Source organism: Fusibacter sp. A1 (assembly GCF_004125825.1).
GTDB lineage: Bacteria > Bacillota > Clostridia > Peptostreptococcales > Acidaminobacteraceae > QQWI01.
Window position 1 is genome coordinate 1 of sequence record NZ_QQWI01000001.1, and the last position, 115,343, is coordinate 115,343.

Sequence of the window (115,343 nt, forward strand, 5' to 3'; positions counted from 1 at the left end):
CGCCCCCTTGTTTTTCTTCACTTGTTTATAGGCTTTATTTAGGTTATTAGGGTCTAGAATTTGTTCCAATAGGCCATACTCTTCACTGCTTGCGTCGGTGATGTTGTTTTCAGTTATCCTCTCTTCGGTAAGCGCTCTGTCATACCCTTTGTGTTCCGCACTATCTCTTTGACAGGAGCCATCGTTTTTACGATGTATTCTGCTTTCTTTCGTCCCGATTTCGGTAACATTCATTGACTTTCACCTCCTTAGGTTCAACCCTTCATGGTCACGTCGACATGGCCACTACTATGGTCTCGGCTGACTTCTCATGGCAAATCTTATTTCAACCGTCTATCGCTATAATGCTTTAGCCGTCCATGAGATCTCCCCAGGTAAGAGCGCAATCCTTCTCTCCATACATCTGCCACATTTACAGCGGTTAATTCCGAGTAGTTATTGGACTTCGACATGTTATGCAGCCTTATCCTTAACCGTTGCCTGATGTGATTTCTGTTCGTCAGACCAGAGATTTGCCGCCGGCTTCCTTCAGATTCGCAGTCACCCGCGACACCCTTGCCTTAAGCTATACACTTCCCACTACTAGGGCGTGTTCGGGACTTGCACCCGTTGGATTGCGCCCATGCTGGGCGCACATAAAAAAAGCACCGTTCAGTCGAACGGTGCTTTTTACTTCATCTTCTTAGGGAGTCCTCATACCAACCACTGTGCGAGAAACGCTTTGGAATCCATTTTGTCTATCACCTGTCTAAGACCTACAGGGTCATTCGTGCTCACAAGAGCGTATCCCTCCGATAGCTCGGTTGCAGGATACTCTTTTTCAAGCGTTCTCAGAATCGCCTCACTCGTTCTTACATAATAGGTACTCGTCTCAAAGGTTGACTTTTCGGTCGCTATGGTAAAGACAGGTTTGTACCCCGCTGATTTACCTTTAAGCCTGACAAGGTCCGCAAGCACCGCATTGGCCGTTGCAAGCTTTCCTGCACCGGGTCCTTTAAGTACGAGCCTGTTTAGGTTTTCATGCTCGAAGACGGTGCAGTTGTCCACCCCCTCGGTCTGACCGAAGTCGCTTGCTTTTTTTACTATCACCGGTCTTACAAGAACCGATACGCCAGTGCCGTGATGGCTGCTTGATGCGACGTATCTGATGGTGCAGCCCAGTTTTTTCACCTGTTCGAAATCCACTGGAGCTACCTGACGCAGGCTTTCTATCCAGAGTTGACCGAGGGATAGCAGCGTGCCATGTGCGAGTGCTGTCAAAATGATGATCTTTCTTGCGGCGTCATAGCCGTCTACATCGTCATCGGGGATGGCTTCTGCATAGCCGTTTTCTTGAGCTACCTTCAGGGCCTCATCAAAGGAGCCGCCTTCGTGCTCGATCTTCGATAAGATAAAATTGCCTGTTCCGTTGAGTATGCCGTGGATTCCCCTTGATTCACCATGAAGCAGATGTTCTTCAAGCGTGGATATGACAGGAATTCCACCGGCGACACATGCTTCTACCATAAGATTCACATGGTTGCTGTTTGCCAGTGCTTGAAGTTCTGGATAATGGGCGGCTATCACTGCCTTATTGGCTGTAATCACATGTTTCTTATTGATGAGTGCGCGTTTGATATAGGCATAGGCCGTGTCGATACCGCCAAGCACTTCAACCACCACATCAATTTCAGGATCGTCGACGATATGGTCCGCATTTGTGGTAAACCGCACATCGTCACGTGTGCCTGCGTACTTGTCCAGATTTCTCACAAGCGCTGTTTTCACCGATACGGCTTCCCCAACAAGCGTCAAAAGCCTATCCTCATGTTTTTTTACAATGTCCGCTACTCCGCTGCCTACTGTTCCAAAACCTAACAATCCCAACTTCATATGTTCTTCTCCTTTGACATCACCAACTTATTATATCTATGATACGCTTTTACCCCTTAAGTGTTAAGTCTTATTTTGATAAGGCCTGATTTAAATCATCGATCAGGTCATTCACATTCTCTATTCCTATCGACAGACGGATCAGCTCAGGTCTTACTCCTGCGGCGATTTGCTCATCAGCGCTCAATTGCTGATGGGTGGTAGACGCCGGATGGATGACAAGTGACTTGGCGTCACCTACATTGGCAAGATGCGAGAATAGCTTTAGCAGGTTGATCACTCTGACACCCTTGTCGTAACCGCCCTTTACTCCAAAAGTCAAAATCGCTCCAGCTCCCTTAGGAAGGTATTTTGTCGCCCTTTCATAGTCCGGGTGTGATTTTAACGACGGATGTTTTACCCATGCGACTTCAGGGTGGTTTTCAAGAAATTCTGCGATGCTTCTGGCATTTTCGACGTGCCTTTCTACTCTTAGCGATAAGGTCTCTATACCTTGAGCCAGTAAGAAGGCATTGAAGGGCGAAAGGCAAGCACCCAGATCCCTAAGAAGAGTGACTCTCAACTTAACGATATAGGCAAGGTTTGCAAATGCCTCATGGTATACAAGTCCATGGTAGCTGGGATCCGGTGTCGTAAACTCAGAAAATCTGCCACCCGTCCAGTCGAACTTTCCGCTGTCGACAACCACACCGCCGATTGAAGTTCCTGCCCCGCCGATATACTTTGTCGCAGAATGGATGACAATATCGGCACCATGTTCTATAGGTCTGAAAAGGTATGGTGTGGCAAAGGTGTTGTCCACAATGAGCGGCAGCTTGTTTTTTGCTGCGATGTCAGCGATCCTATCAAAATCAGGAATGTTGATTCCAGGGTTTCCTATTGTTTCGATGTAGATCGCCTTTGTTTTTTCGTTGATGGCAGCCTCATAGGCGTCAAAATCATCAGGACCTACAAATCTGCTTGTAATTCCAAATCGTTTTAAGGTATGGGTGAATAAAGTTGACGTACCGCCATAAAGGGTGTTGGCAGCGATGATCTCATCCCCCGCTGCCGCGATGTTCATCACAGCATACGAGATGGCAGCCATGCCTGAAGCCGTCGCAACTGCTGCGACACCGCCTTCAAGCGCGGCGATTCTTTTTTCAAAGGCGTCTGTGGTCGGATTCGTCAGACGGGTGTAGATATTCCCGAATTTTTTAAGTGCGAACAAATCCGCCGCATCCTGAGCATCGTCAAAGACATAGCTCGATGTCTGATAGATTGGAAGCGCCCTCGACTTTGTCGCAGCGTCGGGCACAAGTCCCGCGTGAATCTGTAATGTCTCAAACCTGAAATCATTCTTCATGTGTATCCTCCTGATATTCAATCGCTATCTCATTCACTACGGCAATTTATAAATCCCTGATAATTTAAAAAGATCGTCAATAAAAAAAAACTTCTTGTAGCAGGCTACAAGAAGTCATTGAACTTTCTTATACCTTATCTTCCAGGCTGTTGACCTGCTGGATTTAGCACCACAGCTATTGCTAGGTTGCCGGACGTCATAGGGCCAGTCCCTCGGTCTCTCTCGATAAGTAATGATTAATAGGATTATAAACGCCTAACTTTACAAAAGCAAGCGGTTTTGTGATAGATATTAGATATAAGAATGATATATCAGATCAACATGGTTAGAGGGCTCTGAGCCTCTGCATCGTATCCTCGTCAAGGGTTACCCATTTTAGGATTGCCGCTTTTAAAATCGCGATAGGGGTCAACAACCATCCGTTGACCGTATGACAAGTGGCTAGCCCTAAGTCAAGCTTTGAACCGGCAAGCTCCCAATTATCGTCACCTTCTGTGAACTCGATAAAAATGACCTCAAAATGGAGGTACCCCAAGTCATCTTTGATCGCATACGATCCAGACTTCATACCTTTTTGCACCGTTGTGACGCCATTTGCTTCATTGAACTGGTCAAAGGCTTCCTTATGCTGAAGCGGCATGACAAGATCAATCGTAGGTTCTTTCAAAGCCAAAGTCCCTAAATGATGGGCCGCGCTGTATTTGGGCCCCATGATGAAGCCCGACTCATAGTCACGGTAAAAGTGCAAAAGCCTTATGATGTGGTTGTCTTCAGGGCACACCCACTTTGTCTGGTATAGGAAGTCGTACTGGCCGATCTGACGTTTCAAGCCCATTCCAAGATCCATTTCAATAAGGGCGAAATCAATCTCCTCGAACTCGGCCATACCGTTTTCTTTTCTGCGGCTGTCGAGCAGGTCGGGGGTTTCCACTTCCCACAGTACTGTTTCTCCTATGAGGCTGATGTCCCACTGAGTGCCGTATAATTGAGGCCGTCTTTCAAAAAATGCGATTCGATCGGCCATATGCGCAGCGTAGCTCTTTGTGACAGGATCCTTCTTCAAACTATAGAAATCCCACGCCCCACGCATGAAATCAGGCATGCTTATCGCATGGATGATCACCATGAAAAGCGCCTCTGCAGCCTCTTCGCTCAGTTTTGCAAAGTCCGGCCACTGGTTGTCTTTGACGTAATTCATGACAAAGGCGGCGTTCTTCTCATGCAGAGCCCGTATCTCGGGATGGTAGCCTGCAAAAAGTTCACCGCGGTTCATAATATCTTGACGGAGTTCATAATCCGCTTCTTCCATCTTTATAAGTTGTTTTTCAAGTTGTTTCATCACTTAACCCCTTTTCAATTTGATAAGAAACACCTTTGCTATTATATCATAGTTTACTACCCCAAAAGTGCCCTTTCCACTCGTAGAAGCATGCGATATTCAATTTATTCAAAAAAAAAGAAGTGCACTCGCACTTCTTCAATAGTTTCTATATTTTCCAGTTGCCTTTGTCAAATACGATGATTTCCTCACCACTGGCTGTTGTTCCTGTGATGTTCAGTTCACCTGAACCTACCATGAAGTCCACATGCGAAAGCGACAGGTTGACACCCATTTCATCCAGTTTCTCTTTGGAATGTTTGTCCGCATCCTCCACAGAAAGAAGATAGGCGTTTCCAAATGCGAAGTGGCATGATGCGTTCTCATCAAAAAGCGTGTTGAAGAAGGTCACGTTCGTATTGGAAATCGGTGAGTCATGGGGAACGATCGCGATTTCACCTAGGTACATCGAACCGTCATCCGTTGCGAATAGATTGGCTAGAGCATCTTGTCCGACTTCAGCCTTATAATCGACCACTTTACCCTTTTCAAACGTGAAGGAGAAGTTCTCGATCAGCTTTCCGCCATAAACAAGCGGTTTTGTCGAAGCCAGGGTGCCATCCACCTGATATTTGTGAGGTGTGCTGAACACTTCTTCTGTCGGTATGTTAGGAAGGAACTTGTCGCCTGTTAGGCTGAGCTGACCACCGCCGATCCACTTGTGGCTCTCAGGCATTCCGACAACCAGATCGGTGCCAGGCGCCTTATAGTGGAACTTTACAAAGTTCTTGCCATTTAGAAGTTCAAGTTTATCATCCAGAAGATTCAAGTGGTTCTCCCAAGCCTTTACAGGATCTGGCTCGTGCATGCGTGTAGCTTCGAAGATCTTATCCCATAGCGCGTCGATCGCTTGAGTTTCTTCTAATTTTGGAAATACTTTTTTCGCCCAAGGAGCGTTGGCATGGGCGACAATCGTCCAGCAGGTATTTCCCTGCATCACATAATTCTTGTACTCTTCCGATGCGAGTGCAGCGGCCTTTTGAAAGAGGCCCATCTTCTTAGGTTCGATATCCATCATAAGTTCCGGATCTGCAGAAACGATCGAAATGATGGCGGCACCTTTTCTTATCATTCCAAGCAGCCCGTCAACTCTCCACTGAGGAAAATCGGAAAGCACTTCTTCAGAAGCGTTTTTAAGAAGCGCATGGGTAATGTGCTGATCGCCATATTCCACAACGACTCTCTTTGCACCTGCCTCATATGCTTTTGCAGTCACAAAACGTGCAAGTTCATAACAATTGATCGGTGCGTTGACAATGACTTCCTGATCTTTTTTGACCCCAGCACCCACACGTACTGCGAGGTCGGCATATTTCGCTAGTTTTTCTTGAAAAGACATCCTAATCCTCCTGTATAAAAATATTTTTACGGTACTTCAATGATAACGTTTTCTCCGTATTCTTTCAAGGTCGTCCACTTATTTAATTGATTTTTTTCAAGATTGGATGACCATATAAATAATAGTTTAACAATTTTAAATATTTCAACTTGCGCCCCCCCTTCGCGTAGGGTATTCTAGAACTGGAGGTGATTATTATGTGGAACAGGACTACAAAAAATTATACGGCTATCGGAGCACTTTTCGGATGTGCGTTTCCTTTGGGGGCGATCACGTTTGAACTCATCAGACTGAGTCTTCCCTTGACATTGGATTCCATAACTTCGATTCATCATGACAATCCACTGCTTTTTATGGTGGAAAGCGCGCCGATCTTCCTTGGTCTTTTTGCTTATTTCGGTGGAATCAGCAAAAGTAAGGCGAATGATCTGAACGAAGTCTTAAATCTCAAGCTGACTGATCTTGAGGACAGCACCAAGCTCGTTTCAGAGCTCGCGGACGACGCAAGCAGGCAGTATGAAGTAATGAGTACGACCGCCACAAGGCTACGGGACAATCACCACCATACAGAAATAGCACTCGACTCGCTTTGTAAGATGAGCGATACCATCGATGATCTGTCAAAGGACATCAATGGACATGTGGGTGATATCGCAAACACCGTAGAGCACCACTCCTCATTTACAAAATCAATGGTCAACAAAATAGAAGACGCATGCGGGCTTATCGCATCATCCATCCAAGTGATAGAAAAACAATTCAATACGCTGTCCCTCTTGGAACAGGAAATCAGCAAAGACCTCACACACATGGGAACGCTGGGTCAGAACGTGAATGAAATCACCACTCTTATCGCAACGATACAAACCATCGCAGACGATGTCTCCTTGCTCGCACTTAACGCATCCATCGAGGCTGCAAGGGCAGGTGATTCAGGTAGGGGGTTTGAGGTCGTCGCAAAAGAGGTCGGCAAGCTTGCAACCTTCACAAAAGCCACAGCTTATGATACGACACTTGTTGCAAATGAGCTGCTTGAGACCACCACGCAATTAGCTAGGGATTTCGATCAGATCAAAGGAAAACTGACACTCTTCACCAACTCAAAATCCGCCCTTTTAGATGTGACTAAAACTATTGATGAAACCAAGAACAATATGTTAACCTTATCAGTAGAAGCAAGTAGCAAGATCACCACTCAGCAGTCACATATCAACAACAGTCAGCTCTCCATCAAAGAACGTATGGAATACCTTGGTCAGCTGAAGGATGTTTCACATGAGCTGACTCAGTCCTTGGAACTCATTTCTAAAGACATCAAAACGCTCGGCTGACCGAATAAAGCGGTGATCGCCGATTGGAGGAACGACTATGGCTAAAATGACCTGGAAACCCGGCACGATGATCTATCCTGTACCCGCAGTGATGGTCTCCTGCGGAGACTCAGAAGACACACACAACATCATCACGATCGCTTGGACCGGAACCATCTGTACAGATCCCGCCATGGCTTACATATCGATCAGAAAATCCAGGCATTCCTATGACATCATCAAGCGCACGAAAAGCTTTGTCATCAACCTGACGACCAAAGATCTTGTCTTCGCGACAGACTACTGCGGAGTCGTATCCGGAAGGGATGTCGATAAGTTTAAGAAGATGAATCTGACAAAAGTCAAGGCGACTCATGTAAACGCCCCCATGATCGAGGAAGCTCCCATCAACATCGAATGCGAGCTGAAGGAAATCGTAGAGCTCGGTATCCACGACATGTTTATCGCCGAAGTGAAGGCGGTGCATGCCGATGAACGTTACATGGATGAGTCCGGTAAGTTCCACCTCGACCAAGCCGAGCCCATCGCCTATTCACACGGGGCCTACTACACCCTAGGAGAGAAGCTTGGCACGTTCGGCTATTCCGTAAAGAAGAAAAAAAAGAAAAAATAAGTGTAAAAAGACTCACCCGACGCCTAAGCTGTGGATGAGTCTTTTTTAGTGGTTAAGATGATGGTTTACTTTTAAAGTTCAAAAACATAACCGATCTCCCGAAGCACCTGTTCGCCGATGGTGATGTCCTTCTCTTCTTTTTTAACACCGCCCATTCTCACGTAAAACCCTCTGTGGGGATTGGCTTTTAGGGACCAGATGATCATGTTCTTCTTTCCTTGGGCCTTAAATAGCATTTCGATCCTGTTATATAGGGCGTGTCCGATACCGTTTCCCTGAAATTCGGGGAGCAGGTAGATCGCATAAAGCTCACCGTCGTACTTACCCAACCTGTCTTCACCGGCAGTGGCGAATCCAATGATTCTGCCGTCGATTTCCGCGACAAAAACGATAGAATCGTCTTCTGAAAGCCTAGTTTCATAGTTGGCGACAGTATCTTCGAAATCAGTCCATCTTTTTTGAATGAATGCGTCATCCACGATATTTTTGTACGCGGACTCCCACGTTTTAAGATTGACTTCAATGATCGCTCTCGCATCTTCTCTTTTTGCGAGTCTTATCGTAAATCTATCCATAATGGCACCCCTTTTCAAGTTTTACTTATTATAACATACTTTCAAGGATTCACCTACGGCTTCAAGGGTGTTTTCCACATCTTCCTCGCTGTGTGCCGCAGATAGGAACAACCCCTCAAATTGAGCGGGCGGAAGAAGAATACCTCTTTGAAGCATTTCTCTAAAGAATTTGCCGTACATAGAAGTATCGCAGGTCGCGACTTCCTTGTAGTTTCTTGGAACTTCAGGAGTAAAGAAGAGACAGACCATGCCATTTACCCTGACAACAGAAAGAGGATACTCCGAATTTTGGATGATATCCGAAAGCCCACGTTCCAAAATCACAGCCTTTGCTTCAATCTCGCGGTAAACTTCCGGGTGATCTTTTAAATGGGTCAGCATCTTGTATCCCATATACATGGCCAGGGGATTGCCAGAAAGCGTACCGGCCTGATAGACTCCACCAACAGGTGACACGCAGTTCATCACCTCTCGTTTGCCGCCGTAAGCTCCAACTGGGAGTCCGCCACCGATGATTTTTCCATAACAGGTCAGATCAGCCTCCACACCAAAATAGCCGTAGGCCCCTGTAAGACCGAGTCTGAATCCTGTAATGACCTCATCGAAGATGAGCAGGGCTCCATGTTGTGTGCATAGCCTTCTAAGGGCCTCTACAAACTCCTGAGTGGCCGCCACCACGCCCATGTTTCCTGCGACAGGTTCCAGTATCACACACGCGATCTGGTCACCTTCCCTATTGAAAAGCTCACTGACCTGATCGATATCGTTGTAATCGAGCACCAATGTATCCTTCACCACATCCGCTGGTACGCCGGGGCTTGTCGGCACGCCGTAAGTGAGCGTGCCAGAGCCGCTCTTGACAAGCAGCGCATCCGAATGACCGTGATAACAGCCTTCGAACTTGACGATCTTATTTCGTCCTGTGAAACCTCTGGCAAGCCTTAGGGCGCTCATGGTCGCCTCGGTGCCCGAATTGACCATTCGAATCATCTCCACAGGCTTGATAAGTCCTGTGATCAGCTCTGCCATTTCGACTTCCATCGCAGTAGGCACGCCGTAGCTTGTGCCTTTTTTCAGCACGCTTTCAAAGCCTTCCATCAAAAGTTCAGGCGCATGCCCGAGAATCATGGGCCCCCACGACTGGATATAGTCTATGTATCGGTTTCCATCCACATCAAAAAGATAAGCGCCTTCCCCTCTTTCTGCGAAGATAGGATCCGCACCGACGGACTTAAATGCTCTTACAGGACTGTTCACGCCCCCCGGTATGACATTTTTGGCACGCTCGAATAAACTTTTAGAACTCATGATGATAAGCCTCCATATTTTTTGCCAGATATTTTGAGAAGTAAGTGATGATCAGGTCGGCGCCAGCCCTCTTAAACGCGATCATTTGCTCGTAAATCGCCCTCTCATCGACGATTCCCGTAGTCACGCCGTGATAGAGCATGGCATATTCACCGCTGACATGGTAGCACACCAGCGGAAGATCAGAAACCTCTTTCATCGAACTTAAAATGTCCAGATACATGCTTGCCGGTTTGACCATCAGCATGTCGGCACCCTCTAATGTATCGAGTTCGATCTCCCTGAGAGCGTCCCTTTTATTGTGGTAGTCCATCTGATATGCTTTACGGTCACCGAAGCTAGGCGCCGAATGCGCTGCCTCCCTGAAGGGTCCATATAGGTTCGACGCATATTTGATGGCATAGGACAAGATGTTCACCTCTTGATAACCCGACCTGTCGAGCGAGGCTCTGATCGCCCCTACCCGGCCGTCCATCATATCAGAAGGCGCCACGATGTCGGCACCCGCGACGGCATGTGAAACAGCGATGCGGCTTAAGTATTCGAGGGTCTCATCGTTTAGCACGCTTCCGTCCTCGTTTAAGATGCCGCAGTGTCCATGATCGGTATACTGGCACATGCAGACATCGGTGATCACGATCATCTCAGGGCACGCCTCTTTGATTCCCCTAATCGCTCTTTGTACTATACCTTCGTCATCATAGGCGCTTGTCGCAACAGAGTCCTTGCTTGATGGAACCCCAAACAGCAGGACAGCCCTGATGCCAAGATCGAATAGCTCGACCGCTTCTTTTTTTAGCTCATCCACAGAATAATGAAAGACTTCCGGCAGTGATCCGATCTCTTCTTTTACACCTACTCCTTCTACAGCAAAAATAGGTGCCACAAGATCATGGATGTTAAGCCGCGTTTCTCTGACAAGCTTTCTTATATTTTCGTTTTTTCTATTTCTTCTAGGTCTAATGATCATTTTTCCACCTCAAACAGTTGACTCAACCTATCCACCATTCCATCAATCGTGTAGGTCCCTGGCATATCAAACGCTTTAAAACCGAATCCCTTCAAGGTGTCACCGGTGACGGGTCCTATTGCTACCACTTTCTTTGATGACAGATAATCAAGGGCCTTGTCGCCGAGTTGATTGAAAAAATGTTTCACCGTCGATGCGCTGGTGAAGGTGATCGCATCGCAAATCGAGAGCGCCTCGATCTGATCCTCGTTCAATTCCTCAGCTACTGACTCATAAATCAGTATCTCTTCCACTTCACAAAGAGAGCCAAGACCTGTTATCAGTTCCTTTCTTGCGTTCATCGCCCTTGCCACAAGCAGCTTGTCCGCGCTTTTCAGTTGAGGCTTTAAAAGATCCACCAAGGCCTCTGTCACATATACGCTAGGGACAAGGTCGGCGATCACACCGTGGTGTTCAAGCGCTCCGGCAGTCTGTGACCCTATGGCGATAATCTTCATATCGCCTAGTGCCCGGGTATCCTTCCCCACTCTTTTAAGGCCTTCGAAAAAGTATTTCACCCCATTTTGGCTGGTAAATACAAGATGGGTGTATTCCTTGAGTGAGTTCAGCTTCACCTCTAAAGCCTCTTCATTCCTCGGAACGATCTTGATCGTAGGTACTTCAACGGCGCTAGCACCCAACGCTTTCAACTTGAAGACCAGATCGCTTGCCTGGTCTCTTGCCCTCGTGACCGCAACGGTTCTTCCAAATAGCGGCTTTGAAGTGAACCAGTCAAGGGTATCATGCGCATTTATCACTTCACCGACTGCGATCAGGCAAGGAGAGCTAAGCCCCGCAGACCTGTTCTTTTGTGTGATATCCTCAAGGGTACCGATCAGTTTTTTCTGCTTATTGTGGCTTGCCCACTGCACGAGGGCCACTGGAGTAGATGGGTCTTTGCCACCGCCCATAAGATGACCGGTGATTCGCTCGAGATTGGACAGCCCCATCAGAAACACGAGGGTTCCCTCATATTTTGCGATGGCTGCCCAGTCGTGATCAAGCTCGTCCTCTTTCAAATGACCGGTGATCACATGAAAACTCGAGGCGTAGCTCCTATGGGTGATGGGTATACCCGCATAGGCGAGGCCTCCTATAGCCGAAGTGATGCCGGGCACCACTTCAAAGTCGATCTTGTTCTCTCTTAATTTGACCCCTTCCTCACCGCCCCTGCCGAACACATAGGGATCGCCACCTTTTAGTCTGACGATATGCTTGTGAGATCCTGCAAGGTCGACAAGCAGCTGATTGATCTCATCCTGCGTCAGCGCGTGATTGGCAGCCTCTTTACCCACATAGATCTTTACGGCCGAATCACTCACAAGAGCAAGCAGTTCCGGATTAGCCAGCCTATCGTAGACGACAGCATCACACATTTCAAGCAGACGCTTTCCTTTTACAGTAATCAGTTCCGGATCTCCGCAACCCGCTCCTACCAAATATACTTTAGGATTCATTCGTTTGCATCCTTTCTTTAAGCGCATCGGCAAGTGCTTTGCCTAAGGCCTGCGCATCGCTTGGATCACCGCTCACCGTCTGTCTGACCATCACCGATCCGTCCTCGTTTCCAAATAGTCCTTCAAGGGTCAAAAGACCTTCGTCCAATGTCGCATAGGCGCCGATCGGCATATGGCATGATCCGTCGATATGCCTTAAAAAAGCTCTCTCGGCTGTAGCCTGCAGATGGGACTCTTCATGGACAAGCGAGCCTAGCAGTTTTTCCGCCTCGGTGTCCGACTCCCTTATCTGAATTCCAAGAATCCCCTGTGCCGGCGCGGGTAGCATCCACTTTGGATCGAGTACGAGATAATGCTCCCTCTCTATCCCGAGCCTGTCAAGTCCCGCTTTTGCGAGCACTATGGCGTCATACATGCCTTCATCCAGCTTTCTAAGTCTGGTATCGACATTCCCCCTGATTCCCTCGATATTCAGGTCAGGTCTGAGCGCCTTGAGCTGATACGCCCTTCTCTTGCTGCCAGTGCCTACGACAGCACCTTCTTTTAAGTCTTCAAGCGAGGTGACCTTCGTGGTTGCTATCAGTATATCTCTCGCATCCGCCCGAACAGGCGATTTTACGAATTTTAGCCCCTCTGTATCCACTCCAGGCATATCCTTTAAGGAATGGACGGCGATATCCACACACCCATTTAGGAGGTCCTCTTCGATCTCCTTCACAAAAAGACCTCGGTCACCTATCTTGTCGAGGGCTACGTTTTGAATGCGGTCCCCGGTCGTCTTGATTATCTTTATTGAGATCTTAAGCCCTTCATGATGGCTTTCCAGCTGACTTTTAACCCAGTTGGTTTGAGTAAGCGCCAGTTTGCTGCCCCTTGTTCCTATGATCAGTTCTCTAGACATTGGCTCTCCTTCATTTTTTTATACGTCTTATAGTCGATCGCAAGCAGGCGATCGAGCTGTCTTTTCTTCTCAGCCTCTTCAAGTGACAGGTATTTCTTTCTTTCCCCGGCAAGATAGGCGAGGTAGCATCCGTAATCCTCTTCAAAAAAGTTTTCCAGCTCGTTCTTTATGCGCTTGCCGACTCCGGGATAACCGCCGTTTGTCGAGACAGCCACCGTCAGCTCGCCGCGCCTCACACTAGCCATGTTGTGAAAACAGCTGTCCTCAGGTGAATCCGCTACATTGACGAGCGCCTTATTTTTAAAATGATCCACGATCCTATGATTGAAGTCCCTGTCATCTGTGCACACCACCACCATGAAATAGGCCGTATCGTCTGAAAACACATCTTCAACGGTTGGGATTCCACTGGTCTCTAAGCTTGCTTGCAAGTCGTACAGATAGACCTGGGCCCCTTCCGTTAGGAAGAGCTCGGCTTTTCGCCTGCCGACTGCACCATATCCGACAATCAAGACAGGCTTTCCTTTCACATCGATCATTATGGGTATCATATCAAGCCTCCCAGTCGCTCGAAAACAGTTTTGACAGAAGAACGACCATCTGCTCCCTTGTGGTTTCATCCTCGATCGCCTTCAGGTTCAGGATCGGATTTCGTACCACTCTTTTTAGGGCGGATTTCATCGTCTTTTCAATGACCACCATCTCATGCCTGCTGATCGTCAGCTTGGTGTTGAGGTACTCCATGGAGTCTGAATGGATGTCGTTTATCATCGTGCCTAAGTCCTTGAGCGTTTCGTGCACCTTCGTTTTTTCAAGCCACTTGAAAAGCAGGGCTACTTTCTCGCCTACAAGGGTATGGGCTTTTAGGATCAGTTCTTCTCTTTTCTTCTCGTTCTTCTTGGCTTCTGATTGTATGGTATCGATGTTGGTCAGCTCTATACCCTCAAGCTCCTTCACACGAATGTCCACATCTCTTGGTAGAGAAAGGTCTAAAATATGAAGCTTTGAAGGAATATCGGCGAAATCCTCCTTTATGAAGATGGTATGCGGTGCGGCTGTGGCGCTGATCAGACAGTCCATTCCCTTGACCGCTTCCACTTTTTCGTCGTAATCTACCCAGCATATCTGAGGATACTTAGACAGATACTCCTCGTTTTTAAGCTGGTTACGGCTGGTTGCAAAGACATGTGCTCCAAGTGCCACAGCGTTCTCCAGCGCAAGACGTCCCATTTCACCAAGTCCGACGACCAATACTTTTTTACCTTTAAGACCCACCTTCTCATCCACAAGCTTCACTCCGATATAGCTGAGCGACAGGGGGATCTCAGAGATTTTGAGGGCGGTTTTGATTTCTTTAGCGCTTGAGATCGCATCTCTGAAAAGAACGTTTAAGATCCTTTTCGTCGCACCGTGTTCCCTTGCCATGTCATAGGCGTTTTTCATCTGACCGATGATCTGGTCCTCCCCGAGTACAATAGAATCAAGTCCCACAGCTACCTGTACCATATGTTCGATGGCGTCTGAACCGGTTTTTTGATAAAGATAGCCCGTTTCCTCGGTATGAAGGAGCGACTGATAATAGTCTTTTACAAGCTCGATACCCTCTATCAGATGCTCCTTTGACATGGCGATATAACATTCGCTGCGTCCGCATGTATTTAAAACAACCACCTCATGAATTCCTTCATCAAGGAGGGTTGTCATCATTTCTATTTTACCTGAGTCCGTCAATACGGCTCTTTCCCTGATTTCAGCAGGTGCTGTCTGATGATTTAATCCAATGACCGCTATGTTCATCGTTTCCTCCAACTTGTAAAAATTCAGCTTTATTCTTAAAGGAATGTTTTCCCATGACACGTTTGATAAGCATCAGCCAAGGCAGTTCCAGTTTCGCCTCCTCAATGAGGTGCGTATGGTCGAATACATGCTCTGGTGACCCTTCACATGTCACACTCCCTCTGCTGAGCAGATACAGATGATTGCACACCTCATGGATAAGGTCCATGTCGTGTGAGGAGATTAAAATCTTCTTGCCCTCCTCTGAGAGCTTTTTGATAAGACGGATCATTTCCTGTCTACCATGGGGATCGAGACCCGCTGTGGGTTCATCCATCAATATCATATCATGTCCCATGGCTAAAATGCCTGCTATGGCAACACGTTTTTTTTCACCGAAACTCAAATACTGGACAAAACGTTCTTCAAAGCCGACTAGGTCCACCTCCTTCAGTGCGGATTTCACCCTGCTCTCGATGATGCCATCCTGTAGATGAAGATTATGACATCCGTAGGCGACGTCCTCGAAAACGGTGTTCAAGAGGACCTGATCATCCGGGTTTTGAAAGACCATTCCTACTTTTTTATGGTGTTCGTTCAAGGCTTTCCTCTTATAGGTGATTTTTTCTCCAGCCAAGGTGATTTGACCGTTTTGTGGCCTAAGCACCCCGAGCATCAGTTTCATGACTGTCGATTTCCCGGCCCCGTTAGCTCCAATTATACCGATAATCGAGCCTTTATCGGTATCAATAGTTACGTCATTTATGGCTTTTACCCCAGTTTGATAGGTAAAGCTCACATTTTTGAGTTTTATCATTTCTTAATGGTCCTCACCTAGTCTAAGTACGATGCTCGTGTGCATCTTATCCGTCTTGTCAAACACTCTGACAAACAGGGCGCCGACCATGATTCCAAGGGACCTGATCGAAGTCCTTTTGCTGCAGTAGCCAAGCCTCATCTTCTGCGACTGGTAGATCACACCCGCCTCGGCGATGAAAATGAAGATGAAGCGGTAGCTGATCTCGAGGATTTCAAGAAAAACACCGGGAACCTTCAGCTTTTTAAACAGATCCATCGTATGCTTCATCGGCGTGATGTTGATGTAGGTGTAAAGTGCGGTAAAGCAGGCCATGCTTCTAAACACCAGCTTAAGCCCCAAGGACAGTCCACTCGAGTAGATGCCGATGTAACCCTTGCCAAAGGCAGCGCTGAGGAGCATGGCTTCCTCCGATAGCCCATAGCCGACTGCGACCCCTAAGCTGCCGACACTTAAAAAGGCAAGCACACCTGACCACGACTTAAGCACCCGTTTCAGCTTGAAGTGTCTGCTTCTTGAAAGGATACCTAAGGAAAGGAGGATGAGAGCGCCAAGGACGGGCAGACCCGGCCAAATAAAACTGAGGGTGAAGCATAAGAAACAGTAAAAAGCCTTGGCACCTGTATTCACATCGCGCCAAGGGTGATTATTCGCATAAAAATCCGTACTAAGCACGTCGACCTCTTTTACCGTAGAAGTGAAGGCACACCGCCATCACAACAGAACCTGCTATTCCCTGAAAGATAAAGAAGAACAGTTCGCCCGATTCGCTAGGTTCAAAGAAGGAAGTGAACCATGGGACATAATGACTGTCGATCGATAGGATTGTTTCTGTCGCCAGATCGTCTGTTCCTACAAAGTCCGCGTTCAAAGCGATGTAGGTCGTGATGGCGACAAGCGACAACATCAAAAGCAGCGTTATCATCACATTACGTTTCATTTAAACCACCTCCGCTACGTTTTGCCTGTGCGATATAGTTGAAGATCACAATCGTCAGCATCCCTTCGACAATCGCGATTGGAACTTGTGATACAGCGAATACGCCTAAAAACTTGGTGAAGGACCCCATGATCCCTAAGGACTGGTCGGGGTAGGCGAGCGCCAGCTGCAGGGAGGTTACGACATAGGTCGCCCAGTTGCCGAGGGTCGCAGCCATGAATACCCGCACGCTTTCAGGACACCTTATTTTTTTTAGGCCCTTGTAGATCCAGTAACTGACCAGCGGACCAGCAAAGGCCATGGAGAAGCTATTCGCTCCAAGGGTCGTGATTCCGCCATGCGCAAGAAGAAGAGTCTGAAAAATCAGTACTGCGATCCCTACGATCACCATGACGCCGGGCCCGAATAAAATCGCTCCAAGTCCCACACCCGTAGGATGCGAGCTCGATCCCATCACAGAAGGCATCTTCAGTGAGGACAGGGTAAAGGCGAAGGCTGCGATGACACCTATCAGAAGTTTGTTCTTGCTGTCTTCCTTAAGCACCTTGTCGACCTTCTTCAGTCCGTAAAAAAAGATAGGAAGCATGACGATAGACCAAAATGCCGCCCACTTGATCGGTAGGAAACCTTCTGTGATGTGCATCGCACTGACCGAGGTCAGCACCGATAGGAACATGAGGCTCAGTGTTACCTTTATCTTTTGTCTCATTTGACTTCCTCCAATACGTTTAAAATCTCTTCATCCGTGCTGTAGCAGTTGGGATAGTCAATAACAGGTCTTCTAACGACAATACAGGGAATTCCAAGCGACCTTGCCGCGCGGATCTTTTCACCTGTCAAAGAGGTCGTGCCGCTTTCTTTCATCACAAGCGCATCGATGTCAAAATCTACCAGCGTGGTCCTGTTCTGATCAAAGCTGAAAGGACCTTTTTGCGCGAGGATGCGGTCCATCCCCACATGCAGGCTTTCTAGCTCTCTGAGCACCTCCGATGTGGGCAGCACCCTGTAGATGACTGTGCAGGCCGTAGCTTCCCACAGCGCAGCATGTTTGCTTCCTGTTACGAGAATCCGCTTTGCCAAGGTAGGTGCGAGGCTTGCCGCATCTTCCATGCTGTCTACGACATATTGATTTCCCTCTTCGGTGAGTCCGGTCTGCTTCCTTTCGTACCTTATGTAAAGGATATCCATAGTACAGCAGGCCTCTATCAATTGTCTGCTTATCTCTCCCGCGTGGGGGTGTGATGCGTCTAGCACCACGTCCACGCCGTGATCCAAAATGAACCGCTTGATCTTCTCGGGGGTAAAGGGATGGACAACCGCATCGATACCGCAGTTCTCAGCCATTTTTCTACCCGTTTCGGTCGTGACGGTCATGATGTAGGCATCCCCATTTTGGGCGATGCCGCCTGCAAGCCGGTTGGCATCGGACGTGCCTCCGACAATCAGAATCATAGATGATAGCCCCTTGGGGTGATGGTCTTGCCACCGACATGTATCGTCGCGGGATTGCCGACAATGACCATGGAGGTCATATCCACCACCTCGTAATCGACTGTGTCTAGTGTCGTTCTGATCACCTCTTGACCCTCTCTATAGGCGTCCTTGACGATCACCACGGCAAGATCGGTACCCGAATGCTCCCTGATGATGTCAAAGGCATCCTTTAAGTGGTTAGGCCTGCCCTTTGACCGTGGATTATAAAAGCACATGACAAACTCTCCGAGCGTGGCATATCTTATTCTTTTTCTGATCAGCTCGAGCGGAGTCAGAAGGTCGCTCAGTGAAATATGGCAGTAGTCGTGCATCAGCGGTGCGCCGGCAAGAGCCGCTGCCGCAGAACTTGCTGTGACACCTGGGATGATGTTCACCTCGATATCCGTATCCACACATAGCTCAAGGACAAGGCCTGCCATGCCATAGACTCCGGCATCGCCGCTTGAGATCACCGCCACAGATTTTCCAGTCGCAGCAAGCTCAACAGCCATTCTACATCTTTCCACTTCTTTTTTCATTCCGTTTTGAACAATTTGCTTTTGTCCGATGATGTTTGCGATAAGATCGATATAGGTTTTGTAACCGACGATGACATCGCACTTTTCGATAGCGGTCAGCGCCTCAGCGGTGATCGCCTCTAGTTTACCCGGACCAATTCCAACAACATGAATCATTTTATTCCTCCAATGGCGAGTGTGACGCCTTCAAACGCGTATCTAGTGGTGAGCAGCCTTCCCCTAGATCCCAGGACCGCACAGGGCTCTGCGACTGCCCTTATGCCGATTGTACTTTCAACAAAGTCGGATCCTTCAAACTCCGTTTCCATCGCCTTGATCAAGTCCCTATCGATGACATCGATAATAAGCTTTTCGTTTTTCGCATAGTTTATAAGTCCAGGCTCGACCGCTTTGATGTCGATTGTGGCGATGTTTCTTATTTGTCTTAGATGCAGCTTGTTTTCACTTAAAAAACTATCTACCGCTAGCCTGATCTGATCCTCGGACTTGTCTTTTTTACAGCCGAAGCCAAGTGTGAGACTAGGCGTTTCGATCCAGATCAGATGGGAGAGTTCCTCCGGTGGAGCTGAGGAGTGCCACCAGATTCCCGTGCTGTTCTTTTTCGCCTCACCGATGGACCTGATCAGAAATCCAGGTCCGTCGGTGGTGAGACTGTCTTGAGTGAAGATCATAACCTGCTTTCCAGATACAAGCTCGCTGTTGACCCTTACGATCTCATCCCTGTAATATTTAGGGTTTATTCCTTCCTTAAGCATAAGCATGTCAAGGGAGGCAAGTCCTTTTCGGTCGGTAGCCGTAGTGACGACAGGCACCGCGCCTAGGTCAGCCGCTACCCTTTCACACAACTTATTTGCCCCACCCACGTGCCCTGATAGCACGCTGATGCAGAAGGTTCCCTGCTCATCTACAGCAAGCACGGCGGGATCTGTGAATTTCGACTCCATAAGACCTGCGATGCTTCTTACTACGATTCCTAGGGAGCAGAAGAAGATCATATGGTCAAAGTTGAGCCAGGCTTCTTTCACAAGCGTCTTAAAGTCCGGTTCGATTCGATCGACTCCTTCAAGGGCTTTTGTCGATACGACCGTGCAGTCCGTAGAGCGTTTCAGCACTTCTGCCAGCCTGACTCCGCCTGCAGTAAGAACGATGCAGACCGTCCTATTTTCTGTACTCATGTTTAAAGTCCTTGTCGTATAGTTTTGAAAAGTTATAGGCGCTGCCTAAAAACTGTCCTACCATGATTAGGGCGGTTTTGGTGATTCCCGCCTCCTCCACTAGCTCATGAAGCGTTGTCAGCGTTCCTTTTACGATCTGCTCCTCAGGCCAGGTCGCCTTGTAGACGACAGCCGCAGGAGTGTCCGCCGGGTAACCGCCAGCCATAAGCGACTTTGTGACATCCTCGACCCTGTTGGCTGACAAGAAAATCACCATCGACGTCTGATGCCTTGCAAAGGACTCGATGCTTTCCTTATCGGGCACAGGAGTACGTCCCGCGATTCTTGTGATGATCAGACTTTGTGAAATCTCAGGCACCGTGTACTCGGCCCTTATCGCAGAAGCCGCCCCTAAAAAGCTGGATACGCCAGGTACCAGCTCGAAGGTATGACCTAGTTCGATCAGACACTCCATCTGTTCCCTGAGTGATCCGAAAAGAGAGAAGTCTCCCGTATGCAGCCTCACGACACGCTTGCCCTCACTGCTGTATTTTGTAAGGGTCTCGATGATTTCCTCCATGGTCATGGTGGCACTGTCAAAGATTGCGCAGCCCGCCTTGCAGTAATCAAGCAGTTTGGGATTTACAAGCGAACCCGCATAGACCACACAGTCCGCCTCTTTTAAATGGTTATGCCCTCTAAGGGTGATAAGGTCTACAGCTCCCGGTCCTGCTCCAACAAATACGATACTCATGATGTCCACCTCTTATTGATCACAATCGTAGAAAAGTACGATATACGTTCGTCTGTAATAGTGCTTAAATCCTCATAGACCACTTCTTCTTCCTGAGTGGCATGGCTTACAAGTCTTGTGAAAGGTGCGACTCCTTCTTCTATAAGCATCGCGATGATTTCTTTAAATTGCAGGCTTAGCTTCATCAGCACCAGTGAATCCTCGGTCCTTACCCGGCGTCTGATCTCTTCAAGCGGTATGTTGCATGAAACGACGCACATGCTCATGTCGTCAACGACAAGCGGTGTGTTCGTTGAAGATGCCACTCCCTGATAACTTGTGATTCCAGGAACCGTCTCGATTTCGATCCTTCCCATTAACCGCTCAAGCAGGTAGATGTAGGTGGCATAGGTCATGGTATCGCCAAGCGTCAGAAAGGCGACCCTTAATCCTTCCTTGACCCAAGTCTCGATTTCTGAGGAGATGCTGTCCCATGCTTTTTCCTTGACTTCGAGGTCCACCACCATCGGAAAGGTTCTTTCCTCTATTCGAATTCCTTCTTTTATGTAGGGTTTTGCTATGCGAAGCGCTAGGGATTCAAGCCCCTTTTTCGCGGTTGGGACCAGGATCACATCCACCGTCTTCAATATGTTTACAGCCTTTATCGTCAGGAGCTCGGGATTTCCCGGTCCTACTCCGATACCATAGAATTTACTCATGTGACTCTCCTTTTAATGTGAAACAGATCATAAATGTCGGGTTGTTAGGCTTAAGGTAAGTGAAGGGACCAAGTCCCTCAGACTTCGATACATGTATCTGACTCACCTCACAGCTTATCTTCAGCTCCTTTAGGTAGAGGAGAGTTTCTGCGAACTGCTCAAGGGTGATGAAGGTCATCACCACCTGGCTGTTGAGCCTTGCGATATCCTGCATCCACTTGATGATGGCCTTTACATTGCCTCCAGTGCCTCCGACAAAGAACCTGTCGAAATCTCCTTCGACGCTCAGATGAGGCGCCTTTCCCTCTAGGATGTCAAGGCTCACGCCAAAATGTCTGCAGTTCTCGTTTATGAGCGCCACAGCCTCTGGGTTTCTTTCGATCGCCGTCACTTGCAAGTGACTATAGACAAGTTTGGCCTCTATGCCTATCGATCCTGTTCCGGCACCGATATCAAGCATCCTGTGGCCGTCTGCCAGGTCAAGCTTTGACAGTGCGACCGCCCGTACCTCTTCCTTTGTCATCGGCACTTTTCCTCTGATAAACCGGCTATCTCTCATAATGAATCACCACAACATGCATGCCTTCCTTTTTGAACTCACAAAATTCTTCCGGTTTCCCCATCACGACAGACTCGCTTTCATAGCCTAAGTCCGTGCCGATATACACCGTCACCGGTTCTCCTAAGAACGCTTTTGCGATGATGCCGGGGTGGTTTACCTTGTCTGTCACCATGGCAATTTTCTGATGGATTTTTAGCGACTCGAAATCCAATCTTCTTCCATGGGTGCTCGTAAAGAAGACCTCGTTCATGTCCACCGGTATTTTTGTAAAGATATACTGAAGCGAACTGATTCCGCTGATGATCTCCACCTTTTCATAGCGCTCTCTGATCCCTTTGCCTATTCCAAACAGCAAGGGGTCACCGCTTGCGAGGATGACGATTCTTTCATTTTTGTTGGCTTCGACGCATGCGATGATCTCACTGGTCCTGCCGTTTATCTCGACTGTTTTCGCAGTGTGCCCGCAAAACATTCTCAGCTGCCTCTTAGACCCTATCAGAAGGGTCGCGGATTCTACGGCTCTTTGTCCTGCAAGTGTGATCATCGAATCACCCGCAGGTCCTACTCCTACAACTGTCAACTTCATCGTAGTTCTCCTTCAAAGGTCTTAGCCAGAAAGGTCTTCTTGTCGCTGAACATGATCACTTCCACATCCATCTCGCCGTAGGTTCTTTCAAGCATTCTATCTTTCGCCCGGTCTGCAAGCCTTTTGAAAACCGCCTCATATCTATATTCCCTGATATGCGTCACCGCTTCTTCTGTCGTGTTTGACGCTTCCACCTTCAAAAGCAGCTCAAAGGGAGCCTTCATCATCGCAAGGTTCGCGGTGATTATCTCACGCTTTGCGTCACTCACCCTCGAATGGGTGTGGAAGATGCCTCCAGTCACTTTGACAAGCTTTCCTATATTTCCGATCAGCACCACTTTTCTTATCCCTAATAGCCTTGCCTCATCGAGCATATGACCGATAAAATTGCTGGTCCTTATGATCTCGTGTTCGCCGTAGCCGAGCGTCCTCGCATAGTCGAAGCCGTAGTTTCCGAATACGAATACAAGTTCCCTTTTTCCTAAGGCGACACACTGCCTCAGTTCCACAGCGAGCGCCGACTTGAAGGCCTCCTCGCTCATGGGAACGACGATGCCTGTTGTTCCTATAATAGAGATACCGCCTAGGATGCCCAGTTTTGGATTGAATGTCTTTTTAGATGCTTCCAGTCCGCCAGGCACAGACAGGCATACCTCAAGTCCACCGCAGTCGCCTAAGAACTCCAAAAGGTGCTCCATCAGCATCTTTCTTGGTGTAGGATTGATCGCCGGCATGCCTACCTCAACGCTAAGTCCAGGTTTTGTAACCACGCCCACACCTTCACCACAGAGTAGCTCTATCCTACCTGTAGAAGTCAATCTCACCGTGGCCTCTATCGCCAGTCCGTGGGTGACATCGATATCGTCTCCGCCATCTTTAATGGCGATTCCCTTGATGGTCTGCTGGTCCACAGCTACCGTTTGGACATCGATGCTTAACGTGCTGCCGGCAGGTAATCTCACCTCAACCGACGCTTCAACCACACCGTATACAAGCCTTCTTGCCGCCGCAACTGCGGCAGCTGTCGCTGTCGTGCCCGTCGTATAACCCATTCTCAACGCCTTTCCGTCCACATTTACCGTTCCAAGCATCTTAATCTCTTCTCAGGTGATAAAGCATCGCGTTGACAATCGCCGCTGCGACATTCGAACCACCTTTTCTTCCAAGTGCTGTGATATGGGGTAGATTTGACGCGTGCAGCTCATCCTTCGATTCCGCGGCACCTACAAAACCGACAGGAACTCCTACGACACCCACCAGTTCATCACTGCGCTCGTCATAGTGTTCCATGATTCTAAATAGTGCTGTAGGTGCGTTTCCGATGACAAAGAGTTTTTGACCAGGCAAGTCGAAAGCCAGATCTACTGCCGCCATGGATCTTGTCATATTGCCTTTCTCAGCAAGCTTGAAAGTCCTTTCATCGGCTATGAGACACTTGATGTCGCAGCCTAAGGCATGAAGCGTCCTCTTGTTGATACCGGATAGGACCATTGTCGTATCCGTATAGATGGTAAGACCGCCCTTAAGTCCTTCTAAGATCCTATCAATCACCCCGTCGCTGATTCTGATATTCTTGAAGTAGTCGAAATCCGCTGCGGTATGGATGGCACGCTTCACGATCTGTTCGTGGACCTCACTTTCAAAAGAAACTTTGCCGAACATGTCTGTGAGTTCCTGCGATATTATCTCAAAGCTTCCGTTTTCAATGCCCATGGGGCTCTTTATGTAAGTCATCTCCCTATCCTTTCAACGTGTTTTTGCGTTTTTTCCACTATAAAAACAACATAAAAAAACCAGTCCGAAGTGGACTGGTTGTAATCACAAAAATGTGCTTAAACAGCCAACCTCCCTCCGAAGTCGCATGAATCTTTACATTAGGCAGGTCTCCTGGCTCAGGTATCATTCTACTAGCCTGCCTTCCCGGTGTTAACCAGTGGCACGTTTCGGCGTTCGTCTTCCTTTACAGTAGCGGGGGCTGCTGAGGCTTTTACCTCATTCCCTTTTCACATCATCTCTGATGACCTAATGTTCGTATTTAATTTTCCTTTTAATCAATTCCAATGATAAGTGAGATGCTCCTTAAATGCAAGACCTATTCCATTTTTTGATAGGATTCCATGAAAATCCATCATGACCTTGTCATGCCTGTTCTCCATTCACCCTTTGACTTTGTCTTTTTTTTATTTTGGTAACCTGGGTTACGGATAACTTTAACCGTAAGGGGTACAATTGATACGATATTAACAAATCGTCGACCTTTCGACATGAGGAGGCTATCCATGGCATACCAGCTGTCACACGAAATGTTTGATCGCTATCTTGCTGCGCTGAGTGCGACACATCGCGTGTTCGCGCCTGTAGTGAAGGCGAACAAGAACAAACTGGCCGATCTTGACCTGATTACCTATGATGAGGTCAGCGGAGCTGATCAGATCATTTGGAGCGAGAAAAGCTATTTTTCACCAAAAGAGATTTTTTATCCTATTCGAGAGACACTATTCAGATTTGTAGGAAAAGAGGCATTCGTACCAGAAGTCGATCAAAAGCCCATGCTCATTCTTCTTAGGCCTTGCGACCTGAACGGAATAGACCGTTTGGACCAGATTTTCTTCAACAACGGAGTCAGCAAGGATTTTTACTATGAAAGAAGACGCAAACTGGTAAAATTCGCTGTGATCGAATGTACAGAAGGCTTTGATAGCTGTTTCTGCGTGAGTATGGGAACAAACAAGGTAGATTCCTATGACATGGCGCTTAAGTACAGCGGTGATTCCATCACCCTAGACATAAAAGATGAGACACTTGTTCCTGATGGATACTCCTTTGGAGCGAATGAGGATTTTGAACTCGATTTTGTCAAAAGCAATAAGACAAAAGTCGAACTACCCGATTTTGAAGGTGTCGATCTGAACCAAGTGTTCGGTCACGAGATGTGGAAGGAATATACCTCAAGATGCATCGCATGCGGCAGATGCAACACGTCGTGCATCACTTGTAGCTGCTTTACCATGCAGGATGTCTTTACCGATGACGAAAAGATGCTTTCAGAACGAAGAAGACGCTGGGCCGGTTGTCACATCAAAGGTTTCAGCGACATGGCGGGCGGTCATTCCTTCAGGGACAAAAACGGCGAACGCATGAGGTTCAAGCTGATGCACAAGGTCTACGATTTCAACAAGCGATTCGATAAGCATATGTGCGTCGGATGCGGCAGATGCGACGATGTCTGTCCCGAGTACATCTCGTTTTCAAAGTCGATCAACAAGGTCGCAAAAATCATCCAGGAGGTCAAGCATGAAAAATGAGTATCTGGCATTTCCATTTGAGATTCTTTCGATCGTCAAGGAAACCGAGATCGACTGGACCTATACCGTTAAATACGACGGTCCGCTTGTAGGCGGTCAGTTTATGCAGCTTTCGATCCCCGGTGTGGGTGAAGCTCCTATCTCGATCAGTGATTTCAGGGACGGAAGCCTTGATATGACCATCAGAAAGGTCGGCAGACTCACCGATGCCATCTTCAACCTTGAGGCAGGCGATTCGCTCTTTATGCGAGGCCCCTACGGCAACGGTTTCGAGTTGTCCAAGTACGTTGATAAACATGTGGTGATCATCGCTGGAGGAACCGGACTCGCACCTGTGAAGAACGTGATTGAAAAACTCACTAGCGGCGAGATAAAAACAAATTCCACACGGGCGCTTATAGGATTCAAATCACCTGATGATGTGCTGTTTGAAGACGCTTTGAAAAGATGGAGCCAAGACCATGAGGTAACTGTCACCGTCGACAAGCAGCCAGACAAGCCTTGGAACGGCAAGGTCGGACTTGTAACAGAGCATATCCCCACACTCGAGGGCTATGATATAGAAAAAACAGAAGCCATCGTCGTCGGACCGCCGATGATGATGAAATTCACAACACTCGCACTCCTTAAGGCGGGTTACCTGCCACAGAACATCACCGTCTCCTTTGAAAGGAACATGAGCTGCGGCATCGGTAAATGCGGCCACTGTAAGATTGATGAAACCTATGTTTGCCTTGAAGGTCCGGTCTTCAACTATACGACCGCCGTCAAGCTTTTGGATTAGGAGGCTCACATGAGTGTAGATAGAAAAAAAATAACCAAGAACGCCTACCGTATCACAAAAGTAAGGGGCAAGACCGCGCTTAGGATCAGGGTTCCTGGTGGACACCTAGATGCCAAGCATTTCACCCTGATACAGGAAATCGCACAAACCTACGGCAACGGAACCGTTCACCTGACAGCACGTCAAGGCTTCGAAGTTCCAGGTATCGACTTTGAACATATGGAAGCCATCAACAAAAAGATCCTGCCTCTACTTGAATCCTTAGATCTTGCGATCGAGGTCGATTCAGGCGGCTACCCAGCAGCTGGAACAAGAAACATCTCGGCGTGCGTAGGCGACAGGGTCTGCCCCTTTGCAAATGACGATACGACAGATATGGCAAAAGAAATCGAAAAAAGGATCTACCCCAACAACCTGCACTTCAAGGTGGCTGTCACGGGTTGCCCGAACGACTGCATCAAGGCCCATATGCAGGACTTCGGCATCATCTGCATCACAGAGCCCCAATACGACGTTTCAAGATGCGTAAGCTGTGAGGCGTGTGTGACAAACTGTAAAAAGAAAGTCACAGGCGCGCTTGTTATGAACGAGTTCAATGTGGAAAGGGATCACGAAAAATGCATCGGCTGCGGTGAATGCATTCTCAAATGCCCTACAGGAGCATGGACTAGAGGTGATCAGAAGCTATTTAGAATGGTGATCATGGGCCGCACCGGTAAACGAAATCCGCGTATCGCAATGCCCTTTATCAAATGGGGCGACCGCGAGACCATGATAAGAGTGATTGAGAACACCTATGCCTTTGTAGAGCGCTATATCGATAAAAGCCTTCCAAAAGAACATATCGGCTATATCGTCGATAGGGTCGGCTACCATACCTTTAAGCGCGAAGTCCTAGAAGGCATCGAAATCAACCCGGAGGCACAAGTCGCTGAGTCCATCCAGTGGAACGGATACTGGTATAAGGACGGATTGAACTTTTAAGGAGGAGCCCATGAAAGAAACATTCGTACTCGAAGATCTACTGAACATGATGATCGAACTGGAGACCTTTGGTAATGAAAATTATCAAAGACTTGCTCTGAACACAACTAACAGTTCCCTTAAGGAATATTTCACTACGCTTGCCGAAATGGAACTCAAACACAAACATATCTTTGAAGGATTTAAAGAAGAAGCGGTGACCTATCCCGGATCGGAACTCGATGAAGACTACACCGACTATCTGAAGAGCATCTTAAAAAATGCGGTCAGATTTATGAAAATCAACAGAAACAGCGAACATATGGATGACTTCGAGGCTGCTTTCGATTTGGCTGTGACCCTTGAAAAGGATGCGATTCTTTTCCTCATAGAAATCAGAACACTCATCCCCTCTGACCACCACCACATCATCGACAGGCTGATCGCTGAAGAGCGTTCGCATTTAAAATACCTTTACAACTATATTGAAGGAGCGTAAGCATGTACAAGGAAATGGTAGAAAAATTCTCACTTGCCGCTGAAGGAAAGATCGGCATTCTTAAAAAGAACCCGATGCGCTATCTTCTTTTATCTGCGATGGCCGGCATCTTTGTAGGGCTGGGGATCATCCTCATCTTTTCAATCGGCGGCACCATCGGAGACTCTCCCTTTAAGAAAACACTGATGGGCGCATCATTCGGTATCGCACTAAGCCTTGTGATCATGATCGGCAGCGAGCTGTTCACAGGAAACAATATGATCATGACGGTCGCTTCACTTAATAAACGTGTGACTTGGATCGACAGCCTTAAGGTATGGCTTGTATCCTATACTGGCAATCTGCTAGGCAGTATCGCAGTCGGACTGACTTTCGTACTTGCTGGCCTTGCAAGTGGCGGCGTGCTCGATTTTATCAACAAGGTATCCGCTGCCAAGATGGCAGGAAGCTTCTCGGAGCTCTTTTTCAAAGGAGTCCTATGTAACATGCTCGTCTGTCTGGCGGTCTTTGCAGCCATGAAGCTGAAAGAGGAAACCGCGAAGCTGATCATGATCTGGTGGTGCCTTTTCGCATTCATCACTTCTGGATTCGAGCACAGTATCGCAAATATGACACTCTTCTCGATCAGCCTCTTCGCACCTCATGCGGCGACTGTTTCCTTATCTGGAGCTGTCGCCAACCTGATTCCTGTCACACTCGGGAATTTCGTAGGCGGAGCGATCGTCATCGGAGCAAGCTATTACTTTATAGGAAAAGAATAGAAGTAGGCGATTACAGATCTCCTTTAGTTGCTAGAGAGCGTCAGCTCTTTACCTTCTAAAGGGGATCTTTTTGTTTTTGATCGCCATTGGACGCACATAAAAATAAGGAAACCTGTGTTATAATAAGTTAAATGATAATACATATCAATTGTTTTTATCATGCGTAACATCCGTTACCGATTTATTACTTGTTCTATCGTAAACTAAGACCATCAAAGAAAGAGCAACCGCTTCGAAAGGAGTTAAGATATGAGTCTACCGAAGTATGCTGTACTACAAAAACCAAGAGGTGATAAAAGAACTTATGCGATCACACCTCGCATCGCCGGTGGTTTTGCGACACCGGATGAACTGAGAAAAATCGCTGAAACCGCTGAAAAATATCATGGCACGCTTAAAATCACATCCGGTCAAAGGATAGCGATCTTAGGCATCTCTGCTGAAGATGTGGAAAAAGCCTGGGAGGACCTTGGCATGGACCCCGGAGTAGTATCGCCGTATTCTGTAAAGAACATCGAAATGTGCCCCGCTTCGTTTTGTAAACGGGCAAAACAAAACAGCATGAAGCTAGCCATGAAGCTAGAAAAGAGATTTTACGGCGCTGCGACACCCAACCGTATGAAAATTGGAGTGGTCGGTTGTATGAACTCCTGTACAAGCGCCAATTCAAAGGATATCGCCGTACTTGCAAACGACGAAGGCTACGTGATAAGGGCTGGCGGCAGCGCAGGATTCCACCCGCGACTTCCCGACGACATCGCTGAAAATCTGAACGATCAAGAGGCCTTCGACATGGTCGAGGCGATCTATCTGTACTACTGTGAAACCGCTGACATGGGCGAAAAACTTGGCGACTACATCGACAGGATCAGCCTTGAAACTTTTAAAACAGGCGTTTATGAACGCTATACACTTATCCAGGAGGAACAAAAACAATGAGCAAATTCTTAGCACCGGTACACTTTTGGCTATACGGTAAAATTCAAATCATGGAAGATATCGAAAAGAACATCCTAGAAAATATCGGCAACGAAGCGGTGCAGGCCAAAGCCGCCGAACTGAGAAGCACCATCTCAGACTATATCAACGATACTCCCCTCGAATCGGTGATCGATAAGGGAAACATCCACGGATGGCTACAGGACAAGATCACTAAGACCGAAGGAAGACAGGCCATGCTGCTTGATTTTGCGGCGACAGTGATGCCTAAGGATGAACTCATCAAAACGGTATTGACCGCTTATGGATCTGAGGGTCGTGAGCTTGGTAACTACAGGTCCGACAACGAACTCAACACGGCGCCTGAACTGTTCAAGTCGCTAGGAGACGTCCTGCTTGAAGGCATGCCTTGCGACAGGGTGAATGTCATCACAGAAAACACTGTGGACAAGGTCAAATGGGATGTGGTCGCCTGTGTCCATGAGAAATACTGGGTTGGTGATCGTATCACTGTGACCGATTACTACGACTTCAGGGCGGCATTCACAAAGGCCTTTATCGAGAACGCCAACAGCGAGTTCACCTATGACTTCACTAACGACTTAGGTCAAAAGCATAGCATCACAAGACGATAGTTCAAACAAACAAGCAAAACATAAAGGAGAATTTAAAATGACAATTACAAAAGACATGATGATTTCAGACATCCTTACAAAAAGACAAGACGCGGCATCCATCCTAATCAGCTTCGGCATGGGATGCCTAGGATGCCCATCCTCACAAATGGAATCCCTAGAGCAAGCAGCCATGATCCACGGCATCGACATCAACGCACTGATGACAGCACTCAACGCATAAAAAAAGAGCCGAACTTCGGCTCTTTTTATATCGATCAATCCCTCTCGATCAGCACCGCTCTTACAGGGGATGCGTCCAGGCCCTTCAGTTTCAGCGGGAGGGCGATCAGTTCGTATTCGCCTACGGGTACGTCTTTTAGGGCTAGTCCCTCCAGTACGTAGACGCCTGAATTGAACAGCGTGTGGTGGGTAGGGTGACCCGGTTGGGCTCGTTCTATGCCAAGACCGTCTGTCCCCACTCCTTTGATGCCGATGCCGGTCAGGTATTTCGCGCCGGACTCCTCCAGGTAGATGAACTCGGGATTGAAGAAATCCTCAAAGGAGTTTCTGGTCTTAAAGAGGACCACATCTCCTTTTTCGATCTTATGATGGTCGAGATCTCCTTTTGAGATCCCCCTGTCAAGATGGGTGAAATCGAATACCTTGCAGCGTGTGATCAGCTGCTCAAGCGCCATGGTATCGATGGTCGTTCCATCCGCCTGCATGTGAAGAGGAGCATCAAGATGGGTGCCTGTATGCACATCCAATGTGATGCTCGATTCCCTTACCCCGCCTACATTATGGGTTCTTGTCACATTGATGATTGGTCTTTTTTCGGCTTTGTTCTTATAGACGGTCATGTGTTCGTCTATGGTCTGTGTGATATCATATAGTTTCATCTAACTGCTCCTGTCTTCTCATAAGGAATACCAAATGCGTCCATCTTCTGCCAGTAGATCATCCGCAGCTTTAGGTCCCCTGCTTCCCGCCGGGTAGTACTGGATGCTGTTTTTGAGGTCGACACATTCATCTAACATCTTCTCGACAAACATCCACTCGTATTTTACCTCATCCCATCTTGTGTACAGGTCATGATGCCCGAGTACCACCTCGTTGATCAGTGTCTCGTAGGCTTCTGGCGCGTTATAGTCGATCATGCAGCTTTGACAGAACTCCATCTCACGAGTGATGAGTTCTTTTACAGTACCCGGCATTTTCATGTTGAACTTCAGTTTCATGCCCTCATCAGGGTGTATCTTGATGGTCAAGGTGTTGGGCGGACATCCACCGTTTAAGGCACCGTCCGGTTTCTTATAGACGATGACGATTTCGGATACCTTGTCCATCAGCCGCTTTCCTGTTCGCAAATAGAAATCCACGCCCTCCCACCTAGGCAGATCCACACGTAGCTTCATCGCCGTGAAGGTTTCTGTCGCTGATTCCGGATGAACCCCTTTTTCTTGCCTGTATCCGAGCATGTTGCCATGACTGACGTATTGTCCTAAGACGACGTCGTTTCTCACATCGTTGAACTTAAGGGCTTTTAATACCTCCACCTTGGCACTTACTATGTCTGCGTATTCTCTGTTTCCAAGTGGTGTCATGGCGATGAGGGCGAGCATCTGAAGGAGATGGCTCTGAATCATATCCCTGATGGCGCCAGATTTATCATAATAGCCCGCCCGCTCGAACACTCCGTAGGATTCTGCGACGGTGATCTGCACATGGTCGATATAGTCCTTGTTCCAGCTTGCTTCAAAAAGCATGTTGTTGAACCTGAGCATCATGATGTTTTGTATCATTTCTTTGCCCAGATAATGGTCCATCCTATAGATTTGATGCTCATCGACGAATTTTTCGAGATGGGTGTTGATGGCCGTGGCGCTTTTTAAGTCCTTGCCAAAGGGTTTCTCAATAACCACCCGATGAAAGGGATTGGATTTTTCGAGCAAGCCGCTTTCGGATAGATGGGAGACGATGGGTTCAAAAAAGTTAGGCGCTGTCGCAAGATAGAACAGATGGATATCCTCGGGTTGAAAGGATAGTCCTTTTATCAAATTCTGATAATCTTCGAGTGACTCAAACGCGAGCTGCTTATAGTTTAGGCTCTTGATGAACTTAAACCACTGCTTCACATCTCTGATCCCCCCCACCTCATCTGCGATAAAGTCATGGAGCTGCCCCTTGTCAAAGTCCCGTCGTCCGATACAGATGATTTCCACTTCTTCCGTCAGTTTTTTTTGATTGAAGAGCTCAAATAGTGCAGGATAGAGCTTTTTTATACTCAAGTCTCCTGTAGCGCCGAATAGAAAGAATCTCAACATGACTACTTACCGCTCGTATGAAGCTTGTGTCCGCCAAATTCATTTCGCATTGCGGCAAGAAGTTTATTGGAAAACCTATCGTCCTGTTTGGACTCAAATCGTTTGAAGAGCGAGGTTGTGATGACATATGCCGGAAGCTTCTGTCGAAGGGCCTCCTCTACAGTCCATAGTCCTTCACCGCTCGAATCGACCACATCCAAAATGCCGTCAAGAGACGGATTCTTTTCAAGGGCATCCACCGTTTTGTCAACAAGGTAACTTGAGACGATGGATCCGTTTTGCCATACTTTGGCTATTTTTTTCAGGTCAAGGTCAAAATCACTGCCTTCTAAGATTTCAAACCCCTCCGCGATCGCCTGCATCATCCCGTACTCTACTCCATTATGGATCATTTTTACATAGTGGCCCGTACCATGTTTGCCCATGTAGTTGACTCCATCATCCACACACACCGCAACGAGTAAAGGGGCGATTTCTATGTAATCCTTCTCTTCACCGCCGACCATCATACAGGCACCTTCTCGGGCGCCCTGTTGCCCGCCGCTTGTTCCGATATCCATATATCTGAATCCCTTGTCAAGTACTCGTTTGGCACGTCTGACGGTATCCTTGAAGTTGGAGTTTCCTCCGTCAACGATCAAGGAACCTGGAAGAGCAATCTCCATGATCTGGTCGATCATCTCATCGACCACCTCGCCTGCCGGTATCATCAGCCAGTAGACCGCATTTTGTCCCAGCTTTTCGCATAGCTCAGGCAAGAAGTACGCTCCCTCGAAGCCTTCTTTGATGAATTCTTCAGTTTTTGCCTTCGAGCGATTGTAGACGACGACGTCCACTCCATGATCTCTCATATTCCAAGCCAGATTTCCACCCATTTTTCCAAGACCGATCATTCCTATTTTCATAGTTTTATCCTTTCATCTATAAGTTGATTACACCTATCAAGCGTATTGAACGCAGTTTGTATAAGGATACCCTAAAGATAGTGATTCTCAACAGATATTTTAAGGAAAGCGATTGCTATCTATAAAAAAAAAGGTATCCGCATCATGCGGATACCTCATTGCTACTGCCTATTTATGTTATCATACGCGTCCATCAACTTTTGCGCTTCCAATAGTTCGAGCAGGATCGAATCTCGATCGGCACTTGTCACCTCCATCTGGGTGATCATGTAGTCGAACTGACTGGTCGCTCTTTCGATCTGCATTCCCTGAAACAGAAAATGAACAGGGATAATTACAAGACAGATCAGTGCGAAGGCGATTCGTACGACAAGGGTTCCGCTTGAAACTTCAGACTTGACGCCTGAGGACTGATCGTAGACCGAGGCCATGATCAGCCCGATTCCGACAAGACTTACCACCGCGCTGATCATCATCATGGTGGATAGCCCCTCCATAAAATATGCGGTGATGAAATCTGTCATGCCACTGATCTGTTCGCTTATCTCTGGCACGATGATCGACTCAAAGTAGCTACTGATCATCGGAACCTTGAAAATCCTCATGATCAGGGATGGCAAAAAAACGACCGCGCCAGTGATCGTCGTCGTGACGCCCAGCCATTTTGAAAATCCGATGATTCGACCGCAAATCAGATACATGATGATAATCAACATGAAAAGCGTTACAAACAGGATCGCGCTGACACTGCCTCTTATCTTTGCAATCAAGGTCGGAAACTCCGAAACCGGATTGACATTGGACCCGTAGACCCTAAAGAAGTACTCTTCAATGTCCAGACTGTCCGCCACCTTGTCATACTCGACTTGCACCCTTATCTTTTCTCTGATGAGCACATCAAGTACTTCCTTCGTATCCTTGTCAGGATTTTCAGTGACAAGCTCGATAAGCCTGGCGAGCAGGGACCTGTCAAGGCTGTAGTCGAGGACGAACTCGGATTCGGAGAATTCATCGAGCATCTCTTCTTTTGTCATGCCTTTCGCATTGTATTTTTTTATGGTCTGGATAAACGCCTCCGCTTCTTCTGAAGCATCCTCGCCTAATTTCAGTTTCATATCCTGGACTGCCAGTTCGAAGATCAGTTCCTTTATTGGTCTTATGTTGATCGTGGGAAGCTGTGTGCCTCCTTGAAAATAATACTTATGAAACTCCACGAGCACCAGCGGTATTTCGTCTACGAAATAACTTCTGTCAAGGCTTTCGATGGTTCTTTTCTTTATGGAATCGATAAAATCGGCCTGTTCTTCTTTCAGATGTTCAAAATCACTCGGTTCGTCGTATACGTCACCATTTCCAAAATCGACCTGAACGTATTCTTCCGCGTTGTTCACAAGGCCTACCAAGGACTCATAAAGATTTTCTCCTATATTGTTGCTGATGACAAACTCCTCAAAATCAGTTGAATCCATGACTGTTTTCTGAGCTCCTATGAAAAATTGAAGCACTACGCCAAGAGCAATCAACAGGATAATCAACGGAAACAGCAGTACTCCTTTTAAAACATTTCTCATGATAAGCCTCCTTCAGTTATTGTACCATGAGCTTATCTGTTTTTATCGATCCGTAAGATTAGAATTTGATGAAAGAATTAAAAAAAGCCGCCTAAGCGACTTTTTAACTTGTACTAGTTGATTTTGATCACTTCTGGCAGCTCGTAACCGTTACGGTCGACTTTGACGCTTGCCATGACCTGCTCTTCAAGCGGTCTGTCACTTGGTTTTTCTGTCGCCACGTTCGCAAGCACCTCGACGACATCCATGCCCTCGATCACTTTACCGAACGCCGCATAGTCGCCATCAAGGAATGATGCGTCCTCATGTACGATAAAGAACTGCGATCCTGCCGAGTCAGGCATCTGGGACCTTGCCATCGAAATGACCCCAGGCAAATGGGACAGCTTGTTTTCAAAACCGTTTTTTGTAAACTCGCCTTTGATGCCGTAACCAGGTCCACCCATTCCAGTTCCGTCCGGATCACCGCCCTGGATCATGAATCCCTTGATGATACGGTGGAAGATCAGGCCGTCATAATATCCGGATTCTGCAAGTTCGACAAAATTCGCCACCGTGTTTGGCGCGATGCTCGGGTAAAGCTCAAGCGTCATTGTTTTGCCGTCCGCCATCGTGATGGTCACAAGGGGCTTATCGCCTTCGGGGATGACCGGATTTTCTGATCCATCCACATCCGGTGTCTCCACCGCCACGGGCTCCTCGCTCTCAAATAGAGGACTGATCATATACCACGCCATGGCAATGACAAATCCGATCAGAAGGATATATACAAATCGCATAGGACTTGGTTTAGGGTAGGTCTTTTTTGTGTCTTTCTTACTCATGGGTTCTCCTCTTTGCTTGAGACTGTCTTGTGAAGATTATAAGAATAGCGCGTCAAACTCGCCTTTTCGGTCCAGGTCGTAGATGTCATCGCAACCGCCGATGAACTTGTCATCGACAAAAATCTGCGGTACCGATCCTGAACCCGTCTGTTTTTTTAGTTCTTGCAGTTTCGCACGGTCGTTGTCGATCTTGAACTCAGTGTAAGCCACACCTTTCTGTTCAAGTAGCTGCTTCGCCCTTACGCAGTACGGACAGAACGTCCATGTGTAGATTTCTACTTTCTTACTCATTTTTTCACCTCCATATCGTTAATGCTAATGTGATTATAGCATAAGTTAGAGGTATGAATAAACAATGAACGTCCCTCACTTTCAGATCCTCTTCAGCTCTTCCTTGCACTCGAACAGTTTCTCTATTATAATAGTAGCCGATGATTGTTGAACCGTTTTCTTAAATGGAAATACTACTACTATAATGGACGCAAATTGTGCATCCGTTATATGGCGTTAATAGAGAGGAATGTACTATGAGCATATTGACAGTAAAAAACCTAACCCATGGATTTGGGGCACGTGCTATTTTTGATGATGTCTCCTTTAGACTGCTAAAGGGAGAGCACATCGGCCTTTTTGGTGCAAACGGCGAGGGAAAATCTTCCTTCATGAACATTATCACAGGAAAACTAGAACCGGACGAAGGCACGATCGAATGGTCCAAACGCGTTCGTGTGGGATACCTCGATCAGCATACGGTATTGCAGCCGGATCAGTCGATGAGGGATGTGCTTAAGGGGGCTTTCCAATACTTATATGATCTGGAATCTGAAATGAACGCCATGTTCGAACAGATGGGCGAAGTGGACGAAAAAGGACTGGCATCGCTTCTTGACGACACAGGACAGATTCAAGATATTCTTGAGCATAACGACTTTTATCAGATCGATTCCAAAGTGGAGGAGGTCGCTAGAGGACTAGGTCTAGTGGACATCGGACTCGACAGGCTTGTCAATGAGCTTTCAGGCGGACAGAGGGCTAAGATACTTCTAGCCAAACTCCTGCTTGAGAAGCCGGATATCCTTCTACTGGACGAGCCTACAAACCACCTTGACGAAGCCCATATCGAATGGCTGAGACGTTATCTTCAAAATTATGAGAACGCCTTCATCCTGATTTCACACGAAATCCCATTCTTGAACAGCGTCATCAACCTGATCTACCATATGGAAAACCAGAAACTGGACCGTTACGTCGGCGACTACGAGAGCTTTAAAGCCGTGCACGAGGCAAAAAAATCTCAGATGGAATCCGCATTTAAAAGACAGCAACAGGAAATCGCCCAACTAGAGGATTTTGTCGCTCGGAACAAGGCGAGGGTCTCTACAAGAAATATGGCGATGTCAAGGCAGAAGAAACTCGACAAGATGGACCGTATCGAACTTGCAAGGGAGAAGCCGAAGCCTGAATTCAACTTCAAGCAAGGAAAAACTTCGGGCAAGGAACTGTTTACAACAAAAGAACTTGTCATCGGTTATGACGAACCACTTTCAAGACCGCTGGACCTTCGTATGGAGCGCGGCCAGAAAATCGCCCTTGTCGGAGCGAACGGACTTGGTAAGACCACGCTCTTGCGAAGTATTTTAGGAGAAATTCCGCCTGTATCTGGAGAAGTGACCCTAGGACACGGATTGCAGATCGGTTATTTCGAGCAGGAAATCAAGGGTGACAATCGAAACACATGCATCGAAGAAGTATGGCAGGAGTTTCCTTCACTAACACAGTTTGAAGTGCGGGCAGCGCTTGCAAAATGCGGTCTGACCACAGAGCATATAGAAAGCATGGTCATGGTTCTCTCTGGTGGCGAGCAGGCAAAGGTAAGACTTTGCAAGCTGATGAACAGGGAATCCAACTTCCTTGTGCTGGATGAGCCGTCCAACCACCTGGATATTGAGGCTAAAGAAGAATTAAAAAGAGCGCTGAACGCATATAAGGGCAGCATACTTCTTATCTCCCACGAAGCGGAATTCTATAAAGATGTCGTTTCAGAAGTATGGAACTGTGAGGACTGGACTACTAAGATCGTCTGATTACCCGATCAAGTTGTTGGATGTTTGTCACCTTCTTGCAAGGGGTATTCATAGGATGATAAGAGGAGGTCCACTATGCGCTATATGCCGGTCGATTTTTTAAAGGAAACACATATGCTTGCCCAGCCGATCTACGATACCAATTTCAATGAACAGCTGCTTGCGACAAGCGACCTAACCACCTCACGTATCAAGGCACTCAAACGGCTGGGGTATTATTCTGTTTATATCAGAGACGAAAAGTATGCCTCGGATGAGCAGAGTGTCACTACTGAAATGCTCCGAAACCTATATGTGGAGGTCGCACACGTCTTTACGATCATAAAAACGAGTTCAAAACTGATCAGCAAGAACAAAATCGGCCTGCTCAGCATCGATCAGGCGAAACATCTTGAAGAGTCCTTTAACGTGCTTATGAAAATCGGCGAGGAGGTCATTCTTTATCTCTTGAAGGACCGCTCTCCCAACATCCATCTCTTCGAGACAAAATCGATTGATCTGTATTCGATTCAGCATGCGGTGCATACCTCCATTTACGCCGTCAAAATGGGGCTTAAGAGGAATCTCAACATGAGAGCGCTTAAAAATCTCTTTATAGGGGCAATCTTACACGATATAGGGTATATGCTGATCCATGATTTTGATACGACAAAAATCGGTCTTCTGAATGAATCTCAAAAGGAGCTGCAGTCAAAGCACGCCCAGTTCACTGTCGACATACTCAACCAGTGCAACAACATAACGTCTGTCACTAAAACCATCTGCTTGCAGCATCACGAAAAAGAGGATGGCACGGGCTATCCCAACCGACTCGACAGTAAGTCGATCAACCCTTTGACAAAGCTGCTTGCGATTTCCATCACCTACGACGCTTTGACCTCGGATAGGCCTTTCAGACCGGCATATCCGATTCACAAGGCGATACAGATAGTAAAAAACCAGGTCGGCACCGCCTATGACAGTTTGTCTTTCGAGTTGCTAGAAGAGATGATTGTTCCTTTTCCAATAGGAACCGTTGTCAAAATCAACAATGAGCTGGGTACGATCACCAGCTATGAGACACAACCGAAATACCCGGTGGTTGTCATGGAAGACGGCCAAACGGTAAAACTGACTGACTATAGGTCCATGTCTATCGGACTCAATTACAGAGACACTTAAAAAAAATTAAAACCCTGCCGGCGCAGCGTATCTTTAGATACGTGAGCATGCAGGGTTTTTTTAAGAACATGACTCGGTTTAATGACCCGATTTTTGCTTCAAGGTATTCAGTTTTTCTTTCATTTCCTCTTTCATGGCTTTCATGTTTTCAAGTTCGTTGCTAAGCAGGCCGTCTCGTTGTCTGTCCTTTTCGATGAAGTACATGGATAGTCCGCCTAAGCCCACATGAACCCCTACGGCAACACCCATCTGCTCAATTAGAATATCGCCTTTAAACTCAGTCTCAGATAAGATCTGGGATTTTAAGTTTTCAGCATATGCCCTGTCTGAGGTGAATCCCACGATGATAAAGTCAGTCAGTTCATTGTCCACACGCTGGTTAAAGGCTTTGATCATATGTCTCATCACACCTTTCCTACCACGTTCTTTTGCCACAATGGCGCCTTTACCATCCCTCATGCTCATAATCGGTTTGATTTTAAGTAGTTTTCCGATCATCGCACTGGCATTTGTCAGCCTGCCGCTTCTAATGAGGTGGTCTAGATCGTCTACAGAAAGAAAATGCTTCACATGCTTTTTAAATGTCTCGTTGAACCGAACCACATCTTCAAAGCTCATTCCCTGTTCTCTTAATTTCGCACTTTTGAGTATGAGATAACCGCTACCGTGACTCATGCAAAGGCTGTCTACAATATGGATCTTCACGTCTTTCTCGTCGTAAGTCTCGTAAAACATGTCTCTGGCAATCGTTGCAGACTGATAAGATCCGCTGGTTCCGCTAGACATCGTGATGCATAAGATCTCCTTGTGTCCTGACTCCATCGCTTCTACCATCAGCTTTAGAAAGACGTCTGGAGAAGGCATCGCAGTAGTTGCGGGCGTTTTCAATCCCTCTATCATCCCATAAAACTGTTCAGGAAACATATCCACACGATCTGAGTAGGTAACACCGTCGATTACAATCTTAAGCGGTGCGATTCCTATTTGATACTGCTTGATTAGCGCATCTGATAAATCACAGGTTGAATCTGAAATAATTTTAAACATAGCTTCCTCCTCGGCATTTAACTCATTATACCACGTGAACAAACAATTCTAATCAAACTTTAAGCTTTACGGTGCTGGATTTTTTAAATCAAAAGAGTAAACTTGAAGTAGATGACTACCACTCTGAAAAACCGATTGAGAAGGAGGTTCACATGTCCCATCTGTCACCATTTTTAACTGATCAAAAGCATCGATTAAGACAGCTGATCAGTGATTTAAGCGAAGAGTTCAGCTATGTATCTGTCCTTGGGGTTGATACTGCCGCAAAATCCTATGAAGCAAAACGTTCAGGAAGCGCGATCAACGACTCCATATGGTCTGAACGTGGTTTTGTTGCGAGGGTCTATAACGGAAACTACTACTCGGAATATTCATTCAACACCTTGAATGAGGAAACTTACCCATCGGTCGTTGAGAAGATAACCGCCACCGCCAAAGACAGTGTGAAGGCGCTTTCAAGCAAGGGCCTTTCCCATAGGGAGTACGATCTTCTAAAGGAGAACGAACTGATAAAATCAAGCAATAAGAAAGTGAAGATACCCCCTTCTTCTGTAGGTCCTAAGGAAAAGATTGAAAAGATGACTGAAACGATGGACCATGCTCTGACCCTTTCCAATGAGTTGGTAGATTGTAGAGTTCGATATGAAGAAGTGACCATCTCCAAAGTTTTCTTATCGACTGCCAAGGATTTGGAACAGAGCTATACCTACTCGACTGCCGCACTCATTCCAATCGCAGTGAGAGATGGCAATATGAAGTATTCCTTTAAGTCTCTTTCGGGCCTAAAAGGCGTCGAAATCCTAGACGAGCTATATGCGTGTGCCGAGCCTGCTGTAAACGAAGTAATAGAACTCTTGGGCGCCGAGCCAGTCAGTCCTGGCGAATACGACATCATCTGCGACCCGGATATGTCCGGGCTGATCGCACATGAGGCTTTCGGACACGGTGTGGAGATGGATATGTTTGTCAAGCATAGGGCAAAGGCTGAAGAATTCATCGACAAGCGTGTCGGTTCCGACCTAGTCGTCATGCACGACGGTGCGACCTCTGCAGACGAGGTCTCTTCCTATCTGTTTGACGATGAGGGAACACTGGGAACGGATACGAAGATCATCGAAAACGGAATCTTGAAACGTGGGATATCCGATGCGCTATCCGCCATGCAGCTCGGAACCCTACCTACAGGCAATGGAAAGCGCGAAAGTTATGAACGTAAGGCCTATACGAGGATGACCAACACCTTCTTCGCACCCGGTAAGGACAATCTGGAGGATATGATCAAATCGATTTCTAAAGGCTACCTGCTGGAAGGTTTTCAAAGTGGCATGGAAGACCCTAAAAACTGGGGAATTCAGTGCGTCGCAATGAAAGGCCGGGAAATCATTGACGGCAAGATCACAGGCAAAATCGTGGCACCGGTATTTCTCACAGGTTATGTCCCTGACCTCCTTGAATCGATCACAATGGTCTCAAACGATCTCGAGCTCAGTGGATCCGGCGCCTGCGGTAAGGGCCACAAGGAATGGGTGAAAACATCTACTGGCGGTCCGTTTATCAAATGTAAAGGGAGGTTAGGTTAAATGCTAGATCAAATAAAGAATGTACTTTTACAAATGAACACGATTGACGGATGGCTCATCGAAGAAAAGCGGACCCAATCAGAAGAACTCTTTCTCATTGTGGATAAAATCGACATGAACCGGGCAAAGGACGTGACAAAGTACGCAGTCACCGTCTTTGTCGACCACGGCGAAGATCGTTGTTTTAGAGGTTCATCAAAAGTGACGCTTCTACCCGGTATGGACCAAGAGGAGATCAAAATCAAGTTGGACGAATCCGCTTATGCCGCATCCTTTGTGAAGAATAAGACCTACCCGCTGGTAAGTCCTGAAGCTTCTGTTCAAACGGCTTCAGTCAGCTCTTTCTCAAAAAAGGACCTGGCCCAGTGGTTGCCTGAACTCATCGACGCCTTATACAAGGAAGACAAATTGAGCATGACAACCATCAACTCATCCGAAGTCTTCATCATTCACCATACCATCAGAATCATGAACAGCAAGGGTGTGGATGTGAGTTACGATAATTACAACGTTGAAGTCGAGGTCATCATCGATTCTACAGCAGGCCCTGACGCTGTGGAGATGTTCGACGTTCTCTCATTCTCAGAATTCAACCCACACGAGATAGCAAGCGAAGTCTCAAGGCTGTTGATCGCATGCGAAGACAGGGCACGCGCGCTTCCAACTCCGTCCATTACGGTGCCGGTCGTTCTTACTCAAGAGGCGGTCAAAAGGTTTCTCAGCTTTTATATTGAAAAGAGCGACGCTCAAATGGTCTACGAGGGTGTTTCGCAGTGGAAAATCGGAATGCCGGTTCAAGGTGATGAGGTGAGGGGTGATCTGATTACAGCGACACTGCTTAAACATCTCGACAATTCCCCCGATCAAGCACCCTACGATCAGCATGGAAAGGCCTTAAAAGACACGGTGGTCATCGAAGACGGCATACTTAAGACCATGCATGGAACAACACAGTATTCCCATTATCTAGGTGTGGAGCCGACTGGTCGGATGCGTAATCTCAGCATTGCACCGGGGCGAAACTCAGAAGCGGACTGGCTGTCGAAGCCGCATATCAAGTGCGTCTCCTTCTCCGATTTTCAACTCAATCCTGTGACTGGCGATTTCGGCGGTGAACTGCGGCTAGCTTATTATTTTGATGGAAGTACGACAAAAGCAGTCACGGGAGGATCGATCTCAGGTAATGTGGGCAAAATTCATGACGAGATCTACCTTTCAAGTGAACTAAGGCAAAATAGCTCCTTTATCGGTCCAAAGAGCGTCATGATACCTAAGCTTACCATCGCAGGAACATAAAGAGAAAATCTCCGCATCACGCGGAGATTTTTTTATTTTGAGTGCCATTTCAATGCTAAAAAGGCATCGACCAGATCCGGATCATAATGGATTCCAGACAGATCCTTCAGTTCCTTCAGAGCCTGATCGGTTGTGATGGCTGCCTGATATCGTCTTCCGCCGACCATCACTTCGTATGAGTCACATATTCTGAGGATGCGCGAATGGAGCGGAATTTCATCGCCTGATATTCCTTTTGGATATCCCGAACCATCGAAGTTCTCATGATGGTAGAGTATCTCTGTCGCTATCGCCGCGAGATCAGGGTGTATGCTTGTTATCCGGTACCCTATCTCGCAATGTTTTTTGACCGCCTCCCACTCATCGTAGTTCAACTCCTCATCCTTATCGATAATGCCGCTATCAACCCCCACCAGACCGATATCATGTAGCATGGCGAGTTTTGAAAGCTGGGTGATTTCGCTATTTTCAAGCCCGACGCTTTGACCTAGCCTAACAGCCAAATCCTTCACACCTTGGGCATGCGATTCCTGATAAGGAAGCTTTGTGAGTACAAGGGTGGTGATATGATCGATGATTTCATTTTTGACCGTCATGCTTTTCATAAGCTTTTCGTCGTACATTTTACTTTCAGCATTCTGTATGATCTGAACGATATCTTCCTGCGGGATCGATTTGCTACATATGCCAAGCGAAAAAGAAACCGGGATGCCATGTACAAATACCTCTTTACACTGACTGTAAATACGTTCCTTTATCAAAAGTGCCGACTCAACATCCGTTTTAGGAAGTAAAAAAATGAATTCGTCCCCACCCCATCTCGAAAGGATGTCATCGGATCTACAGATACTTTTTAGAAGATCCGCCGCAGCGATTATCATCTCATCGCCGTAGCGATGCCCGAATGCGTCGTTCATGAGCTTAAGCGCATTGAGATCTCCCATGATGATCGTAAGCGGCAGATTTCTTTCCCTATTCAGTCGTTCGACCTCGATTTCAAAAAATCTACGGTTATAAAGACCGGTCAGCTCATCGTGATAACTCTTATACTCCGATTCCCTGTTGAGCTCCTGATATCTCTTTTCGCTGATTTCCAAGGCCTCCAATGTCTTTTTTCTACTTCTGATGAAGAGAAAGAGCAAGACGACCACACCCGCTTGAATGACAAAACCGATGATCATGACACCCATGATAAAGTTAATCTTCTTGTCGTAGTGCTGTTCCCTAATCACCTCGTCGTGGATGTCGTGGATAATGGAAAACAGTATTTCCTTTCCCTCATATTGAATGGGGTAGGAATAGACTTCCACATATTTTACTTCTCCACCGTTGATCTTATGGATAAACCTGAAGAAGTTCTTCTCGTTTTTTTTCGCATTTTCGATCTCAGCTGAGATTTGCTCCTCGCTTAAGGCGTTTAATTCATAGACGCTCATACTTAAAAGCGCGTCCCTTCCGTATCTGTAGAAGTCGACGGCCGCCTGATTCACATAGATGATGTCTCCCGTTTCGGGCTCTATCAGCATCATAATGGAACCGTGATCTTCAAATACAGATTGAAAATCTACGGCAGGCTCCGCATGGATGCAGTTTTGAAAAACTAGAACGATAAGTATCAGCTGGATGTAATATTTTACTTTCATAAGGATCTCCCATTTCTTCTCTTCAATTTATATCCCATAATCATTATGTCAATCAAAGTTTTGACTTTCTTCTAAGTGTGAGGGTTACTCACTAAATGGGTATAAGCAGATAAAAGGAGGTTTCGATGAAAACTAAAATACGCTTTGTACAGCTATTGTCATTGCTCTTTTTATTTTGCGGTTCGATCATCTTTGCAGATGCAGGTGAGTTGAGACAACTTGAGCCCTCGCTTGATTTTGAGGTGCAGATGCGCTACGATTCCTCAAAAATCAACGAATCGATTCTTAAGCTGGTTTCGGACTATCCCGAGTGGGCTTCTGCTGAAATTATCGGATACTCTCTGGATGGCACTCCGATCTACAGCCTAGTTCTGACAGCCGATTCGACCGTATACCGTAATAACCCGCAGGCCTTCCATACCACACGGAAGCATTATCTCTTCGAGGCTGGAACCCACGCGAGAGAAGTGGTCAATCCAATCGTCCTATTGAAAGTGGCTGAGTCCTATCTGATCGACATTGAAACTACCGACTACTTGCCCGCCCTGTCGGTCAAATCCCTGTTAAGAGAAAGCGTACTGCATTTTGTGGTGCTCACAAATCCTGACGGATTCGACCTCTCAAAGTTTGGTGCAAGCGCCTTAAGTGAACAAGGAGGCGACAAGGCGATCTCCATAATGAGAACCAATCACTTTTCACTTTTAAAGTCAAACCTAAACGGTGTCGATCTCAACCGAAACTTCGTCGACACCTACTACGACAAGCTTCAAGATAAGTGGATAGCTATCTGGTCGAAAAAGAACAACAGCTTCATCTCACGAGCTCCTTCACTTGCCTACTATTTCGGAGCGGCTCCCGGCAGTGAACCTGAAACGAAAGCACTCACCGACTACCTTTCAAAATACGATTTTAGAAGTGTCATCAGTTTCCACAGTCGCGGAAACATCATCTACTGGCGATATTGGATGCATGATCAGAGCTTCAACGATGAAAACTTCAAGTTCGCCAAGATCATCCACCAGGCAACCGGCTATCAGATTGCAGGCACGGGATACTCTGAGGCGTCCAGCGGATATCTTGGAGATTACGTCAGCAACATGCTTCAAAAGCCGAGTATCACGATTGAAACGCTCTCTAGTGATGAGAATTACCACACCTCAGATAAAGACATCTACAATCGAGTGTTCTTAGAAGTGGTCAACATCCCCTATCTCGTTGCCAGTCATGGAAACCAATTGGGCTATTACCCTTACAGGCTTTATCAAAACGACGTCTATGTCCGGGATTTCCAGAACCTTGAATACGCAAGCGCCATCGCAGGGCTTGAAGGCGGAATCATCGTAACAGGTGATGGCCAACCTACTTTTAGGGCATCTGACCTGATAACAAGAAAAGAGTTTGTGGAAGCGCTTATACGTACAACCGTACCTTCACTAGAGTCCTTGGAACCTCATTTTTCAGATTGCGGGTCTTCCTTTGTAACAAAAGCGTTTGAAATGGGACTGATTACAGATTCTATCAGCGGAAAGTTCTATCCTGATCGACCCATTACTACAGAAGAAGCCCTTGTGATCCTTTATAGATATGATCAGATGCTTGGCATAAGAACAGATGGTCCATGGCTCCCACTATACAATTATGCCTCCATGTGGTCTTATAAGGCGATACAGCATGCCCTACAGATGAACTATGTCGATAGGCTTGAAGTACTTCCTGAAAAACTCACACGCACGACCTACGACCGGCTGCTTGAGGCCTATATAAAGAAAGAAGCTGCGAACTAAGGTTCACAGCTTCTTTTTACTTATTTATTCGACTTTAAACACGCTTACCATGTCATGCAGTCCTTTTGCAGTCGCCTCTACCTGGTCGGCGCCTTTCATCACATTATTTGATCCATCTTGAACATCAAGATTTTTTTCTGCAATCGATGATGTGCCTTCTGCGCTATCCGTAGTCGATTGGGTGACTTCTCCAATCGCTTGCATCAATTCCGTATTCGCAAGCAAGAGCGCTCTAAAGGTTTCAGTAAACTCTGTAAGCATCACTTCGAACTGACTCGCATCAACCGCGTATTGCTCACCTGTTTGAACAAAACTGTCGTAATCGCCCATGACCTGGTGGTCTAGGAAATCAAGCAGCTCCCTCGATCGGTCGGCAAGCTGGCTCACTGATCCGATAACGGTTCCTGATACTTGCTGGATCTTTACCACAGTGTTCTTCGAGGTTTCAGCGAGCTTTCTGATTTCTTCAGCTACCACAGCGAACCCTCTTCCAGATTCTCCTGCTCTTGCAGCCTCGATAGCCGCGTTTAGAGCTAAGAGGTTGGTCTGCTCTGTGATCGCTAGAATCGCCTCAGACAGGACATTGATCTCGTCTACAGCTTTTGACTGTTCGATCGCACTTGCCAGCTCGGCTTGTGTTTTTTCGTAGACAAGGCTGGTCTTATTCTTAGCTTCCAAGGTTGTTTCCATCAGGTTGTCCGCACGTTGCTTCACTTCTCTTGCAAGTACAAGACCTCCATTTGCCTGAACAGCGATTCCTTCAATCGACGCTTCGATTTCTGTCGCAGACGCGCTCATTTCTTCCGTAGACGCTGCGGTTTCCTCCATTGCGGCAGACAACTCCTCTGTCGTCGCTGAAGTATCTTCAATCGCAAAGTTAAGTGTCGCGATATTCTCTTTTGTTTCTGTGACGATGTCGGCAAGCGTCTGCGCTTCCATGATCACACCTTGCATGATAGACTGCAGGTTCTGCTGCACGACGGTCAATGCTTTTCCGATTTCTGTAAGCTCATCTTTGCCCGTCTGGTCGAACTTGACAGTCAGGTCATTCTTGCTGAATGCAGAAATCGCCTTGTTCATTTGCGACAGCGGATTTTTTATGCTGAAGTAGACAGCAAGGAAGAAGATGGTATTTGCCAGTAGTGCGATGACAAACACGCTGATCTGCTGTGTTCTTGCATTTGCTTTTACCATTTCGACGTTCTTGACAATCATATCTTTCTTCTGACTCAAGTTGTCAGTGACTTGCTGTGCCAATGAACGCATCTCTGTTTTGGTGGCTTCCAAATCCTTTATCTGAGCATCTAGCTGGCTGAAGGTCTCATTCATGGTATCAAGGGCTGCTATTGCGGCTTCAACCTTCGACTGTGTCGAGCTATCCTTGATCCTGACCTTGATGAGTTCCATTGAGCTCTGCGCGTCCGCCACATTGTTCACTACAGCTGTCGCACGTACTTCTGTAGGTTCAATGATATAGGCTGCGATGAACCTTCTAACATCACCGATAAGCCTCTCTGCTGTCTGCAGGTTTCTGTAGGATCCAAAATTGCTTTTTGCAAGGCTGTCATCGCCCATGTTAAGCGCTGTCGCCTGTGAGACCAGTGCCTCATTTATTTTAAAAGAAGCTTCTGATTCAACATTTGTCATCTTGATAGTAGCTGCGTTCATATTAGCTAGCACCTCAGAAAAGTGATTGAATGCGGATTTATACTCCTCGAGCTGAGTGATGATTTCATCAGCTCCATCGAGGTCCGCTTGTTTTACCAGTAGTTTCTTTAACTCTTCAACGCTTTGAATACTCAGATCCACTTGTTGAAGTGTGCCTGTTCTATATTGGTCGTCTTCTTCGAGCTCATACAGCGACTGTCTGACTCTAGCGACTGCCAAGAATCTGTTCGCTTCATTAGTATGCTCAAGCATATCGACACTTTTTGAAATGTCCTCTATTGATACTAACGCACCTGCGATCAGTACCGCACTGACTAAAGTGGCTACTGCCATTAACCCAATCAGCCTAGTTCTGATTTTCATGCTTCGGATCATTTTGGTAAACATATGCTTCCTCCTCAAATATCTCTATCTCGAATGATACTTCAAAGTTTTCTCAGCATTCTAATTATGTAAAACTATTAATAATGCACTTAGTAAAATCTATATCAAATACCAGTACGAATCAATCAAATATTTCGATATGTAAGATTACATTTTGTTAACATATTGCCTTGTTACGACAATATTCCCTCGGATTCGTGGTTTATTATGTTAAAATTTACATATAACTATCATCAGAGTATCCGGGGAGGTTTAGATGAAAAAAACAGATATCGTAGATACGCATGTCTTAGTCGATGCGATAGGCGCCAATGACTCTTACGAGGATTTCATCACAGAACATAAGGACTTCTTGGGACTTGACCATTTCAAACTGGCACTCAGAAAACTACTGGCGATCTGTCCCTATGAAATCAGCACCATCATCACAAGATCCCAGATCGCAAAATCATATTGCTATCAGATACTCAACGGCACGCGAGCACCCTCGCGTGATAAGATCATCCAGCTCGCTTTTGGCATGAGCCTGGATATTGAATCGACAAATCATCTGCTAAAGAGCGCCAACAAGCTCGAGCTCTACGCCAAAATCCCGCGCGACGCTGTCCTCATTTACGGGCTGATCCATCAAAAGGACATCATTGCTGTTAACGCTCTTTTGACTGAACAAAACGAACTCTCCCTATAAAATAAATAATACGCAAGTCAGAACCCTGTTCTAGACTTGCGTATTATTTATTTTAAGGATGGTTTTCTTTACCTTTTCAGACCATGACGGGTCTGTCGCATAATGTTTTCCAACATCGTCAAGCGTCTTTCCCTCATAGTATTTCCCGTTTTCCGACAGATATTTTTCACTCAGGAGCTTGGCCACATCCTCTATGCTCTCCACCATGGAACCATAAGTCTTTGAAGACTTGAACGGACTGTCGTCATAAGCCATGAATCCGAAGAGGTTGTTCTTGTTCTTAGCGATGCTGCTTTTGCCATAAGCGGATTCATGAATTCCGATACCCACAAGCACAACCGCGTTCACTCCATATTTCAGTTCGGCGTTTTTAAAGGCTTGTCCGAGACCCTGCATGGGTGTGTCCTTTAAGGCTTCATTTATAAGATTCACACTGTCGCCACTCGAGGCTCTCAGGTCCTCCACTGCATCATAAGTATTAACCACCGAGCTTATCCCTGTAAGGGTTCCACCAAGGTTTTTCCCTTTGTGCCCGGTGTCGATTTTCAGGTTTTGCTTGAGAATCTGCTCAAACCGCGCTTTTGTCGACGCATAACTTGATTTTCCACCCATAGGTGAATTGATCGGTATGTGTCTATTGACAGATTTTATCATAACTTGCCCACCATCCATTCACAAAATTCTTTCACTTCTCAGCGGCTCATATCGAACGCATCAGGTGATTTCGACATAGGTCTGTTCCTCTTCAACCACTTGACTCCAGCTCACCACCCGGTTCTTACCCAGACGTTTGGCAGCCCTATTGGCTTTTTCCGCTTTTTTTAGCAGCCCTTCGACAGAATCGTCATCTGTAGGATAATGAACCAGCCCCAAGGAAGCGGTCACCTTATAGGACCCGCTCTTTTCAATATTCGACCTCACACGTTCACTAAGGGCGAGACTTTGCTCATACGTAACCCCATGGAAGACAATCAGAAACTCATCTCCCGAAAGCCATCTGAACACATGGTCATCCACCCTCACAGAAGACTGTATCACCTGAGCGAGGTGGGCGATCACATCGTTTCCCATATCATAACTGATCGCATTGAACTTACTTAATCCGTCACCATCGATAAAGGCGATCGCAAAAGGCTGATGGAGGCGCATTCTGGATAGGTAGTTTTTTGCCGCCTTTGAATTGCTCAGTTTTGTCATATCGTCCATGACTGCGAACTTACAGATGTCATTGTAATACGACACCGATTCCTTAAGACGGTTTGTCACACCGATTACGATATGTTCTATCAGCCGCTTACTTTTAAACTTGTCGCTATATTGACAGCTCTCTTCACTGAGAATGATCGAATAATACTCGGCGAGGCTTTTTATCGGCTCTTTATACTCATAAAGGGCGTAATTCAAGCTGATCTCACCTTCCAGGTACTCCGCCTGTAGCTCACTGAAATGCTGCATGATTCTTTTTTTTATGATTCCTACGGACAATTTATCGACTCCACTCAGCACCACTAAAAATGCATCGCCTTCCATTCGATAGATATGAACCGGATTTATCGCCCGTTTTAGGATCATGGAGACTTTGACCAGAACCCTATCCCCTTCGTCCTTGCCATATTTTTGATTGAAAACAGCAAATTCCGCCATATCAAACAGGATGAAGAAACCCGCCGTGCCGAATAAGCCCTTGAAGTCTTCTTCAATAAACTGATAATAGCTTTTAAGCTTCGTCATCGGATCCCTTAAGATATCTCGTTCAAGCATAGTGGATACTCCTTTCAACGGGTCGCATGAGTGGTCCGTCACCTCTATTCTACTAGAATTATCGGGTAATATCATGATTTTAGTAGGATTTCCTACAATTTATTTTCTTCGACTTTTTCGGGTATCGAAATTATGTTATGATACTACTAGTCAAAATACGAAAGGACATGATGATGCAACCTTATAGCAAATTACCACGATCATACAAGATTTTCTTAGCGATTGTCGCTTTTTCGGCTTTAGGATTCGGACTCACCAGCGGCGTGTTGTCCAATTACTTTAAGGAAGTCTACGATGTAAGCGCTTACCAAAGAGGACTAATTGAGTTTCCTAGGGAGACACCTGGCGTTCTGGCGATCATCTTCATCGCCCTTTTATCTCGATTTTCCGATATCCGACTTTCGATCATCGCCCAACTACTAGCCATTGTCGGAGTGATGACCCTGGGTCTTGTCACCCCTCCTTTTGGAGTGATGCTCATTTTCATCTTCATCAATTCCGCCGGACATCACTTGAACATGCCCCTTCAAGACAGTATCGGCATGTCCCTTATCACCACCGAGAACGCCGGAAGACAAATGGGTCAGTATAAAGGGATCCAGACCGCATTCGCAATGATCGCAAGCGCCATCATCTTCGTCGGTTTTCGATTTGATGTTTTCAGCTTCGATACGGGAGTAAAGTGGATATTCGTCGTATCTGCCGGCATTTCACTAATCGCCGTGGTCTTTCTCATCGTTCTCGACCGTCTTGTCCATGATCCCATAAAGACGGATAAGCGTATCAATTTTGTGTTTAGAAAAGAATATAAGTACTACTACACTCTCGTCGTCATGTATGGCGTTCAAAAGCAGATCATGCTCGTCTATGGTCCTTGGGTGCTTATTTCGCTCTTGGATAAGAAAGCGGACACACTGGCGATCTTAGGAATCATAGGCTCCTTTATCGGCATGTTCTTCATTCCAAAGCTAGGCGCATGGATTGATCGGTTCGGTACGAAGAAACTGCTATTCGCCGATGCCCTTTCCTTTATCGGAGTCTACCTTGTATACGGATTCATCAGCGCCGGTTTTTCGAATGGTACCCTCGATAAGGTGGGATTACCTGTACTGATCGCTTACGGCATCTTTATCATCGATAGGATGTCCAATCAGATGGGAATGATCCGTACCTTATACCTAAGGCAGATCGCAGTCGAAAAATCGGACATCATGCCCACCCTGTCCCTAGGACTCAGTCTCGACCACATCGTTTCGATCCTTTGTGCTGTCGCAGGCGGTGTCATTTGGGGAGCGTGGGGTCCGGAGTACATCTTTTACCTGACAGCAGCCCTTTCACTTGTGAACTTGTTTGTGGCGGTGAAGGTGAAGATTTAAGATTTGGGATTGTTGATTAAAGGATTAAGGACTGGAAGCTTGGCTTCCAGTCCTTTTTTTATTTTTGTAGGAGTTTGTTGAGGAGTTCGGGGCCGCTTGGGATGAAGTTTCCGTACTTTTGCGCGGCGGTTTCTGAGAAGGCGTTCGTTTCATGAACTTCCTTACTTCTGCTGTCGTATAAAACGTATGGCACGGGTTCTGAGGTATGGGTTCTGAGTGCGATCGGCGTTCTATGGTCAGGTACGATCAGCATCCTCAAGTCCTCATCAGCATCTTTTAAAGCATCTACGATGGGCTTGACCACCTGATCATCTATCAGCTCTATCGATTTTATCTTGCCCTCGAGGTCGCCTTGATGACCGCATTCATCAGGTGCTTCAAGATGAATATAACAATAGTCGTCTCCCCCCATAAGTGCATCGATAGCTGCTTGTGCTTTTCCTTTAAAGTTGGTGTGCAGTGTTCCTGTCGCACCACTAACACTGATCACTCTCAGTCCTGCGAGTATTCCTATGCCGTTGATCAGATCCACTGCAGAAATAACTGACCCTTTCAAACCGTATTTATCATAAAAATTGTCCAATTGGGGTTTTACACCTTCTCCCCAGAGCCATATGCTGTTTGCAGGATTCAATCCTCGTTCTTTCCTCTTTAGGTTAATCGGATGGTTGTCAAGAACATCAAATGAAGCGATCATCATGTCCCTTATCCAATCGCTCAGTTCGCCTTTTGGCAAAAAGTCGCGAATTTCCTTTTCAAGTATATCGTGCGGAGGTGTCAGTTCCACTTGAGTGGTTCCATTGTTCCAAACAAGCAAGTGTCTGTAACTGACCCCCTTATAAAACTTATGGTCCTCCGTTTCAAATCTTTCTTTCACCGCACTCAATAGAATTTCAGCTTCTTCAGTGGTGATATCGCCTGAAGAATGGTCTACCATCTTTTTGGTCTCATAGGCTCCCGATCCCGCGAGTGTCACTAGGTTGCATCGGAAGGTCACATCCGTGTTTTTCAGTGTCACGCCTATACTCGCGGCTTCGAGTGGGGACCTGCCTGTATGATACTGACGAGGTGGATAACCCATGACAGCGAGATTTGCCGTATCACTTCCGGGTGCCATTCCCACAGGTACCGTCTGAACCATTCCGATTTCTCCATGCTTTGCCATAAGGTCGATCATGGGAATATCTGCGACCTCAAGAGGGGTGCGATCCTGAAGCTCCTTTATGGGATAGTCGGCCATGCCATCGACTAGTACAACAACGTATTTCATGACTTCACCTCCATAAGTAAATCCCTTACCACCACCTGCATCTCTTCCACTTCACAGCTCGTGTCGTGCAAGATAGGCTGTTTGTGAAGTAAGGCGATCTGACTTGGAACCGGTTGAGCCATGATCTCCGATAGGGTCTTGATCGATCCATCGGAGTCTGCTTCGATGGCTTCCAGCACCGCTTCGCTAAACTTGAAGGGGCTTGCTGTTGAAACAATCAATAAGGGTTCTTTTAAAAATGCAGGCTCCTTCTTTGTCACATGATAAGCGACTGCCGTATGAGGATCCATCATATATCCATGAGTGGAAAAGACGCTACTGATCGCCTCCCTAGTTTCCTCATCACTTGCAAATCCCGCATAAAAGTCTTCCTTAAGCATCGACTTATCCAGTTTAAAGCTACCTGTTCTGTGCAGGTCTCCCATCCACCTTTCAATCTTCAGACAATCCCCCTCACTTATCTGATATAGGAATCGTTCCAAATTACTTGAAACCAAGATGTCCATCGAAGGAGAAATCGTACAGTGGAACTCCCGATGCGTGTCATAGATTCCCGAGTCGAAAAATTCTGTCAGGACATGGTTCTGATTGGATGCGCACATCAGCTTGCCAATGGGAAGACCGCACTCTTTAGCATAATAGGCAGCCAGAATATTACCGAAATTTCCAGTTGGAACAGAAACGTTAAGCGGCTCACCGGCGCGTAACTTACCGGCAGATACCATTTGAAAGTAGGCGTGGATGTAATACACCATTTGAGGGATAAGCCTACCTATGTTGATCGAGTTGGCAGACGAAAGCTGTACACCTTCTTTTATAAGACCTTGTGCGAATGACTCATCTGTAAGCATCCTCTTCACTTGTCTTTGTGCGTCGTCGAAATTGCCGTTGATGCCATATACATGGACATTGGAACCGGTCTGTGTCTTCATCTGCAGTTTCTGAATTTCACTGACTCCATCTCGCGGATAGAATACGATGATTTCAGTTCCAACCGCATCCGAAAATCCTTCAAGCGCAGCTTTGCCTGTATCGCCGGACGTCGCTGTCAAGATCGCTATCTTGTTTCGGTTTCCCTGAATTTTCGATGCTTCATGCATCAAGTGCGGAAGAATGGAAAGTGCCAAATCCTTGAAAGCGAGCGTCCTTCCATGAAAGAGTTCCAATAGGTTTAGCTCCTCGACATGGTTGACAGGTGCTATCCCTTGCTCATCGAACTTATCATCATATGCCGCTGAAATACACCTTGATAGCTGATCCTCGCTAAAATCGGACATGAAGGTTTTAAAAACCTCAAACGCCGTTTCCTGATAAGTGAAGGCCGACCAGCGCTCATCCTCAAAGTCGAATGTCGGAAGCGCCTTAGGCACAAACAAGCCGCCATCAGGTGCAAGACCCATCAGTACCGCTTGTGAAAATGTAAATTCAAGCGCATTGTTTCTTGTGCTACAGTAGTTCATATAATCACCTCTGTCCGTATATTGAAGACACGTGTCCGCGAATTGTTTGTCCTAGGATAACACAAGTGGCCGATCTATACAAGAGCGTGTGACAAATTCAAGAAATATGTATCCATGCCCCATCCTAGTGTCCGCTTACATCCACGACGACCAGTTCTGGAGGATTGAAAATTCTTGGTAGTCTTTCATTGATCGACAACCCCCTACTGACGATATGGCTAAGCTCCCCAACTTTATATACCCCGCCCGCATACTCCGGAAACCACCCCTGGTTGGGCGAAAGGAGCCCATTGATTAAAAACGGGATCCTGACTTGACCGCCATGGGAGTGACCTGAGAGCGATAGGTCCGCGTCAAAACTCTTATACACATCGACAAGCTCCGCCCTATGGCTAAGTAGGATCGTCAGATCCACGGGTGTATCTTTACTTTCGAATGACAGCTTGGACTTGTCGCCGTCAAACAGATAGCCTTTGGCATAGGGATCATCAAAACCTACGACCCTGACTAGGGTTTCACCGATGACGATCACCTTATCGGTGTCATGCAGAACATGCACCCCTCTACTTGTCAAAAGCTCCAGTTTTGTAGAAAGGTCATCCGACCAAATCTCATGGTTTCCAGTGACATAGATTATCGGAGCTACCCTCTTTATGCCATCCAGTAGGGTAACTGTCGAATCATTGGGTACAATATCATCAAAGATATCTCCGGTCATCACAATTAAATCGGGTGCTTCGTCTATCACCATCTCTATCAATAGGGTCTGCCCGATTCCGTAATTCGTACTATGCAGATCCGAAATCTGTACGATTCGTAGCTGCTTGTCCTTTAACGACTCAAGGGTCACCTTGTAGTTTTTGACGACCGGTTGCCGGTCAAGCGCGGAACCGATCAGCAGAACGCTTAGTATCGCTACTATAAACAGTAGTTGCTTTCTTTTCATCATACTTGATCCTCCTATTGAGGATAAGTCTATCATAAACGTATTAAAGGCTCCTTAAATCAAAGTGACATTAATAATTAAACTTGCGAATCGATATAAACTGTGTTAGTCTATCAATCAAAGACATACGTCCTCAACACGAAGACGTCTCGAAGGAGGTCGATCCCACGATGCTAATTGTAAAAAAATTTGGTGGAACATCACTAGCGACACCGGAAAGAATCAAACTCATAGCAAATCAACTCGTTGAGCAGAAGAAAGCTGGTGACGATCTGATCATCGTTGTCTCTGCGATGGGACATACTACGGATGAACTAATCGACAAAGCCATGAGTGTCAACGACTCGCCGGATCCCCGCGAGATGGATATGCTGCTGTCCACCGGAGAACAGATGAGCTGCGCTCTGATGAGCATGGCGATTAAGGGATTAGGCGTTCAGGCGATATCGATGACAGGCGGCATGTCAGGCATCACAACCGACATGCACCATAAGAAGGCCCGCATCACGGATATCGATTCAAAAAAAATTCTCAATAAGGTAAATGAAGGATATATCGTCGTGATCGCCGGCTTTCAGGGGGTTACGACAGAAGGTGCGATAACGACGCTTGGAAGAGGTGGATCCGATACCACAGCTGTTGCGATCGCGGCATCCTGCTCGGCAGACCTATGTGAGATCTACACCGATGTCGATGGCGTATACTCCGCGGACCCACGTAAGGTGAAAACGGCTAAAAAACATACGGCAATTCATTATGATGAGATGCTGGAGCTGGCTAAACTGGGGGCTGGAGTACTGCATCCACGTTCTGTTGAGATGGCTCAGAAGTACAATGTCAATCTTGTCGTACGATCCTCGTTTGAAAATATTCCCGGTACCCATATCAGAAAGGAACAGACTATGGAGCAAGTAGTGATAAGAGGTGTAACAATGGAAGATGAAATCGCCCGACTGACGGTTTCAGAGGTTCCCGATCAGCCAGGAGTTGCATTTCGGTTGTTTTCTCAACTGGCCAAGTCGCATATCGCTATCGATATGATCATACAGAACTACAACCATAACGGCCGCAACGACATGTCCTTTACTGTGTCCAGAGACGACCTTAAAGAGGCGCAGCAGGTCTGTACCGAATTCCTCAAGGGTCCCGATATGTCCGGTTCGCTTGATATCAAAGAAAACATAGCTAAAATCTCGATCGTAGGAACCGGAATACTCTCTAGTGCCGAAACGGCCTCAAAGGTTTTCGGAACGCTTTCAGAGCTTGGAATCAATATCGAAATGATCAGCACTTCAGAGCTTAAGCTGTCTGTGCTCATTCCTTCTGAAAATTCCCTCAAAGCGCTTAATTCCATTCATGAGTCCTTATTTTACGACTGAAAAAATACCTGTCTATGAACACTATTCGTTCACAGACAGGTATTTTGACGCTTCACGTATGCTAAGGGGATGAAGTCGATGCCTATTGATGAAAGCGGACACCCACTCGGGATCAGTTTTCGAGTACTCCCTGAGAGCCCATCCGATCGCTTTGTTTAAGAAAAACTCCTTAGTCTCATGATTCCTAAGTATCACATATTCTAAGAGCTCACAATCTGTCTTCTGCTTAAACTTCAGCTGACAAAGAATACTGGTCCTGTTGAGCCACATGTTCTCATGACTCGCCCATTCCCTGATGACAGGTTCGATTTCAGTTTTGAATCTAAAGAGCAATGAGCCCGTCAGATTGACAGCGAGGCCGTCCACAGAATCCCACCATGAGTTTTGCACGGCCAGATTCCCGATCCTGCCTATATCGACAGCTTCAAGGCTACCTTTCAAGCTATCTAGATAATCCAAAGCGACATATTGGAATTCCCTTTCCCCTACTCCCCAGAGGTAGTCCACAAAATGCCAGTTGACTGTTTTCGACTTCTTCGCGGCTTTCATGAACACCTTTGCAAGCCTGCTCCGTTCGTCCCTTTTAAGTCCCAGACAGGTGAACTTGTTTTTCAGGTACTTGGCCATCGCTTCAGCATCCTCGGTCTTGGCGGCTCGCATTTCTTTTACAAGATCATAGCAGATCACGTCAGCAAAATGAAAGACCTTGTTTTGACTCAGATGCTTCTCTTCCATGGGAATCCATCTGGTCTTGAAGGCGTCGATCGAAGCGACACCCCCCCGCATCAGAAGCCTGTCGATCTGGTTTTGGGGATCGATGGAGAATACGAGCTTCAGATCATAGGCATAGACAAGCTCAGGATGGTGGGAGTAGGCTCCTTCTATGATCTCGAGCGCTTTTCTCTTCACCTGCACAGTCGCAGTGATTCTCATCTCCTTGCAGGTATAGAGGCCGTAGCTGAACTCCTCCTGAGCGATCAGAGGCAGCAGCACTTCCCTGTCGAACCTTTCCCTATCGACATTCCCGCCAGGCTCACTTAAACGCTCCTCAGTACGCATGTCTTGTGTAAGATAAAAATCGTCCATGTGATAGCAGTTCAGATCGTAGTAGTCGGACAACCACTCGACAAACGTGCTCTTGCCGCTTGCAGTTCGTCCATCAATGGCCACAATGATCCTGTCCTTTTTCTTAAAAGCCTCTTCAATGGCGATGACAGCGGGCAGATACATTGAAAACCGCTCCGCCGGTATGTTTCCTATGACTTCCTCTAGTGATGATCTTCTATAGCTCATACGGATAAACCTCTTTTAAGCTCTTCATTTGACGCTTTGATCTTTCGATATACTTTTGTAAAAATAATCACCGTCAGGGTCACACCCACACATTCTGAAAGGACAAGACTAAACCAGACTCCGTTCACACCGATCGACTTAGCAAGCAGATAGGCTACCGGCAGCAAGATTACAAGTTGTCTCACAGATGAAATTGCCAAACTGAAATGAGCCTTGCCGATCGCATTGAACGAAGTACTCAGAATAATCGTAATTGCGACCATAGGAAACATGACACTGGCAATTCTCATCGCATCGATACCGATTGAATACATGTCCGGGGTCGCATTGAAAATACTGAGGAGCTGTCTTGGAAAGAGTTGAAAAAGCACCAACCATAAACTCATGAATCCGACAGCAAGAACCGTACTGAAACGGACGGCCGCAATCATTCTTCTGATGTTTTTCGCGCCAAAATTGAATCCTACGACCGGCATGGTTCCCACAGCCAAACCGAAAATAGGCATATAGACAAGCGATTGCAGCTTAAAGTAGACTCCCATGACGGCAAGCGCTGATTCTCCGAACTGCGCCAGTATCAGGTTTAACCCGCCAAGCATCACGGAGCCTAAACCTTGCATGATCGCAGAGGGAACCCCCACGGCGACAATGCTTTTTATCGTCACTGTGCTGAATCTGAACCTTTTCATATCAAGTCTTATCTCTTGCTTTCCTCGGGCGATCACCGACCAGATATAGAGCATCGAAAACAGTTGAGCTGTTATCGTCGCGATAGCCGCACCCTTTACACCGAGTGCCGGCATGCCGAACCAGCCGAAAATAAGGATGGGATCGAGAATGATATTTCCGATGGCTCCTATAAGCTGCGCGACCATGGGTTTGATCATCTCTCCAGAACCTTGCAATGAGCTTGAACCGGTGTGTCCTAGTATTCTAAACACGGCAAAGGCTGTGACAATCTGAACATAGATCTTTCCGTCGCTTATGATGCTAAGATCGTCTGTGAACCAAGTGAAATAACTGCCTGAGAGCAAGATTCCTATGATGGCGACCACAAGACTGAGCGCGAGCCCAATCACCACACCGTGCTCGCTCACCGATATCGCTTCTTCTCTGTTACCTTCACCGAGTCTTCTTGAGATGTTTGAATTGATACCTGTTCCAAGTCCGACAAATGCGGCGACGATGATCATCTGAATCGGAAAGGCAAGCGAGACGGCAGTAAGTGCCTGTTCGCTGACCCTCGAGACGAATATGCTGTCTACGACATTGTAAAGCGCTTGCACCATCATCGAAAAGATAACGGGAATCGACATACCCAGTATCAGTTTGGGTATGGGTACTGCGGATAACTTATGGTTTTCCATAGGGACCTCCGTGTCTTAGATATTAACCATTATACAGGATTATTCGCCGCTAGGCACTTCTTACCCTATGATTAAATCTGCTGATTTATCGGTCACTCCATGCGTCAAAAACCTTTTCGATCTCATTCCAAACGATTTGCTCCGTATCAGAAAAAACAAGACAAGCATGGGATAGCGCCCCATCGGTTCCTATTCCGACAGAAAACATGTGTGCCGCATTAATAGCATCCACACCTGCTTTGGCATCCTCAATGCCGACGCAGCTTTCAGGATCGACATGGAGTTCACGCGCAGCCTTTAAAAAAATGTCGGGGTAGGGCTTACCTCTTACAGAACCCGGATCGACAAGGTAGTCTACAAAACGTCCTATACCGAGCTTTTCTATCAAAATCGGCGCACTAAACGATGCTGAAGCAACTGCGATTTTTATCTCTTTTTGCTTAAGCACTACCAGTAATCCGTGGATTCCAGCTAAAAGATCATCTGGCGTGATCGACTGAATCAGGACCTTGTAATCCTCATTCTTTCTGGTGGTCAGCTTTTCAATCTCCCTATCCGAATACTCGTTCACCTTGTCCCCAAGTTTGAGGATCTTCATCATCGACTCATAACGCGAAATCCCTTTAAGTTCCTCGTTGAACTCTCGATTAAGCTCAATACCTATTTCACCTGCAAGTTTTCTCCATGCTAAAAAATGATACTCGGATGTCTCGGTCAAGACACCGTCCATATCAAAAATCACAGCCTTTATCTTACCTGACACGATCTACCTCCATCTTTCCTTTTACCACTATGTCCATGCCATAGACAACCAGCCTGACTGGAGCATCTGTTTCGATTCGTATTGAATCTCCGACATAGATCCTCACACAACTTTCCTGATATCTGAACCTAAATTGATAGGATTCCCACTTGCTTGGAAGAACGGGACTTAAATGGATGCCATCCGATTTAATTCTTAGTCCACCAAAGCCGTAGACTATGCCCATGTATGCCCCACCCGCATTTGCCAGATGAAGTCCGTCTTTTGTATTATGATGCAGATTGTCAAGATCAAGCCTAAGGGTTTTTACAAAATAGCTGTATGCCTTTTCCGTATCACCTATTCTGGCGGCCATCATGCTGTAGATGCATGGCGATAGGCTGGAATCGTGGGTGGTGTACTTTTCATAGTAATCATAAGAAGCTTTCAAGTACTCCTCGCTCTCATTGTCAAGCAGCAGATGAGCAAGCACTGTATCCGCCTGCTTAAGCACCTTATGCCTGTAGATGGTGAGCGGATGATAATGGAGCAGTAGCGGATGATTTTCCTTTGGCGTGTTTTCCAAGTCCCAGTCCTTCTTATCGTAAAAACTGTCGTCCTGCAGGCACAGATTTTCATCGTGCTTATAGGGCAGGTACATCTTGTCAGAGGCACGCCTTAAGCCTAAAAGCTCCTCCTTGGTCAGGTCTAGCCTTTCACTGAGCTTTTTCATCTCAGACGGATGGTTTTCAGCTAATAGTCCTGCGATCGTGTGTGTCCATAAGAGGTGGTATTTTGCCATGGCGTTCGTATAATAGTTGTTGTTGACAATCGCCGTGTATTCATCAGGACCGGTCACCGCATCTATTTTAAACTGGCCGTCCTTCGAATAATGACCGACCTCAATCCATAATCTCGCCGTCTCGAGTAGCAGTTCAAAGGCAAACTCTAAAAAGCTTTTTAGGTCCTTTGTCACGAGATAGTACTGAATAGCCGCATAAGCCACATCTGCATTGATATGGTATTGAGCCGTTCCGGCAGGAAAGTATCCTGAGCACTCGGATCCCGCGATCGTACGCCAAGGTATTTTAGCACCTCTTAGGTGTCCAAGCGTTCTTGCCCTTTCTCTAGCAGAATCGAGAGTCGAGTATCTGAACGCAAGGAGGGATCTTGCTATGTCCGGTTTTGTGAGCGTCATCATAGGTACCGCATAGATTTCTGTGTCCCAAAAGTAATGTCCTTCATATCCTTCGCCCGTCAGTCCTTTTGCAGGCAGCTGACAATGCTTGTCCTTTCCAACAGATGCCATCAGCTGATAGGTGCTGTAATGAAGCGCTTCTTCAGCCGCCTTATCCCCTTTTATATCTACAAGCGCATAGTTCCAGAACTCATCCAGATAGTTCTGCTGTTCACGGTAATAGAATGCGACTCCCTTTGATCTGACTTCCTTATTGATTTCAATATTCTTTTCAAGAAGATCCTCATGTCTGATAGAGTCCGTATAGGTGACATATTTCACAAAGTTGAATGAGTCTCCCGCACCAATCGTCGTCACATAACTTCCAATGACCGTGTCTTTGGTCGACAGATATTTCATTTCAACGGAATGGGACATGCTGGCGACAAGCACCAGTTCTGATCGCATGGTCTTTGCGGTGATGCTTCCTACCGATTCATGTACCCCCGTGCTTGTCACTAGAAGCATCTTCTCGTGGCCCGAGGCGACACGCGGGTCCGTGCTGTCCGTGTAATTCTTCACGTTTCCATCCAAAGTCGATTTGACTTCGATCCTTCCACTGAAGTTTAGCGACTTGACCGTATAATCGATGGTAAAGAGCTCCAAGGTATGAAAAGAAGCCATCCGCTTGATTCCAATCTCAAGTCGATGTCCCTTGGACGATTCCCATTCCACCTTTCTTAGGGCATAGCCCTTTTCGACATCCAGTTCCCTAAAAGTACTGTGTACCGTACCCGATCCATAGCTGAACCGTTCGTCGTCAATATGGATTTCGATCCCCTGAGGATCGATGACGTTGAGCATCTTTTGCGCATGTTGTGGAAATCCATAAGCGTTTTCACCGTAGACGATATCGATCTCATCGTAGAACCCGTTGATATAGGACCCCCGAATACTTTTAAACTGCTCTGGATAGCCCTCTTCAAAACAAGCTCTGATTCCCAGATAACCGTTTGCTGTCGTGTACAATGTTTCATCGATCAGTAGCGACGACTGATCCAACTCCTTTGCATCCATAAAAACCTCCATTAATTACATAGAGCCGCCGGACAAGCCAGCAGCCCTAGTTCTTTACTTGATCGATCCCGAAACCATACCTTTGATGATATGTTTCTGAGCGAATAGAAATCCAACAATTACAGGAGCCGCAGCCATGAGAACGGCTGTCATGATCAGATCCCATTTTTTAACAAACGACCCTGCGAAGTTACGTATGGCAAGGGGGATCGTTTGAATGTCCTGCCCGACGCCCAATACCAGTGATGGAAGTAAGAAATCGTTCCATATCCAGATTCCGTTTAAAATGATGATGGTCACGACAATCGGCTTTAAAATCGGCATGATGATCTTAAAGAAGATCTGTGGCTTTGAACAACCGTCAATCGTCGCTGCTTCTTCAAGCTCCTTGGGTATCGATTTGATAAAACCGTGAAACATGAACACAGCCAGTGGAGCTCCAAAGCCTATATATGCCATGATCATGCCATGATAGGTTCTAAGCATGGACACACCTGTCGTTTCTTTGATAATCCTGAACAAGGCGACAAGAGGAAACATAACCACCTGAAAAGGTATGATGAGACCGCTTAAGAACAACAGAAAGATAATTGTCGATATTTTCGACTTCGTCCGCACGAGCACCCAGGCGGCCATTGCCGAGAACAAGGTGATCGTAGTGAGTGAAAACAGCGTGATGATCACCGATGAGAAAACACTCGAAGAATACCTGATCGTAGGTTTGCTCCAGATTGTTTTGATGTTTTCCACCAACTGTCCCCAGTGATCCGGCATTGAAATCGGGTTGGTGATGATTTCAAGCGAGGCCTTGGCCGAATTGATAATGACGATGAAAAACGGAGACATTGTGATGATGAACAAAACGATAGTGATCAGGGTTAAAATCAGCGTAATAATTTTTCTTTTTCTGGCCATTACATCTCAACCTCCCTTTTCTTACTGAAATATACCTGCCCGATCGAGACAAAGGATAAGACGATGAAGAACACAATCGCCCTTGCCTGTCCTTCGGCCATATTATTGTATTTGAAGGCGACATTATAGATATGTACCGCCAAAAGTTCTGTAGAATTGACAATATGGTCCTGGTAGATGTCCGCCGGCCCTCCATTGGTGAGGGCTATGATGATATCATATTGTTTAAAAGAGTTCACCAGCGTCAAAAATGAAGTGATGGTAAATGCCTGTGCGATCATGGGAATGGTGATATTCCATAGTTTCTGTAAAAAATTAGCGCCATCTATCTCACTGGCTTCCAAAAGTTCTTGCGGAACATTTAGAAGTGCGGCGATATAGATCATCATGATATAACCTGCATACTGCCAGGTAAATGCGAAAATCAGGCCAAATAGCGTTAAATTGGGTTCTGCGAGTATCAGAAGCTGTTCAATAAAGTCTATCCCTAGGAGTCCTCCGATTGCCGGAACAACGCTTTTGAAGATAAACTGCCAGATATATCCGAGAACGAGTCCGCCAATCAGATTTGGAATAAAGAATCCCGCCCGGTAGAAATTCTTAAACTTGATCTCCCTAGTCACAAGAAATGCGAATGTGAGAGAAATGAAGTTGATGGATATGACACTGAGCAGTGTGAACAGGAAGGTTCTTAAAAATGAATATCTGAACGCAATATCAGAAAACATATTGGCATAGTTCGCAAAACCAAGAAAATTAGGTGTTTCTCCTGCCACCGCCGTCCAGTCAGTAAACGAATAATAGAGACCCATGAAAAATGGTACGATTACGACGAGTAAAAAAGACAAAAGCGCCGGTGCAAGAAATAGCCAGAATATGAGTTTGTCTTTTGTATATCTATTCATAAATGCTACCCCTTTTTTAAAATAGAAAGGGCGTGGGTTATACCCACACCCTTAGAGATGAATGACTATTTCAATTCTTCAATTTTATCTTTGATTAAATTGATGAACTCTTCCTTAGTGATGTCACCTTTTGCAAAACTTTCGTAAATCGGAGCGATAGTTCCCATTCCGAAACCGTCAGGCATATCGTTTTGAAGCCATGTGTACGCTTTTCCTTTTGCTACCCATTCTGCAAGATTGGCAGATAAAGGAGCATCTGGCTTAAGTGTCACATTGGTGAACGCAGGTACCATCTGTGCTTCCTTAACCATATAATTGTGGCCGGCTTCATTTGTAGCCATATAGTTTAGAAACGCTTTTGCAGCATCCATATTTTCACTCTCGTTGTTTAAAACATAGAATGAAGGTGCTCCGATAAAGATTGTGGTAAGTTCACCTTTGACAGAAGCGTGTGGAGCAAATGCCATTGGGAAATCAACTCCGTTTGAGATCATCCAAGGATCGATCCAGTTACCTTGATGGATGAACGCGGATTGCTGAGTTCCGAACTGTCCGACTTGCGCGTCATAGTTTCCTGTTAAAAGGACCGCCCTATCCGAGTAATTGAATAGGAGTTCCACCCAGTCCGCATACTCAGTCAAGCGCTGCATGTCCGCCTCACCCATGTTCAACTTATCAAGAACCGTGGTGTCGCCGAACTCAAGACCTGCCGACAAATATCCGTTGAAGTTATGTAGTCCTGTAACCCATCTCATGTCAGGACCAGCTGCCATCGCGACTACCGATTTGATTCCAAGTTCATCTTTCATCGAATCGATTTTTTCAAATGCGGCCTCATAGGCTTCTTGAGAGGTAAGCGACGCAGGATCGACTCCTGCTTTTTTAAGCATATCGACGTTATACGCCATTCCCCATCCTTCAACAGCTACAGGGAAGCCATAGGTAGTTCCATCCACAACGAACTCAAGTGCGGTAAGATCCATCCATTCCTCATTTTCAAATGGAGTCAGTTTGGAAGCCCATGTGTTATAGCCGCCCATACCTTCTATGACAAAGATATCCGGTTGTCTGTCCGATTGAAATTCCGCTTTGAGATTTTCAGCATATGGTGAATCCCCACCAGATGTCTTTACTGTCACTTTTACGCCTGTGGCAGCTTCGTATTCCGCTGCGAAAGCTGACAACTGCTCGTGAATCTCAACTTTGTTCTGATAGATCACGACTTCCTGATCTTTCATAGGAACATCAGCCGTATCGTCACCGGCGCTATCGTCCGTTTCGTCATCCATGACAGCATCAGAATCGGTTGTGTCGGTCGTGTCGGTGTCAGTGGTCGTACAACCTGCAAATAGGCCTATGACAAGTAGTAAGGTCAACAGTAGTGCAAATAATTTTTTCATTTGAATTCCCCCTTTTCAGTACATAATCATACGTTTTACCTATACCACCACGGTATTCAATTATTCATCCTAGAGTAGGCTTTTGCATATTCGGTTGATAATCATGTAAAACACGTATGACTAAGTATAAACTTTATTTTCGTGCCGCTTTTATATTTTTACGGTATAATTTATACTATAAAGCAGATTGTGAGGAATATATGGACTATAAATTACTCAAGGAAAAATTAAAGAATATGGACTGCCACTATATCCATCCGTCTTTTGAACTCGAGCGAAAACTGATCAACGAAATAAAGCTTGCCATGAAGGAAGAGGCTTTCAGTACGCTTGACACGATCAATTCGCTGGAACGAGCCGTCTTATCCCGCGACCCCTTAAGGTCGCTGAAAAATTCCCTGATCGCATCCTGCACCCTTTTTACTCGCGCAGTCATCGAAGCTGGGGTCTCTTCAGAAGATGCCTTCTCCCAGAGCGATCTGTTTATCATGTCGATCGAATCGATTCACCACCACGGCTTACTCCTAAAATTCGAATATGAAATGGTTGAGGAGTTCATTTCACTTGTCATTCACTCGAATATTTACAATTATCCAAAACCCATCTCCAGAGTAGTGAGATATATCTACGAACATATCACCGAACCCCTCTCCTTAAGCCTTTTGGCTGAATATGCAAGCATGTCATCAGACTATCTGTCCAAACTCTTCATTTTAGAAGTGGGAATGCCTGTCACACCATTCATTCAAATTCAAAAGATTGAAATCGCGAAGTATTTTCTACGCTATTCTCAGATTTCCTTATCAGAAATCGCTACTTTGCTATCCTTTTGCAATCCAGGTTATTTCACGAAAGTCTTTATTAAACATACCGGCCTTACGCCAAGTAGTTTTAGAAAACTTGAGTAATAAAAAAGCCGCCTGATCAAAAATGAGTGATAAGGTGGCTTCTTATTCGATTAGTATCATTACAAATGTGGACGCCCCAGAATAATACCTACCGGCATATGCCCTGATCGATACGGTATATTTGCCAGGTTCCCAGTCAGTCGTGTCGAATGAAATTGCAGTGCCCGTCGTTTTAAACGGTTTATCCTTTACAGAATGACTTGGCACATGCCAGATTTCAAGGAGGTAATACTCCGCACCTTCTGATGCCGTCCATGTCAGGTTCAGAGGCATCCCTCGCACGTGGTTGAGGAAGGACTCATTCGCTATGACAGGAACTTCAAGAACCCCTGCCATGTCTCTATCGGTCATAGGCTCCAAAACCCCGGTATCGAGCTCCCCTAAAGGGACAAACTCGTCTTCAATTTCAAGCGTTCCGTTTGAGGTAGGATTGAACAGCGTGATGGAAAAGACAAGAAGGATAGAAAGTACGATTCCAATCGCCTTGTTTCTTCGTCTTCTGATTTGCCTGTTCTCCGGTTCAATCGCCATCAGCCTGATCAGCTGCGCATAGGTCTCAGGAACGCTATGGGGTCTGTCCTTTGGGTCTTCCCTTGTGAGTGACTGTATGAACTCGGGCATCAATACCCCGGTGCGAATCAAAGACTTGTTATAGTAGCTGATCACCATGTTCAGGATAGAACCTACAGAATAGAGGTCGGACCATGGTCCGATACCCGACCCTTTTTCGATTTCAGGTGCGATGAACACTTCGTTTTCCATTAGCATGGTGGACTCTGAAAGTCCGGAAATGAGGTGGGTGATATTGAAATCACCGAGCAGGATCCTATCCGTCGTGATATAGATGTTCTCGGGTTTGATATTGCGGTGAACGATTCCCTTTTCGTGTAGGCTGTCCAGCAGGTCGAAAAGTTCTGTAGCAATCCAATTGACCTCGTTGTAGGTCAATTGGATACCCGCCTGCAGGCATTCCTTAAAGGTCGGATACTCCACATAAGGATAAATCAGGTACAAGGTGTTGTTCTCCTCAAAATGATCCAATATGCCGATCAGTTCGTCAGCGGCCAGGCGGTTGATCTGTTCAAGTGAAGTGATCTCCCTCAGATACCTGGTCTTGAGTTCCTGATAAGCGATTTGCCTGCTTGCTGAATTGTCTTTAAGAACCACATTTTTTGACCTATCTTTCCTGACAAAGTCCAGTTTGACGTGATTGTACATCAGGTAGTTCTGAGGAAAGAACTCTTTGATAATGATCTTTTCATCCGATTCCAAATTCAGACCGCAATAAAGCACGTGATGGCTGTTGATAAAGATAGTATCCATCACCTGATAAGACATATTTTTAAGCAGCGTACCCTTGAGCAAGCCGCTCTCAAATCGAATAGGTATCCTTGTCTGCCTGACGATCTGCACTAAGTCCTCTTTACTGAACATCCTCGCACCTTCTGTACCTATGATCCACCTAGACACTCGTGTTTAGCCTTATCTTATATATACCCCATCGGCATGGATTTTACCAAATTTGTCCTTCATAAAAAGACTAGGAAGACTGATTTTACACATAGTCTGTTGTTTTCAATTGGAATGGGGTATGTATAGACTTGAGACTTGAGATCAAAAAGGAGTATACGGATGGCTAAAGCACTTGAAAAACTCAATAACAAAATCGACTACCATCATCATTTACTTTTAAACAGCGTCAACACTTTCGAAAAAACGATTGTAGACGATGGTGGCATAGACCGGATTCTAGATCTTTTGTACCATTCCTTTATTTTTTTAGTTGTACACTTCAGATTTGAGGAACACACGATCAGTCTAGTCAATCTTAATTTGCTCTCAGAGCTTGAGACGGAACATCGGCGACTGCTGCTTGAACTTCCACCCATGGACAAGTGGGCCTTTATGGTTGCCAATCATTCAGCGGAGCTTCTAAGCATCCTTAACGAGGACTTCACCGTCACCCATTTCTTATGGGAGCGTAAGTTCTTTTCAGAACTGCCACGACTTGATTTCCCTTCGTCCAAGTACCCTACCTCAAGCGGTGTGATGATCATGCTCTACTTTGAATCCGCCTTGCTGATCAAGCTGATAGGCAGTGGCAACCTTTCTGAATATCATCAGTTGCTACGTCAGTTTACAAAAACCAGACTCAAAGGAAAAATCATTCCAAACGCCCAGCTAATCGTCGATCTAAGCGACTGGTCGTTCACTAAGGATGATTCGCACACACACAAGGAGAATCTGAAAGATCTGTTTCATATAGAAAACCTTAGACCCAACCTAATCATTACCCCGCTTTACAAGGAAAATTTCGTATTCAAGGAACTGCTCAATCCTACGGATGACATCATCACAAGCACGACTGAACTGATACACCTGATCGATACGAAAAACATTGAGATCGGCTTTCTTCAGGATGCGCTTGTGATAGGAAATTACAGCGACTACGAAACTTATTTCAGCGACTTTCTAGGTCTTTAAAAAGCAATCCTTCTCTTCTCAAGGTTGCTTTTTTTTGCGGCTTCAATGATTTTGATGACATTGTAGCCGTCAACGCCTTTAACAATGAGTTCTTCTGATGAAGTCACAGCACGGTGGATATTATCATAAAACAGCCTGTAATCACCAACCTCGCTTTTTACAATTTCCTCATGTCCGATCGTCCTATACACTCCCCATTGACTTTCAGGCTCTATTCCCCAAGGCTCCTGATTGCCGCTACGAAGCTCAGGTTCTTGAACATCAAGGCCGTATTTGATGAAGGACCCTTCTGTTCCAAGAAGTAAAAATCTAGGCAGACTCGCATGGACTAAGGATCCCGATTTCAAAGTCACCTTCAAAGAGTCATAATACAAGATCACCTCAAACTGGTCCTCCACACTGCCGCCCCTCTGGTTCGTAAAATCCGCATACACTTCATTAGGAAGACCAAACAGGGATAGTGCCTGATCGATCAGATGAGATCCAAGGTCGAACAAAATTCCTGACCCGGGGAGCGCCTCTTCTTTCCAGGCATTTAACTTGATTTCCGGTCTGAAACGGTCAAAATGGGATTCAAACTCGACCAGTCGACCAAAGGCGTTTTTTTCAATCAGCTTCTTAACTGTTCTAAAATCACTGTCAAACCGTCTATTGTGATAAACCGAGAGCAAAAGCCCCATTTTTTCACTGATGCTTATCAGCTCGGCGGCTTCTTTCACATCCACTGTAAAAGGCTTCTCGATGACGACATGTTTGCCGCTTTGTAAAGCCTGCCTCGCAAGGTCGAAGTGCGTTGTGTTGGGCGTCGAGATGACGACCACATCGATTGTGGGATCTTCGAACACCGCTGACGCTGAGTCAACGACCTCGACATCCTTTATATCCGCAACAGCCTCTCTCTTTTTCTCTTCGTTTGTCGTCACGATTTTTTTGATAAGATACCCGCTTGTTTTTCTGATGACCGCTCCATGAAATATTCTTCCTGAGAGCCCATATCCGATGATTCCCACATTTAAGATCTTCATATCCCAACTACCTCCTGTTTTTTTAGTTGAATATAGTCTATCATACTTGGAATATTTATAAACAAGGAGATTGTTCTTGATTTTGGGGTATAACAAAATAGGAGGTGATCATATGGCCGATGTCAATTTAGGAGTATATCGGGACGTTTATAATAAAATGCTTCAATTTATAGGAATTCTGGATTGTGAAGGACGCATGCTCGACGCGAATGAGAACTCTTTGAAGTTCATCAACTGCGCCCTTGAGGATGTCATCGGCGAGTATTTCTGGCTTACTCCATGGTGGGCACATAGCCCGGACTTACAAAAAAACTTGAAAGATGCGATAGAAGTCGCCAAAAATGGCACAATCTCGCGATTTGAAGCCTATCACATGGACGAAACCGGAAAACGGCTTTATGTCGATTTTTCGATCACTCCTGTTTTTAACAACATAGGAACCATTGAGTATCTCATTCCAGAAGGTCGCGATGTGAGCTCTATCAAGCTTGTATCTGCCGCACTGGAACGTAGCGAGAAGCGGTATAGGGATTTGTTCGACAAAAGTCCCGATGCGTCGATGATCATCAGAAACGGAAAGATCATCGAATGTAACGACATCACCATCAAAACCCTCTTGCTGGGCAGCAAATCCGAACTCTATGAAATGCATCCGTCACAGATATCACCCCAGTTTCAACCGGATGGCAAATCGTCTTTGGAAAAGGCCAACGAAATGATGGCTACAGCCTTTATCAACGGCAATCATAGGTTCGAATGGGTGCATCAACGCTCTGACAAAACCACCTTTTATGTCGAAGTCATCCTGACCGCGCTCGAAGTCGACGAGAATCGAGCCCTCTATGCAGTCTGGCGTGATATTTCCGCATTCAAAAAAGTCGAGAAGGACCTCAAGGCAAGCGAAGCCAAATACAAGGCGCTCTCTGAAGATCTTGAGAAAATCATCGCTGAAAGAACTCGGGCGCTTGAGGGCTCGATGAAAGCCTTGATCGCCACTCAGAACGATTTGCTCGAATCAAAAAAAATGGCGTCCCTTGGCGAGCTGGTCGCGGGAATCTCCCACGAAATCAATACGCCTATAGGGGTCAGTATCACAGGTATCACCTTTATCACCAGAATCATCGACGAACTGGTGACCGGATATCAGACCAAATCACTTACAAAAGCCAGGTTTGATCTGCTTCTTGAAGATTTGAAATCCGCCTCAGACGGGGTGCACCGAAATCTATTCAACGCGTCCAATCTGATCCAGTCCTTCAAAGATGTCGCCGTAGACAGGACCAATGACCAGATTCGCTCCTTCTCACTTCAAAAGTATACCGATGAAGTAATCAGCAGCTTAAGGAACGAGCTCAAAAAGCATAACTGCGCCGTGCAAGTATCCATCGATCCTCAACTGAGTATCAGAACGTTCCCGGGGGCGCTTGCGCATATACTGACCAATCTGATAGTCAACTCCATCATTCATGGATTAAGCGCGACAACCGAGCCTAAGATAACCATTGAAGCGGCTGAGGATAAGGGCGGTATCCGGATCGTTTACAAAGATAACGGATGCGGTATCGATGCCTTCACAGCAGAGCGAATCTTCGATCCATTCTATACCACTAAACGCGGAGAAGGCAGTTCCGGACTCGGTATGAGCATTGTCTATAACCTGGTCGTTCAAAAAATGCATGGCCTGATCAAAGTCATTCCACATCCTGATGAAGGCTTCCACATAGAGATCAGGATCAAAAACATCACTGAATAAACTAAAAGGTACGGCAAGGATAGCTTGTTCATAATCTATCCTTGCCGTACCTTTTTATCTGATCAATACTTTTCAATCATCTCATGTCCGCGCCACCATACATAGCCTATCAGGACCGCGCACAGCACCAGCGAAAGCGGTATGCTGAACATGGCAAGATGGATACCCAACAAGTCGGCGATATAGCCTATGAAGAGCCCTATAAGCATATTCACACCGGATGACAGGGTGATGATAAGTCCCGCAGCCTGAGTCACGCTGTCTTTAAAGTAATCCTTGATGGCCAATATGACAGTCGGATAAGTGATGGAAAAGAAAATGCCCGAAACCGCGATCAGCCACATACCGTTCAGTCCGGCAAGTAGACCTGCTGTATAGATTACGCTCGCAATCGACACCGAGATGACGACACTCTTCAAATAACCTATTTTATCCGCTGCGAATCCTCCTACCAACCGACCGAGTGAAAATATCATGAAGAAGGCGGCAGTATAATTGGCGGCGGCGTTTTCGTTGATCTTGAAGGTGTTTATCGCATAGTTGACAAGCCAGTTCGCGGTCTGAATCTCAGCAGCGATATAAAGCCCTAGACCGATAGACAGGATCCAGATCACAGATTTCTGCCCCTTGCTGAACTTGACATTCACCTTTTTACTTACATCCTCCTCAGGAAGATGGGTGAGGGCTGTGATGACCATCAAAAGCGCGAAGAACAGTAAAATTGCCAGATAGATGCTTTTGAACTGCCATCCCACCGTAAGCAGGTATCCAGCGGACTTTTGGGTGAATGTAGCTCCCAAACCATATAGAAAATGGACACTGTTCATCAGAACGGCGTGATTCTTCACCTTCAAAGTAGGAATTGTCGTGTTGATGGAAAGACCCACTAGGGCTATCCCTATGTTCATAAGGACCATTCCAGTAAAGAACCAGATCACATGACTGGTGAGAACCAATGTGATTATACCGCACATTACAATACCGGCACCTGCTAGAAGCACCTTTTTCTGGTTGAACCTCTTGATGGCATAGCCGCCGATATAGCTCCCTGCCATGTAAGCAAGCGAACTAGCTAGGAGCATCCATCCTATCATTGTATTTTGAATATGAAAAGCAGTTTTAAAACTGGGGACAAAAACCCCTCTTACATTGTCGAGCATCGCCATCGAGAACATCGCTACAAAAACCAGTGCTATCATTCGTTTAGTAAGTTTCATCGTTATACCTATCCTTTTTAGTCAATCGTCATGATTATACATTAAAACACAAGGATTTGACATTAAATATTTTTCATATCGAATCAAAGCGTTTGGATCTTCATCAGTAATAAGTCGAGTAAAAATCAGATGGCAAATGCATATAATTGGGTATAACTGAAAAAACGACAAGTTAAGCGAGGTAACCTATGACTTTTAGACTACGAATAACCCTTGCTATGATCGCTACTTCTGTAATCATCATCCTGACAATCGGTTGGGTCGCAATCTATCTATCAAAAGATACTATCGAACATAGAACGCAGGAATTTCTGTCCACTGCGCTGGTTAATCATGCTACAGATATAAACCAGCTGATTCTGGCTGCAGAAAAGGCGGCTGACAGCATCACGGATGAGGTGCTAATTACAATGGACCCATACCGCTTCAAAACAGACGAAGAATACAGACAGCGTTACCTCAAAAACATAGAAAGCGCCGTGCGGCTCTCTGCAGAAATCACGACTTCACATTCTACTTTTGCGATTTTCATAACCGATGATCAAAGCTATACCATTTGGTATGCCGACAAAAACAAAGACGGTCTACCTGAACGGATCATCACTGAGGACCTTTTGGACCGAATCGCTGTGCCTGAGCTTGTCCTTTTCAACTGGACCGATAACGAGAAGCAGTGGATGATCACCGACTACACGGCAGACTATTTCACCGTTGTAAAACCACTTATCATAGGAGATACCCTCGTGGGTTTCACCGGAGGCGATGTTTCCAACGACCATATTAAGATCCTCCTCAGAAAAGTGACGTTTATCAATTCCAGCAAGTCTTGGGTGCAGCTCCATGACGGAACTTTGGTATCCTATCCCAAAGGCGCTCCCTCGGCATACCGAATAGACACTGGGAGCATCTCCTCACTGGACACCGCTCTACCCGACTTTTACAAGATGCAGACCTTGCTCGTAGGAGCGTTGGGCCTTTCAAACGATTGGCAGCTGATCATGACTGTGGAACTGGACGACGTCTATCGGGGCCTAAGCCGGATCTATTACATCATCAGCGTCATCATGGTCGTCGCACTTGTTCTATCAGTCGTCACATCGACAATTGTCGCTAGACGGATCGCCGAGCCTTATAGCTATCTGGCTTCCGCCATAGAATTCGTCGGGACAGAAAAGCCTGATGTTCACATCGACGACAGATACATCAAACGAGTCGATGAAGCCGGAACCTTGTCTAGAGCGATCGACAGCCTGCTGAAAAGACAAAGGGAAAACTATGATACCATAAGGTCCATCAATCTTGACCTTGAGCAAAAGATCGAAGAAAGAACCAGACAGCTTGTCCGTTCAAACAAACAGCTGGAAAAAGCCTTGAATGAGACCCACGACAAGCAGGATGCCCTGATAAAGACCAATGCTAAACTGGAAGCGTCACTTAAAGAAATCGTGAAGACGAAGCAGCAGCTGATATCAAGTGAGAAAATCGCTTCGCTGACCCATGTGCTTATCGGATTCTCACATAATATGAATACTCCACTTGGAAACGCCCTGACACTGATTACCTTTTTGCAAAAAAAAGGCAAGCAGATTAAAAGTGAATATGATCAAGGAACCTTATCACGCAAGATGCTTATGGAGTTCATCGACGATTTGAACGAATCCACGGCGCTCATACTGAAAAATATCAACGATACAAAAAACTATGTGTGCAGGTTTGAGGAGCTCTCGACTTCACGAGCGCTCCCCATCAGCGAAAGCGCCAACCTGAAAGAGCTTATCTATAGGCAGTTCGAGGCTGTAAAACAAAGGCACAGCACGCAAACCTGCTCGATCACCGTCGAGTCCGATGCTGATCTGGACAGGACTTTCGATACCGGTTCTTTCGAAAAACTGGTTTACGAGCTGATAGAGAATTCCTTCACCCATGGCTTTGATTCGATTTTACATCCTATGATCGCCTTTTCGATCACAGAAGATGCCAGTGATCCCTCTTACCTCACCATCAAGTATAAGGACAATGGCGTAGGCGTGCCTATCGATAAAATAAGCAATTTGTTCACACCGCTTTATACCACAAAGCTCACAACACATGACGGTCTAGGGCTAAACATGTTGCACAATATTGTGACTCAGGCGTTTGACGGCACCATTGAAGTGGATGTCAGTAGGGAATACGGATTAAGTTATCTGATAAGACTGAATCTCGACCCTACACATAGAAAGGAAAATGAAAATGAACACAAAAAAGATTAAGCTATTCTCATTGTCTTTGGCATTGGCTTTACTGATAAGCAGCTGTCAGGCAGGACCTCCGGATACCCTTGACAAGGAAGACAACGGTGACACTCTCAGGTTCATGCTGCTTGAAGAACCTAAAGAACTTGATCCGACAGAAGCTAATGAAAGTTATGCAAGCCCTGTAATCTATCACACCTTCGAACCGCTCCTAGTGATCGATCAGAACGGCGACCTGATCCCAGCAGCTGCAAGCTCTTGGGAAGTGACCGACAACAACAGAACCTTCACCTTCACCATTCGCAAAGAAGCGAAGTGGAGCGACGGCACTGCTCTCACCGCTTATGACTTTGCCAGTACCTACTTGAGAATACTGTCTCCAGAAAGTCCTACGCAAAACAGCGGTCTGCTGTCACCTTATATCTTAGGAGCGACTGAATACATGGCAGGAAACCTCGATGCCGCCGATTTGGGTATCAAGGCTCTCGACAACCATACCCTAGAGCTTAAGACGACCTCCCCCACCCCATACTTTCTACAGGTGCTTGCCTTCTCGAATCTTTCTCCTGTCAGAGTCGACATCGTCACCGAAAACGGTGAGCAGTGGGATCAGTCAGCGCAAAGCTATATCGGAAACGGCGCGTTTTATATGTCCACTTATGATTTTGGGAAGAAAATCGTACTTAAGAAGAACCCTAACTACTGGAACGCTGATTCAGTAAGGCTTGAAAGCATCATCTTCAGCTTTAGGCAGCAAGGTCAAGACCCCATTGACGCCTTTCTGGAGGATACCATCGACGGAATCTATGAACTGACCGCGAACGAACTGAGAATACATCCTGAACTCGAACCTGACGTCTATACCCATATCGCCCCAAGCACCTCCTTTATTGTGATCAACCACGACCGACTGCTTTTAAAAAACAGCGACTTTAGAAGGGCGATCGAAATGGCGATCGATAGAAAGAAAATTGTCGATCAGGTGATACTTGGAGCAGGCATCCCCAGCAAGTACCTCGTGCCGCTTACCTATACCATAAACGCGGAGCCCTTCCACGATTTTACAGAACTTGATAAGGCGCCCGATTATCAGGCTGCAAAACTCATCATCGACGATTTGAAAGCAAGAAACCTGATTACTGACAAGCCGCTTCGGATTTTCGCCATGGATTCAGGTCCTGACGCGGATGTGGCAAATGAGATCGCACATGACCTGGAAACTAAGCTCGGGCTAGCTGTCGAAGTCTCCACGTATCCATGGGCGGAACTATTCTCCAAGTCGATGGCAGGCGAGTACGACCTGATCATGCTGGGATTCGGTGGTGATTATCCGCATCCGATGACTTTCCTAAGCAACTTCATCGAAGATGGAATCCTTACTGACATCCTCAATTGGCACAATCCGGAGTTTGACCTCCTATTGTCCGAAACGCTTCAGACCACAGATGAAAAAATTGCCCTTGAACAGTTCAGAGCACTAGAAGCGATGATCCTTGATGACCATCACATCATCAACCTCTATCACAGAAAAAAAGTGAATCTGATGTCCAGCAGGATCAAAGGATGGTACAGGAACAGCATCTCCATGTATGTTTTCACACACGCATATATAGAATAAAAAAAGAAAGGCTATCAAATATCTGATAGCCTTTTTTAGCGATGGACTGCAAACTGATTCTTTCCGTTTCGTTTAGCTTCATAAAGTGCGTCATCCGCTCTTCTGTAAAGAGCTTGAACCGAATCCACGGGTCTTCTGATCGATATTCCGGCACTTATGGTCACATGAATCGGCATGGTTTCATAAAACACCTCTTCAAAAGCCACCGCGTCAAGTATGGACTGGACACGATCGAGAATGATGTCGTGAGGCATATCGAGAAACAGCACCGCAAACTCCTCACCGCCGATACGGCCCAAAAGGTCGTCACTCCTCAGCTGCCGTCTGATACGGTCAATGATCGCTATCAGAATATGGTCTCCTGCCAAGTGCCCGTATTTGTCATTGATCACTTTGAAATTGTCAAAATCAATGAGAACGAAGCAGATTCCATCGCCAGAGTGGTCCGGACTCGCCATGGTGTTTTCAAGCAGTTCAAAGAAGGTTCTCCTATTGGCGACCCCTGTGAGGGTATCCCGTGTGGCCTGATTGATCAATAAGTTGTTTTGATTCAGTTTTTTTGTGATGTCGATGATGGTTCCTTCATAGTAGAGAACCTGGTTGTCTTTGTAAATACAGTGGACATTCAGTTCGGTCCAGATGACAGTGCCGTCCATCCTGACCATCTGGGAGTAATAATCCTTTAAGAATCCCTTATCGTAAAGATCCTTTTTAAATCGTACCTGGTCCTCGGTGGTGATAAAGGGATACTTGCTCTGATGCGTCTGTTCCGCTCTGAATTCCTTGACCGACATACATCCGAAGATGTCTAGAAAAAGTTGATTTCCATAGATGATTCCTACTTCAGACGCCTTGAAGATACCGATCGGCAAGGTATCCAGCAAAATCTTCAGACGCTGCTCATTTTCAGCGATTTCTTCAAATGTCTCTTTCAGAGTCTTCGAGCGTTCCTGCACCAGTTCTTCAAGCTTTTCCGTATAGTGCTCGATTTTTTCGTTCATCTCCCTGATGTTTTTGGCAAGTGCCTCGAATTCGTCATTACCCATAAACAAAGGGTCCATAAATCCCTTTCCATCTGTGATGGATACCACCGTCTGGTTCAATAGCTCGATCGGATGGATGATGTTATTTTGGATGAAGGACTTCATGATGATCAAGATGATCGAAAGAACGAATAAGCCGACGATCATCACAGGAAACAACTTGGGCCGTGCGCTGATGGACGATGTGTCATAAAAGGTGACGATATGCCATCCGACTTCTGTTATCGGGGCTAGAGTCACCCTATCATACAGCTTGTCATTGATGTCGACGGTGATGATCTCATCCGGTGACTTAAGATAGTCCCGTATGCTCTCCTTGGCTTTGATGTCTTGTATCTGAGAAAATATCGTATACTCGAAAGGTGCCACTTCCTCAAAGCTGTCCTCGTAGATGTCATCGTACTCCTTTGACAGCTGAATCGCGCCACTGCCGTCTATGAGAACTGACTTGATCCCTTCGGATGACTCGGCATAAACCTTGTTGATTAGCGAATCGAGTGTCATTCCTGTTCCTACGATTCCAATCGGGTTCTCCCTATCATAGACGACCGCATTGACCCAAATTCGAACTACACCTAAAAACCTATCGGTGTCCACATTCAGATCATAGGTTTTGACCCTACCGATCGTGTTGAAATACCATTGATCGTCGTCCAGCCTTTGATTTAGGGTCCCCATCGGTTTTTCAGGAAATCCCTCCTCCTGATCCGCTACATAAAAATGCTTGCTCTTATCGACAGCAACAAATAAGTTCTTGCTCCTCATGATATCTTTTACAAAACTGAACTGTGCGAATGCCTTGTTTTTCTTGTCACTATTGTTTTCATCCAACAGCCATTCCTTAACTGCGATATTCTTAGCAAGCATCACGGAAAGGTCTACTTCTCTCTCAATTTCAGTGGACACCGCATGGGTGGTTTCTTTCGCACTGCTTAAAATCAACCTTTCAGTAGCGTTATTTGAAAGTAGATGATTCATAGAAGTAAAGCCTATGAGCATGAGCACGGTGATAAGCGTCAGTATACCGCCAATAAATAGATTGAATTTCTTTTTTATACTTTTCAAGACCCCACCACCTTAAAAAACCTTCATCTTAAACTCTATTTTGCCCCGTCAAAATATGCGTTGACAGCGTCGACAAACCCTTCTGTGAAACCCATATAGGTCTGTCCGAATCCTACTTTACCGTTAAATGACGCCTTCAGTCCTCCGTACTTGGCCCCAATCTGAGGCTTGCCTCCCACACTGATGCTGAAGGGACCTTCTTTAATACCAAAATTATTTTTCATTCCAAGAACAAATTTTCGTGCATCCTCGATAATCTTATCATAATCATCCTCAATGAGCGACATGGCCGATACTGCCCATATCGAAGAACTGACACCTACAAAGCCGCCTACAAAGTATTGCCCCGCATCCTTCACGGTTCCGGTGATCGCACGCTCCACCATCGCACCATGCTCTAGGGTGTCTATCATACCTATCGCCTCATAGGATGACGGGTCGATCTCAATCCAGGCCCATCGGTCCAGCCCCTTTATCCTTGACGGCCTATTGGGCATCAGATAGTATTTGTTTTCCTCGGTCATGTGTGTAATCACATGTTCAGGAACTCCGGCAAGTGTCATTTCCTGCGTATCTATTCCGTTAAGATATGGAGGCATGACAATCATGTCGGTACTTGTCGGAACCGATCCGATTATTTCGAAGGCTCCATATCCAGTCGATCCGAGCGCGTAGCTTTCTAAAAATGTCTGCTGCAGTCCGCTCATCAGATTGAAAGCATGGACTTGAGCCGTTTCGCCGCTATGGAGATCATTCATCGTCTGCAGCAGATCGATGGAGGTTTCCATCACCGCACCATCCACAGGTGCTTTTGCGCTGATCAGAATAACCCTTTCCCTATCGGTTCTTCCAGCGATGACAGCCAACTCATCTGAGAGTCTAGCTTCTTCAGCGGATTGATTTGCGATAAATTTGTAAAGTATTTCACGGGTATGCCACCTTATGGACGTAAAGTCATCTGGAATCGCCTGTGCATCTGATTTTCTGTAGTTTGCCTCAGCCTCCCATTCAGTTATGCTTTGAAGATGGATATCCGGCTGGTTGATTCCCAGTGTCAGGAAGTAGTGCTCAAGCGTCCTACTCTTGTCTATCGCTATATACTTGTAGTGCTCCTTCAGGTCGCTGCCGATACGTAGCTCGATACCTACCGGCTCGTATTCTCTTTTGAGAAGCCTTGATGTTCCTTCTACGATCTGTCCGTTCTTATTGATAAGCGTCCTATAGCCGGATCCCATATCACTGAAACCGATATCAATCGCATCTACGCTTAGGGAGTCAAGCTCAAAGGATTCTGAGAATACTTCAACGCGCTCAATCGCTTCCTCACTGTCCGTTTCACCAGCTAGCGCATCGGAGAAATCAGAGAGGTGATCTTCTCTCCCGGCAATCAGACTTTTGGCATGTATGCTTATGGTGACGCTAACCGTATCCGAACCTTCGACGATCGTCTGATCCTTACTTAAATAGCATAGTCCCTTAAGCGCTTTTATATCTTCCACAAATGGTAGGACCAAGAGCTTGGTGACACCATCTTCTACATACTGAATGGCTGGGAGCTCGTCGACATAACGCTCCCATCCGGCGAACTCATCAAGTGCGGCTCTTCCTTTTTCAGTCAGCTTCACCACTTTTCGCTTTGGTTGATACCCATTTTTTGACAGAAGCATGAGGGCGAGTCCGGCATAGTCCTGCTCGGTCGCAAAGCCCTGCGTAAGTGTGGCTTCGGGCGAATAGAGATACGTATAGGGCTCAAGATACCTGTTGCTTGGTACATATCGCAACCCCTTGAGGAGCATGAGCATTTCACTCTCCGTCTTTGTTTTTTCAATAATCATGCTGCCATAAAGCGTGATGGAAGGTACGGGAACCTGTAGCATTTCAGTAGCGCTCGACTCGGTTACGGCCTGTGAGGGTTCCACCTCAAGCTCCAGCTGGGTCGCTTCGTGTGCTTGTATTTTCGCTAAAACACGTTCAGACAGTTCAATGGAGTAACTTTCGTCCCTATTGGGCTGGGTTCCTTTTACGCACAAGTAAGTAGCTACATCACCGGTTGCGATTGTCATATCCAGCACGTCAGCAAAAATCGTGCCGATGCTAAGACTCTCCTTTACCATTCCTGACAGGTCATAGACAAGGATGCCGCGTCTGTGCGTGCCGTCATAAACGACCGATTCCTCATTTAATGCCAATATCAGCTCCTCCGACTGATAGGACAGATAGGCATTGGACGGATCACCATATTGGTTCAGTCCGCTAATCGTCAGTATCTCCTCGATTCCACCTGTTGAAAATCCATCCTCATAATCCTCAATGCTGACCTCGAACACCAGCTGGTCAGGACCGATATCCTCGTTGTAGCCGTCGGTGATTGTGGCACTGAGTATGTTGAATCTGAAATCCGCCACTCCATCCTGGTCTGCGTCCCCTTCAAAGGAGACGACTGCGGATAATGGTTCTCCAGAACTCAAGGGGGCCTTCGTCATGATTCTAATATCCTCACCGTAAAGCTCGATAAATAAATTTGATTTCAAATCGGTCAATCCGCTTGGTATCTCAAACAACCATTTCGCCATATTCTCACTTCCAGGCGCAATCATCCTTTGACTGTAGTTTCCAAACGGTATCATGGCGGTCTTTGGATGGACAGGCACATAATAGGCTCCATTTGCGGTCTCCAGTTCAAGAGAAACCCGCTCTGAAGGATTGATGTCAAGCAGCGCCTGCCTGTTTGAGGTGAAGCTTCCAGTTACCTCACGTAGTGTGAGACCCCTTATGCTCTCTCCCTCCTCTGCTATCACAGGCTGATCAGAAACCTTGGCGATTTGAATGCTAAAGGTATCTGACAAATGCTCGCCTGCGACTTTTGAAAGCGATTCGACTTCTAGCTCAGATGGGACCATTTTGCCGATGATCGGTAAATGAATGTGGCCATAGGTCACGTCATAAAAGTGCAGTGACATCGTGCTTACCGATTCCTCAGGGATCATGAAAACAAGGATGCCCTCTTTTGTCTTGGCTCCTTCAATCCTTATGCTGACATCGCCAGGCTTTGGAAGACTCGCATTTGTCAGGTAGGTAGCGCTTGATGCGGGGTAAGTCCCAAGCCCGTTTACTTCTAGGAAAAAGTGGTTCTTAAAATCAGGTATCATGTAGTCAGGTATCATCATGACCTCTTCGACAGGATCAGGTCCGCTCACATAAGAGGATGGATGGTTTGAACCGTCTGGATAGACGGTCACAAGCTGCTCCTTGAACACATTTTCAACCGACAGATCCACCGCGACAAACTGATACCCGCTAGGAGGGCTAAGACCGTCAAGCCTGCTCAAATAGTAGATGTCCTTCGCAGAAATCTCCATGGCCTCACTCGACTTATTCTTGCCAACAGACATCCTGCCGGTGACGATCGTTTGGTCTTTGGGGATGGAACGGCCCGATATCAACTTCGCGGTCTCTTTGTCATATTGACTTAGACGCCCTATGTTCTGCTCTTTGATCACCCCGATATCGCTCGCATCACCGCTTGTTTTTAGCGGTGACAGTTGAACAAGCTTAAAGGATCCGAAGGTTTCATGATTGCCGTACTCATCTTCCTTTTCAATTTCCATACTTACCTGGCTCAATTTCGAATCCGGTAAGTTTTTCACCTTATCGAACAACTCATCCATTGAAGCTTTCAGCACATCGGGATCATCTGTCAATACATAAGATCCCTCAGTGGCTCCGGCTACGTATTCAAAATCCTCCTCGACGTCCACATCGCTTCCAAATCCGACCCATAGCGTCCTTACGCTTTCATCTTTGAGCTCTTTTACAAATTCCATCAGACTCTCATCCTTGGAATCCAGAGCCTCATCTGTGATAAACACCATCATCTTCTTGGTTGACGGGTAATCCTTAAGGCTCAGTATTCCACCATTTATGGCAGTCGGTATGTTTGTGGGACCTCCAGGTGTAAGGCTGTCGATTCCCATCATCAGTTTGACTTTGTCAGAGGTCAGACTTTGAACGTAATAAGTGCTGCTGTCAAATCCCATAATTTGCACTCGGTAAGTATCCGGTAGCGACAAGACATAAGATTTAAGCAGTTCCTTCATGTTATGGATTCTCTGCCCGAATCCTTCGTCAACCTCTTCCATCGAACCCGACGTGTCGATCATGAAGGTCACAATCGGCGTATCGCCAATACTCGCCGCAGTCGGCCTCTTATAGCTTAGTTTGTAGGTGTGGCTTAGCCTTTCATCGATCGCATCAAACACCTGAATCAGAGCGGACTGGTCCGCGGCGCTGAAATACTTGCCTAAACTGTTTTTTGCAATCAGTTTGAGCGCCGTATGGTCTGGATTCTCTCCATATCCGATGCTGTAGACAGGGATATTCGAAGCAGGTAGCAAGGAAAGCACCTCATCAAGCGTCAGCGATAATTCCTTTAAATCATTCTCACCATCCGTAAACAGCACGATAATCGGTCTTGAGGCACCTTGCAGCTTCTCTATCGATTGCTTGAGGGCTTCATAGAGTGCTGTATCTCCACCAACAGTCAGCTTATCGATATTGACAGTCGCATCCTTCACACTGGTACCGCTTATCATTTTAACCGTCGAATCGAAGTCAACCACTTGCACTTTCGAATCTTCAGGGAGACCTTTCACAAACTCTTTTGCAGACTGTAACACACCACTCAGCTGCCCCTTCATCGAACCCGATGAGTCGATCAGCAAGAAGATATCGGGTGCTGTAAGCACACGCCTGAGGTCCATGATTTCAACCGGAACTCCACCCTCGTATACATTGGTGTTGGCAATCTCCGGTTCGATAGAAGCAGTAGTGCTGTCAAGCAGCGTAAACTCATATTCCACTGCCATGCTGTCTTCCACAAATTTGCTCATTTCTATGCCTCGGGCATCGATAGCCTCACCGCTTGCGCTTATCGCCGATGAGACGCCATAGGGCACATCCACAAGCGTCACAAGACCCGAGCTGACACTTACGCCTCTCACACAATAATTTGAGATGATTTCACCGTTAACAGGCGAAAGATAGACATCCCACAGTCCGGATGGCAGATAGATCATAAAGTCGCCATCTGGTGTGACATCCATTTTCAAATCGTCTACATGGTAGTCGGGATGCAAAAGATATGCGCTTTCATCACTGGATTTCACACTGACGCTCGATACATGGGACGCGCTGACTTTAATCGCTCCCAGATCTTCTCCATATAGATTTCCATCGCGTTTTAGAAGGTCTGTCAGTTTTATTTCAAGCTCTCCTGCCGATGCGGATGAATCCCAGTCAAGCTGGCACTGTACGATTTCTGTTTCAGGGGGCAAATCCGTTACCGAATAGCTGTCACCGAGACTGTCCTCAAAGTAGTATCCTTTGTTATATTCCCTTAGGTACTCTCCATTTTGAGCTTTGACACTCACGTACATCGCAACACCGAATTGGTTTGAGTTGAAATCGAATGACAACTTTTTCATGCGGCTCTCGTCGCCCAGGTAAGAGAAATAGAAAGGCGACTCCGTATTTTCAAGGTCGATCACAATCCTCTCCTCAACAGGAAGCAGATTTTCCCTAACCGTGATCAGATGATGCTCTTCATCCGACGTATGGGCTGTAGCCCACCAGATATCACCGAACTCATCCATTATGCTGAAGGTGATCTGCCCTTCATAAATACCGTAATCCGTACCCTTCTTACTCTTTATATAATAGGACAGGTCATCGATAAACTGTCTGTTCTGCTCGTCTGTCAAATCGTCTTTAAAGGGGATGTCAAGGTAAAAGAGGTCGCCATAGATCGTGCGGCTCACCACTTCAAAATCCGAGTTCAAGTAATCGACTTCCAAATAGCTCGTACCTTCTGAACCGATATGGCTATATGCGTCCTCACTTCCCATGGGATTGATCGCGGGCATCGTCTGCGACCATTCCAGTCGAGGAGTATCCTCAAATAACCAGACCTGCTCAAGTTGACTTTCCCTCAAAGAGAATCCCTCTGATCGGTCGGGTTCAACCAGTCCGGTTTTGTCTTGTACCTCTTCGTTTTTTTGCTCCCTACCCGTGTCATCTCCTGTGCCTTCTTCTGAACCTGTATTTTTACAGGCGACTATATTGATCACAAGTACGATCACTAGTACCAGTGCCATAATTTTACGTAAATGCATCATAGAATTACCTCCTTCAAACCAAGTTGGATCCATATTTCACATTTACCCGAAAGATACAAGGGCATTCAAGATAAAATGAATCCGAATTCCTCATTATGCGACCGAAAACGCTAAAAATGGGGCCAACCGCCACTTTAGTGTGATAAATTTCTCATTTGTGGTATACATAATAATATAAGGAGGTAATCATATGAAAGCATGGCAGGGAGAAGCTGATATCATGGCACCGATAGATAAAGTCTGGCACATCATAGATGGCAATGAAGAAACACTTAGAAAACTAGACCCCCATATCATCTCCAGCAAGACCTTATGTAAAACACCTGAAGTGATAGGTTCAAAATATGATCAGGTTTATCGCGATGGCAATAAAGAGCTGCACTGTACCGTAACGGTCATCGACTACGATCAGTCCGATGGTCTGATACGCTTCACCGTCGAATTCACCCTTGGCGATATGTACGATATCACCGAAGGCTATGAACTTAGACAAATCGACGAAAACACGACCCATATCATCTACAGGACCACCAATCAACCGATCGGGCTTAAGGCGAAGATGTTGATGAAGCTCATGAAAAACGAAGGCGTCGTCGAGCAGCATATAAGAATAATCAAGCAGTTGGCGGAAGCTAAGCAACATTGACCATAACAAAAACGGTCGCCCATATATCGGGCGACCGTTTATTATTATGTTATCTTCTTGAGTTCTTATCCAGATACATACGCTCATCGGCAGCGTTAAGTAGAACCGTCTTATTCAGTTCATGATTGTGACTGCTTGAGATTCCAAAGCTGAAACTACCGGAAAACACGTTTTCTCCGTCTGTGATTTTCAGCGACTCAAATTCATTTCTCATCGTTAAAATGCGTTCCATAAGCCTATCGACCGAGCTCTCGTTGAACAAACCCACGAACTCATCGCCTCCGATTCTTGAAAACGCATCCGCTTCACGGTAAAAATCTTTTAGCATGCTGGTGAATGTCTTGATATACTTATCCCCGGCGGAGTGTCCATAGAGATCGTTTACTACTTTGAGCCCATCCAGATCATATAGTACCACCAGTAGGGTCATGCCGTTTCTCTTGACCAGATGAAGCCTATCGTCAAACACGTGATCAAAATAACTACGGTTCATCAGACCGGTCAGTCCATCATATCTTGAAAGAGAAAGTGTCTCGAGATAGAGACTCAACAGACGATGAAGCAGTGGCAGCTCGTCACGTATGAAGTTTGCCACCGATGCGTCTCTTTTATTAAAGCAGCCTTTTGTAAAACCATCAAAAGTAAATACCCACTTCAGCTCGTCATCGATGTCGACAGGTACCACAATAGTGGATTCAATACTCCTGTTCAAATCGGAGGAAATTACCTTCGGATAACCTAAGTCTTCCAGCTGCCGTATGTTGTCTATGATGTGCGCTTGTTTGAGTTTGACTCCAGACTCATCCCATACGAAACTCTCCTCGAGCTTGATTTGAAATTGATCGATCTCGTCATTGTCAAATCCATAATGCGCCTTAATTCGCATCCCTCCGTTTTTATCCACTTCGAGAACCGTACTTTGATCACAAGCACTGAAGATGGATGTCAGTTCCACAAGCAGCGCTTTGATCAGATCATCGATGGATCTGAATTCCATCAGGTTGTGGTTCAGGTTTAAAAACACATCCTTGACTTGATGGAGCATCTTGATTTCTTTTTCCATCGCCTTTTTATCGGTGATGTCCTGCATGATTCCCACGAGGCCTTCGACTTCATCCTCTGAATCGAGGTGTACGGCCTTATTGAAAATCACATCTCTGATTGTCTGGTCAGCATAGGCGACACTTGCTTCATATACCTGTTGTCCCCTAGAAGTCATCAGATCCAGGTCCGCCTGATGGTAGATGTCGGCCAGATGCTTAGGGGCTATGTCGTAGACGGTCTTATCGATGATCTCTTCCCTAGCTCTTCCTAGGTATTCGACAAAGGCCGCATTGCAGTATTTATAAACGCCGAATCTATCTTTATAGAAAATCGGATTAGGCAAAACCTCCAATAGGGATCTCATAAAGTTAAGATTGGTGGCCAACAAGGCATTGTTATGATGATCCCTGGTGACGTCCAGCCCTATACCGATAAACTTTAAAGTTGTGCATGATTTACTAGAAAAAAGTTTACCGCTTAAGCGAACCCACAAATGCTTGTCCTGAGGTAGATTGATTCTATAATCACATTGCCTGATCAGCTGATTGCTGATTGCATGTTTCAGTTCTAGTTCAAATAAGGCTCTTGATTCGTGGTGAATCACGTGATCGACAAGGTAGTCCAAGGAGTTGTCAAAAGCGGACAGGTCCAAAGAGAGAATTGCTGCAAGCTCCTCTGATATCTCTACTTTATCGGTATTCAGATCCCAGCTCCACATTCCCATCCTTACAAGCTCCATCGTTGACTTCAACTGATATTCAACCAGCTGTTTTTCTTCAAGCGATTTTTGGAGCTTGATGCAACGATCACAGTATTTCTCATTACATCCCAACTTTTTCATATCATCAGTCCTCTCTTATCAATCATTATACTAAAGAAAACCGTCATTTTATTAAAATTTGATCATTTCCTCTTTTATCCATGCTACCACGAACTGTGCTTGTTTCCTAGGAAGGATGATTTATCTGCTAAAAAAGCTGCCTCCGAATTCAAATAGATTCAGGGCAGCTCGTAGTCATAGTGTCAAGACGTTCGATTTATTATTTTCAGCATATTCGATAATGAAATCATGGTTGGAAAGATCCGCCTTCAGCACGCAGCTGAATCCGTCTTTTGACCATGATAAGCGGAGTTCATTCTCATGCTCTGTAGGCAAAAGGCAAAACTCACCATCAAACGCTTCAAAGTCGTTTCTGAATCTCATCAGTTTGAACAAGCTCTGTACAACCGGCCTTTCGACTTCTTCTGAGATTTCATCAAGACTGTAGTTGTGCCTGTTGATGTCCCGCCCGTTTTTAGTGGATTCAAGCAATTCGATATCGTTCTTTCCACAAAGCGCACCCACATAATAGACCTGGGGAATTCCAGGAGTGAAAAACTGGATGGCTCTTGCGAGCAAGTAAGCCTTATCGTCATCGCCTAGCGCGGAGTAATAAGTGCAGTTGAGCTGATAGATGTCCAAATTGTTGTAGGCTGTCGTATTATAGATCCTCTTCACATTGGCACCTTTTGAAAACAGAGCTTCCTTTGTGAAGTTGATCTCATCATCGTCCATCAGATCCTTAACATCGACAACACCGATACCGTCATGGGTGTCGAGTGTGGTAAACTGGTTTCTTGGCGAAATCTTAATCCAGTCTATAAGCCTATTAGCCTTGCCGGAATAGAGTGCGTGAAGCACAAGCATAGGGAGTGCGAAATCATAAACATAATATCCGTGGTCCGCAATTCTCTTTTGAATCGAGTAGTGTTCATGGATTTCAGGTAAAAGCTCCACTTGCTTCTGATTCAAAATCTCTTTGATTTCAGCTAGAATATCCCATGTGTCGGGCTCGACAAAAAAGCAGTTGGTGTTCTGTTTCTTTGTGACATAGGCAAAAGCGTCCGCCCGTATGATCTTTGCTCCGTTGTCGCATAAAAACTCCAAATTCTCTTTAATGAATTTTTTGGTCACTGCTTTGCGGATATCAAGATCCACCTGCTCCTCATCGAATGTCGTCCACACCTTATCGGTCGTGCCGTCTTCAAATTCGACCACTTGAGCGGGTTCTTTCGGTTTTCTCTTGTAGATGAGGTCGATCTGCTCCTGTGTCGCAAGTCCATTTTCCCAAAAATCAGAAAACTTGATGAAGAGGTCATAATAGGGAGAAGCTTCCTTGTTTTTAATGAAATCCTTGAAGTACTCGCTTGATCTGGAGATATGGTTGATCATAAAATCATACATCAGCTCATATTCGTCGCCCAGTCTCTTTAGGTCATCAAAACTTCCATAGACCGGATCGACACTCCGGTAACTCATGGGAGCGAATCCGCGATCGGCGCTCGAAGGATAGAAGGGGAGAATGTGGATTCCCCCAAACAATCCCTTCAAATCCGTATTAAGCGCCTTTTCCAAGTCTTTTAAATCCTTACCTATCGAATTGGGATAGGTAATCAACATCACTTTGTTTTTCATAAAAAATCCTCTCAAAATTCTTGTCATCACTTGATAGAGCCGGAAACCATTCCCTTGATGATATGTTTCTGCGCAAATAGGAATCCGATGACAACCGGCGCGGCGGCCATCAGAACGGCTGTCATGATCAAATCCCACTTTTTAACAAACGACCCTGCAAATCCTCTGATTGCAAGAGGAATCGTCTGAATATCCTGCCCTACACCCAGCACCAAAGACGGTAATAGAAAATCATTCCATATCCAGATCGCGTTCAAAATGATCACCGTCACGAAGATAGGTTTTAAGATTGGCAGAATAATCCTAAAGAAGATTTGAGGTTTGGTGCATCCGTCGATCGTAGCCGCTTCTTCAAGTTCTTTGGGAATCGATTTTATAAAACCGTGAAACATGAACACTGCAAGCGGTGCGCCAAAACCGATATAGGCCATGATCATCCCATGATAGGTTCTTAGCATCGGAATGCCTGTTGTTTCTTTAATCACCCTAAAGAATGACACAAGCGGAAACATGACCACCTGAAAAGGGATGATCAATCCGCTTAAGAAAACTAGAAAGACTATAGTGGATAACTTTGATTTTGTTCTTACTAGTACCCAGGAAGCCATTGCAGAAAACACCGAAATCGTCAGCAATGAGCAAAAGGTGATGATGACAGAGGTTAAAACACTTGACGAATACCTCACGGTCGGCTTGCTCCAGATTTCTTTGATATTGTCTAACAGCTGTCCCCAGTCGTTTGGCATCGCAATCGGATCAACGATGATCTCGAGTGACGCCTTGGCGGAATTGATGATGACGATAAAAAATGGAAACATCGTAATTACGAATAAAAGAACTGTTATGACCGTGAGTAGGACCGTCATCGTTTTTTTGTTTTTAGACATTACATTTCCACCTCTCTTTTTTTATTGTAGTATACCTGCCCTATCGAGATGAATGACAGCACTACGAAGAATACGATCGCCCTCGCCTGACCTTCGGCCATGTTGTTGTATTTGAATGCCACATTATAGATGTGAACCGCCAAAAGTTCAGTCGAATTGACTATCTTATCCATGTAGATGTCAGAAGGACCGCCATTTGTGAGGGCGATGATGATGTCATATTGCTTAAAGGAATTGACAAGTGTTAGGAAGGACGTGATCGTAAAAGCTTGTGCGATCATAGGTACCGTAATGTTGATCAGCTTCTGCCAGAAGTTGGCACCGTCTATCTCACTTGCCTCCAGAAGTTCCTGTGGCACGTTCAACAGCGCTGCGATATAGATCATCATGATATACCCAGCATATTGCCATGTGAAGGCGAAGATAAGTCCGAACAGGGTCAAGTTAGGCTCTGCCAGAATAAGTAACTGTTCTATAAAATCAATCCCCAAGAGGGCCCCGATCGCTGGAACAACACTTTTGAAGATGAATTGCCAAATATATCCGAGCACAAGTCCACCTATGAGGTTTGGAATAAAGAACCCCGCTCTATAAAAGTTCTTGAATTTTATCTCCCTTGTCACTAAAAAAGCCAACGTTAAGGAAACCATATTGATTGAGATGACGCTCAAGAGCGTAAATAGAAACGTTCTGATAAATGAGTATCTAAATGCAAAATCAGAAAACATGCTGGTATAGTTCTTGATTCCTACAAAATTGGCCTTCATGCCGGCGACAGCCGTCCAATCTGTGAAGGAATAATATAATCCCATAAAGAACGGAATAATGACTACTAGTAAAAACGACAGCAGGGCAGGTGCTAAAAACAACCAAAACACTACTTTATCCTTTACATATCTATTCATTTGATTTCCCCTTTTAAAGTTAAAGGTGTGGGGGAGTCTCCCCACACCCTAATTAACCCATATCACTTGTGTGCAAACGAGGATAAGGTTTAGACTACTTTTTCAGTTCTTGTATCTTTGCTGCCAGCTGATTGATAAACTCACCTTTGTCGATATCCCCTTTTGCAAAACTCTCATATAGGGGGGCGATGGTTCCCATGCCAAAACCGTCCGCCATGTCATTTTGAAGCCATGTGTAGGCATTTCCCTTAGCAACCCATTCTGCGACATTTGCAGAAAGCGGCGTTTCGGGTTTAAGTGTGACATTTGTAAATGCAGGAACCATTTTGGCTTCGTTCACCATGTAGTTGTGACCAGCTTCGCTTGTAGCCATGTAGTTTAAAAAGTCCTTTACAGCATCTTGGTTCTCACTGTCCTTGTTCATGACATAGTAAGATGGAGCACCGATAAAGAGTGTGTTCATTTCGCCCTGTACAGACGCGTGTGGAGCGAATGCCATCTCAAAATCAACTCCGTTGGATGTCATCCATGGATCGATCCAGTTGCCCTGGTGGATGAACGCCGCCTGCTTAGTACCGAACTGTCCGACCTGAGCGTCATAGTTGCCTGTCAAGAGTACCGCACGGTCTGAATATTCGAATAGAAGCTCCACCCAGTCCGCATATTCCGATAAACGCCGCATATCCGCTTCGCCGCTATTAAGCATATCAAGTACCGTCGTGTCGCCATACTCGAGACCAGCCGACAAATAACCGTTGAAGTTATGTAAGCCCGTCACCCATCTCATGTCGGGACCTGCCGCCATGGCTACGACTGATTTGATGCCTAGTTCTTCTTTCATCGAGTCGATTTTTTCAAAAGCGCTTCTATAGGCGTCCTGGTTTGTGAGCGTCACAGGGTCGATACCCGCCTTTTCAAGCATCTCCACATTGTATGCCATTCCCCAAGCTTCAACCGCTACAGGAAACCCGTATGTCTTTTCGTCTACTACGAATTCGAGTGCTGTAAGGTCCATCCACTCTTCATTTTCGTAATGAGCAAGTTTTGATTCCCAAGTCTTATATCCGCCCATCCCTTCGATAACGAATACATCCGGTTGTCTGTCCGACTGAAACTCCGCCTTAAGCGTTTCGGCATATGGAGAATCGCCACCAGATGTTTTTATGATGACCTTCACACCTGTTAGAGCCTCATACTCGGCCGCGAATGCCGATAGTTGTTCGTGGATCTCGACCTTGTTTTGATAAATGACGATCTCCTGTTCTTCCTTCTTGGATGTTTCAGTCGTATTCGCCACTTCGGACTTTGTACCCGACTCAGAATCCGATGTCTGTGTCTGCGCGGTGGTTCCGCACCCGGTGAAAGCAATGAGTACCAATACAAGTGCCATTAGTAATGCTAAAACCCTTTTCATAATGTCTCCTTTCAAATGTTTGCTAGTTGAGCTATATAAACCTGCACAATCAGGTTTATTTTAAATTAGGTAACCGGTTTCCTGCTGACTATTAGTGTGGCCTACTTTTTTAAGTAGGCCCAAGTAGTCATTATGTGGATTCTCTTATGATCAGCTCATAGTCATGTACAATCTTTTCAGCGGTTGGTTTTCCAGCGATCTGATCCAGAACCAGAGCAACAGCGCTAGCGCCTCTGAGTTCAAAATCCTGTCTCACGGTCGTTAAGGAAGGACTGAACAGCTTTGCAAAATCGATATCGTCGAAGCCTGTTACTGCAACATCTTCAGGTACACGGTATCCATCCTGTGTTAGTGCTTTTATGGCTCCGAAGGCCATTTCGTCATTTGCACAGAAGATGGCGTCTAAGTCCTTGTTGTTTTCTATCAGGTACTTGGCTCCGCTAAATCCTGTTTCATATTTGTAATTACCCTGATAGTGCAGTGAGTCCGACTGAGTCAGATGCTGTTCTTGTAAGGCAGACGCATACCCCTTGTAGCGGGCCAGTCCCGTATTGAAATCATTGAAGGGTCCGTGGATCATCGCAATTTTCTTTCGGCCTGTCTTAATCAGATAGCTGGTCATCTCATAGGCAGCGGCATGGTTGTCGATCACCACTTTGGGATAATTCCAGTGCTCCGAATCAAAACTGACCATCACAATCGGTTTTCCGAACTGCTTAAGTCTCTCAGTCATCTCTTCTGAATAGTGGAATGCCGCCATGATGATGCCGTCCACTTCCTTTTCACGCATCAAATCGATATACCTGAGTTCCATATCAAAATCATAGCGTGTATTGCAAAGGAATACCGTATAATTGTCTTCAATCGCCCGAGATTCGATTCCATTTAGCATTTTCGAAAAAACTGGATTGGAGATATCAGGAATGATCACGCCGATAATCCTTGTTTCTTTAATCGATAAGCTTCTTGCTAGAGAACTTGGCCGGTAATTGGTTTCTTCGATCACCTTCATAACCCGATCTCTCACTTCTTGACTCACCGGCTTTGAATCATTCAAGACTCTCGAAACAGTAGCCTTGGAAACTCCAGCCAGCTTTGCAATATCTTTAATCGCATACCTCATTGGATCTCACCTCTAATCGTAGCATAGCAGGAAACCGGTTACATATCAACCGACTAATCGATTCACCACCTCAAAAAAAGTAAAAGACGGCACTTCAGCTCCGGTTACGAAGCAAGGTGCCGCCTGTATAGCTCAATGATTATTCTTCCAGTTGTTCAACTTGTCTTAAAAATCGCTTGATATTACCAGCGTCGTCGATAATCGGTTCAATCGATTCGTCCATATTCACATGATCCATGATGTCCGCGATAAAGCCCGACATATCCACCGGTTCAAACCAATCAGCGGAAAGCGCTTTTGGTGGAATATAAGTGAGGTTTGTTGAAAACACCTTTTCAATAACCCCTTCTTTATGGTACTTTTCAAACTTTTCTACGCCTTCTGTGAATAGGGCGAAAGTAGTCGCAACATAGATTCGTTTCGCATTGCGCTTTTTAAGCTCATTGGCAATGTCAAAAACTGACTCGCCCGATGCGATCATATCATCCACAATCAGGACATCCATACCGTCCACATCTCTGCCCATATACTCATGCTCCACAATCGGATTCTTGCCGCCGACAACTTTAGAATAGTCTCTGCGCTTATAGAACATGCCGACATCCACACCCAGCACGCTCGCATAGTAGATCGAACGGTCCATGGCACCGGTATCGGGACTGATGATGATAAGGTTCTTATTGTCAAGAATGAGATTTCTATCCACCTCGAACATTTTTTTGACAATATTGAATGTCGGATACATGTTGTTGAACGCCACAAGCGGAATCGCATTTTGAACGTTCGGATCATGCACATCGAAGGTGATGATGCTGTGAACGCCAAGTGTCTCAAGTTCTTGCATCGCCTGAGCACAATCCAGCGATTCACGGTACTTACGCCTATGCTGACGGCTTTCATACAACAGCGGCATCATGACGGTAACCCGTTTTGCACGACCGTTTAGTGCGGATACCACACGTTTGATATCTTGAAAATGTTCATCAGGGCCTTTTCTATTTGTAAAACCGTACATCTCATACGTGCAACTATAATTGCCGACATCGCATAGAATGAAGATATCGCGACCGCGCACACTTTCTTCAATGACGACCTTCCCTTCGCCGTTGGAAAATCTCACTTCTTTGATATCGATCAGATAGGATTCCTGCATGGCATGATTGCTACCCAGTTCTTTGATATCGTAGTTTCGCTTCGAAGTCAGAAAGTAATCGATGGTTTCTCCAATTTCCTTACAGCTCTCCAGTGCGATAATGCCTAGCTTTCCATTTGGTTCTCTTTCCGGTTGATAGTACATAATATCCTCCTCTATTTCCCACGATTAATATTATACCCTAAGTAGCAAAAATTATAACCCCTAACTAAGAGCCCACTGCAAATAATTAATTAAGTGGCAGATTGTGTTTAACATCGTCATATTTGTATATAAGTGTAATGATACACATCGTGATTATCATGTCAAAGGAGGTGTGTTTATGTTAAGCTCCATGTTCATAAAAAAGGAGACAAAAATTCTTGTCTGCGATAACTCGAAACTGACACTGCCCAAGCTACAGCATTTTCTTGAGTCGCAGGATTATACCGTGCTTCACGCGAAAAATGACGCTGAAGCGCTATACTCTTTCGCTACTCAGATGCCTGATGCGATCATCCTATCCGACGCGCCACCACATATAAACGGGATCGAACTGACAAAAAAAATAGTCTCCATGTTGGATCACCCGGACGATGTTCCGATTATCCTGCTTACAGATCTGGATTCCTCGACATCCATAGCAGCCGCCTTGAGTGCGGGTGCATATGACTATATGGCAAGACCCTTCGACTTTACAACCTTGAATCAGAGGCTAAGTCGATTACTCGCTCCTAAGATCATGCAGCGTGATTTGATCAATACTACAAAATTCACAAATTCCATCGTTGAGAATGCGGCGGACAGTATTGTCACTGTCGATAAGCATGGCGACATCATCTATCTCAATCCATCAGCGCAAAAGCTGTTCAGTTTCTTTGATATCAAGGAGACTGAAAAAAACATTAACAAGATGTTCCATAAGCTCTTTATCAACCATGCCCAGACAGTCGACATCAACAGTCTTGTCAACGGAACCTACGAGACCGAATGTCTGTCCTTTGACGGGTCCTACATTCCCGTGGAGTTTTCTGTCACAGAATTCCTCATCGATGACGACATCCACCATACCATCATACTTAAAGACATCAGCGACCGAAAAGAGTATGAGGCTCGAATCAGACAGCATGCGTTTTATGATTCACTTACAGGACTACCCAACCGCGTCCTGCTTAAAGAAAGGTTCGATGTCGAAATCAACCGTGCAAGAAGAACCAAAACTCAACTTGCAATCATCCATGTGGACCTCGACCGATTCAAAATCATCAACGACACAATGGGCCATTCCACCGGAGACGAGCTCTTACAGGCGGTTTCCAAAAGAATGCTTTGTGCAATAAGAAAAGATGATTTTATCGCACGCATCGGTGGAGATGAGTTTCTGATCCTGATTCCAGGTCTGCATAACGATGAGCATATAGGTAAGGTCGCTACAAACGTCCTGCAAAGCATCAACAAGCCTTTCTCCATCAACAATTTCGAAATCAATATCACCGGCAGCATCGGCATTTCGATATGTCCCGATGACGGACAAGATCAGGAAACGCTGATCACCAATGCCGACATCGCCCTTTACCGTTCAAAGGAAAGCGGAAAAAACGAATTCAAGACCTACACGCCCGAACTCAGCACCAAGGCGCTGGCTAGAATGGAAATGGAGTACGACCTCAGAAAAGCGGTAGACAACCAGGAGTTTGTCGTCTACTATCAGCCTAAGGTGAGTACCGTCACAGAGACGATTATCGGAATGGAAGCACTCGTGCGCTGGATTCATCCTAAACATGGTCTTGTGCCTCCCAATGATTTCATACCGCTCGCCGAAGAAACAGGAATCATACTTAAGATCGGCGACTGGGTCTTAAAAGAAGCCTGTATCCACAACAAGCGGCTTCAGGAAGAGGGATTCGATCCGATCATTGTTTCTGTGAACCTGTCGATGAAGCAATTTGAACAGAAGGACTTTGTCGATTCCATCATCAGCACGCTTGAAGAGACCGGGCTTTCACCGGAATATCTTGATCTGGAGATCACAGAAAGTATCGCCATGCTGGATATCGACAACACAGTCAGGATCATAAAATCCCTTCAGGCTTATGGCGTGCACTTTTCGATAGACGATTTCGGAACAGGGTATTCCTCATTGAGTCAGCTGGGCAAGCTGACTGTGGACAAACTGAAGATAGATAAGTCCTTCATCAGCAATATGGAGCACGTCAAGAGCGACTCGATCATCGCATCCACCATCCTCGCGCTCGGTAAGAATCTGAACATGAAGATTGTGGCAGAAGGTGTCGAAAACCTTGAACATGTCGCTTTCTTAAAAGAAAACCTGTGCGATGAGATGCAGGGATACTACTACGGAAAACCCATGACTATTGAAAATTTCACCAGTCTGCTAAAACAAAAGAATCTCCGTCGATGACGGAGATTCTTTATTCTTTATTCGCTATCTACCAGCGACTTGTTTCTTTTCTTGTCTTCATACATTTTTTTATCCGCTTGCTCGACAAAACTTGTGAGTGACATATCTGAGACATAACTTACGACTCCTTTGCTGATCGACATTTTGTAAGGAGCGTTTTCTGTTTCCGAGATGCTTTCGATCTCCTTCTCAATCCTTGACAAGGTTTCATAAGCCTTTCTCTCAGGACAGTGATGGAAGACAACTAGAAACTCGTCACCACCTAGCCTGCAGACGATATCGGTGGACCTTGTGTTATTCATCAGACTGTCGGATACGATTTTAAGATACTGGTCCCCCGCATTATGACCGAGGGTGTCGTTCACCTCTTTTAAATTGTTGATATCGATAAAACAGATCACCAAGTCCGTCTTATTCTTTTTGGCGGCTTCCATCGCCATTTCAAGTCGTTCGAATCCGATACGCCTTGTCAGCACTCCGGTAAGCACGTCATAGGTCGCATATTCAAGGATCTGGTTGTTCTTTTCTTCTAGCTGGTCGAGCATATCGTTGATATTGTCAGCCAGTATGCCGATATCATCCTTGCCTTTACTGGTCACTCTAAGATGTAGATCCTGCCTATTGTGAATCACAAGCACCTCTCCGCTGAGTTCTGAAATTCTGGCAACGCCGTCATGGACTCCATAATACATGACGATAGTCAGAACAAGGAATACCGTCGTAAACATGATTAGAGTATCCATCAAGGTCTCTTTTCCAAGTGATGTGATGTCGTGAGGTATCTCTGTGATGATCGATATATTGCCTAAAAAGTTTACATACTCCACATGAACGTTCAAGTCGGTATGATCATTTTGCCTCATTACCTGGATGGGTGGCACCTCAGAATATTGGACCACGGGATACTCCCAGTTCAGATCGATCAGCAGCGATTCACTCAATGACTTGATAAGGGGCTGGTTGACGATGGTTGCGAATACGATAAGTCCTTTTTCGGGAGCGGTTTCTTGAGTATCGGTCAGCTTCATCGAAGTATATACCAGTGTCATGTCTCCAATTTTAAAAAAACCGCTGGTCTCTGGGTAGAGAAATGCGTCGTCGATCAATTGTTTTGGAACATCTATAGGTTCGTTATTAAGATAATCATGACCCTGTTTGAAAAGCACGCGTCCATTGTCATCATAGATAATAGCGTAGTTGATGGTCTGATCGATAAAGAGGCCTCTTGAAAAATTGCTTGTTATGAATTCTTCATTCGGCTGCTCGATAAAGGCATAGGCGTCGTCCCACTTCGCCCAATCGAGCAAGATGGACTCATGCATGCGAACAAGATGACTTATTCCCGATTCGATTCTCTTGATTTCCCAGTTGAGACGTTCCTCCTCAAGAATATCATACCCTTTCATTGCCGTAGTGCTACCTATGAACAACATGATCGAGAATGAAGCTACGAAGAATAGGATAAAGAAATAGAATACTTTTGTTTTGATTTTCATCGTCATCACCCCTCAGTAATATCACTTATAGTATTGATACTCAATTTTCCCTGTTTATAACATCTTTCTTTCGCTTTATGCTAGCAATGAAGCCACAGAGGTGATATTCAAGTTGACTTTTAAATGAATTCACTATAGTATCTCAAATAGACGAGTTACAGTAAAAGGAGTTCCTAATGAAAAAGAAAAGCAATAAAAAACCGAATTACTTTCAACAACAAGAAGCCAACAAGAAAAACCCTGAACCGAAACGTGACAAAGCCCACTATAAAGAGGTGAAAAAAGCACCCATACTGAAAGTCCTCGAGAAATCCCAAAATGAAGAAGCCCACTTTGACGCCTGCTACCGATTCGCAAAAAAAATGAGCGATCCAAACAGTACGGAGATTCAAACGGTTCACCTGAATATGAAAGATCAGCTTCTCTTCAATATGGAGCAAGATGAAGAATTCACTAGGTTATGGCAGGCTCACGAGCTTCTACTACTGGTTGAATTTCCGAAGAACTGGAAAACAATGGAGATTGATACAGGCGAGGAATATGATGACGATGACTTTGATTTTGAGGATGTGGAAGAACGGTTCGACTACCTCTATGAGACAAGCATGAGAATCTACGAAAAATAGCATAAAAAAACACACGCTTTTGTCTTAGACTACAGCGTGTGTTTTTTTGCTATTTAGTAGGTCAACAGGGCTTCAGATTCTTTGACCGAAGCTTCACGATTGTCAAAGGGATTGTTTTTGACAGCCGCTAAGAATAAGTATGGATATTCTACCTGCAGATGCAGCATATAAGACACCCATTCCTCAGCGAGTCTCCTATAGACCCTATCGATATCCACTTTCAGATGGTCGATATCCACCTGCTCAAGTTCATCTATAGGTCTGTGCTTAAGTTCATCGGCCAAGTGGAAGGTACTCATAAGCACTTCTGAAAACGCGCCGTGTTCTTGTATTGTCGGATTTGTAATCAGATTTACGATCATGTCCTTATGTACAGTCAGCTTTTGATCCAGTCCCTTTAGATCGATCAGGGGCATACTCACACTGTATTTATGAGCCTGAATGCACGAGGCGAGTTCATCATATTTTGAAGCGTTCCATTTGAAATCGATGTTGGCGCTGATGGCGCCATCCCCAAGCCCCTTATCCGCCGCCACAAGATGGGTCAGTAGGTAGTTGCCCACTTCCTGATAAAAGAGTCCGATGAGCATGTTCAGTTTTTTAGTGATCATCCTCTCGTCCCGTTTTTCGATAATGCGCTCAAGCACCACGGATACAAAGAACACCTCCAGCGGTATGAAGGCGATATCCGCCACTAGGAAAATCATGATATGGTGCATATCTCTAAAGACCACATAATGTACGGCATGCAGAAGGATGGATAATCCTATCAGCGCTATTCCCAGTAAGATCGTCTGTTTATGCTTTTTCATTTGAATAGGCTCCTTTTAATTTAACAAATCGTGACCAATAGGTTCTTATCATGATGCCTGTTGACGAGCCGACAAAGTCGATTATCACATCATAGGCTGATGGTCCTCTGCCTGGTACAAAGCTTTGATGGACCTCATCGCTGACCGCATAGGCCAAGCACACTAAAAGTACTGCAGCAACCCGCACTCTAGTTTTTTTTATATCGTGTTCAAGCGCATTTGACGTCAGGATTCCAAGCAGCGCATAGGCGCTAAAATGAGCTGTCTTTCGGATAAACACATGTAGCTGATCAAACCCGATAGAAGAGCCGAAAGAAAGTTTCTCAAACAGCGCGGCAACCCATCTCATGACACCACTGCTAAGTTCACCCGAATCCTGTGCGGATTGTGAAGACAAATAAAAAATAGTCGCCATCCACAGCAGCGCCATTGTATAATCTTTGATTTTAGTTTTTGTCATAGTATGTCCAATCTTTTAGGGTAAGTCACCAAAAACAATTATAACAGGGGTATCCTTATTATTCCACATTAAAAATCCCCTACCACAAGTTGTGATAGGGGCTGTGCATTAAGCTATTTAGTCGTTGATGGGAAACTCGATGGTGAAGAGCGTACCTTTTCCTACCACGCTGTCACAAGTGACCTTCCCTTTAAGCAGGCCGGTCACTATGTTGTAGACAATGTTTAATCCAAGTCCGCTTCCGCCTTGCTTTCTATTGGTCGTAAAGAAAGGCTCAAAGATACGGGACAGATGCTCAGCATCGATTCCCTTTCCGTCATCCGAAAACTTTAGTATTCCTGTGTTTCCTTGTTTTTCAAAGGACAGGTTGATCTCACCCGATGTCCCAGGCGCATACGCATGCGTCAGGGTGTTCATCACAAGGTTGGTGACGATCTGTGAGATTGCTCCAGGGTACGAAAGCACCTGGTCATCTTGGTCGCAGCGGATATTGATCTGGTGTTTTTCCCTTTTCGTCTCATGCTGCAGACTCACCATGATCATGTTCAGATATTCACAGACGCCAAACTCAGATCTGTCTTCAATGCTCTGATGAACGGCAATTTCCTTGAAGCTCTTGACAAGCTTTGCCGCCCGGTCTAGATTATGGCCTATGATCTTCGTGCTTTGATCGATATTCTCCACATAGGCGTCAAAATCTTTTCTCGAAGCCTTATTCTCAGAAAGTTTTTTATGGAACTTGTTGTTGACATCCTCTAGATAAGAGTTTGCGGTGATCGCTGTTCCAAGCGGTGTGTTGATCTCATGGGATACTCCAGAAACCAAACTACCCAAGGAGGCCAGTTTCTCTCGCTCATTCAGCTCGTACAGTACTTTTTCGAGTTCTTTTGTCTTGATTATTACTTTTTCTTCGAGCGTGCTGCGTTCCTGTTCATGAAGGCGCTTTATTTCTGCGTGAGCCTCCAGCACATTGTCCTTCATCGAGTTGAACGAAGCCGCAAGGACTCCGATTTCATCGGTGGTGGTCACTTCGAGTTTGGCGCTGCTGTCAGGGTCCAGTATGGATTCTGTTGAAGCCGCCAAAATATTGAGCCGCTTTGTGAGTCTTGAGTTCATGATTACGATTAAAACAATCACAATGGCGATGATCAGCGCCGAGATGACAAACTCGTCCACAAGCGATTGTCTCAGGTCCTCGTTGATTTGAGTCCCTACATTTTCGTACACCTTGAAAACCTCATCATAAGGTACTGCGAATCCGAGTGTCCAGTACTCGTCGAAGAATCCGAGGTCGGTGCTCCACGTCTGATAAGCCCTTAGCGGTCTTGTGATGACCACGTATTTCTTATCATCGATCTCGATCTCTGTGAATACTGTTTTGTCACCGTTAAGTGGAATGGTCTTCACACTTTCAAAGGTACTGTCAGTGATAAACCGTTGAAGCCTGTTGAATCCAAGTTCCGCGTCCTGCGTGCCTTCCTCGATCCCTTTAATGCCCAAGCTTCGTGCACCCACATCATTGATAGCGAACACATTGCCGTTGGACTGGCTTAAAAATGCGAAACCCGTGTCACTTAGCTTGATCTTCTCTATACGGGTGATAATATCTGTGATCGGCACATCATAACCGAAGGACCCTTCAAATCGTTTGTATTCATCGCTCCAAAGGGGAGTTCCGAAAGTCAATACGATCTCACCTGTCAGTCCGTCCTGAACTGGTGATGACGCTTTTGAAAGCTCCGAAAACGATCCTTTTTCGCTTTTTACCTTTGCCGCAAACTCATAATAATCCTCAGTAAGACCAGGATTGAAAGTCTCCCAGATAGGCAACTCGTTCAGTTCAGGGTAAAGGTCAAAAATATTCTCTCCGATATTCGACCACGGCGCAAGTCTGAACATGCCTTCTGTGTCGGCACCTTGGTAATAGACCTGCAGCTTGTTCACGCCATGTTCTGCGAAAGCCGGCATCACCATATCAAGAATCATCGTCTGCCTGACAAGCTGTTCGACCCCGTCGAGCATATTGCCCTCCTCGTCTACCTGAAGACCAGGCACGAAAACGGTAGTAGGCTCATCTGACGAGTTCTGGTACCATGCACCGTTATACTCCATCTTGTCTTTAAAGAAGCTGAGATTGTCTAGCGAGTCGGCCAGTACAAGAAACTCCTCTTGATAGTCAAAGGTAGTTTGAGCGATTTGTGCAAGAATCTGGTTCTCCTTCATGATGGCGGACATATCCGCTTCGATGTTGTTGCCTATTTCTGCGATATAGTTGTCATAATATTCCTTAACAAGCTCATTGACCTCATTCTCCATCGTAGTCAGGGACTGTTCAGTCAACTTTCTTACATTGTTTTGTGTAAAATAGATCAGTGTGGTCAGTCCAAGAAGCACACAAACAATGGTGACTGCCGTCAACTTTAAATTCAAACTTTTTTTGAATCGATCGATAATTGGTTTCATCATACTCTCCCTAACATCAAAAGGTAATCTATAGCTTATTTCTAAACTGATACCCTCGATATGAACGCTTAATCCGATAAATAGTTTAAAAAAACAGAACGCTTGCCGCTATCGCTAAAAATATTCTATTGAATTTTTGTAAACATTATTGCTTTTTTATGAAAGACACGTGTATACTCAGTACAGACACTTATACTAACCATGAAAGGAATCCCTATGAAAAACAATTTATTAGTCAAACTGGTAATCGGTATCCTCGCAGGCATTGCCATCGGCCTTGTCTCTGCGGCAGTCGATATGCTACTCCTTGTCCGTCTGATGTCTACTTTCAGCAGCATCTTCGGCAACTTCCTAAAATTCATCATTCCATGCATCATCATCGGCTTTGTCGCCCCGGGTATAGCAGAACTCGGTAAAGACGCGGGCAAGATGCTCGGATTGACGGCGGTCATCGCCTATTCTTCCGCAGTAGGCGCAGGTATCATGGCTTTCCTAATCGGAAAACTGATTCTTCCGATTGTGATAAAAAGCGGAGCGATCGAAGCGGGAAACTCACTCAATGTCTCACCCTTCTTCTCCATAGAGATGGGAACGATCATGGGAGTGATGACGGCTCTTGTGCTCGCCTTTGTCCTCGGTATTGGAATGTCACATCTTAATAATAACAAACTCTATCAGGTAATGAAAGATTTCCAGCATATAATTGAAGGTGTTGTAAAAAAAGTACTGATACCCTTTATTCCCCTACACATCGCCGGTATCTTCGCAAAGATTGCCGCAACCGGAGAAATATTCAGCACCATCGCAGCCTTCTCTTCTGTATTCGTGTTAATATTAATTTTACAACTTAGTTATATTTTAGTCCAGTACGCAATCGCCTGGATGGTCAGCGGCAAGCACCCGCTTAAAGCCATCAGGAACATGCTTCCTGCATACGTCACGGCACTTGGAACTCAGTCAAGTGCAGCGACTATCGCCGTAACTCTTACAAGCGCACGAAAAAATGACATTTCAGAAGACGTTGTCGACTTTGTCATCCCGCTTGGTGCGACAATCCATCTGGCAGGCGACACGATCACACTCGTGCTGGCTTCTATGGCCGTGATGCTCCTTTCTGGAGTCACACCGACATTCGCCTTGATGCTTCCATTCATCTTCATGCTTGGAATCACAATGGTAGCGGCTCCCGGTATCCCTGGCGGAGGTGTCATGGCGGCACTGGGCCTGCTTGAAAATATGCTTGGATTCACAGCGGCGCAGCAAGGCCTGATGATAGCCCTTCACTTCGCACAGGACAGTTTCGGTACTGCGACAAATGTGACAGGCGACGGCGCGATCGCGATCATCATCGATACCATCCATAAGAAGGATCTGATGCAATCGGATAAAGCTTCCTAGAACGCATAAAAAGGCCTCAAAACGGTAATTGAAACTTATCGTTTTGAGGCCTTTTATTCGTTTATTCAGTCAAGATCGAACATTTTGTAGACATCTACATTCTCGATGATTCTGCTTGTCTTTTTCTTGGCATTGCTTAACATCACCTGCATCTGGTCTTCGATCGATTTTTTAATCAGACTTTCGAACTCTATGTTCCTAAGCTTGAAGAACAGTAGCGCATCCTCGTCGAACCTTACCCCGATTCCATAAAGGGCTGCTGCGATATGCTTGCACATGTCAGCCTTATCCGGGCAGGTGCAGCTGAACTGTATCTCCTCAGGGCTGGGAAAAAGTCCGGATTCTTTTAAAACAAACATAGATACGAGGCTTTTAGGAAAATTCCCTTTTAACAGCTCATCCACGCTCTCAATCTGATGCTGGCAGTTTTCGAAGATATAACGCCACTTGCTTTCTGAAAGCGCCTTGATGCTGATCGCAACACGGTAAGGCTCGCTTTCTGTTCCTTGAACAAGCGCGTATACGAATCCCGATTCGATCTGAAGGTCTATGACAAAACCGTGTCTGACATAAAAACTTCCCCGTTGAAGTCTGTTCCTATACTGTCCGTAACTCTTTAGGTTCTTGGTCCAAGCTTTGCCCCACCAAGTATAGGTGATCGCTTCACCCTTGACGACAACAGGAGAGATATCAGGCAAGGTCTCTCTGAGTCTCTCGATTTGAGCAAGGGCGATTGCTTTTCTTTTAGCGACTGAAACGTATTCAGGTTGAAAATCATATGGCATTACACATCACCTACCTGTTGCAGAGTAAACAGCTTGAGCAGCTGATCATTGTCCATTTCGGTGATCCAGCTTTCGCCTGTGGAGGCAATGATGTCACCCGCCAACTTGTTTTTCTCTTCTATCATTAAATCAATCTTTTCTTCAATCGTACCCGATGTGATCAGCTTGTGAACCATCACATTCTTTTTCTGACCTATTCTGAAGGCCCTGTCCGTCGCCTGGTTTTCAACCGCCGGATTCCACCACCTGTCGAAATGGATGACATGATTGGCAGCCGTGAGATTGAGCCCCACACCGCCCGCTTTCAGGGACAATACCATAAAGGGAACATAGGCCTCGCCGCAAAATTCGTCTACAAGTCCCGCTCTTTTTTTAACAGGGGTTCCGCCATGAAGGATCAGCCCGCTCCGTTTGAAAATCGTCTCAAGGAAGTTGGCGATCGGAGTTGTCATCTCTCTAAACTGAGTGAAGACAAGTACTCTCTCTCTTTTTTCATAGATGGTCTCGCAGATTTCCTGCAGGCGTAAAAACTTTCCGCTATGCTTGAGCTCATATTCGTTGAGTCTGAGATAATGGTCCGGGTGATTGCAGATTTGCTTAAACTTCATGATGCTCGAAAGTACAAGCCCTTTTCGTCCGATGCCTTGTGATGCCTCTAGTTTAGCAGTGAGTTCTTTCACAAGCGCTTGATAAAGCACCACTTGTTTTTTTGACAATGTCGTATAGGCTTTCATTTCTATCTTGTCCGGAAGGTCCGCGATGACCGATTTATCGGTTTTGAGCCTTCTCATGATAAAGGGATTCACAACCTCTTTAAGCTTGGAGTAATCCGAATGATGTTCCCGTAAATGCCTGATGAACTGTTTAAACTCCTTGCTGGTTCCAAGCAGTCCCGAATTCAAGAAATCGAACAGCGACCATAGATCGGATAAGCTATTTTCAATAGGAGTACCCGTCAGGGCTATTCTGCCTTTAGCCCTGATTGCCTTGACGGCTTTTGTCTGTTTGGTCGTTGGATTCTTTATTGCCTGGGCCTCGTCGATCACAAGCAGGTCCCACGTCTTCAGACTGAGCTGTTGAAGTCTTGCAACCATGCCGTAGGTGGTGATGTATAGATCAGGCTGATCAGGTTTTAACAAGTCGAACTCGCTAAATTTATTGTAGATCATCTCAAACTTAAGCTCCGGTGAGAATCGTTCGAGTTCACGCTGCCAGTTGCCCATAAGTGAGGCTGGGATAATCAGTAGGGAACAGCCCTTAGACGTAATCCTTATCGATTCCAAGAGGGCGATTACCTGAACCGTCTTTCCAAGTCCCATGTCATCCGCAAGACATGCGCCAAATCCCAACTGGTTCAGGTACCTCAACCAGTTGAATCCCTGTTCCTGATATTCACGTAGAACGGCCTTGAAGTCGCTTGTGAGTGCTACCTGTTCAATCAGCGCCGGGTTTTTCAGCTTGTTTGTGACAAGCTTCAACCACTCTCCATGAGAGATACCTACATTGACATCCCTATTCTTTATATTGAGCAGATCAGCTATATTGAGCTGCAGCCTCATCGCCTCTGCCATCGTAAACTTGCCGTTTTCAAATAGCGCTTTAGCTTTCTCATAGGCTGCAAGCGTCGCCGACAACTGTTCGTGATTGACTTCCACCCACTTGCCATTTATGAGTGAAAGTCCTGAAGTTTCATTTAACATCGACTTAAGGGTCTCTTCCGAGAGCATCTCTTCGTCAAAGTAAAGTGAAGGTTCAAAACTAAGGAGCGCTTCCAAACCAACTTTAGAAGGTTGACTGTCCCCTACTTTGATGTCGATGGATATGGCGTTCTTTTTCGTTTTCCACCAGTCCGGAATCCTTGAGAGTATGCCGCAAGTTTCATAGAGTTCCACTTCGGTTAAGAACGTATACGCCTCATCCGCTGTGAACCTCAAGGGACTGAAAATCTCCCCGCTCTCTACAAGTTCTGCGATAAAGCCGCTTTTTTGAGACGCCTGCGTCACAGAAGACATCAGTTTGAGCAATTTGTCATTCTCACCTTCAAATTCAGTAAGCGCACTCTTTAAAGGGATATGCGATGATTTCTCATTCGCCATGTTCCCGTTGCTGTACGTCGCTAAAAATGCGAAAGGATACGCATTCGAATCCTGTTCGACCAAGTGAAAGAACACGCTCCCCATCACATGCAGATTGCTGTTGTAAGAAGACAGATAATCATCTATCGGACCGTCATAGTCTGCAATTTCAGACGAGAAGACAGCTGACAACTTTTCGTAGGTGGATTGGATCCACCTCTCGTCGATACATTCCATGCCGATCACATAAGGAACGCTACCTAAAATGAAATAGATGTCGTCCTTCGTCGGTGATACCATCACTTTTTCCCGCTTGAACTCGAGGTCCGCTGTTAGTGCCAATCGTTTCAAGAACTGTAGTGAAACACTATATAAGAACTTCATCGATTCGGATAAATACTCCGGTGCTTCATCAAAACCGAAAAAGAACAGCATTTTATCATGATTTTCCAAATACCGATGGTATAGATCCAGTTCAAAATCCACCTGGTCATCATCTAGTTTCAGATTGGAAACCGCATTGAAGTCCAGTCTGAATCCGTGTTCAAAAAAACAAACAGTCAAAACCTGGTTATTGATAGGCTTATCATTATAAGTCAAAACTGTTCACCCTCCCTTTTCCAAAAAAAAATAGTCCATCTGACCATTATACTACAAAATCCAATAATTCGAAAATAAAAAAAGGGCCAAGCCCTTTTACAAATAGATAAATCGCCTATCATAAATCATAAATCACAGGTCCACCTCGCAAAGATCGAATGGCGTTTCCTGATAGACATAATAGTTCAACCAATTGGAGAACAATAGATGACCATGCCCCCTCCACCTTACGATCGGTTCTTTCCTATCATCGTTGTCCCTAAAATAGTTGGCAGGTTTATCAAGGGTTAGTCCCTTGTTCAGATCCCTAAAGTATTCGTTTGCAAGCGTCATCACATCATACTCCGAGTGTCCGGTGGCATAAACCTCCTTACCGTCCTTTGAGATGATCAGGCCCACGCCGGATTCCTTAGAATAGGCTAGAACCTTCAGACAGTCAACCTTTTGCACATCCTCAAGCGTAATTTCCGTGTGTCTTGACTGAGGTATCCAGAAGAAATCGTCGAATCCTCGAAGCAGTCTTGAATGCTCGACCAGTTTCTCATGTTCGAACACCCCGAAACACTTTTTAGGCAGTGTTTTTTTCTCAATCCCGTAGTTACGGTAGAGGGCTGCTTGGGCTCCCCAACAGATATGAAATACTCCAAATCCATGGTGCTTGCTCCAATCGAGTATCTCGCAGAGTTCATCCCAGTAAGTCACCTTCTCATACTCGTAAACTTCAACCGGCGCACCCGTAATCACGATTCCGTCAAAATTCTCATGCCTCACTTCAGAAAAGGATTTATAAAACCTTTCAAGATGCGCCGCTGAGGTTGTTTTGGGCGTATGGGTATCCAGCTGTATCAAAACAATTTCGATTTGAAGCGGTGAGTTGCCAAGAACACGTAGCAACTGAGTCTCTGTGACCTCTTTGGTAGGCATCAAATTCACAATCCCTATCCTAAGCGGTCTGATATCCTGATGCATGGCCCTATCGCGGGTCATTGTGAAGATGTTCTCCTGTTTAAGCACCGCAGCTGCCGGAAGCCTGTCTGGAATTATTACTGGCATGCCTATTCCCCCTGTTTATACGATTTACTTATTATACAATACAACCTTGGTAAAGGATTAGTATGTAATTGTTATATCAGACCACACAAAAAAGACCGATACATTTCGTATCGGTCCGCTGTCATTTATTGCAACAAGTACGTAGCAAGCCTAGGTTGGTTATCGGTGTTCACATAATGGATGATTTCTTCATCAGCAGTTAAGTTCGCCATGACAAAGGCCTTGAAATCCTGAGTGTAATAGTAGGTATGCTTACTGAACCATGCCAGATGTAACACTTTTTCTTCAAGCAAAAGGGCGATCCAATCGGTTTTTGTGTCGCCGATCAGTAGATATTCATAACGGCGATAAAGTTGCGCTATCAGATCCCAATAAAGTAAAGCATAAATGCTATATTCAATTGATGACATCTTAGACTTAAGCCCTCTTATCTTGTAATAAGGGACCCCATCATAAATCTCATCAGGAAAAGCTAACTGATTATATCTAAGATCATTATATTCTTTTCTGATAGCGTAAAGACTATCAAATGATGTCGAACTGAGAGCATTCATAATAACCTCGATTCTTTTTCATACAACGTAAAACTTACTTAATTTATGCCCAAAAAGAACGATTTCAAACCCAAAAATGCAGATTTCATAGATAAACCTTTATCTGTAATTGTTTACATAATTGAATTAACTTCTTCTACCTGTCTGCCGCCGTCACAAAATTGACACAGTCAGATGGTATACTATATCATCAACTTACCTCAATATGATATATTTACTATGGAGGATTACTTATGAAACCAATAAATATACTTACAATCGAAGACGATCCGGATCTGCGTAAAATCATAGTAACCTATCTAAAAAGTGAGGGCTACGCGTACTTTGAAGCTGAAGACGGAACAGCTGCAGGCAAGCTGCTAGACGAACATGTTTTTGATGTGATCATCTTGGATGTGATGTTGCCCGACACCGACGGATGGAGAATACTAAGGAACATTCGGCGCAGCAATAAAACGCCTGTCATCATGCTCACTTCTCGAAGCGAAGAAGAGGACAAATTATTCGGATTCGAACTCGGTGCCGATGACTACCTCACAAAACCCTTTAGTCCTAGAGAACTGATGGCGAGAATTAGAGCGTTACTTGCAAGAAGCGGTTCACTCAAAGGTAGTGACCCTATCCTGCTAGGTCCTATCCGCTTCGATCCTCAAAAACATGTCGTTTCGCTGGATGGAAGACCACTCGATCTGACTCCCCTTGAATATGACCTCATGTATGCCTTCATAAAAAATCCAGGAATCGCACTATCCCGCGAAAAGCTGCTGGATCTCGTGTGGGGGATCGACTATTTCGGAGACACAAGAACCGTAGATACGCACATCAAAAGGCTACGACAAAAACTGGAGCACGCAAGTGACTTGATTGAGACGGTAAGGGGTTACGGGTACAGACTAGAGGTGCATCCATGAAAAAATCCATCACCACTAAATTATTTTTGGTAATCGCAGGTCTGATGACGCTGTTTTTCTTAGCACTTGCGATCATCATCAATCAGTTTCTGCCTAGCTACTACGAAAACTCGTGGATTTCCAATATCTCGACCGATCTTGAGCATATCGCAAACTCTGAAATCGATCTCGATCTTCTTCTTGAAGACCTTCTATCCACCTATGGAGGCGCCTATGAGATCACAAACATGCCTGAAGCCGCAGTCCAGATCGGTAAAGGTCAAAACAGTAACAACGTGACCGTGACGACAGAACAGGATGGCATCAGCCATCGAACCTTCAGCAACAAGTACGGGGTTACATTCGAGATCTTCACCACAAAGCTCGCCGACCACTGGCTGGTTTACCAGGTGCCCCGTTCAAGCGTAGATACAGCCGTTGAAATCTTTTCACAATTTTTCGCAGTCCTGGTACTGGTGGGTATTCTCTTGTCGCTGGTGGCTTCGCAGCTGCTATCGCAGTTCATCACAAAGCCGATCAAAAGACTTACCCAAACCGCCACAAGAATGCAGAGTCATGATTACACCGGCAGCAACACCGGTGTTCAGGAGGACGAGATAGGTGTCCTCTCAGGAGCGCTGCACAGCCTCTATGACGAACTGCTTCAGAACATCAACTCCCTAAAGGACGATTTAAAAAGAGAACGTACGCTTGACATCATGCGAAAGCAGTTTGTCGCCCAGGTATCCCACGAACTCAAGACCCCGCTTGCAATCATCGGCGGTTACGTGAACCTACTGGAAGACGAGCTCTATGAATCCGTTGAGGAACGCGATTCCTGCTATCTTGCGATTAATCATGAGATCAGTCAGCTGGATACCATGGTAAAAAATCTGCTCGAACTTTCAAAGCTTGAAACAGATCCTTTTTCAGTTAAACCGGAGCCGGTCGAGTTCAACGCCTATATCGGCGATCTGTTCTCAAGAGTCACCACGATGATCAACTCCTTTGAACTCGACGTGACCAGTCACATTCAGCGGTGTACCGATATTGTCACACTCGACCCGGCTCGATTCGAACAGGTGATAAAGAACATCTGCATCAATGCGATCGAACATGCCAGCGGTGCGATCAGCCTTAGTGTTAGTGAGCAATCGAACCAAATACAAGTAACTGTCTTCAACGAAGGTCCTTCCATATCCGATGTGGATATCGATCAGGTATTCCTGCCCTTTTTTAAGAATGCCCAAAAGAAATCAGGCAGCGGACTTGGACTAGCAATCGCAAAGAGGATTGTAGAAGCGCATAAGGGATCCATCACAGTAAGAAATCAAGACACAGGGGTTGAGTTCACCGTCGCTGTTCCAATCAAATAAAAACGGGATGTACCTAGATCTTATGTCAAGGTACATCCCTTTTATTGTTCACTCATTAATCCATTAATCCATGATCCACAGCATACGCTTCGATTCTCAATTTCACCTCTGAAAAACTCAAACCGTTTTCAGTACACAGATCTTTGATGACGACAGCCCTGTTTTCGATAACGACTCCGAGCAGCTCTTCTAAGGTATCGATCGACATGCCTTTGTTGACCAGTTCCTGAACGGTAGTCGGACCCTTGATAAAGGGTTCAGGATGATCTTCTTCCACAATCTCTGTTTCAACGATGGGAACCTCTGAAAGTTCGACGCCCCATGACAAGGCCACATGGTCAGATCCTATTTTCGACTTTTCAAGAAGCAGGTCAAGTGCAGGCTTAGGCAACCATGTCTCTTCGACAAGATCGCTTTCAATTCCTGTGTAAAGATGTACAAAATACCTTACAGAAGCCGTCCCTATCTCTGTGCCGTCTTCACCCTCATTAAGATACGAATAAAGGGTCTCAAGACTCTTCACCTGAAATTCCTGCGGCTGGTCTGCCACAATGTCGAATGCTTGAGCAAGTTCGGCACTTGCTATTCCAAAAGCCTGCTCAATATCTAGAAACGTGTAGCTTCCCCTGATGTCACCGGGGTCGAACTCACCTGTCAAAGTGCTTTTCGGTATCTTATCCGACTCCGCAGACCAGATTCCCAAAACATCCGAAAGCCAGACGCCGCCAAAAATAATGATCATCACGCTCAATATGCTAAGTGTTCGTTTCATAAACTCACCCCTTCTTGGTAAACTGCTCAATCACTACCGTATTTTCTATCGGGCAGCTGACTTCGCTCAGGCAATCATGACACGCGATGCACCCTGTATCCCTTATACTTGATTTTGTAGAAATTTCAATATTCATCGGACAGTTCCTGTCACAGAGCTTACAGCTGGTGCAGGAGTCCTCCTTACGTCTGATAGGAAAGATTCGTATCAAATTCGTAAGTCCAAGAAGCGCGCCGTAAGGACAAGCGTACTTGCACCATGGTCTTTCGACAAACAGCGATAAACCCAGTGTCGCAATCAATACAAGTATCGAACCGATTGCAACTTCGCTTGTATAGAAGTTGAACAAGGCGTAGAATGGATCCACTTCTAAAAAAACGAGCGTCAGGGATTTTGCGGTTAGGTAAACGACTGCCACCAAACTGAAATACCTGAAGTAGCGCATCCAATAATCCAGTTTCCTCGGAATGAAATTATTGTACTTCGATTTGAATAATCTTTTACCCAGTTTGCCGACCCATTCCTGGATACTTCCAAGTGGACACAGATAACTGCAAAGCATAGGGCCGAAAAGAATACTGCTGATCATGACAAGTCCAAATAAAATGATGGTTGACTCATGTAATTTGGGTAAATACTGATTATACGTCACCAGGCTGTAAAGTGTTTCGACACCGCCAAACGGACATATGGCATGCAGGGACAATGTCGGAATCAAGGGAATGCTTAAACCGATGTCCTCCAACTGATGATTTGCTACAATGAGTGCGATAAATACAAAGAAAAACAATTGAACGTAGAATCTTACTTTATTTTTGATTTTCATACGTCACCTCCTAAAGACGAGTATAGCAAGCCAATGTGACAATTGAGTGGCAGCTGCGTGAATATCCGCACTTTTGTTCGCAGCACTCACATCAGAGGGTCTTCTTATGTTACAATTTAGATATCAATTAATGCAATCGGATATCTTAGGAGTGAGGACTCATCATGGACGATAAGTTTTTTACCGATGGACAGACCGCTTTTTCTTATCTTATCGATTCGATCGATCAGGCGAAAAGCACCATCGAAATTCAGATGTTTATCTGGCGCAACGACGAACTTGGAAATCTTATTGCAAGAGCTCTGCTTAGGGCTGCAGACCGCGGTGTACGTATTGTCGTTTCAGTCGATATGATGGGAAGCATCTTCGAATACGCTGAAGAAAGCAAACAATCCTTTTTTCACCATTCGATCCCCATGAAGCTAAAGTTTGGCGCATGGCTCCTTAATCACGGCTATCCGGTAAAGGGAAAACCGTCAGGCTTTAAACAGAAGGTTTCAGCGCTATCAAAAGCGATGAGTGATCATGACATGATCACGATCCTCGCTTCAACGCTACAGAAAAACCATTCAAAATACATGGTGATAGATGGCAGTCTTCTGATTATCAGCGGAATGAACATTGAGTACAAAGAGTGGAAACACGATTTATGCGGAAGAAAATATTATGACTATATGGTGGCATTCAGTAGTAGGGCTAAAGTGGAACAGTTCTATCAATCGCTTCAAAACGGTGGTGATGTGAATCGAAGCCTCTCGGATAGTGAGAACTCAGACATCGACTTCATCGTCAATGTCAATCACGAGGGCAAGTCCCTCTTCAATGCGAAAACAAGCTTGTTGGACCGATTGAATCAGGCCAAAACCAGTATTGACATCGTCATGGCCTATATCGGTGACCAGGATATTCTGAATGCGCTGACGCACCTTTCTCAGCAAGGTATCAAAATCAGACTTTACATTCCAGAAGCAGCAAACCTGCAAAATGATCTGAACCGGTACTATTTGAAGCAACTCATGAGATCGACCGAAAACCGCATCGACGTCTATCTATGCAAAAACATGATTCATGGCAAGCTGATCCTGATTGATAACAGCTATCTTACGTTCGGCTCCTTAAACCTCAACAGGCAGGCCATGAATTTACTTCAAGAAACCAATATCGGTTTTTATCCTAAGTCGTTTGGAATGTTATCCGCACTAAAAGAAAACATCATGAACATCGAGAAGGATTCTACTCCGATTGGCTCGTGGAGATCCATCGAATACAATAAAACCAGGTGCCGGC

General features: G+C 45.7%; 97 protein-coding genes, 1 pseudogene and 2 riboswitches (1 of these 100 running past the window's edge). Of the genes and pseudogenes, 30 read left to right on the top strand and 68 right to left on the bottom strand.

Annotated features, from left to right (window positions below; all coding sequences use genetic code 11):
- The 5 genes and pseudogenes from DWB64_RS19330 to DWB64_RS00030 form a co-directional block, all read right to left on the bottom strand.
- A pseudogene (locus tag DWB64_RS19330) lies at positions 1-234 on the bottom strand (hypothetical protein); the annotation flags it as partial.
- Positions 235-693: 459 nt separating this feature from the next.
- The gene (locus tag DWB64_RS00015; protein ID WP_129486121.1) at positions 694-1,872 is read right to left on the bottom strand and encodes a homoserine dehydrogenase; all 1,179 of its coding nucleotides are present in this window, start codon (positions 1,870-1,872) and stop codon (positions 694-696) included.
- Positions 1,873-1,942: 70 nt separating this feature from the next.
- Entirely contained in the window at positions 1,943-3,217 is a 1,275-nt protein-coding gene (locus tag DWB64_RS00020; RefSeq protein ID WP_129486122.1) for an O-acetylhomoserine aminocarboxypropyltransferase/cysteine synthase family protein, read from the bottom strand.
- 131 nt (positions 3,218-3,348) lie between these two features.
- Positions 3,349-3,449, bottom strand: a riboswitch (SAM riboswitch).
- A gap of 93 nt (positions 3,450-3,542) precedes the next feature.
- Entirely contained in the window at positions 3,543-4,556 is a 1,014-nt protein-coding gene (locus DWB64_RS00025) for a hypothetical protein (RefSeq protein WP_129486123.1), read from the bottom strand.
- 148 nt (positions 4,557-4,704) lie between these two features.
- The gene (locus tag DWB64_RS00030) at positions 4,705-5,934 is read right to left on the bottom strand and encodes an aminopeptidase (protein WP_129486124.1); all 1,230 of its coding nucleotides are present in this window, start codon (positions 5,932-5,934) and stop codon (positions 4,705-4,707) included.
- 197 nt (positions 5,935-6,131) lie between these two features.
- On the opposite strand from DWB64_RS00030, the gene DWB64_RS00035 reads away from it, so the two are divergent.
- Together DWB64_RS00035 and DWB64_RS00040 are read left to right on the top strand one after the other, a co-directional pair.
- Positions 6,132-7,265: a methyl-accepting chemotaxis protein gene (locus tag DWB64_RS00035; protein ID WP_129486125.1), complete on the top strand. Its 1,134-nt coding sequence runs from the start codon at positions 6,132-6,134 to the stop codon at positions 7,263-7,265.
- Between the two features lie 37 nt (positions 7,266-7,302).
- Positions 7,303-7,878 (top strand): flavin reductase family protein, encoded by a 576-nt coding sequence (locus DWB64_RS00040; protein WP_129486126.1) that lies wholly within the window; start codon positions 7,303-7,305, stop codon positions 7,876-7,878.
- Between the two features lie 71 nt (positions 7,879-7,949).
- Here DWB64_RS00040 and DWB64_RS00045 read toward each other — a convergent pair whose 3' ends face one another.
- Genes DWB64_RS00045 through DWB64_RS00140 form a run of 20 tightly spaced genes read right to left on the bottom strand, consistent with a single transcriptional unit; the run spans position 7,950 to position 24,161 of the window.
- Positions 7,950-8,453: a GNAT family N-acetyltransferase gene (locus DWB64_RS00045; RefSeq protein WP_129486127.1), complete on the bottom strand. Its 504-nt coding sequence runs from the start codon at positions 8,451-8,453 to the stop codon at positions 7,950-7,952.
- Between the two features lie 21 nt (positions 8,454-8,474).
- Entirely contained in the window at positions 8,475-9,761 is a 1,287-nt protein-coding gene (gene hemL / locus DWB64_RS00050) for a glutamate-1-semialdehyde 2,1-aminomutase (RefSeq protein WP_129486128.1), read from the bottom strand.
- Positions 9,751-10,731 (bottom strand): porphobilinogen synthase, encoded by a 981-nt coding sequence (hemB, locus tag DWB64_RS00055; protein ID WP_129486129.1) that lies wholly within the window; start codon positions 10,729-10,731, stop codon positions 9,751-9,753. The genes hemL and hemB overlap by 11 nt, the downstream gene beginning before the upstream one ends.
- Entirely contained in the window at positions 10,728-12,227 is a 1,500-nt protein-coding gene (gene cobA / locus DWB64_RS00060) for a uroporphyrinogen-III C-methyltransferase (RefSeq protein ID WP_129486130.1), read from the bottom strand. The genes hemB and cobA overlap by 4 nt, the downstream gene beginning before the upstream one ends.
- Entirely contained in the window at positions 12,217-13,128 is a 912-nt protein-coding gene (gene hemC, locus DWB64_RS00065) for a hydroxymethylbilane synthase (protein ID WP_129486131.1), read from the bottom strand. The genes cobA and hemC overlap by 11 nt, the downstream gene beginning before the upstream one ends.
- Positions 13,113-13,679: a bifunctional precorrin-2 dehydrogenase/sirohydrochlorin ferrochelatase gene (locus DWB64_RS00070; protein WP_164980135.1), complete on the bottom strand. Its 567-nt coding sequence runs from the start codon at positions 13,677-13,679 to the stop codon at positions 13,113-13,115. Before DWB64_RS00070 ends, hemC begins: the two co-directional genes overlap by 16 nt.
- A gap of 1 nt (position 13,680) precedes the next feature.
- On the bottom strand, positions 13,681-14,925 hold the full coding sequence (gene hemA / locus DWB64_RS00075; protein WP_129486133.1) for a glutamyl-tRNA reductase: 1,245 nt from the start codon (positions 14,923-14,925) through the stop codon (positions 13,681-13,683).
- A complete protein-coding gene (locus DWB64_RS00080) occupies positions 14,879-15,721 on the bottom strand; it encodes an energy-coupling factor ABC transporter ATP-binding protein (protein ID WP_129486134.1) in 843 nt (280 codons plus the stop codon). The genes hemA and DWB64_RS00080 overlap by 47 nt, the downstream gene beginning before the upstream one ends.
- A 3-nt stretch (positions 15,722-15,724) precedes the next feature.
- On the bottom strand, positions 15,725-16,396 hold the full coding sequence (gene cbiQ, locus DWB64_RS00085) for a cobalt ECF transporter T component CbiQ (protein ID WP_129486135.1): 672 nt from the start codon (positions 16,394-16,396) through the stop codon (positions 15,725-15,727).
- Positions 16,389-16,661, bottom strand: a complete 273-nt coding sequence (locus DWB64_RS00090; protein WP_129486136.1) for an energy-coupling factor ABC transporter substrate-binding protein — start codon at positions 16,659-16,661, stop codon at positions 16,389-16,391. The genes cbiQ and DWB64_RS00090 overlap by 8 nt, the downstream gene beginning before the upstream one ends.
- Positions 16,651-17,370, bottom strand: a complete 720-nt coding sequence (locus DWB64_RS00095; RefSeq protein ID WP_129486137.1) for an energy-coupling factor ABC transporter permease — start codon at positions 17,368-17,370, stop codon at positions 16,651-16,653. The genes DWB64_RS00090 and DWB64_RS00095 overlap by 11 nt, the downstream gene beginning before the upstream one ends.
- Complete coding sequence (cobK, locus tag DWB64_RS00100) at positions 17,367-18,113, bottom strand: precorrin-6A reductase (RefSeq protein ID WP_129486138.1); 747 nt, start codon at positions 18,111-18,113, stop codon at positions 17,367-17,369. The genes DWB64_RS00095 and cobK overlap by 4 nt, the downstream gene beginning before the upstream one ends.
- A complete protein-coding gene (gene cobJ, locus DWB64_RS00105) occupies positions 18,110-18,829 on the bottom strand; it encodes a precorrin-3B C(17)-methyltransferase (protein WP_129486139.1) in 720 nt (239 codons plus the stop codon). The genes cobK and cobJ overlap by 4 nt, the downstream gene beginning before the upstream one ends.
- On the bottom strand, positions 18,826-19,848 hold the full coding sequence (locus tag DWB64_RS00110; RefSeq protein ID WP_129486140.1) for a cobalt-precorrin 5A hydrolase: 1,023 nt from the start codon (positions 19,846-19,848) through the stop codon (positions 18,826-18,828). The genes cobJ and DWB64_RS00110 overlap by 4 nt, the downstream gene beginning before the upstream one ends.
- A complete protein-coding gene (gene cobM, locus DWB64_RS00115) occupies positions 19,832-20,581 on the bottom strand; it encodes a precorrin-4 C(11)-methyltransferase (protein WP_206736630.1) in 750 nt (249 codons plus the stop codon). The genes DWB64_RS00110 and cobM overlap by 17 nt, the downstream gene beginning before the upstream one ends.
- On the bottom strand, positions 20,578-21,279 hold the full coding sequence (gene cobI / locus DWB64_RS00120; protein WP_129486141.1) for a precorrin-2 C(20)-methyltransferase: 702 nt from the start codon (positions 21,277-21,279) through the stop codon (positions 20,578-20,580). Before cobI ends, cobM begins: the two co-directional genes overlap by 4 nt.
- On the bottom strand, positions 21,272-21,838 hold the full coding sequence (cbiT, locus tag DWB64_RS00125; RefSeq protein WP_129486142.1) for a precorrin-6Y C5,15-methyltransferase (decarboxylating) subunit CbiT: 567 nt from the start codon (positions 21,836-21,838) through the stop codon (positions 21,272-21,274). Before cbiT ends, cobI begins: the two co-directional genes overlap by 8 nt.
- Positions 21,828-22,427 (bottom strand): precorrin-6y C5,15-methyltransferase (decarboxylating) subunit CbiE, encoded by a 600-nt coding sequence (gene cbiE / locus DWB64_RS00130; protein WP_129486143.1) that lies wholly within the window; start codon positions 22,425-22,427, stop codon positions 21,828-21,830. Before cbiE ends, cbiT begins: the two co-directional genes overlap by 11 nt.
- The gene (gene cbiD, locus DWB64_RS00135; RefSeq protein WP_129486144.1) at positions 22,424-23,518 is read right to left on the bottom strand and encodes a cobalt-precorrin-5B (C(1))-methyltransferase CbiD; all 1,095 of its coding nucleotides are present in this window, start codon (positions 23,516-23,518) and stop codon (positions 22,424-22,426) included. Before cbiD ends, cbiE begins: the two co-directional genes overlap by 4 nt.
- A gap of 1 nt (position 23,519) precedes the next feature.
- Positions 23,520-24,161 carry a cobalt-precorrin-8 methylmutase gene (locus DWB64_RS00140; RefSeq protein ID WP_129486145.1) on the bottom strand — a complete coding sequence of 214 codons (642 nt, stop codon included), beginning with the start codon at positions 24,159-24,161 and terminating at the stop codon, positions 23,520-23,522.
- Positions 24,162-24,286: 125 nt separating this feature from the next.
- A riboswitch (cobalamin riboswitch) is annotated at positions 24,287-24,468 on the bottom strand.
- A 238-nt stretch (positions 24,469-24,706) separates the two neighbouring features.
- On the opposite strand from DWB64_RS00140, the gene asrA reads away from it, so the two are divergent.
- The 8 genes from asrA (at position 24,707) to DWB64_RS00180 (ending at position 30,536) form a co-directional block, all read left to right on the top strand.
- Positions 24,707-25,732, top strand: a complete 1,026-nt coding sequence (asrA, locus tag DWB64_RS00145) for an anaerobic sulfite reductase subunit AsrA (protein ID WP_129486146.1) — start codon at positions 24,707-24,709, stop codon at positions 25,730-25,732.
- Positions 25,722-26,516, top strand: coding sequence for an anaerobic sulfite reductase subunit AsrB (gene asrB / locus DWB64_RS00150; protein ID WP_129486147.1), 795 nt, complete (start codon positions 25,722-25,724; stop codon positions 26,514-26,516). The genes asrA and asrB overlap by 11 nt, the downstream gene beginning before the upstream one ends.
- A 9-nt stretch (positions 26,517-26,525) precedes the next feature.
- The gene (gene asrC / locus DWB64_RS00155; protein WP_129486148.1) at positions 26,526-27,500 is read left to right on the top strand and encodes a sulfite reductase subunit C; all 975 of its coding nucleotides are present in this window, start codon (positions 26,526-26,528) and stop codon (positions 27,498-27,500) included.
- 10 nt (positions 27,501-27,510) lie between these two features.
- Entirely contained in the window at positions 27,511-27,978 is a 468-nt protein-coding gene (locus DWB64_RS00160) for a ferritin family protein (RefSeq protein ID WP_129486149.1), read from the top strand.
- Positions 27,979-27,980: 2 nt separating this feature from the next.
- Complete coding sequence (locus DWB64_RS00165) at positions 27,981-28,739, top strand: formate/nitrite transporter family protein (protein WP_129486150.1); 759 nt, start codon at positions 27,981-27,983, stop codon at positions 28,737-28,739.
- Positions 28,740-28,988: 249 nt separating this feature from the next.
- Positions 28,989-29,678 carry an NAD(P)/FAD-dependent oxidoreductase gene (locus DWB64_RS00170; RefSeq protein ID WP_129486151.1) on the top strand — a complete coding sequence of 230 codons (690 nt, stop codon included), beginning with the start codon at positions 28,989-28,991 and terminating at the stop codon, positions 29,676-29,678.
- Positions 29,675-30,313, top strand: a complete 639-nt coding sequence (locus DWB64_RS00175; protein WP_129486152.1) for a hypothetical protein — start codon at positions 29,675-29,677, stop codon at positions 30,311-30,313. The genes DWB64_RS00170 and DWB64_RS00175 overlap by 4 nt, the downstream gene beginning before the upstream one ends.
- Positions 30,314-30,350: 37 nt before the next feature.
- Entirely contained in the window at positions 30,351-30,536 is a 186-nt protein-coding gene (locus DWB64_RS00180; protein ID WP_129486153.1) for a DUF1858 domain-containing protein, read from the top strand.
- Between the two features lie 34 nt (positions 30,537-30,570).
- Here the strand turns inward: DWB64_RS00180 and DWB64_RS00185 are convergent, their stop codons facing one another.
- From DWB64_RS00185 to grxC, 6 genes are all read right to left on the bottom strand, one after another.
- Positions 30,571-31,194 carry a cyclase family protein gene (locus DWB64_RS00185; protein WP_129486154.1) on the bottom strand — a complete coding sequence of 208 codons (624 nt, stop codon included), beginning with the start codon at positions 31,192-31,194 and terminating at the stop codon, positions 30,571-30,573.
- A gap of 18 nt (positions 31,195-31,212) precedes the next feature.
- Positions 31,213-32,619 (bottom strand): glucose-6-phosphate dehydrogenase, encoded by a 1,407-nt coding sequence (zwf, locus tag DWB64_RS00190; protein WP_129486155.1) that lies wholly within the window; start codon positions 32,617-32,619, stop codon positions 31,213-31,215.
- Between the two features lie 2 nt (positions 32,620-32,621).
- Positions 32,622-33,524: a phosphogluconate dehydrogenase (NAD(+)-dependent, decarboxylating) gene (gene gnd / locus DWB64_RS00195; RefSeq protein ID WP_129486156.1), complete on the bottom strand. Its 903-nt coding sequence runs from the start codon at positions 33,522-33,524 to the stop codon at positions 32,622-32,624.
- A gap of 161 nt (positions 33,525-33,685) precedes the next feature.
- Positions 33,686-35,095, bottom strand: a complete 1,410-nt coding sequence (locus DWB64_RS00200) for a hypothetical protein (protein ID WP_129486157.1) — start codon at positions 35,093-35,095, stop codon at positions 33,686-33,688.
- Between the two features lie 113 nt (positions 35,096-35,208).
- Complete coding sequence (locus DWB64_RS00205) at positions 35,209-35,706, bottom strand: peptidylprolyl isomerase (protein WP_243118934.1); 498 nt, start codon at positions 35,704-35,706, stop codon at positions 35,209-35,211.
- Positions 35,707-35,955: 249 nt separating this feature from the next.
- The gene (grxC, locus tag DWB64_RS00210; protein WP_129486158.1) at positions 35,956-36,210 is read right to left on the bottom strand and encodes a glutaredoxin 3; all 255 of its coding nucleotides are present in this window, start codon (positions 36,208-36,210) and stop codon (positions 35,956-35,958) included.
- A 236-nt stretch (positions 36,211-36,446) separates the two neighbouring features.
- On the opposite strand from grxC, the gene DWB64_RS00215 reads away from it, so the two are divergent.
- Both DWB64_RS00215 and DWB64_RS00220 read left to right on the top strand, forming a co-directional pair.
- The gene (locus DWB64_RS00215) at positions 36,447-38,003 is read left to right on the top strand and encodes an ABC-F family ATP-binding cassette domain-containing protein (protein WP_129486159.1); all 1,557 of its coding nucleotides are present in this window, start codon (positions 36,447-36,449) and stop codon (positions 38,001-38,003) included.
- Positions 38,004-38,078: 75 nt separating this feature from the next.
- Entirely contained in the window at positions 38,079-39,164 is a 1,086-nt protein-coding gene (locus tag DWB64_RS00220) for an HD-GYP domain-containing protein (RefSeq protein ID WP_129486160.1), read from the top strand.
- Between the two features lie 78 nt (positions 39,165-39,242).
- Here DWB64_RS00220 and DWB64_RS00225 read toward each other — a convergent pair whose 3' ends face one another.
- Positions 39,243-40,211, bottom strand: a complete 969-nt coding sequence (locus DWB64_RS00225; protein ID WP_129486161.1) for a DegV family protein — start codon at positions 40,209-40,211, stop codon at positions 39,243-39,245.
- A gap of 152 nt (positions 40,212-40,363) precedes the next feature.
- Between DWB64_RS00225 and DWB64_RS00230 the strand changes: the two genes are divergently transcribed.
- Positions 40,364-41,791, top strand: coding sequence for a TldD/PmbA family protein (locus DWB64_RS00230; protein WP_129486162.1), 1,428 nt, complete (start codon positions 40,364-40,366; stop codon positions 41,789-41,791).
- On the top strand, positions 41,792-43,087 hold the full coding sequence (locus DWB64_RS00235; protein ID WP_129486163.1) for a metallopeptidase TldD-related protein: 1,296 nt from the start codon (positions 41,792-41,794) through the stop codon (positions 43,085-43,087). It abuts the gene before it with no gap.
- 32 nt (positions 43,088-43,119) lie between these two features.
- Here the strand turns inward: DWB64_RS00235 and DWB64_RS00240 are convergent, their stop codons facing one another.
- Positions 43,120-44,730, bottom strand: a complete 1,611-nt coding sequence (locus DWB64_RS00240; RefSeq protein ID WP_129486164.1) for a diguanylate cyclase domain-containing protein — start codon at positions 44,728-44,730, stop codon at positions 43,120-43,122.
- A 125-nt stretch (positions 44,731-44,855) separates the two neighbouring features.
- Between DWB64_RS00240 and DWB64_RS00245 the strand changes: the two genes are divergently transcribed.
- On the top strand, positions 44,856-46,514 hold the full coding sequence (locus DWB64_RS00245) for a M14 family zinc carboxypeptidase (protein WP_129486165.1): 1,659 nt from the start codon (positions 44,856-44,858) through the stop codon (positions 46,512-46,514).
- Positions 46,515-46,538: 24 nt separating this feature from the next.
- Here DWB64_RS00245 and DWB64_RS00250 read toward each other — a convergent pair whose 3' ends face one another.
- Positions 46,539-48,569: a methyl-accepting chemotaxis protein gene (locus tag DWB64_RS00250; RefSeq protein ID WP_129486166.1), complete on the bottom strand. Its 2,031-nt coding sequence runs from the start codon at positions 48,567-48,569 to the stop codon at positions 46,539-46,541.
- 253 nt (positions 48,570-48,822) lie between these two features.
- Here DWB64_RS00250 and DWB64_RS00255 point away from each other — a divergent pair, with 253 nt between their 5' ends.
- Positions 48,823-49,254: a hypothetical protein gene (locus DWB64_RS00255; RefSeq protein WP_129486167.1), complete on the top strand. Its 432-nt coding sequence runs from the start codon at positions 48,823-48,825 to the stop codon at positions 49,252-49,254.
- A gap of 30 nt (positions 49,255-49,284) precedes the next feature.
- Here DWB64_RS00255 and DWB64_RS00260 read toward each other — a convergent pair whose 3' ends face one another.
- A complete protein-coding gene (locus DWB64_RS00260) occupies positions 49,285-49,908 on the bottom strand; it encodes a glucosaminidase domain-containing protein (RefSeq protein ID WP_164980136.1) in 624 nt (207 codons plus the stop codon).
- Between the two features lie 60 nt (positions 49,909-49,968).
- On the bottom strand, positions 49,969-51,015 hold the full coding sequence (locus tag DWB64_RS00265) for a diguanylate cyclase domain-containing protein (protein WP_164980137.1): 1,047 nt from the start codon (positions 51,013-51,015) through the stop codon (positions 49,969-49,971).
- A 173-nt stretch (positions 51,016-51,188) separates the two neighbouring features.
- Between DWB64_RS00265 and DWB64_RS00270 the strand changes: the two genes are divergently transcribed.
- On the top strand, positions 51,189-52,391 hold the full coding sequence (locus tag DWB64_RS00270) for an MFS transporter (RefSeq protein ID WP_129486170.1): 1,203 nt from the start codon (positions 51,189-51,191) through the stop codon (positions 52,389-52,391).
- 58 nt (positions 52,392-52,449) lie between these two features.
- Here DWB64_RS00270 and DWB64_RS00275 read toward each other — a convergent pair whose 3' ends face one another.
- From DWB64_RS00275 to DWB64_RS00285, 3 genes are all read right to left on the bottom strand, one after another.
- On the bottom strand, positions 52,450-53,661 hold the full coding sequence (locus DWB64_RS00275; protein ID WP_129486171.1) for a cofactor-independent phosphoglycerate mutase: 1,212 nt from the start codon (positions 53,659-53,661) through the stop codon (positions 52,450-52,452).
- The gene (gene thrC / locus DWB64_RS00280; RefSeq protein WP_129486172.1) at positions 53,658-55,121 is read right to left on the bottom strand and encodes a threonine synthase; all 1,464 of its coding nucleotides are present in this window, start codon (positions 55,119-55,121) and stop codon (positions 53,658-53,660) included. Before thrC ends, DWB64_RS00275 begins: the two co-directional genes overlap by 4 nt.
- A 124-nt stretch (positions 55,122-55,245) precedes the next feature.
- Positions 55,246-56,070: a metallophosphoesterase gene (locus DWB64_RS00285; protein ID WP_164980138.1), complete on the bottom strand. Its 825-nt coding sequence runs from the start codon at positions 56,068-56,070 to the stop codon at positions 55,246-55,248.
- A 167-nt stretch (positions 56,071-56,237) separates the two neighbouring features.
- On the opposite strand from DWB64_RS00285, the gene DWB64_RS00290 reads away from it, so the two are divergent.
- Entirely contained in the window at positions 56,238-57,446 is a 1,209-nt protein-coding gene (locus tag DWB64_RS00290) for an aspartate kinase (protein ID WP_129486174.1), read from the top strand.
- Positions 57,447-57,467: 21 nt separating this feature from the next.
- Here the strand turns inward: DWB64_RS00290 and DWB64_RS19405 are convergent, their stop codons facing one another.
- The 7 genes from DWB64_RS19405 to DWB64_RS00325 all read right to left on the bottom strand — a co-directional run bounded on the left by DWB64_RS19405 (position 57,468) and on the right by DWB64_RS00325 (position 66,322).
- Entirely contained in the window at positions 57,468-58,739 is a 1,272-nt protein-coding gene (locus tag DWB64_RS19405; protein WP_243118927.1) for a DNA alkylation repair protein, read from the bottom strand.
- The gene (locus DWB64_RS00300; protein WP_129486175.1) at positions 58,736-60,106 is read right to left on the bottom strand and encodes an MATE family efflux transporter; all 1,371 of its coding nucleotides are present in this window, start codon (positions 60,104-60,106) and stop codon (positions 58,736-58,738) included. Before DWB64_RS00300 ends, DWB64_RS19405 begins: the two co-directional genes overlap by 4 nt.
- 85 nt (positions 60,107-60,191) lie before the next feature.
- The gene (gene pgmB / locus DWB64_RS00305) at positions 60,192-60,869 is read right to left on the bottom strand and encodes a beta-phosphoglucomutase (protein ID WP_129486176.1); all 678 of its coding nucleotides are present in this window, start codon (positions 60,867-60,869) and stop codon (positions 60,192-60,194) included.
- Entirely contained in the window at positions 60,859-63,102 is a 2,244-nt protein-coding gene (locus DWB64_RS00310) for a glycoside hydrolase family 65 protein (RefSeq protein WP_206736631.1), read from the bottom strand. The genes pgmB and DWB64_RS00310 overlap by 11 nt, the downstream gene beginning before the upstream one ends.
- Before the next feature lie 54 nt (positions 63,103-63,156).
- Complete coding sequence (locus tag DWB64_RS00315; protein ID WP_129486178.1) at positions 63,157-64,017, bottom strand: carbohydrate ABC transporter permease; 861 nt, start codon at positions 64,015-64,017, stop codon at positions 63,157-63,159.
- Positions 64,017-64,922, bottom strand: a complete 906-nt coding sequence (locus tag DWB64_RS00320; RefSeq protein WP_129486179.1) for a carbohydrate ABC transporter permease — start codon at positions 64,920-64,922, stop codon at positions 64,017-64,019. The genes DWB64_RS00315 and DWB64_RS00320 overlap by 1 nt, the downstream gene beginning before the upstream one ends.
- A 65-nt stretch (positions 64,923-64,987) precedes the next feature.
- The gene (locus DWB64_RS00325) at positions 64,988-66,322 is read right to left on the bottom strand and encodes an ABC transporter substrate-binding protein (protein WP_129486180.1); all 1,335 of its coding nucleotides are present in this window, start codon (positions 66,320-66,322) and stop codon (positions 64,988-64,990) included.
- Positions 66,323-66,522: 200 nt separating this feature from the next.
- Between DWB64_RS00325 and DWB64_RS00330 the strand changes: the two genes are divergently transcribed.
- Positions 66,523-67,230 carry a helix-turn-helix domain-containing protein gene (locus DWB64_RS00330; protein WP_164980139.1) on the top strand — a complete coding sequence of 236 codons (708 nt, stop codon included), beginning with the start codon at positions 66,523-66,525 and terminating at the stop codon, positions 67,228-67,230.
- Between the two features lie 42 nt (positions 67,231-67,272).
- On the opposite strand, the gene DWB64_RS00335 is transcribed toward DWB64_RS00330, so the two are convergent.
- Positions 67,273-68,664, bottom strand: coding sequence for a protein kinase (locus DWB64_RS00335; protein ID WP_129486182.1), 1,392 nt, complete (start codon positions 68,662-68,664; stop codon positions 67,273-67,275).
- Between the two features lie 198 nt (positions 68,665-68,862).
- Here DWB64_RS00335 and DWB64_RS00340 point away from each other — a divergent pair, with 198 nt between their 5' ends.
- Positions 68,863-69,714: a hypothetical protein gene (locus DWB64_RS00340; RefSeq protein WP_129486183.1), complete on the top strand. Its 852-nt coding sequence runs from the start codon at positions 68,863-68,865 to the stop codon at positions 69,712-69,714.
- On the opposite strand, the gene DWB64_RS00345 is transcribed toward DWB64_RS00340, so the two are convergent.
- The gene (locus DWB64_RS00345; RefSeq protein ID WP_129486184.1) at positions 69,711-70,739 is read right to left on the bottom strand and encodes a Gfo/Idh/MocA family oxidoreductase; all 1,029 of its coding nucleotides are present in this window, start codon (positions 70,737-70,739) and stop codon (positions 69,711-69,713) included. The two genes, DWB64_RS00340 and DWB64_RS00345, sit on opposite strands and share 4 nt — an antisense overlap.
- A gap of 112 nt (positions 70,740-70,851) precedes the next feature.
- Between DWB64_RS00345 and DWB64_RS00350 the strand changes: the two genes are divergently transcribed.
- Entirely contained in the window at positions 70,852-72,492 is a 1,641-nt protein-coding gene (locus tag DWB64_RS00350) for a PAS domain-containing sensor histidine kinase (protein ID WP_129486185.1), read from the top strand.
- A 62-nt stretch (positions 72,493-72,554) separates the two neighbouring features.
- On the opposite strand, the gene DWB64_RS00355 is transcribed toward DWB64_RS00350, so the two are convergent.
- On the bottom strand, positions 72,555-73,709 hold the full coding sequence (locus DWB64_RS00355) for a sugar MFS transporter (protein ID WP_129486186.1): 1,155 nt from the start codon (positions 73,707-73,709) through the stop codon (positions 72,555-72,557).
- 188 nt (positions 73,710-73,897) lie between these two features.
- Between DWB64_RS00355 and DWB64_RS00360 the strand changes: the two genes are divergently transcribed.
- Complete coding sequence (locus DWB64_RS00360) at positions 73,898-75,961, top strand: ATP-binding protein (RefSeq protein WP_129486187.1); 2,064 nt, start codon at positions 73,898-73,900, stop codon at positions 75,959-75,961.
- Positions 75,942-77,561, top strand: a complete 1,620-nt coding sequence (locus DWB64_RS00365; protein ID WP_164980140.1) for a peptide ABC transporter substrate-binding protein — start codon at positions 75,942-75,944, stop codon at positions 77,559-77,561. Before DWB64_RS00360 ends, DWB64_RS00365 begins: the two co-directional genes overlap by 20 nt.
- 35 nt (positions 77,562-77,596) lie before the next feature.
- On the opposite strand, the gene DWB64_RS00370 is transcribed toward DWB64_RS00365, so the two are convergent.
- Both DWB64_RS00370 and DWB64_RS00375 read right to left on the bottom strand, forming a co-directional pair.
- Positions 77,597-79,669: a diguanylate cyclase gene (locus tag DWB64_RS00370; RefSeq protein ID WP_129486189.1), complete on the bottom strand. Its 2,073-nt coding sequence runs from the start codon at positions 79,667-79,669 to the stop codon at positions 77,597-77,599.
- A 35-nt stretch (positions 79,670-79,704) separates the two neighbouring features.
- Positions 79,705-85,842, bottom strand: coding sequence for a VWA domain-containing protein (locus DWB64_RS00375; RefSeq protein WP_164980141.1), 6,138 nt, complete (start codon positions 85,840-85,842; stop codon positions 79,705-79,707).
- Between the two features lie 190 nt (positions 85,843-86,032).
- On the opposite strand from DWB64_RS00375, the gene DWB64_RS00380 reads away from it, so the two are divergent.
- Entirely contained in the window at positions 86,033-86,488 is a 456-nt protein-coding gene (locus DWB64_RS00380; RefSeq protein WP_129486191.1) for an SRPBCC family protein, read from the top strand.
- A gap of 49 nt (positions 86,489-86,537) precedes the next feature.
- On the opposite strand, the gene DWB64_RS00385 is transcribed toward DWB64_RS00380, so the two are convergent.
- From DWB64_RS00385 to DWB64_RS00415, 7 genes are all read right to left on the bottom strand, one after another.
- Entirely contained in the window at positions 86,538-88,373 is a 1,836-nt protein-coding gene (locus DWB64_RS00385; protein ID WP_129486192.1) for a sensor domain-containing diguanylate cyclase, read from the bottom strand.
- A 174-nt stretch (positions 88,374-88,547) separates the two neighbouring features.
- Complete coding sequence (gtfA, locus tag DWB64_RS00390) at positions 88,548-89,987, bottom strand: sucrose phosphorylase (protein WP_129486193.1); 1,440 nt, start codon at positions 89,985-89,987, stop codon at positions 88,548-88,550.
- A 26-nt stretch (positions 89,988-90,013) separates the two neighbouring features.
- Positions 90,014-90,874, bottom strand: coding sequence for a carbohydrate ABC transporter permease (locus DWB64_RS00395; RefSeq protein WP_129486194.1), 861 nt, complete (start codon positions 90,872-90,874; stop codon positions 90,014-90,016).
- Positions 90,874-91,779 carry a carbohydrate ABC transporter permease gene (locus DWB64_RS00400; RefSeq protein ID WP_129486195.1) on the bottom strand — a complete coding sequence of 302 codons (906 nt, stop codon included), beginning with the start codon at positions 91,777-91,779 and terminating at the stop codon, positions 90,874-90,876. Before DWB64_RS00400 ends, DWB64_RS00395 begins: the two co-directional genes overlap by 1 nt.
- Before the next feature lie 94 nt (positions 91,780-91,873).
- Positions 91,874-93,193, bottom strand: coding sequence for an ABC transporter substrate-binding protein (locus DWB64_RS00405; RefSeq protein WP_129486196.1), 1,320 nt, complete (start codon positions 93,191-93,193; stop codon positions 91,874-91,876).
- A 130-nt stretch (positions 93,194-93,323) separates the two neighbouring features.
- On the bottom strand, positions 93,324-94,316 hold the full coding sequence (locus tag DWB64_RS00410) for a LacI family DNA-binding transcriptional regulator (protein ID WP_129486197.1): 993 nt from the start codon (positions 94,314-94,316) through the stop codon (positions 93,324-93,326).
- Positions 94,317-94,455: 139 nt separating this feature from the next.
- Positions 94,456-95,613: a ribose-phosphate pyrophosphokinase gene (locus tag DWB64_RS00415; protein WP_129486198.1), complete on the bottom strand. Its 1,158-nt coding sequence runs from the start codon at positions 95,611-95,613 to the stop codon at positions 94,456-94,458.
- Positions 95,614-95,791: 178 nt separating this feature from the next.
- On the opposite strand from DWB64_RS00415, the gene DWB64_RS00420 reads away from it, so the two are divergent.
- Positions 95,792-97,870, top strand: coding sequence for an EAL domain-containing protein (locus DWB64_RS00420; protein WP_129486199.1), 2,079 nt, complete (start codon positions 95,792-95,794; stop codon positions 97,868-97,870).
- A gap of 17 nt (positions 97,871-97,887) precedes the next feature.
- On the opposite strand, the gene DWB64_RS00425 is transcribed toward DWB64_RS00420, so the two are convergent.
- A complete protein-coding gene (locus DWB64_RS00425) occupies positions 97,888-99,366 on the bottom strand; it encodes a diguanylate cyclase domain-containing protein (RefSeq protein WP_164980142.1) in 1,479 nt (492 codons plus the stop codon).
- 176 nt (positions 99,367-99,542) lie between these two features.
- On the opposite strand from DWB64_RS00425, the gene DWB64_RS00430 reads away from it, so the two are divergent.
- The gene (locus tag DWB64_RS00430) at positions 99,543-99,992 is read left to right on the top strand and encodes a hypothetical protein (RefSeq protein ID WP_129486201.1); all 450 of its coding nucleotides are present in this window, start codon (positions 99,543-99,545) and stop codon (positions 99,990-99,992) included.
- A 53-nt stretch (positions 99,993-100,045) separates the two neighbouring features.
- On the opposite strand, the gene DWB64_RS00435 is transcribed toward DWB64_RS00430, so the two are convergent.
- The 3 genes from DWB64_RS00435 to DWB64_RS00445 all read right to left on the bottom strand — a co-directional run bounded on the left by DWB64_RS00435 (position 100,046) and on the right by DWB64_RS00445 (position 103,727).
- Complete coding sequence (locus tag DWB64_RS00435) at positions 100,046-100,804, bottom strand: hypothetical protein (RefSeq protein ID WP_129486202.1); 759 nt, start codon at positions 100,802-100,804, stop codon at positions 100,046-100,048.
- Positions 100,791-101,264 carry a VanZ family protein gene (locus DWB64_RS00440; RefSeq protein ID WP_129486203.1) on the bottom strand — a complete coding sequence of 158 codons (474 nt, stop codon included), beginning with the start codon at positions 101,262-101,264 and terminating at the stop codon, positions 100,791-100,793. Before DWB64_RS00440 ends, DWB64_RS00435 begins: the two co-directional genes overlap by 14 nt.
- A gap of 117 nt (positions 101,265-101,381) precedes the next feature.
- Positions 101,382-103,727, bottom strand: a complete 2,346-nt coding sequence (locus DWB64_RS00445) for an ATP-binding protein (protein WP_164980143.1) — start codon at positions 103,725-103,727, stop codon at positions 101,382-101,384.
- 216 nt (positions 103,728-103,943) lie between these two features.
- Between DWB64_RS00445 and DWB64_RS00450 the strand changes: the two genes are divergently transcribed.
- Positions 103,944-105,125, top strand: coding sequence for a dicarboxylate/amino acid:cation symporter (locus DWB64_RS00450; RefSeq protein ID WP_129486205.1), 1,182 nt, complete (start codon positions 103,944-103,946; stop codon positions 105,123-105,125).
- Between the two features lie 65 nt (positions 105,126-105,190).
- On the opposite strand, the gene DWB64_RS00455 is transcribed toward DWB64_RS00450, so the two are convergent.
- The 4 genes from DWB64_RS00455 to DWB64_RS00470 all read right to left on the bottom strand — a co-directional run bounded on the left by DWB64_RS00455 (position 105,191) and on the right by DWB64_RS00470 (position 110,192).
- Positions 105,191-105,910 (bottom strand): SWIM zinc finger family protein, encoded by a 720-nt coding sequence (locus DWB64_RS00455; RefSeq protein WP_129486206.1) that lies wholly within the window; start codon positions 105,908-105,910, stop codon positions 105,191-105,193.
- Positions 105,910-108,585, bottom strand: coding sequence for a DEAD/DEAH box helicase (locus DWB64_RS00460; RefSeq protein WP_243118928.1), 2,676 nt, complete (start codon positions 108,583-108,585; stop codon positions 105,910-105,912). Before DWB64_RS00460 ends, DWB64_RS00455 begins: the two co-directional genes overlap by 1 nt.
- Before the next feature lie 132 nt (positions 108,586-108,717).
- Entirely contained in the window at positions 108,718-109,638 is a 921-nt protein-coding gene (metA, locus tag DWB64_RS00465) for a homoserine O-succinyltransferase (protein WP_129486207.1), read from the bottom strand.
- Between the two features lie 125 nt (positions 109,639-109,763).
- The gene (locus DWB64_RS00470) at positions 109,764-110,192 is read right to left on the bottom strand and encodes a hypothetical protein (RefSeq protein ID WP_129486208.1); all 429 of its coding nucleotides are present in this window, start codon (positions 110,190-110,192) and stop codon (positions 109,764-109,766) included.
- Positions 110,193-110,425: 233 nt separating this feature from the next.
- Between DWB64_RS00470 and DWB64_RS00475 the strand changes: the two genes are divergently transcribed.
- Together DWB64_RS00475 and DWB64_RS00480 are read left to right on the top strand one after the other, a co-directional pair.
- Positions 110,426-111,103 carry a response regulator transcription factor gene (locus DWB64_RS00475; RefSeq protein ID WP_129486209.1) on the top strand — a complete coding sequence of 226 codons (678 nt, stop codon included), beginning with the start codon at positions 110,426-110,428 and terminating at the stop codon, positions 111,101-111,103.
- On the top strand, positions 111,100-112,458 hold the full coding sequence (locus DWB64_RS00480; RefSeq protein WP_129486210.1) for a HAMP domain-containing sensor histidine kinase: 1,359 nt from the start codon (positions 111,100-111,102) through the stop codon (positions 112,456-112,458). Before DWB64_RS00475 ends, DWB64_RS00480 begins: the two co-directional genes overlap by 4 nt.
- Before the next feature lie 55 nt (positions 112,459-112,513).
- Here DWB64_RS00480 and DWB64_RS00485 read toward each other — a convergent pair whose 3' ends face one another.
- Positions 112,514-113,230: a hypothetical protein gene (locus DWB64_RS00485; protein WP_129486211.1), complete on the bottom strand. Its 717-nt coding sequence runs from the start codon at positions 113,228-113,230 to the stop codon at positions 112,514-112,516.
- 4 nt (positions 113,231-113,234) lie between these two features.
- Positions 113,235-114,056 carry a 4Fe-4S binding protein gene (locus DWB64_RS00490; protein WP_129486212.1) on the bottom strand — a complete coding sequence of 274 codons (822 nt, stop codon included), beginning with the start codon at positions 114,054-114,056 and terminating at the stop codon, positions 113,235-113,237.
- A gap of 164 nt (positions 114,057-114,220) precedes the next feature.
- On the opposite strand from DWB64_RS00490, the gene DWB64_RS00495 reads away from it, so the two are divergent.
- On the top strand, positions 114,221-115,343 hold the 5' portion of the coding sequence (locus DWB64_RS00495; RefSeq protein WP_129486213.1) for a phosphatidylserine/phosphatidylglycerophosphate/cardiolipin synthase family protein. It continues 26 nt past the right edge of the window; only the first 1,123 of its 1,149 coding nucleotides appear in the window; its start codon is at positions 114,221-114,223; its stop codon lies off the right edge, out of view.

Coding starts and splice junctions, on each gene's coding strand:
- grxC (WP_129486158.1), bottom strand. CDS start 36,210: ATGAGTAAGAAAGTAGAAATCTACACATGGACGTTCTGTCCGTACTGC.
- thrC (WP_129486172.1), bottom strand. CDS start 55,121: ATGAACTACTGTAGCACAAGAAACAATGCGCTTGAATTTACATTTTCA.
- cbiE (WP_129486143.1), bottom strand. CDS start 22,427: ATGAAGTTGACAGTTGTAGGAGTAGGACCTGCGGGTGATTCGATGATC.
- hemB (WP_129486129.1), bottom strand. CDS start 10,731: ATGATCATTAGACCTAGAAGAAATAGAAAAAACGAAAATATAAGAAAG.
- DWB64_RS00450 (WP_129486205.1), top strand. CDS start 103,944: ATGAAAAACAATTTATTAGTCAAACTGGTAATCGGTATCCTCGCAGGC.
- DWB64_RS19405 (WP_243118927.1), bottom strand. CDS start 58,739: ATGAGCTATAGAAGATCATCACTAGAGGAAGTCATAGGAAACATACCG.
- hemA (WP_129486133.1), bottom strand. CDS start 14,925: ATGAACATAGCGGTCATTGGATTAAATCATCAGACAGCACCTGCTGAA.
- DWB64_RS00310 (WP_206736631.1), bottom strand. CDS start 63,102: ATGGATGCAAAGGAGTTGGATCAGTCGTCGCTACTGATCGATGAAACA.
- DWB64_RS00410 (WP_129486197.1), bottom strand. CDS start 94,316: ATGAGGTATGCGATTAAAGATATTGCAAAGCTGGCTGGAGTTTCCAAG.
- DWB64_RS00275 (WP_129486171.1), bottom strand. CDS start 53,661: ATGAAATACGTTGTTGTACTAGTCGATGGCATGGCCGACTATCCCATA.
- DWB64_RS00180 (WP_129486153.1), top strand. CDS start 30,351: ATGACAATTACAAAAGACATGATGATTTCAGACATCCTTACAAAAAGA.
- DWB64_RS00330 (WP_164980139.1), top strand. CDS start 66,523: ATGGACTATAAATTACTCAAGGAAAAATTAAAGAATATGGACTGCCAC.
- DWB64_RS00350 (WP_129486185.1), top strand. CDS start 70,852: ATGGCCGATGTCAATTTAGGAGTATATCGGGACGTTTATAATAAAATG.
- DWB64_RS00405 (WP_129486196.1), bottom strand. CDS start 93,193: ATGAAAAGGGTTTTAGCATTACTAATGGCACTTGTATTGGTACTCATT.
- DWB64_RS00360 (WP_129486187.1), top strand. CDS start 73,898: ATGACTTTTAGACTACGAATAACCCTTGCTATGATCGCTACTTCTGTA.
- DWB64_RS00205 (WP_243118934.1), bottom strand. CDS start 35,706: ATGGCGGACGGCAAAACAATGACGCTTGAGCTTTACCCGAGCATCGCG.
- DWB64_RS00430 (WP_129486201.1), top strand. CDS start 99,543: ATGAAAAAGAAAAGCAATAAAAAACCGAATTACTTTCAACAACAAGAA.
- asrB (WP_129486147.1), top strand. CDS start 25,722: ATGAAAAATGAGTATCTGGCATTTCCATTTGAGATTCTTTCGATCGTC.
- asrA (WP_129486146.1), top strand. CDS start 24,707: ATGGCATACCAGCTGTCACACGAAATGTTTGATCGCTATCTTGCTGCG.
- DWB64_RS00485 (WP_129486211.1), bottom strand. CDS start 113,230: ATGAAACGAACACTTAGCATATTGAGCGTGATGATCATTATTTTTGGC.
- DWB64_RS00375 (WP_164980141.1), bottom strand. CDS start 85,842: ATGATGCATTTACGTAAAATTATGGCACTGGTACTAGTGATCGTACTT.
- DWB64_RS00290 (WP_129486174.1), top strand. CDS start 56,238: ATGCTAATTGTAAAAAAATTTGGTGGAACATCACTAGCGACACCGGAA.
- DWB64_RS00030 (WP_129486124.1), bottom strand. CDS start 5,934: ATGTCTTTTCAAGAAAAACTAGCGAAATATGCCGACCTCGCAGTACGT.
- DWB64_RS00400 (WP_129486195.1), bottom strand. CDS start 91,779: ATGAATAGATATGTAAAGGATAAAGTAGTGTTTTGGTTGTTTTTAGCA.
- DWB64_RS00200 (WP_129486157.1), bottom strand. CDS start 35,095: ATGAGAAATGTTTTAAAAGGAGTACTGCTGTTTCCGTTGATTATCCTG.
- DWB64_RS00325 (WP_129486180.1), bottom strand. CDS start 66,322: ATGAAAAAATTATTTGCACTACTGTTGACCTTACTACTTGTCATAGGC.
- zwf (WP_129486155.1), bottom strand. CDS start 32,619: ATGTTGAGATTCTTTCTATTCGGCGCTACAGGAGACTTGAGTATAAAA.
- DWB64_RS00045 (WP_129486127.1), bottom strand. CDS start 8,453: ATGGATAGATTTACGATAAGACTCGCAAAAAGAGAAGATGCGAGAGCG.
- DWB64_RS00165 (WP_129486150.1), top strand. CDS start 27,981: ATGTACAAGGAAATGGTAGAAAAATTCTCACTTGCCGCTGAAGGAAAG.
- cbiD (WP_129486144.1), bottom strand. CDS start 23,518: ATGCTTGGAACGGTAAATGTGGACGGAAAGGCGTTGAGAATGGGTTAT.
- metA (WP_129486207.1), bottom strand. CDS start 109,638: ATGCCAGTAATAATTCCAGACAGGCTTCCGGCAGCTGCGGTGCTTAAA.
- DWB64_RS00175 (WP_129486152.1), top strand. CDS start 29,675: ATGAGCAAATTCTTAGCACCGGTACACTTTTGGCTATACGGTAAAATT.
- cbiT (WP_129486142.1), bottom strand. CDS start 21,838: ATGAGAGATAGCCGGTTTATCAGAGGAAAAGTGCCGATGACAAAGGAA.
- DWB64_RS00215 (WP_129486159.1), top strand. CDS start 36,447: ATGAGCATATTGACAGTAAAAAACCTAACCCATGGATTTGGGGCACGT.
- DWB64_RS00455 (WP_129486206.1), bottom strand. CDS start 105,910: ATGCCATATGATTTTCAACCTGAATACGTTTCAGTCGCTAAAAGAAAA.
- DWB64_RS00170 (WP_129486151.1), top strand. CDS start 28,989: ATGAGTCTACCGAAGTATGCTGTACTACAAAAACCAAGAGGTGATAAA.
- DWB64_RS00245 (WP_129486165.1), top strand. CDS start 44,856: ATGAAAACTAAAATACGCTTTGTACAGCTATTGTCATTGCTCTTTTTA.
- DWB64_RS00475 (WP_129486209.1), top strand. CDS start 110,426: ATGAAACCAATAAATATACTTACAATCGAAGACGATCCGGATCTGCGT.
- DWB64_RS00440 (WP_129486203.1), bottom strand. CDS start 101,264: ATGACAAAAACTAAAATCAAAGATTATACAATGGCGCTGCTGTGGATG.
- DWB64_RS00070 (WP_164980135.1), bottom strand. CDS start 13,679: ATGATACCCATAATGATCGATGTGAAAGGAAAGCCTGTCTTGATTGTC.
- DWB64_RS00225 (WP_129486161.1), bottom strand. CDS start 40,211: ATGTTTAAAATTATTTCAGATTCAACCTGTGATTTATCAGATGCGCTA.
- cobA (WP_129486130.1), bottom strand. CDS start 12,227: ATGAATCCTAAAGTATATTTGGTAGGAGCGGGTTGCGGAGATCCGGAA.
- DWB64_RS00090 (WP_129486136.1), bottom strand. CDS start 16,661: ATGAAACGTAATGTGATGATAACGCTGCTTTTGATGTTGTCGCTTGTC.
- gnd (WP_129486156.1), bottom strand. CDS start 33,524: ATGAAAATAGGAATGATCGGTCTTGGAAAAATGGGTGGAAATCTGGCT.
- DWB64_RS00270 (WP_129486170.1), top strand. CDS start 51,189: ATGCAACCTTATAGCAAATTACCACGATCATACAAGATTTTCTTAGCG.
- DWB64_RS00415 (WP_129486198.1), bottom strand. CDS start 95,613: ATGTACTATCAACCGGAAAGAGAACCAAATGGAAAGCTAGGCATTATC.
- cobK (WP_129486138.1), bottom strand. CDS start 18,113: ATGATTCTGATTGTCGGAGGCACGTCCGATGCCAACCGGCTTGCAGGC.
- DWB64_RS00040 (WP_129486126.1), top strand. CDS start 7,303: ATGGCTAAAATGACCTGGAAACCCGGCACGATGATCTATCCTGTACCC.
- DWB64_RS00240 (WP_129486164.1), bottom strand. CDS start 44,730: ATGAAAGTAAAATATTACATCCAGCTGATACTTATCGTTCTAGTTTTT.
- cobJ (WP_129486139.1), bottom strand. CDS start 18,829: ATGATTCATGTTGTTGGAATTGGTCCGGGTAAACTAGAGGCGATCACC.
- DWB64_RS00020 (WP_129486122.1), bottom strand. CDS start 3,217: ATGAAGAATGATTTCAGGTTTGAGACATTACAGATTCACGCGGGACTT.
- DWB64_RS00095 (WP_129486137.1), bottom strand. CDS start 17,370: ATGAGACAAAAGATAAAGGTAACACTGAGCCTCATGTTCCTATCGGTG.
- DWB64_RS00220 (WP_129486160.1), top strand. CDS start 38,079: ATGCGCTATATGCCGGTCGATTTTTTAAAGGAAACACATATGCTTGCC.
- DWB64_RS00255 (WP_129486167.1), top strand. CDS start 48,823: ATGAAAAAAACAGATATCGTAGATACGCATGTCTTAGTCGATGCGATA.
- DWB64_RS00420 (WP_129486199.1), top strand. CDS start 95,792: ATGTTAAGCTCCATGTTCATAAAAAAGGAGACAAAAATTCTTGTCTGC.
- DWB64_RS00395 (WP_129486194.1), bottom strand. CDS start 90,874: ATGTCTAAAAACAAAAAAACGATGACGGTCCTACTCACGGTCATAACA.
- DWB64_RS00140 (WP_129486145.1), bottom strand. CDS start 24,161: ATGACTTACATAAAGAGCCCCATGGGCATTGAAAACGGAAGCTTTGAG.
- DWB64_RS00425 (WP_164980142.1), bottom strand. CDS start 99,366: ATGAAAATCAAAACAAAAGTATTCTATTTCTTTATCCTATTCTTCGTA.
- DWB64_RS00385 (WP_129486192.1), bottom strand. CDS start 88,373: ATGAAAAAGTTGGGATGTAATGAGAAATACTGTGATCGTTGCATCAAG.
- DWB64_RS00365 (WP_164980140.1), top strand. CDS start 75,942: ATGAACACAAAAAAGATTAAGCTATTCTCATTGTCTTTGGCATTGGCT.
- DWB64_RS00160 (WP_129486149.1), top strand. CDS start 27,511: ATGAAAGAAACATTCGTACTCGAAGATCTACTGAACATGATGATCGAA.
- DWB64_RS00285 (WP_164980138.1), bottom strand. CDS start 56,070: ATGATGAAAAGAAAGCAACTACTGTTTATAGTAGCGATACTAAGCGTT.
- DWB64_RS00470 (WP_129486208.1), bottom strand. CDS start 110,192: ATGAATGCTCTCAGTTCGACATCATTTGATAGTCTTTACGCTATCAGA.
- DWB64_RS00185 (WP_129486154.1), bottom strand. CDS start 31,194: ATGAAACTATATGATATCACACAGACCATAGACGAACACATGACCGTC.
- asrC (WP_129486148.1), top strand. CDS start 26,526: ATGAGTGTAGATAGAAAAAAAATAACCAAGAACGCCTACCGTATCACA.
- DWB64_RS00490 (WP_129486212.1), bottom strand. CDS start 114,056: ATGAAAATCAAAAATAAAGTAAGATTCTACGTTCAATTGTTTTTCTTT.
- DWB64_RS00080 (WP_129486134.1), bottom strand. CDS start 15,721: ATGATAAAACTCAAAAATGTGAGCTTTACCTATCAAACTGGGGTAAAA.
- DWB64_RS00260 (WP_164980136.1), bottom strand. CDS start 49,908: ATGATAAAATCTGTCAATAGACACATACCGATCAATTCACCTATGGGT.
- hemL (WP_129486128.1), bottom strand. CDS start 9,761: ATGAGTTCTAAAAGTTTATTCGAGCGTGCCAAAAATGTCATACCGGGG.
- DWB64_RS00435 (WP_129486202.1), bottom strand. CDS start 100,804: ATGAAAAAGCATAAACAGACGATCTTACTGGGAATAGCGCTGATAGGA.
- DWB64_RS00035 (WP_129486125.1), top strand. CDS start 6,132: ATGTGGAACAGGACTACAAAAAATTATACGGCTATCGGAGCACTTTTC.
- DWB64_RS00300 (WP_129486175.1), bottom strand. CDS start 60,106: ATGGAAAACCATAAGTTATCCGCAGTACCCATACCCAAACTGATACTG.
- DWB64_RS00380 (WP_129486191.1), top strand. CDS start 86,033: ATGAAAGCATGGCAGGGAGAAGCTGATATCATGGCACCGATAGATAAA.
- DWB64_RS00315 (WP_129486178.1), bottom strand. CDS start 64,017: ATGGCCAGAAAAAGAAAAATTATTACGCTGATTTTAACCCTGATCACT.
- DWB64_RS00320 (WP_129486179.1), bottom strand. CDS start 64,922: ATGAATAGATATACAAAAGACAAACTCATATTCTGGCTATTTCTTGCA.
- DWB64_RS00335 (WP_129486182.1), bottom strand. CDS start 68,664: ATGTTCAGTAAAGAGGACTTAGTGCAGATCGTCAGGCAGACAAGGATA.
- DWB64_RS00480 (WP_129486210.1), top strand. CDS start 111,100: ATGAAAAAATCCATCACCACTAAATTATTTTTGGTAATCGCAGGTCTG.
- DWB64_RS00265 (WP_164980137.1), bottom strand. CDS start 51,015: ATGCTTGAACGAGATATCTTAAGGGATCCGATGACGAAGCTTAAAAGC.
- DWB64_RS00110 (WP_129486140.1), bottom strand. CDS start 19,848: ATGAGTACAGAAAATAGGACGGTCTGCATCGTTCTTACTGCAGGCGGA.
- DWB64_RS00445 (WP_164980143.1), bottom strand. CDS start 103,727: ATGAAACCAATTATCGATCGATTCAAAAAAAGTTTGAATTTAAAGTTG.
- DWB64_RS00340 (WP_129486183.1), top strand. CDS start 68,863: ATGGCTAAAGCACTTGAAAAACTCAATAACAAAATCGACTACCATCAT.
- DWB64_RS00230 (WP_129486162.1), top strand. CDS start 40,364: ATGTCCCATCTGTCACCATTTTTAACTGATCAAAAGCATCGATTAAGA.
- cobI (WP_129486141.1), bottom strand. CDS start 21,279: ATGAGTAAATTCTATGGTATCGGAGTAGGACCGGGAAATCCCGAGCTC.
- DWB64_RS00025 (WP_129486123.1), bottom strand. CDS start 4,556: ATGAAACAACTTGAAAAACAACTTATAAAGATGGAAGAAGCGGATTAT.
- DWB64_RS00355 (WP_129486186.1), bottom strand. CDS start 73,709: ATGAAACTTACTAAACGAATGATAGCACTGGTTTTTGTAGCGATGTTC.
- cobM (WP_206736630.1), bottom strand. CDS start 20,581: ATGAGTATCGTATTTGTTGGAGCAGGACCGGGAGCTGTAGACCTTATC.
- DWB64_RS00250 (WP_129486166.1), bottom strand. CDS start 48,569: ATGTTTACCAAAATGATCCGAAGCATGAAAATCAGAACTAGGCTGATT.
- hemC (WP_129486131.1), bottom strand. CDS start 13,128: ATGTCTAGAGAACTGATCATAGGAACAAGGGGCAGCAAACTGGCGCTT.
- DWB64_RS00345 (WP_129486184.1), bottom strand. CDS start 70,739: ATGAAGATCTTAAATGTGGGAATCATCGGATATGGGCTCTCAGGAAGA.
- DWB64_RS00015 (WP_129486121.1), bottom strand. CDS start 1,872: ATGAAGTTGGGATTGTTAGGTTTTGGAACAGTAGGCAGCGGAGTAGCG.
- DWB64_RS00235 (WP_129486163.1), top strand. CDS start 41,792: ATGCTAGATCAAATAAAGAATGTACTTTTACAAATGAACACGATTGAC.
- gtfA (WP_129486193.1), bottom strand. CDS start 89,987: ATGAAAAACAAAGTGATGTTGATTACCTATCCCAATTCGATAGGTAAG.